Here is a 110,870-nt window from a genome sequence, read left to right as displayed (position 1 = left end):
TGTACGCGCCGAATGGTCGGACGACGACGGCCTCCTGGCACTCTCGGTTGCCGCCCCGATCCGTATGCCCTCGCTGACCGAAGTCCTCAGGGACCCGCTGCGCGTCGAAGGATACGGCGGTACGGTTTGGGACCGGGCCGTCGCTGCCAAGACGGCCATTCTTGATCGTGTTGCCCAGCTCAGCGGTTCCACCCTGAGCCGGGTGGATATCCGGATCAGCGGCGCACGCATCAGCGAAGGAGCCCGCGTCCAATGAGCCACGCCCAGACCCCGCACGCCCGGCGCAGCCACCCGGACGGCAGCCACCCGGACACTTTGCACGCCGCGGATACGGCCGACGGGGATACCCACGGCGTCCCGGCACCCGGGACTTCCGACGTCAGCGACCGGATCGACGTCGGACTCCGGCGCATCCTCAAGCGCGAGACCCGTTCTTCCCGCGCGGGAATGGCCGGACTGGCGGCGGCACTTGTGATTGCCGCCTGTGTCTACGCCCTCCTCGAATCCGCCCTGCGCGCCATCGGCCAACCACCGTGGCTCATCGATCCGCAAACGGCCGCTGAACGGCTCACGGCCTTGCCGGGCGGTACTTCGCCCCTGCTGCTCGGCGCGCTCGGCGGCGTCGTGGCCATGGTTGGCTTGATTTTCTTTTTGAACGCTGTCCTGCCCGGCCGGAAGTCCCGCCACTTGCTTGAAGATCCCAGGGCCGGAGTAGTGGTGGACGACGAGGTCATCGCTTCGGCACTGGCCCGGGCTGCCCGAACGGCGGCGAATGTCACCCAGGAGCAAGTCATAGTGGTGGTTTCGCAGCGGCTGGTTGTGGTCAACGTCCGGCCCACCTCGGGCGTCCCCTTGCACGAGGAACGCATCCTTGCCGCCGTCCAGGACGAACTTCAAAGGATGGCCCCTTCGCCGATGCCTTCAGTCCGTGTCAATGTCGCTACTTCGGGGGTGATCGGGGCATGAACGGCACCCCGCACGTCCTCAACCGCATCCTGATCGGCATCCTTGGCTTGATGCTGTTGGCTATCGGCTTTCTCTTGATGCTGCTCGCCACCGTTCCCGCGGTGGGAAGTTGGTGGCAAGGCTGGTCCGCCGGGCTCTGGGAACACGCCAAGTACCTCTCCGAGCAAACCCGTATTCCAGGACGGGAGGAAAGCTGGCTCTGGATTGCGGCAGCTGCGGTGCTTGTTGTCCTGATCGTGCTCATGGTGTCCTGGGTATCGCAGCAGGGCAAAGGCCGCGCGAACCTCATCGTGTCGGAATACGACGACGCCAGGACCCCTGGCGACGTCAACATCGGCGGCAACCTTGCCGAGCAGGCGCTCAAGGCTGCACTCGCGGAACGTCCGGACCTCGCCGGCGTCACGGTGGCAACGTACGAGGTCAATGGCCGTCCCGGGCTCAGGGTCAGGGTCCAGCCCCGTCAAGGAGTTTCCCCGCACCTGCTGGCCGCGGATGTCTCCCGGCTGGTGGAGGCACTGGACCTGGTCGTCGGGCGGAAGACACCCGTGTTGATTCATATCGGGGCCGGAGCGCGCACCAGGTTCAGCAAGGCCGAGCGCGTTCGCTGAGCTCACGCGCAGCCGTTGTTAATCGGACGGCTTTGTCCTTTGCCGGGCGTTTTGCGTTGCAGGGGTGCGCGTGGGGCCATAGTTTGAAGGGTAGGGGGAACTCTTCCCTTTGGTTGGGCTTGCCCGGCCGGCACCGGACCTCGGGTCCGAGTCAAGCCGATGGACCAAAGGCACTTTGGGCCAGGAACAAGGAGAAAACCATGAGCGAAGAAGTGAACAACATCAAGCAGAGCGCCGAAGCCGCAGCTGAGCAGGCCAAGCACGTCGCGGGAGATGCCACGGAGCACGTCAAGGAATTTGCCGGCGAGGCGGTCGGGAACGCGAAGGAATTCGCCGGCGACGCCGCGGAGCACGTCAAGGAATTCCTCTCGGGCGACGTGGCTGAGAAAGCCAAGGACCTCGCTGGGGATGTCGCCGGGAACGCCAAGGAAATCGCGGGGGACGTGGCCGAGAACGCCAAGGGCCTCGGCTCCAAGATCGCCGGATTCTTCAAGGGCGGCAAGTAAGCTACACGCCATGACGGCGCCTTCCTGACCCTCTTTGGATACAAAACGGGGCCGACACGCAGAACTCGCTGCGTGTCGGTCCCGTTTCCGTGTGAAAGAAGGTCGGGAAGGGAAGGCCCTACTTCGCCACGAGGTACGCCCCGCTATCCGGAAGAATCGACCTCCCGCCCGCGCCGCCGTCGCTGGACAGTTCCACCCGCAGCCCGGCCGGGACGGGAAGAGCCGCAGTACCCATGTTGACCACTACCAAGACGTCCCGGTTGTGGAAGGCCAGGACTCCATTGGCGGGATCGTGCGCTTCAGCCCACTGGAACGTGCCCGAGCCGAGGCCGTGCGAGCGGCGGAATGCCAGGACAGCGCGGTACAGCTCCAGGGTGGAGCCGCCGACGCCGGCCTGCAGGTCCGCCGCCAGCTCGCCGAACCCTTCGGGCTGGGGCAGCCAGGGTGCCGCGGGCGCCGTGCCGGCAGTAGCGGCGTCGCCCGTACCCGCCGAGGCCGCTCCCGAGAATCCGAAGCCGGGCTCCGCGGATTTCCAGGGCAGCGGCACGCGGCAGCCATCGCGGCCGCGTTCCACGCCCTTGGTCCGGAAGAATGATGGGTCCTGGCGCGCTTCGGCCGGAAGGGATGTGTGCTCCGGAAGGCCGAGTTCTTCACCTTGGTACAAGTAGGCCGAGCCCGGCAGGGCGAAGGACACCATGGAGGCTGCGCGTGCCCGCGCGAGTCCCAGATCGGCGTCGGGCTGTTCGTCCTCCGCCGCGATTCCCTTGGGGAACGTGGTGGGATCTGCCAGCCCGAAACGGCTGGGGTGCCGGACGGTGTCGTGGTTGCTCAGGACCCAGGTGGAGGGAGCCTCGACAGATCCGGCCGCGTCCAGCGACGTTTCGATCGCCACCGCCATGCGCTCCGCGTCCCAGCCTGCCAGGAGGAAATCGAAGTTGAAGGCCTGCTGCATTTCGTCCTTGCGCACGTACCGGGCCAATCGCTCCGCAGGCTCCACCCAGGCCTCGGCAACCAGCATGCGGTCGCCGTCGTATTCGGCGAGGACTCGGTGCCATTCACGGTAGATCTCGTGGACGCCATCCTGGTCGAAGAAGGGCGACGGCGGGTCCAGCGGCGGCTTGACCTTGTGCTCGACGGCGGTCGCGACGGTCCCGGCGGGGCTCTCGGCTGCGGGGACGATGTGCAGCTTGGCGGTATGCGGTTCGACGGCTTCGCTGTGGGCGCCGGGTGCGGACAAACCACCTTCGACCATTGCGGCAGCGCCTTCCCAGTCCGGCAAACCGGCTTCCTTGACCAGGCCGTGGGCAACATCCACCCGGAAGCCGTCAACTCCGCGGTCCAGCCAGAAGCGGAGCACCGAACGCATCTCCTCATGGACCTCGGGGTTCTCCCAGTTGAGATCGGGCTGCTTCGTGTCGAAAAGGTGCAGGTACCACTCGCCCGGAGTGCCGTCGTCGTTCGTCAGGCGCGTCCACGCGGGGCCGCCGAAGATGGATTTCCAATTGTTCGGGGCCAAGGCCCCGTCCCCGGAGCCCGGCTTGGAGTCTTTGCCCGGGTGGAACATGTACCGCCCGCGTTCGGGGGAGCCGGGGGCGGCGGCAAGGGCTTCGCGGAACCAGGCGTGCTCGTCCGAGGTGTGGTTGGGGACGAGGTCGACGATCACCTTGATGCCGAGGCTGTGTGCCTTCTCCAGCATGGTGTCGAAGTCTTCCAAGGTGCCGAAGAGCGGATCCACGGCCCGGTAGTCCGCCACATCGTATCCGGCATCAGCCTGCGGCGACTTATAGAACGGGGAGAGCCATACGGCATCCACGCCCAGCTCCTGCAGGTACGGCAGTTTTGCGGTGACCCCGGCAAGGTCGCCCATCCCGTCGCCGTTGCCGTCGGCGAAAGAGCGAGGATAGATCTGGTACACCACGGCGCTTGCCCACCACGCGGAATTGTTGGAACCGGGGGTTGGGATCGGGGAGTGCGGCACTGGATTCCTCTCGAAGACATATTTTTATGTAAACGCTTGCATTACTACCCGGAAGCTTACTAATGTGAGGCTCACCACATCAACCGCGCAGCGGAAATACCTGGTCCACTCACTGAGGAGTTCCCAGCATGAACACACGCAAGTACCTTTTGCCGGCTGCTGTTGCCGGCGTGCTAGCCATGTCCCTGTCCGCCTGTGGTGGCGGCGGTGGCGGCAGCACAGCCTCAAGCGGTGGCGATGCCGCAGCAAACATCGACGGACGGGGTCCTATCACCTACGTCCAGGGCAAGGACAACAGCAACGTTGTCCGCCCGCTCGTCGATAAGTGGAATGCGGCGCACCCGGACCAGAAGGTCACCTTCAAGGAGCAGTCCGACCAGGCGGACCAGCAACACGACGATTTGGTCCAGAACTTCCAGGCCAAAAACGCCAATTACGACGTGGTTGACGTGGACGTCATCTGGACAGCAGAGTTTGCCGCGAAGGGCTGGCTTCAGCCGCTCTCGGACAAGATGAGCATCGATACCTCCAAGATGCTGCCTGCAACGGTCAAGACGGCCACGTATAACAACACGCTCTTCGCGGCGCCCCAGACCTCTGACGGCGGCATCCTGTACTACCGCAAGGACTTGGTGCCCACCCCGCCCAAGACCTGGGACGAGATGATGAGCATGTGCTCCATCGCGAAGTCAAAGGGCATCGACTGCTACGCAGGACAGATGGCCAAGTATGAAGGCCTCACCGTGAACGCGGCTGAAGCCATCAACTCGGCAGGCGGCACGATCGTTGGCGACGACGGCAAGTCCACCGTGACCTCCGCGGCGGCCAAGGCCGGCCTCAACAACCTGGTCACCGCCTACAAGAACGGAAACATCCCCACGCAGGCTGTTACGTACCAGGAAGAACAGGGCCGGCAGTCGTTCGAAGACGGCAAGCTCCTCTTCATGCGCAACTGGCCTTACGTCTACAACCTCGCCAAGACGGACGGCTCCTCCAAGGTGAAGGACTCCTTCGGCATGGCTCCGCTCCCGGGCAAGAGCGGCCCTGGCGCCTCATCCCTCGGTGGCCACAACCTTGCCGTCAGCGTCTACTCGCAGCACAAGGCAACGGCGAAGGACTTCCTGACCTTCATGACCAGTGAAGAGACCGAGAAGTTCTACGCAACCCAGGGTTCGCTGGCCCCGGTGATCGCTTCCTTGTACGACGATCAGACCCTGGTCCAGCAGCTGCCGTACCTTCCGGTGCTGAAGACCTCGCTTTCGAATGCCGTGCCGCGCCCGGTCACGCCGTTCTACCCAGCGGTCACCAAGGCCATCCAGGACAATGCCTACGCTGCCATCAAGGGTGACAAGTCCGTCGATCAGGCAATGACGGATATGGACACGGCCATCAACTCGGCCAGCCAATAGCAACACCTCCAGTGAGCCTCGGGCGGCTGGCGCTTCACGCGAACGGCCGCCCGAGGGGCACGCTATCAATTTCCGGAAGGAGGGGAAATGTCCACCCTTGCGCAGCCTAAACGGGCGCCAGAGACACCAAGCCCCAAACCCAAAAAAGTTCAAAAAGAAGTAGGACAGGACCGGGCGGCCACATCCCAAGGCCGGTGGGCGTTCTGGTTGATCTCACCCGCGTTGGTGTTGCTGGCCGTCGTCATCGTGTACCCGGTGGTCAACGCGATTATCATGGCGTTCCAGAAAGACCAGGGTCTTGACCCGGTCACCAAGGTCTTCGTCCAGGGTGGACCCGCCGGCTTCGACAACTTTGTCCACTGGTTGGCCCAGCAATGTGGCTCCGCGGCCTGTGCCCCCGGCACTCTTGGATCCCAGTTCTGGGACGCCGTAGGAACGACGTTCTTCTTCACGGCGGTCACCGTTGTCTTGGAGACCGTCCTCGGGTTCTGGATGGCCATCATCATGGCGCGGACCTTCCGGGGTCGCAGTGCACTCCGTGCCGCCGTCCTGGTTCCGTGGGCCATTCCAACTGCCGTGACCGCGAAACTGTGGTTCTTCATCTTCGCTTTCGACGGAATCGCCAACAAACTCTTCGGGACGGCAATCCTGTGGACAGGCAGCGAGTGGCCGGCCCGTTGGGCGATCATCATTTCAGACGTCTGGAAGACCACGCCGTTCATGGCCCTGCTGATTTTGGCTGGCCTGCAGATCATCCCGGCGGAAGTGTACGAAGCCGCGAAGGTCGACGGCGCCTCGGCATGGCAGCGTTTCACCCAGATCACGTTGCCGCTCGTGAAGCCGGCGCTCATGGTGGCTGTCCTGTTCCGCGTCCTAGACGCACTGCGCATGTATGACCTTCCGGCCATCATGACCCAGGGCTCGAACAACACAACAACGTTGTCCATCCTGGTGGTTGAGCAGATCCGTCAAGGATTCAACTCGGCAGCGGCCCTATCGACGATCACCTTCCTGATCATCTTCATCGTTGCGTTCATCTTCGTTCGCTTCCTCGGAGCCAACGCTGTCGCCTCAGCCACACCCAAGACCAAGGGGCAGGAAAAATGACCGCGGTGACCTTTGACACAGCGCCCAAGACAGCTGCACGACGGCGGGAACGCTGGGCAAGCGGGCGAACGTACATCAGCGCAGCAGTCATCTTTATCTGGTGCTTGATTCCGTTCTACTGGATGATCGTGACCGCGTTCCGCGACGTTGGATACACCTTCGATTCGACGCCGTTCTTCACCCACGTCACCTGGGACAACTTCAACACGGTGTTCTCGGAGAACCTGGGCAACCACTTCGGCCGGAATCTCTTGAACTCGCTCCTCGTGGCAGGGGTAACCACCGTGGTTGCACTGCTATTCGGAGTGTTTGCGGCCTATGCCTTGTCCAGGCTTGAATTCCGCTTCAAATTCCTGGTCCTTGGCTTCATCCTCGGAGCATCCATGTTCCCCGGTGTGGCCTTGGTGACGCCGTTGTTCCAGCTGTTCACCAACATCGGCTGGGTCGGAACGTACCAGGCGCTCATCATTCCAAACATCTCGTTTGTGCTCCCTCTGACGGTCTACACCCTGACGTCCTTCTTCAGGGAAATGCCGTGGGAACTCGAGGAAGCGGCTCGAATTGACGGGTGCACGCAGGGTCAGGCATTCCGCAAGGTGATCATGCCGCTTGCTGCGCCTGCCGTGTTCACCACCGCCATCCTGGCGTTCATCGCTTCGTGGAATGAGTTCCTCATCGCGAGCCAGCTGTCCAATGACCAGACCAAGACCGTAACAGTGGCCATCGCCTCGTTCGCCGGTGCCCAGCCGCACCAAGAGCCGTACACTGCCGTCATGGCAGCCGGAACGGTTGTGACGATTCCGCTGGTGATCCTCGTGCTGGTCTTCCAGCGCAAGATCGTGGCAGGGCTGACAGCGGGCGCGGTCAAATGACGCAAACTCCTGATTCGGCCGGGCCGTCCCTCGGCGGCCCGGCCAAGGAGCAGAACACGCGAGTGAAATCGGCAGAGGATTTCGATCTCGTGATTGGTTTTCTCGGTTTTTGGGCCTTGGTCCTGCTGGTCATCACGGTGGCCGCCGAACTCACGGCCCAGCCCGCATTGGGCTGGGCCCTGGGCCTGCTGGCAGTATTGCTGGCCCTGTGGGGAATGCTTCGGCTTCGCCGGCGGCTCCCCGCGCGGACATCAAGGCGCATCGGTTGAGCAGCGGGCCGAAATAAACAGAGCGGAATCGGCGGAGGGCAACCAGGCGGAATACGCTGGTTATCTGCCGTCTGGGAAGGAACCCCCGGCTTCCGCACGGAATCTTTGAGGGGGCTTGAGTGGCAAAAACGAATGAACGTTCCCAGCGTGGCGGCCACGCAGGAGCCAGCATTGAGGACGTCGCACATGCCGCAGGCGTTTCCACCGCCACCGTTTCCCGCGCGGTGCGCGGCCTTCCCAGGGTGTCGCCTGCTACCCGGGAAAAGATCCTGCGGGTCGCCGGAGAACTCGGGTACGTGGCGTCGTCGTCCGCTTCGGGGCTGGCTACGGGCCGCACCAGGACAATCGGTGTCCTGGCCCCCTACGTGGACCGTTGGTTCTTCTTCAAGGCGATCGAGGGCGTAGACCGGGAGCTCCACGCGCGCGGCTACAACCTGTCCCTCTTCAACCTGGGCGGGCAGCGCGGAGCGCGGGAACGGCTCTTCAGCAAGACGATGGTCTACAAACAGATCGACGCACTCCTGGTCCTCTGTATGTCCCTGACTCCCGAGGAAATCGCCGATCTCCAGAGGATCGAAATCCCCTTAGTGATCGTGGGCGGTCCCGTGGAGGACTGCCCCAGCATCGGCATCGACGATTACGCTGCTTCGGTGGAAGCCACCATGCATTTGTTGAACCTGGGCCACCGAGAGATCGCGTTGCTCCACGGGCAGGACGATTCCGACCTGAACTTCACCGTGCCGCGACTGCGCGTTGACGGTTTCACGGATGCCATGACGAGCGCCGGCTTTTCCATGCCTCCGGAATGGGACATTTTCGGAAACTTCACCGTGGGCAGCGGCCAGGAAGCCTTCGACGAACTCTGGAGCAAACCCGGGCCCAAACCGACGGCGATCTTCTGCGCCTCCGATGAAATGGCCATGGGAGCCATGTTGCAGGCCCGCCGTCGCGGCGTCCGCGTACCGGAAGAATTGTCCATCATCGGCATTGACAACCATGAATTCGCCGAGGCCATGGGCCTGACAACCGTGGCCCAGGACCCCGTCGAACAAGGACAACTGGGCACGCGGATGCTCTTGGACGAATTGGCGGGGGCCGCAGGTTCCGTGCGGTCCATGAAGGCAGCACACCAATTGATAGTCCGCGAAACCACTGGTCCGCCGCGCCCCAAGGACTGACCCAGCGGGTGCGGTGGGTGGGCCCACGCCGCCAGGGTTCCCTGGCCGAGCTTGCGAGGCGAGGGGTGCGGTGGGTGGGCCCACGCCGCCAGGGTTCCCTGGCCGAGCTTGCGAGGCGAGGGGTGCGGTGGGGACTACGAAGCCCGGGCCAACTGCCTGATGGGGATCCAGCGGGAAGCCAGCCTGCGATACGCCGCGGCCGCTCCTGTCATGTCGCCCTCGGCCAGGCATTCGATGCCGAGCCTGACGTCCATAGGCGACTCGTCCGGGTAGACCTTGTCCGCCACAGCGCCGTAATCAAGCTCGACCATCGACTGCACATGGAACAATTCGAGCCATTCGGTGAGCTGTGTGAGGTCGTCCAGCATGTCGAGGTCCGGGGCGGCGAGGGCGAGGTTCGCTACGGCAAAGCGCGCCCTGTCCAAGGCATCGGTCAGCGAGGCCCAGACCCTCACCGTCAGGATGCGTCCGCCGGATTCCACCACATCCTTGCGGTCCGATTCCTGGAAGAGCGAGAACCAGCTGAAGGGGATGCCCCAGGTGGATGCCCGGGTGTGCACGCGCTTCGCGTCGTGGCTGGCGTTGATGCGGTCTATGCGTGCCTGGTGCCGGTCGCGCTGGTCCACGGGGATGAGCAGGTCCGCTAGCGGTCCGTGGATACCTTCCATGAGGGCGTTGGCCGCCAATCCTGCCCGGATGACCAGTTGGCTAGGGCAGTAAAGCAGCCGCCCGCCGTCGGGGTCGTTCGGATCTCCGCTTGGAATCCGCGTGATGCGGACAAGGTCGGTGCTGCCGGTGGGGAACGGGTCCCCGCCCTTGCGCGTGACCCGGCCGAGGGAAGCGAGCAGCTCGGCATTTTCGACGGCGGCCCGCGAACCGCTGCGGGTGCCGCTCGCCACGAGCTGTTGCCGCTGGTCTTCCGGGAATGCCTCGAGCGGTTCGTAGACGCGCAACGCTGAAGAGAAGGGCAGCCCAGCCTGACTCCCGTATAGCTTTCCGCTCATCGCGGGCCCGCCTCCTCCGTCAATTGTTGCTGCTCAGTCCGTAAGCTCCACGATCACGGGAGCGTGGTCCGAGGCACCCTTGCCCTTGCGCTCCTCGCGGTCGATCGACGCCCCGGTGACGCGGGCGGCCAGTGCGGGGGAGGCCAGGACGAAGTCGATACGCATGCCCTCCTTCTTGGGGAACCGCAATTGCGTGTAGTCCCAGTAGGTGTACACGCCGGGACCCGGAGTGTAGGCGCGCGCGACGTCGGTGAAACCGGCCCCTTCGAACGCCCGGAAGGCCTCACGCTCGGGTTCGCTGACGTGGGTGAGCGCGTTCGCCCGGAAGTAATCGATGTCCCAGACATCCTCGTCGAGCGGCGCGATGTTCCAGTCGCCCACGAGCGCCACCTGGGTTTCGGGGTTCTCCGTAATCCAAGCGGCGGCGTGGCCCTTCAGGGTGTCCAGCCACTTGAGCTTGTAGGGCATGTGTTCGTCGTCGAGCGAACGGCCGTTGGGAACGTAAAGGCTCCACACCCGTACCCCGCCACACGTTGCGGCAATGGCGCGGGCTTCCTGGACAGGGTCCTTGCCGGCTTTTCCGAAGGCAGGCTGGTCAACAAAGGTGCGTTCGACGTCGTCGAGCCCTACACGCGAGGCGATCGCCACGCCGTTCCATTGGCTCAGGCCGAAATGGGCAACCTCGTAGCCCATGCGCTCGAAGAGCTCCCACGGGAAGTTGTCGTCCTTGCACTTGGTTTCTTGTATCGCGAGGACGTCGCAGTCACTGCGCTGCAGCCAAGCCTCGACGCGGTCGGCACGTGCGCGGAGCGAATTCACATTCCAGGTAGCTATCTTCACAGCCACTAACTTACCGAACTTGGGCCTTGGCGCATCCCCCCGGGGCGGATTGCTACCGCTGGGGCTAATGGGCGAGCATCACCGAAGAAGAGGAGGCGCGCCTGCGGAGCCTGATGCCGGAGGCGATCAACAGAACGCCACTGACCGCGGCGTACGTCGCGAGGAGCGCCACCACACCCAGGAATCCGGCTGCTGGATTGACGAGCACATAAAGTCCAAACAAGGTGGTGACCACTGCCGTCAGCATCCAGATCCACCAACCCCTGACCGTTGTCCTGATGTCCCTGGCAAGGATGATCTGCGAGATTCCCAGGATGAGGGCCCAGGCTCCGATCAGGACGCCCAGCGCCGCGGCGGTGATTCCCGGCCACGAAACGGCCACGAGGCCCGTTGCGACCGAGATGAAGCCACCGATCAGGCTCCAGCGGGAGTGGCGCGCAGGATCGTAGAAATAGTGGGCCATGTTGGTGAGCCCGTCGGTAATGGCAAACACGCCAAAGACGTAGACAAGGGCAAAGACCGTGGCTACCGGCAGGGAAGCAACCAGGAAGGCAAAGAGAAGGGCCAAAGCTCCCCGGAAGATGAGCGCCGTACCTGAATGCTGAAACAACTTGCGTCCTGCGGTGTCGGACATAGGGTCAGTTTAGACCCGGCGAGGTAGCTGGGGAATGGGTCGGCTGGAACTCCCCACCTTTGGACCTGGACCCCGACGGCAGCCCGCGTCACTACGCAGGCCGCGGTCGACGTCGGGCGTCAAAAGCGGGGAGTTTCAGCGGTGTTCCTCAGACTGACTCCAAAATCGAAACGTAGTTCGCGATGCCCACGCCGCCCATGTTCTGCACGGCTCCGCGGCGGGCGTTGGGCAGTTGCATTGCGCCGGCGGTGCCCGTGAGCTGCATGGCTGCGATGACGTGCTGGGACACGCCTGTCGCGCCCACGGGGTGGCCCTTGGCCTTGAGCCCGCCGGACACGTTGATGGGCAGCTTGCCGTCCTTGTAGACCCAGCCTTCCTGCACCGCCCGGGAACCTTCGCCGCGGGGGGTCAGTCCCATGGCCTCGTACATGATCAGCTCGGCGATCGTGAAGCAATCGTGCACTTCGGCGAAGTCCAGCCGGTCGATCCCGACGCCGGCCATCCCCAGCGCGCGTTCCCAGGACACCCGCGTGGCCGCGAACTCCGTGGGGTCGCGGCGCTCTGCCGGGAAGAAGTCGTTCGCGTGCCCGAAGCCCGCCAGCCGCACGGGCTCGGTAGCAGCGCCCGACGCCGGGCCCAGGGAGAGCACGACGGCGGCGGCGCCGTCGGACACGGGGGAGCAATCGGTGCGGCGCAGCGGTTCGGCAACCATGGGATTCTTCTCGGAAACCGTGCGGCAGAACTCCTCGCCGAAGTCGCGGTGCATCTGCGCGTAGGGGTTGTCCATGCCGTTGTGGTGGTTCTTGGCGGCGATGGAACCGAGGACGTCGCTCAGGCCTGCACCGGCGAGGCCGAACCCTTGAATGCCAGCTCCGTAGCGCTTTTCGTAGTGCTTGGCCACCTCCGCGAACAACCCCGTGAAGCCGGTGGTGGAGGCCTTGCCTGCCATTTCGTAGGACGCGCCCAAGAGGGCTGCTCCGACAATGTCGGCTCCGGCGTCGGTCATCTTCTCCGCCCCGATCACCAGGACGTTGCGGGCAGTGCCGGCCAGGACGGCCTTCACTCCCTGTTGGAATGCCGCGGAACCGGAGGCGCAGGCGTTCTCGGTCCTGGTTGCGGGCACGTTGGCCAGGTCCTCGGACAGCTGCAGGGCAAGGGACGACGTGAAGCCCAGGGGCTGCATGCCGGAGTTGAACTGGCCGAGGTAGATCTCGTCGATGTCCCGTGGGTCGAGTCCGGAGTTCCGGATGGCCTCCGCGGACACCTGGACGATCAAGGATTCCAGCGTCTCGTCCGTGAGTTTGCCGAACTTGCTGTGTCCCCAGCCGGTGAGGAGGACATCTTTGCCGAACTGGTCCTTCAGGCTCATGCTGTGGCTCCTTCGAATGGGAAGGCGGTTTCCAATGCGACGTCGAACGCTGCATCCGTCTTTTCGCGGAGCTCTTCCACGGTGACCCCCGGGGCGAGGCGCGTCAGCGTGAGCTGCCGACCGCCGTCGTCGTCGTTGAGCAGATCAAACACCGCGAGGTCACTGACGATGCGGTCCACCACCCCGAGGCCTGTCAGCGGCAGGGTGCATTCGCGGACGATCTTCGCGCTCCCGTCCTTGGCGTTGTGTTCGGTGAGGACCACGACGCGCGGAGTGCCGGCCACCAGGTCCATGGCACCGCCCATGCCCTTGACCATCTTTCCCGGAATGGTCCAATTGGCGAGGTCGCCGTTGCCGGAAACCTGCATGGCGCCGAGGATGGCGACCTTGACGTGTCCGCCGCGAATCATCCCGAATGACGTCGCGGAGTCGAAGATGCTGCCGCCGGGCAGGACCGTGACGGTCTGCTTGCCGGCGTTGATGAGGTCGGCGTCTTCCTCGCCTTCATAGGGGAAAGGACCCATGCCGAGCAGGCCGTTCTCGCTTTGCAGGACAACGCGCACGCCGTCGGGCAGGTTGTTGGCAACGAGGGTGGGAATGCCGATGCCGAGGTTGACGTAGTCGCCGTCGTGGAGTTCCTCGGCCGCGATGGCGGCCATTTCGTCTCGGGTCCATGCCATGGTGGTGCTCCTTCGCTGGGGGGGGGGTGCTTAGACGGCCAGGGCTTCAGTGCGGGTCCGGGCTGTACTGGAAAGCCGCGGGCGCACCGTGCGCTGCTCGATGTCCTTGGGCCGGCCGCTCGCCTGGACCAGCCGCTGGACGTAGACGCCGGGTGTCACGATGTGGTTGGGATCCAATTCGCCGGGCTGCACGATCACTTCGGCCTCGGCAATGGTCACGATGCCCGCCGTCGCCACGACAGGGTTGAAGTTCCGGGCCGTGTACCGGTAGATCAGGTTGCCGTCCGTATCCGCGGTGTGCGCATGGACCAGTGCGACGTCGGCGACGATCCCGCGCTCGCGGACGTACGTCACGCCGTCGAACTCTTCGAGCGCCTTGCCCTCGGCAACCAAGGTTCCGACGCCGGTCCGAGTGTAGAAGGCAGGGATCCCTGCGCCACCGGCGCGGAGGCGCTCGGCGAGGGTGCCCTGCGGAGCGAACTCGACCTCAAGCTGGCCGGAGAGGTACTGCTCGGCGAAGAGCTTGTTCTCGCCCACGTAGGAGGCGATGACCTTGCGGACCTGGCCGCCTTCGATGAGGACGCCGAGCCCCTTGCCGTCAATGCCCATGTTGTTGGAGACCACTGTCAGGTCTTTGACCCCCGAATCGCGGACGGCGTCGATCAGGTCCGCGGGGATGCCGCTGAGCCCGAAACCTCCGACGGCGATCGTCTGGCCGTCGCGCAGGACGTCCTGCAGCGCAACGGCTGAACTGGGACGGATTTTGGCCATGGCTTTGTCCTCGTCTTTGAGTAAGGTCACTCAGCGCCTATCCACTTTGTGGACACTGTGCCGAGGTCGTCTGGACTGGTCGTCTGGCTTAGGAGCATATGGCGGCCCTAAGCGAAGGGTCAACGGCGTCGTGTGGCCAGCCAGGCTGAACTCGCACAGTGTGGACGGTAGTCTTGAAGGTGTCCACATTGTGGAGGAAATCTCGGAGAGGGGTAGGGATGTCGACCCGACAGCCGCACACAAAGCCTGTGCAGGGCGCCCAAGTGGTGGGCCGGGTTGCCGCGCTCCTCCGGCTCGTGGGACGCAAGCCGGAGGGCATGTCCATCGCCGGCCTGGTCCGCGAGTCCGGACTGACGCGCCCAACGGTGCACCGCTTGCTCGCATCCCTCGCGGCCGAAGGCCTGCTGGATCATGACCAACGGACCGGGAACTGGATCCTGGGGCCCGAGATCTTCCTGCTGGGGTCCGTGGCGGCGGCCCGGTTCCCGTTTGAGGACCTGGCCAGGCCCAGCCTGCGCCGCCTGGCCGAGGAGAGCGGCGAAAGCGCCTTCTATTCCATCCGTCGTGGCCACGAAACCGTGTGCGTGCTCCGCGAGGAAGGCAGCTTTCCTGTGCGCTCCTTCGTGTTGCACGAGGGCGTCCGGTTCCCGCTTGGCGTCGCGTCGGCCGGCACGGCGATCATGGCCTTCCTGCCGGACGAGGAACAGGAAGGGATCCTCTCCGGGTGGGAACAGCACGCGGGGGAGTTCGCGGCCGGCCACAGCGAGGGCGTGGTGCGCCGGAACCTTGAGCGGACCCGATTGGCCGGGTACTCGGTGAATCCCGGGTTGGTCCTGGAGGGCAGCTGGGGGATGGCGGCTGCCGTCTTCGACCAACTGGGCGGGCCGGTCGGCGCGCTGTCCCTTACCGGCATCGAGCCGCGGTTCCGTCCTGAACGCCAGGAAGTCCTCGGCAAGTTGCTGATGGAGGAAGCCCACCGCATGAGCTCCGCAAGAACCGACCACCTTTGAGCCGAAACCTCGGTACCAACGCCGCTATCCGGCGTCGGGGGCTTCCAAAAGTGGTCGGTTGTTGCGGGGCTTCCAAATTAAGTTTTGAAGATCTACCCATCCACCCAGCCCACACCTCCGAATAGCTGGCATAAGGACTTAGCCCCGCAAAGGTGAAGTGCTTTCACGCCGGAATCAACCGGCACCGAATGTCAGTCCGTTTGAAGGAGAAATGTCATGCTTGCTACAAAGCGCACGTCTTTTGCGATTGCCGGCCTCGCCGCTTCCGCCCTGTTGGGCCTCACCGCTTGTGGCGGCTCCGCTTCCACGGCTTCACCCTCATCGGCGGCTCCGAGCTCGTCGTCCACCATGGCGGCGACCCCGTCCGCTTCGGCAAGCGCCGCGATGGACCCGACCAAAGACCTGGTCGGCCCGGGCTGTGCAGCTTACGCCTCCCAGGTTCCCAGCGGTGCAGGTTCCGTGGCCGGCATGGCTCTCGACCCCGTAGCCGTTGCAGCCTCCAACAACCCGCTGCTCAAGACCCTCACGGCCGCTGTGTCCGGCAAGCTGAACCCGAAGGTCAACCTGGTGGACACGCTTAACGGCAGCCAGTTCACCGTCTTCGCTCCCGTGGACAGCGCCTTCGCCAAGATCCCCGCCGCCACCATCGACGGCCTCAAGACCGACGACGCTACCCTGAGCAAGATCCTCACCTACCACGTCATCCCCGGCCAGCTGACCCCGGACCAGATCGTGGGAACCCACAAAACGGTTGAGGGCGACTCCGTGACCGTCACGGGAACCAAGGACGCACTCAAGGTTGACGGAGGTTCTGCCGTGATCTGCGGTGGCGTCCACACCGCCAACGCCACGGTGTACCTGGTTGACACCGTCCTGATGCCGAAATAAATCTCAATAGCCTCAGTGCAGATCATGCCCCTTAGGATTCGTCTTAGGGGGCATGGCCTTTGCCGCAAATCCGAGGGGGATGAGTGAAGCCGTCAATCGTGTGGCTCCGGGACGACCTCCGGACCACGGACAACCCGGCGCTGCGGGCGGCAGCGGACGATGGAGCCGCCGTCGCGCTCTATGTCCTGGACGAGGAATCGCCGGGCATCAGGCCGTTGGGCGGCGCCGCCCGCTGGTGGCTGCATCATTCCTTGGTCACCCTTCGCGAAGACCTCGCAACCTTGGGCGTGCCGCTTGTGCTGCGCCGTGGACCGGCGGCTGGGATCGTCCGGGAAACCGCGACGGCGATGGGTGCTGAATCGCTGTACTGGAACCGCCGTTATGGCGAGCCGGAGCGAACGCTCGACGCCGGTATCAAGACCTGGGCGCGCGAGTCCGGGATGCACGCCGAGAGTTTCCAGGCATCCTTGCTCCATGAACCCTGGGCCGTGACCACGAAGCAGGGCGGACCCTTCAAGGTCTTCACTCCCTTTTGGCGGACTGTGTCCGGCTTGGATTTCCGCGAACCGCTGGAAGCTCCGGAACCGGGCCGCGGATTCTCCGGCCGGATTCCCGAGTCCGAGGAATTGGACTCGTGGGGATTGTTGCCGCGGAACCCCGGTTGGTCGGCCGGATTGTCCGAAAGCTGGCGGCCGGGCTCGGCCCAGGCGCATGAGCTTCTCGATGACTTCGTGGAGCGCGGGCTGGCGGACTATTCGGTGAACCGAGACCGTCCGGATTTGCCGGGCAGTAGCCGCTTGTCGCCGTTCCTGCGTTGGGGGCAGCTCAGCCCGTTCGAGGTATGGCATGCCCAGCAGCGCCGGCGTCGGGAACTGGGCGACGGAGTGGCCGTTTTCGCCGCGGAACTCGGGTGGCGTGAATTTTGCTGGCACCAATACTTCCATCACCCGGATCTGGCAACGGCCAATTTGCGGCCCGGATTCGACCACTATCCGTGGGCTTGGCCGGGTGGCCGGGGTGATCAGTCCCAGGAAGCTGAAGTTTTCCTGCGGGCATGGCAGGAGGGCCGCACCGGCTTCCCCATGGTGGATGCCGGGCAGCGGCAATTGTGGCACACCGGATGGATGCACAACCGGGTCCGCATGGTTGCCGCCAGCCTCTTGGTGAAGAACCTCGGCATTCACTGGCGAGTGGGCGAGCAATGGTTCTGGGACACCCTGGTGGATGCCGATCCTGCGTCCAATCCCGCGAACTGGCAGTGGGTAGCCGGTTCCGGCGCAGACGCGTCGCCCTTCTTCAGGATCTTCAATCCGGAGACCCAGGCAACGAAATTCGACCCCCACGGCAGCTACGTTGGCCAGTGGATCCCGGAGCTGGCCACAGCGGACTATCCGGAGCCGGTGGTGGACCTCAAGGCCTCGCGCCGGGAGGCTCTGGATGCCTACGGCTCGCTGCCCCGTTGAGTCGGGCCACCACTTCCTACCACCTTTGCGCCCCGCCGAGGCCCGCCTCGGCCCGGCGTGGCCCGCCCGGCGCGAGTTCCGGCGTCGGGCATTCCCCAAAAGTGGTCGGGTGTTGAGGAGCCGGGCTGAGGTCCTCTAGAAATTAGTAGGAAGTCCGAGTATATTCGGGATCAAAGACGTCCCGGAACGCAGTTGGACATGTGCTTTCGAGGCCGATGGCGGGCATTTCCCCTATGCAAAGGAGCATTCCATGGTGCGCGAACTTTCCCACTACATTGACGGCCAGAGGATCGACGGGACCTCCGGGCGCTTCAGTGATGTCTACGATCCCTGCACAGGCGAAGTCCAGGCGAAGCTTCCCCTCGCCAGCGCGGACGAGGTCCGGAACGCGATCGCGAACGCGGAAAAGGGCCAGCTCGAATGGGCCGCCATGAACCCGCAGCGCCGTGGTCGGATCCTGCTCAAGTTCGTGGACCTCGTCAACGAAAACATGGACGAACTCGCCACGCTGCTCTCCTCCGAGCACGGCAAGACCTTCCCCGATGCAAAGGGCGACATCCAGCGCGGCATCGAGGTGGTGGAGTTCGCCGCCGGCGCTCCACACCTGCTCAAGGGTGAGTTCTCGGACAACGCCGGCACCGGCATCGACGTCCACTCATTGCGCCAGCCGCTCGGCGTCGTCGCCGGCATCACGCCCTTCAACTTCCCCGCCATGATCCCGCTCTGGAAGTCCGGCCCCGCGCTGGCTGCCGGCAATGCCTTCATCCTCAAGCCGTCGGAGCGCGACCCCTCCGTGCCGCTTCGCCTGGCCGAGCTCTTCACCGAGGCAGGATTGCCGAACGGCGTCTTCAACGTCATCAACGGCGACAAGGAAGCCGTGGATGCCCTCCTTGAGGATCCGCGCGTGAAGGCCATCGGCTTTGTCGGCTCCACGCCGATTGCCCAGTACATTTACGCGACGGCGGCCGCCCACGGCAAGCGTGCCCAGTGCTTCGGCGGTGCCAAGAACCACATGGTGATCATGCCCGACGCCGATCTCGACATGGCCGCGGATGCGCTCATCGGCGCGGGCTTCGGCTCCGCCGGGGAGCGTTGCATGGCGATTTCCGTTGCCGTACCGGTTGGCCAGGAGACGGCCGATGAGCTGGTTTCCAAGCTGCAGGACCGCATCAAGGGACTGAAGGTCGGCCCCAGCCTGGCCAAGGACTCTGACTTCGGCCCGGTGGTGGCCGCCTCGGCGAAGGAACGGATCGAGGGCTACATCCAGGCCGGCGTCGACCAAGGCGCCACGCTCGTCACCGATGGACGCGGCCTCAAAGTCGACGGCTACGACGGCGGTTTCTGGGTTGGCCCGACCCTCTTCGACAACGTCACGAAGGACATGTCCATCTACAAGGAGGAGATCTTCGGCCCGGTCCTGAGCGTCCTCCGCGCAGCCGACTACGAAGAAGCGCTGCGGCTCTGCTCCGAGCACGAGTTCGGCAACGGCGTCGCGATCTTCACCCGCGACGGCGACTCTGCCCGCGACTTCGCGAGCCGCGTCGAAGTGGGCATGGTTGGCATCAACGTTCCGATTCCCGTCCCGATTGCCTACTACACCTTCGGCGGCTGGAAGGCCTCGGGCTTCGGCGACCTCAACCAGCACGGCGCCGACGCCTTCCGCTTCTACACCAAGACCAAGACGGTCACCACCCGTTGGCCCTCGGGCATCCGCCAGGGCGCCAGCTTCGTGATGCCGGCCGGCAGCTGATGGCCGAGGTCCTCTTCGAGAAGCATGGCCATCTCGGCGTCATCACCCTGAACCGGCCCCAGGCCGTCAACGCCCTCACCAGCGGCATGGTGCACGCCATGCTGGAGCAACTCACTGAGTGGGCGGAGGACGACGGCGTCAAGACGGTTTTGGTGCACGGCGCCGGGGAGCGTGGACTGTGCGCGGGTGGCGACATCGTGGCGATCTACGACGACATGCTGCGCCACGGCGACCAGACAGCTGAGTTCTGGGCTGCGGAGTACCGCTTGAACTCGCTCATTGCCCGGTATCCGAAGCCTTACGTGGCCTTCATGGACGGACTGGTCCTCGGCGGCGGCGTCGGGATCTCGGCCCACGGCTCGGTCCGCGTGGTCACCGAGCGGACCCGCACCGGCATGCCGGAAACCACCATTGGTTTTGTGCCCGACGTCGGCGGGACCCTGCTGCTGTCCCGCTCGCCGGGGGAGTCCGGTACCCACGCCGCGCTCACGGGCGCGCACTTGAGCGGGGCCGATGCCCTGTTCCTGGGGCTCGCGGACCACTTCGTCCCGTCCGAAAGCCTGCCTGCCCTTGCGGAAGCGCTGGAAAGCTCGACGGCGGAGGCCGCCGTCGAGCGCTTTGTGCAGGAGCCGCCGGCCTCGGCACTGTCCGCCCAGGGCGAGTGGATCGATGATGCCTATGCTTCGGATGACGCCGGGGAGATTGTCGCAAGGCTGCGCGCCGCCGGTGGGGACGCCGCCGCGGCCGCGGACACGATCGAGGCGAAGTCGCCTACAGCCGTGAAAGTGGCCCTGGAGTCGTTGCGGCGCGTCCGGGGGCTCTCGCTCGAAGGGGCGCTGGAACAGGAATACCGGGTGGGTGTGCGCTGCCTGGCCGGGCCGGATTTCCGCGAGGGGATCCGCGCCCAAGTGGTGGACAAGGACCGCAACCCACAATGGAAGCCGGCTTCCCTCGCGGAGGTGTCGCCGGCCGCCGTCGAAGGCTTCTTCGCCTCGCTCGGCGACCGTGAACTCAAACTTCATTCAAAGGAGTCCGACCATGTCTGACGCAGTTTCCGGCACCATCGCTTTCCTCGGCCTTGGCCACATGGGCGGTCCCATGGCCGTGAACCTTGTCAAAGCAGGGCATCACGTGGTCGCGTACGATCCCGTACCGGCGGCACTTGAGGCGGCCCGGGAACACGACATAGCCACCGTGGATTCCGCTCTGGAGGCCGTCGCCGGTGCTTCCGTTGTCCTGACCATGCTGCCCAGCGGCAAGCACGTCCTGGATGCCTACCGGGGAGTAGACGGAGCAGCCGGCCTGCTCTCGGTGGCTGCGCCGGACACACTGTTCCTCGACTGCTCCACCATCAACGTCGACGAAGCCCGCGAGGCCGCTGCCATTGCTTTGGAGGCCGGCCACCGCTCTGTGGACGCGCCCGTTTCCGGAGGCGTGGTAGGTGCCGAAGCCGGAACGTTGACCTTCATGGTGGGGGCGCTGCCCGAGGACTTCGAAACAGTGAAGCCCATCCTGGAACTCATGGGCCGGAGGATCGTCCACTGCGGCGATCACGGAGCCGGGCAGGCTGCCAAGGTCTGCAACAACATGATCCTGGGCGTTTCCATGATTGCCGTCAGCGAGGCGTTCGTCTTGGGCGAGAAGCTGGGCCTTACGCACCAGGCGTTGTTCGACGTCGCATCCAACGCCTCGGGGCAATGCTGGGCGCTCACCACCAACTGCCCGGTTCCCGGACCGGTCCCCACGAGCCCGGCCAACCGCGACTACCAGCCCGGATTCGCCGGAGCGCTCATGGCGAAGGACCTCCGCCTCGCGGTCAACGCGCTCGAGAGCACGGGGGTGGACGGGCAAATGGGGCACTTGGCATCGCAGATTTACGACGCTTTCGCGGCCGAAGGCGGAGCCGGGCGTGACTTCTCCGGCATCATCACAGACATCCGGGACAAGTCTGCTAAGTAGCCTTGGCGGGTAAGTCATTTACGACAAAAAGGGGCACGGCTTGGCGCAGCAGTACGAAAACATCCTGGTGGAACTCCGTGGACGGGTGGGCTTGGTAACCCTGAACCGGCCCAAGGCGCTCAATGCGTTGAACCAGGCCACCATGAATGAGATCGTGGCCGCAGTGTCGGACATGGATGCGGATCCCGGGGTGGGTGCCGTGGTGATCGCAGGCTCGGAGAAGGCCTTCGCGGCCGGCGCCGACATCAAGGAAATGGCCTCGAAGGGGTACATGGACATGTATGCCGCCGACTGGTTCCGCGCCTGGGAAAACCTCACGCGCCTCCGGATTCCCGTGATTGCCGCAGTGTCCGGTTTTGCCTTGGGCGGTGGCTGCGAACTTGCCATGATGTGCGATTTCATCATTGCCGGAGACAACGCCAAGTTCGGTCAGCCGGAAATCAACCTCGGCGTCATTCCCGGCATGGGTGGCTCGCAACGGCTGACCCGGGCCGTGGGCAAGGCCAAAGCGATGGACATGATCCTCACCGGGCGGTTCATGGACGCCGAGGAAGCCGAGCGTGCAGGACTTGTTTCCCGCGTCGTGCCGGCCGATTCCGTGGTGGAGGAGGCATTGAAGGCCGCCGAGGTGATCGCGTGCAAGTCCAAACCGGTTGCCATGGTGGCCAAGGAAGCCGTCAACGCAGCCTTCGAAACCGGCCTGTCCCAGGGCGTTTTGTTCGAGCGCCGGGTCTTCCACTCATTGTTCGCCACGGAGGATCAGAAGGAAGGCATGGCAGCGTTCACCGAGAAGCGCCAGCCGGAGTTCAAGCACCTTTAACTCACATCGATTGCTGAGTAACGGTCGTTTTGTGGGCTCAAAACGGCAGTTACTCAGCAATCGATGGCGGGTTATCGGGCCCGAGCTCGACCGGGAAATCGAGCGCGTGGCCGTATTGGGACCATCCGCCCGTGAAGAGCCGGCCGTGTCCGAGGCCTGCATACTCCAAGGCCAAAAGATTGTGGCAAGCCGTCACCCCGGACCCGCAATAGCTGATCACGTTCCCGGCCGACGTGATTCCCGCCGTGGCGAAGATACTGCGCAGCTCGGCCTTGCTGCGCAGCTTCCCGTTGGAATCCAGGTTCTCCCTGCACGGGACGTTCCTTGCGCCGGGCACATGCCCCGGCCGTGGATCGATGGGGTCCTGCCTGCCCTCGAAGCGGTCACGGTTGCGTGCGTCCACCACGAGGTTTGTTTCGATCGCGAGCTCGTGGATCTCCGCCAGGCGGTTGCTTGGCCAAGGTTGTGCCGTGAAATCACCGGCGGGCCTCGAGGGGTGTTCAGTTGCAAGGACCCCTTGGTAGCTGGCCAGCCCGCCATCCAGCAGAGCTGAGCTGTGGCCTGTGGCGCGCAGCATCCAGACCAAGCGTGCCGCGATGACTCCGCCGGCGTCGTCGTACGCCACCACAATGTCGTCGTCGCTGATTCCCAATTCCCGCATCCCCAGGGCAAAATCATGCGGTGCGGGCAGCGGGTTTCGTCCCTCGAGTGTCGATCCCCCAGCCGAGAGCCATCGATCCAGGTCGACAAAAACGGCACCGGGGATGTGCCCGCCGTCGTAGGCGTCCCCGGCCGGAGCGCCCGTCGAGGTACCAGCGCACATCGGCCAGCACAACGCGGCGACGGTTTTGAGCCTCACGATGCGGTCAGTCGAGGGCTCTTGGATGGGAGCCCCTGGGGGTCAGTCCGTGAAGTCGCCCGCGGCCTTGCGAAAGTCCCCCAGCACGCGGATGAGGTGCTCGACGTCGTCGTCCCCGAAGCCGGACTGGCCGAACACCTCGTTGTTGAGTGCCGTCGTCGCGCGCTTCGCGAGGGTGCGGCCTTCCGCGGTGAGCTCGATCAGCGTGGTGCGCCCGTCAGTGGGGTGCGGGGAGCGGACCACAAGGGCGGCCTTCTCGAGGCGGTCGACGGCGTTGGTCACCGACGTCGGATGCACCTGGAGCAGCGCGCTGGCTTTGTTCATGGGCAACGCGCCGCTGCGTGCGAAACTCAGCAGCGCCAGGAGCTCGTAGCGCGCGAAGGTCAGGCCGTAGGGCTTCAAAACGCCTTCGATCCGCGCCAGCAGGATCTGCTGCGTGCGCATGATCGCGGTAATGGCCGCCATGGGCGCGGCGACTTCGCCCCAGCCGTGGCGCTCCCAGTTTCGCTGGGCGTCGGCGATGGGGTCGCGGGGGAGTGGGCTGCCCACGGTGCCTCCTGACATTGCTTGGCTGCCTATTCTTTCAGACTCGGGAACTCATCCTCGGTGTACTCGACACCCAAGCCGGCAGGCAGCGGACCGTCGCCATGGCGGGCAACCTCCGTGCCTCGAAGCTCTACGCGCCGGATCTTTCCGGAAATCGTCTTGGGCAACTCACCGAATTCGAGCCGGCGGATGCGCTTGAAAGGCGCCAGGTGCTGCCGGCAGTACCTGAGGATGTCCTCAGCAACGGCCGGTCCGGGCTCGTACCCGGCGGCGAGCACCACAAAGGCTTTGGGCACCGAAAGCTTGACCGGATCCGGAGAGGGCACGACGGCGGCCTCCGCCACTGCGGGGTGTTCGATCAGGACGCTTTCGAGTTCGAAAGGGGACAAACGGTAGTCGGAGGATTTGAACACATCGTCCCCGCGGCCCACGTAGGTGATGACTCCGTTCCCGTCCCGGCTGGCCATGTCACCCGTGTGGTAGTAACCGTCGCGGAAAGCCTCGGCCGTCTTTTCCGGGTCCCCGAAGTAGGACTTCATGAGCCCCACGGGGCGAGGGTCCAAGCGCAAGCACAGCTCGCCGTCGTCGGCCTCTTCACCGGTGGCCGGGTCGACAAGGACGACGTCGTAGCCCGGCAGCGGCCGCCCCATCGAGCCCGTCTTGACCGGCTGGCCGGGGGTGTTGGCGACTTGGACGGTCGACTCCGTCTGGCCGAAACCGTCGCGGATGGTCTGTCCCCAAGCCCGCTCTACTTGCCCGATCACCTCGGCGTTGAGGGGTTCGCCCGCCGAAACCACCTTGGTGGGCGGGGTTTTGAGCTGGGTCAGATCCGCCTGGATGAGCATGCGCCATACGGTGGGTGGCGCACAGAAACTCGTGACGCCTTCGCGGCCCATCTGTTCCATGAGGGCCTTGGCATCGAAGCGATCGTAGTTGTAGACGAAGACGCAGGCCTCGGCGATCCAGGGCGTGAAAACGTTGGACCACGCGTGCTTTGCCCAGCCGGGGGACGCCACGTTGAGGTGGACATCCCCGGGTTCCATGCCGATCCAATACATCGTGGAGAGGTGTCCCACCGGGTACGAGGTGTGGGTGTGCTCCACCAGCTTCGCCCGCGACGTAGTGCCCGAAGTGAAGTAGAGGAGCATGGTTTCGTCAGCGGCAGTGGGGGCGTCCGGAACGAACGTCGTCTCGGTGGAATCCGCTTCGGCATACTGAAGGGCGCCGGGGGACTGGCCGTCGCCCACTTCAATGAGGGTGTAATCGCCCGGCACTTCGGCGAACTTGGCGATGTTGGCGCTCCCGACGGCGGCCCAGCGGGCGCCGCCGCGCTCCACTCGATCCGTGATGTCACGCGGGCCCATGAGCGTGGTGGTGGGGATCAGGACCACGCCGAGTTTGATCCCGGCAAGCATGAGTTCCCATAGTTCCACTTGGTTGCCGAGCATGATGATCATGCGGTCACCGCGCTGGACGCCCTTGGATCGCAGCCAGTTGGCAAGCTGCGAGGAGCGCGCGGAGAGCTCGGCGAAGCTGCGGCGGGTGGAGCTGCCGTCCTGCTCGACGATCACCAGTGCAGGGTTGTTGGCCGTGCCGGGGTTGGCCGCGATCTGGTCGAACCAGTCGAGTGCGAAGTTGAACTCGCTGAAACGGGGCCACTGGAAGTCGCTGCGCGCCCCTGAGTAATCGGTGCGGAGCGCAAGGAGCCGGTCGCGGGCTGCACGGAAGTCGTCGGTGACTGTCATTGTCTGCCTTTCGCCCTGCGTGTATGGGGAAATGCGGACCGGGGACGAGCTGGCCGTGTGATCCGCCTCACCTGCAATATACTAGGACATCCAAGGGTTTGGAAGAGGCAGTGTTGCGGGGCTGCGCACTGTCACGCAGGGCACACTTTTGCGGGATGACGACGGTGGCGCCCCCGCAACGGCGCGGGAGACCGCCGTCGTGCGCTGCAAAAAGTCGCTCAGGGTGACGGCGGGGCCACGGTTAAGGCGACGGCTACTTCCACCACGTGTCGAAAATGGTGACCGGAACGGTGCGCTTGTGCCGCGTGCGCAGGTACTTTTGCTCGATGGTCTCGGCCACCTCGTCCGAGACTTCCCGGCCTTCGAGGTAGTCGTCGATTTGGTCGTACTTGATGCCGAGTTCGTCCTCGTCGGTGCGGCCGGGCGTGCCGTCGAGGAGGTCGGCCGTGGGGACCTTGTCCCAAATGCGGGACGGGGCGCCCAGCTCCGCGAGGAGTGCCCGGTTCTGCCGTTTGTTGAGGCCGAACAGCGGCAGGATGTCCGCACCGCCGTCGCCGTACTTGGTGAAGAATCCGGTGACGGATTCGGCTCCGTGGTCCGTGCCGATGACGAGGTAGTTGTGCTCACCGGCGAGGGCGTACTGCGCGGTCATGCGGGCCCGGGCCTTCGTGTTGCCCTTGTGGAAATCCGAGATGCGCGCGCCCGTGGTCTTTTCGAACTCATCCTCGAAGCCGTCCACGGCGCGGGAGATGTTGAACGTCCATTCCGTCTTGGCCTGGATGAAATCCAGCGCGGCCTGGGCGTCTTCCTCATCGTGCTGGGCGCCATAGGGGAGCCGGACGGCCACGAAATTGGCCTCCACGCCCTCGGCCTCAAGCTCCTCGACCGCCAGCTGGGCAAGGCGCCCGGCGAGCGAGGAATCCAGTCCACCGGAAATGCCCAGGACAAAGCCCTTGGTGTGCGTGGCCTTGAGGTATTCCTTCAGGAACGTGACGCGTTTGCGGACCTCCCCGGCTGGGTCGATCCGGGGCTGGACGCCCATTTCCGCAATGATCGTGGCCTGGAGTGTGCGCATGTCCCCAACACTAGTAACCAGCACTTGAAACACTCAACTGTGTCACCTCGAGTGTTGCGCCCCGGACTGCCGGTGCCCACCCAACTAACTCGCAGTTGTTGTCGTTATGAGGGCCCATAACGGCAACAAATGCGAGTCAGTTGGGCGCACAGGGGCACTCACCGCACCGGGGCTGCGCCTGTCGATGCCCGCACCGTGAGGTGCGTGGGCATGACTGCCAGGCGCCGGCTGGTCCCGCCATACTGGGGATTCAACCGGGACAGGAGCATGGAGACTGCCACGCGCCCGGCTTGTTCGATGGGGGACGCCATGGTGGTGAGTGGCGGGTTGCAGAAATCGGCTCCGAAGATGTCGTCACAGCCCACGATGCTCATGTCGTCGGGCACGCGGATGCCCCGTTCGCGCAGGCGCTGGAGCATTCCGATGGCCAGCAGGTCGTTGAAGACGATGCAGGCAGTAGCCCCCGTGTGAACTGCCGCGTCCGCGGCGGCCGCACCTGATGTGGTCTTGGGCGCGAACGGCCCCACGCTGAATGTGGTCAGTTTCCGTTCCGTGGTTTCTTCCTGGAATGCTTGCCACCGCTTGGCATTGGACCAGGAGGTGGCCGGGCCTCCAACGAAGCAGATCTTCGTGTGCCCCAGGGAGACCAGGTGTTCCAGCGCCTGGATGATGGCCGACGGCGTATCGATCACCACGGTGGGTGCGATTGCCGGAGCACGGTTGATGGTGACGAGGGGCTGTTGTGCTGCCGCCTCGGCAAGCTGTGCGTCTGTCAGGCGGGACGCCGCAAGGATGAATCCGTCTGCCGAACGGCGCATCTTCTGCAGCGCATCTGCCTCCATCTCCGCTGATTCCTCGGTGTCCACCAGTAGTTGCGTGTAGCCGGCGGCCTTCAACTGGTGTTGCGCCCCTCGGATGATGTCGAAATAGAACGGATTCGTGATGTCCGGAACCAGGACGGCAACCGTCTGGGTGCGTCCGGAGCTGAGCCCGCGCGCCTGCGAGCTGGGAATGTAATTCAATTGCGCGGCTGCTTCTTCGATCCGCTCGCGGGTCACATGGTTCACTCTCCCGGGATTGCTCAGGGCCCTTGAGACTGTTGACGTCGCCACTCCTGCGAGTTCCGCGACGTCGCGGATCGTGGGCTGCCTGCCCGGTGACTGGAGCTGGAGTTCTGCCATCGTCTAGGTGTTCCTCATCTGCCGCAGCCGCTCAACAACGAGTGACTTGTCCCACAATTGCAGCACCGATGACAATTTTTGGCAATCGCTTGTCATCGCTGTTTCGCGTGCCTAGACTCGGAGCAATCACCCGATGTGACGCGCACCACGCCAATGAGGCCATCGGGCTCCAGGGAGGAAAACAATGAAGTTTGCATCGTCCGCCAAATTTGCCGCTGTTGTCGTAACAGCCGCCCTAGCCTTGACCGCCTGCGGAGGCGGAAACAGCAGCTCCGGGGGGAGCGCAGGACCCGTTGACGGAAAGGGCAAGAAGTTGAGCGTCCTGACCGGCGTCAACAATCAGTACTCTGCCCAGCAAAAGCAGTGGTTCACCGACATTGCGGCCAAGTTCAAGGCGCAGACCGGTGCCGATATCGAATTCGAAACCTTCGCGTCGGCCAACGATGAACTGACCCGCATCCAGACGTCCGTCGTCTCCGGACAGGGACCTGACGTTTACAGCCTCGGCACCACGTTCACCCCCACTGCGTATGCAACCAAGGCTTTCGTGACGCTGACCGACGACGACTGGAAGAAGATTGGCGGGAAAGACAGGTTCAACCCCGCCGCCCTCGGAATTTCCGGCCCCGATGCCCAGCACCAAGCGGGCATTCCCTTCGTCAGCCGGCCGTTCGTGATGGCATACAACAAGGACATCCTGAAAGCCGCCGGGATCGACAAGCCCGCCACGAGCTGGGACGAGCTCGCCGCCCAGGCCAAGAAGATGACCAACCCGGCCACCGGCACCTTCGGACTCGCCACCGGGTACAAGGACAACTTTGACCCCTGGAAGTTCATCTGGGCCATGTCAGTCCAGGCAGGAAACCCGCTGGTAGACGGCAAGACGCTCAAGCTTGACGACCCGGCCGTCAAGAAGGCCTACCAGACCTACTTCGGATGGCTGACCACGGACAAGATCGTCGATCCGGCGTCCATCGGGTGGAGCAACAGCAACGCCGTCGCAGCCTTCGCCTCGGGCAAGGCGGGATACCTCATGATGACGACGTCGAGTTCCCTTCCGACGCTCGACAAGTCGGCGGTCGCGGGCAAGTACGCCTACACAGCCATGCCGACCACGGCCCCGGGCCAGACGTCTCCGCAGGGCGACGCCGCGAATGCGGCCAGCATCCTGTCCGGTGACAACGTGGTTGTTGCCGACTACTCGAAGCAGAAGGACCTTGCCTTCGCTTACATCAACCTGATCACGTCCAAGGACGAGCAGCTGAACTTCCAGAAGATCTTCGGCGACCTGCCTGCCAATGCCGAAGCCCTGAAGGCGCTGAACAACCCCGCGCTCCAACCGGTTGCCGACACCGCTGCCAAGTCCAAAGCCACGCCGTTCACCGGAGCGTGGGGCGACATCCAGCTCGCTCTCCTCAACGTCGTAGTCCAGTCGATCCCCGATCTCTCCAAGGGTTCAGTCGACGACTCGACCCTCCAGGGCCGCCTCAAGGACGCACAATCCAAGGGCCAGGCCTCACTTGACCGGGCATCGAAGTAAGTAGGAACTGACATGTCCACCGATTCATTGACTGCGGGCAAGTCCACGCGCCGCAAGTCGTCCCGCGCATCAAAGCCGGACCCGCAGTCACCGGACGACACCTCCCGGCGGCGCAAGGGGCTGAGCGAACGCAACCGCCCCTTGTGGATGCTGATTCCAGGCGGCCTGCTGATGGTGATCATCATCGTGGTGCCGCTCCTGCTCGGCATCTTCATGTCGGGCCTGGACCTGGACCAGTATTCGCTGCGCCAGTGGGTCAGCGCTCCGTTCATCGGAGTCCAGAACTTCGTCGAAGCGCTGACCGCATCGCCTTTGCTGCATGCCATCTGGCTCAGCGTCAGCTACTCCTTGATCGCCATGATGGTCACCATCCCGCTCGGCATCGCCGGCGCCGTCGCCACCCAGAACGCGTTCAAGGGCCGGGCAGTGATCCGTTCCATCTTCCTGATCCCCTACGTCCTTCCCTCCTTCGTGGTGGCGACGGTGTGGCGGACCATGTTCCAGCCGGGCAGCGTCATCGACTCGATGCTGCATTCGGTGGGCATCGACCCCGGCCTGTGGCTCAACGGTCCGCAGTCCTACTGGACACTGATCCTGGTCCAGATCTGGGCATCATGGCCGTTTGTCTACCTGCTGGCATTGTCCGGGCTCCAGTCCGTGGACCATGAGGTCCACGAGGCGTCGGCCCTTGACGGCGCACTGTGGTGGAACAAGCTCCGCTATGTTGTCTTCCCTTATCTCAAGGGTCCGCTCTCCTTGGCGTTCCTGATCGGCATGCTGCACCACATCAACAACTTCACCTTGCCGTTCGTCCTGTTCGGGGTTCCCGCCCCGTCAGATGTGGAGCTGCTCCCGATCCTCACCTACGTCACCAGCTTCCAGAGCTTCCGGTTCGGGCTCAGCGCGGCGATGGCGTTCATTTCGCTGATCCTGATCGCGATTCCCTTGTTCGTCTATCTGCGGGCCGTCAAACTCGACGACGCCGAGACCCCCGGAGGCAAAAAGTGAGCACCGCAACTACCGCCGTCGGACGCAAATCGAGCGAAGGCTTCCGCCCGGGCTCCAAACGCCAGCACGAAGTAACCCGGCTCATGCCTGGGCCCATGCTCGCCATCATCCTCACGGTGTTGTGCGCCTTGGTGCTCATTCCCGTGGCGTACATCTTCCTGGCGTCCGTGAACTCGGACATCGGAGTGGCCCGTGGCGAGTTCTTCCCGTCCAGCTTCTCCTTCGAGAACTACTCCACGATCTGGTCGAGTGTTGGACTGGCCACGGGCCTGGCCAACAGCGTGCTCGTGGCCGGTTCCACCGCAATCGTCTCCGCCCTCATGTCGATCGCCACCGCCTACGTGCTGGTCCGCTACCAGTTCCGCGGCCGGCTGACGATCCTTCGCGGGCTCCTCGGACTCCAGTCGGTTCCCGGCACCCTCATGGTGCTTCCGGTCTTCGTGCTGTTCTCCTCTTCCGCCAGCTACCTGGGCATCCAGATCATCGGCACCCAATGGGGTTTGTTCATCACCTACCTGACGTTCGCGATGCCGTTCTCCACCTGGGTGATGGTCACCTATCTGCGCGGCCTGCCTCGTGAACTCGAAGAGGCGGCAAGGATCGACGGCGCGAGCAACCTGGGCGTGCTGGTGCGGATCATCCTCCCGCTGAGCTGGCCCGGCGTCGTCGTTTCCGGTATTTTCGCCTTCCTGCTCGGCTGGAACGACGTCCTGTTCGCCTCGGTCATGACGCGGCCGGATAGCCAGACTGCCGCCGTCGCGCTCCAGGTCTTCGGTGCCTCGCAAGAGGGCGGCGCGATTCCCTTCTACGGCCAGATGATGGCAGCCTCCCTGGTGTGTGCTGCCCCGGTGGTCATCCTGTATCTGATTTTCCAGCGTTACCTAGTGGGCGGCCTGACCGCCGGAGGAGTCAAGTAATTTATGAGCACGCCAGCTGTTGAATGGGAGCTCTCGGGCTTCGGCGACGAGATCGACGACGACCCCAAGATCCAGATTGCCGTGATGCAGGCACTGGGAGCGAGCCACATTGAAGTCCGCAGCGCCTGGGGCACCAACATCGTGGATCTGGATGAGGCGCAGCTTCGTGAGCTGAAGTCCTTGCTGGATGCGGCGGACATGAAGGTTTCCGCGATCGCGTCGCCGATCGGGAAGGTGGACGTTTCGCTTCCCGTGGCGCACGAGGTAGAGCGGCTCCGCCGGGCAGTCAACGCCGCCCAGGTCCTGGAGTCGCGCTACATCCGGATCTTCTCCTTCTACTACGGGGAAGACGTGGCGGTGGAGAGCATCCGGGAGGCGGTCATCGAACGCATGCGTGCCCTCGCGGACGTGGCGGAGGAGTCCGGCGTCGTACTGCTGCACGAAAACGAGAAGGACATCTACGGGGACATCCCCGAACGGGTCCTGGACATCATCGAAACCGTGGCGTCTCCCGCGCTCAAAGTGGCTTGGGACGCGGCGAACTTCGTTCAGGTAGGCGTCAAGCCTTTCGAGGATGGCTACGCAAAGCTCCGGCCGCACCTTGAATACCTGCAGGTCAAGGATGCCTTGTTCTCGAATGCCACCGTGGTCCCGGCGGGCGAGGGCGACGGCGATGTCCTCCGCACGGTTGAGGCCTTGAAGGCGGACGGGTACACCGGCTTCGCGAGCCTCGAGCCACACTTGGCCGGCGCCCACGGGCTGGGTGGCTTCTCCGGCCCGACGGCGTTCGGCATCGCGGCGAGGGCCTTCGCGAAAGTCCTCCATGAAGCAGGAGTGGAGACGAAGTGAGCGAAACCCCAAACGCTCCGGGCGCTCCCGCTAAGATCCGGGCCGCGATCGTAGGGTGCGGCGTCATCGGCCGCACCCACTCCGCCGCGGTCCGCGAATTCCCGGAGGTGGTCGTCACCGCGCTGGTGGACGTGATCCCCGAGGCTTCCGAGGCGCTTGCCGCCAAGTTCGAAGCCCAGGGCGACCCGAAGCCTGCAGTCTTCCCGACGCTGGCCGAGGCGCTCGCGGCCGCACCCGTGGACCTGGTCATCATCGCGACGCCTAGCGGCCTGCACATCCAGCAGGCGCTGGAAGCGCTCGACGCCGGCAAACACGTGGTGATCGAAAAGCCCCTCGACGTTGACTTGAGCAAGGCAGACGGGATCCTGGCTGCGGCCAAGGCTGCCGAGGCCAAGGGCTTGGTGGCAACCGTGATCAGCCAGCACCGCTTCGATCCGGCCAGCCGGGTGGTGGACGAGGCCCGCCGCGCCGGACGCTTTGGCACGCTGACCTCCGCCGTCGCCTCGGTCAGCTGGTGGCGAAGCCAGGGCTACTACGATTCCGGTGCGTGGCGCGGAACCTGGGCCATGGACGGCGGGGGCGCCATCATGAACCAGGGCGTACACACCGTGGACCTGCTTTTGTGGTTCCTCGGCCGGCCCCTTGAGATCAGCGCCAAAACCGCGCTACTCGCGCACGAGGGCGTCGAGGTGGAGGACACCGCCGTAGCCACCGTTACTTTCGAGTCCGGTGCCCTCGCCGTGCTGCATGCGACGACGGCGGCGTACCCGGGCTTGACGGTCCGCCTCCAGGTCATGGGCAGCAAGGGCTCTGCCGTGATCGACAACGACGACCTCGCATACTTCCACGCGTCCGACGCCGCCGATCCTTCGGAGAGCAGCGCCATGGGCATCCTCGGCGGCGGGAACCAGGCCGCCGTCGAGCTCGCCAAATACCCGGACGACACCGTCGAAGCACTGGATCCCACGGTCTATCCGGCTGGACATGTCCGGCAGTACCGCGACATCATCGCCGCGATCCGCGAAGGACGCCCCGCCGGCGTTACCGTCCGGGACGCCGTGACCGCCCTGGCGACCGTGCGTGCACTGTATGTCTCGGCAACCTTGGGCCAGCCCGTGCTGATCGACGATGTCATTGCCGGCAAGTACAACAACATCGAGGTCCACACAGGCGGGGCCGCTGGCCACCCGGGAGCCAATCGCGAAGAGGTATCCGCATGAAGTTCTCCGTCTTCACCGCGTCCACTCCCGAGTGGTCGCCGCAGGAAGCCGCCACGAAGCTTGCAGCCCAGGGGTGGGACGGGATCGAATGGCGCGTCACGGACCAGGCGGACGCAGCGGAACCAGGCTTCTGGGCAGGGAACCGTGCCACGTGGCCCATGACGGGATTGGAAGACTCGATCCCGGAGATTGCCCGCCTCACCGCTGAGTCAGGCCTGGAATTCTCCGGCCTCGGCGGCTACGCCCGCTGCGACAACCACGACGACGTCGATCGCGTCCTCGCGGCGACCGCGGCCTTGGGTGCCAGGCAGGTCCGCGTCAACGTGCTGCCGCTGGGCAATTCGGACATGGGCGGCCCGGAACCCACGGGCCTGTCCTACCCGGAGCTCTTTGCCGCCACCCGGGAGCACTACGAGTGGGTTGCTTCCCGTGCTGCACACCATGGCGTCAGGGCCCTCGTGGAACTGCACCATGGAACCGTGACGGCGTCGGCGTCCTCGGCCCGGCGATTGCTTGAAGGCCTGGATCCGCAGCATGTCGGCGTCATCCACGACCTTGGCAACTTGCTGATCGAGGGCTGGGAATCACCGTTGCCAGCACTCCAGCTCCTTGGCCCCTATTTGGCACATGTCCACGTGAAGAACGCCCGCTGGGTCCGCACCGACTCGAAGGACGAATCGGGCGCGGCTGTGTGGGTCAACGAATGGGCTCCCTTGGCCGAGGGCCAGGCAAGTGTCCTCGCCTACTTCCGCGCGCTCGCGGACGTTGGCTATGACTCCTGGGTCACGCTGGAGGACTTTTCCACCGAGCTTCCCTTGGAGGAACGGACGGCGTCGAACCTGGCGTACGTCCGCAAGGCAGCCGCTTTGGCGGGGTTCGCCGTCGTCGATCCCTTATCGGCGCCCTGACGGCCCGGGCCGTCAGCGCTTAAGCACAGCGCCACTTAAACACAGCAGCCGCTTGCCTGTCGGAGGCAAGCGGCTGCTGTGTTGTGGGGTCTAGATGGTGCGTGGTGCCTTCGCCAGGTTGTCCTTGAGCTCGGCTGCGTTCTGCCGGACCACGTAGGCCGGGCGGTCACGCTCCACGCGCCAGCTCTCGTCGAGCGGCCCGATGTTGACGGTGTCGAAGCCGAACTCGTCGTAGAGCTTCTCCACGAGCTGGGCGGCCTCGGGGTAGTCGCTTGCTGTAGCCAGTGCGCGGCGGTTGTCGGTGCCCGCCGGGGTGCCGTCGGTGCCGATCTGCTTCGCCATGATGTGGTTGAAGCCCTTGGCCACCTTCGACGTGGGCAAGTGCTTTTGCAGCAGGCCGGACGTGGTGGCTTCGCCCGTGTCCAGCTCCGGGATGCGGCCGTCGCGCTCCCAGTAGTAGTTGTTCGTGTCGATCACAATCTTGCCCGCGAGCGGCTCCACGGGAATGTCCTGGTAGCTCCTGAGGGGAACGGTCACGACGGCGAAATCGCCCGCCGCTGCCGCCTCGGCCGGTGTGGCGGCCCGGGCATGTGCGCCAAGCTCCGCCACCAGTTCCGCAAGGGTTTCCGGTCCCCGGGAGTTGCTGATCACTACGTCATAGCCGAGTTCGACCGCCTTGCGGGCGACTTGGCTGCCAATGTGTCCTGCACCGATGATTCCGATTGTTGTCATATGTGCGGGAACACCGTCTCCGGCGCAGATATTTCATAGCTGGCGACGCGCAATTTCCCTGGCGCCACCCAAAGAGCCTCACGACACCCGGATTCCGGTGTCGCCAGGGATTTATCGTGTCGCAGGGCACGGTTCGCGGCTTTACGTAGAATAGGCACCATGACTCCCGCTGTTGACACTGCCGCTGCCCGTGCCCGCCTACTTGAATTGATCAAGGAACTGGCGGTCGTCCGCGGCAAGGTGATCCTTTCCAGCGGTGCCGAGGCGGACTACTACATCGACCTGCGGCGCATCACCCTCCACCACGAGGCCTCGAAGCTGGTTGGCCAGGTCATGCTCTCCATGATCGACGACGCCGGAATCGCCGTTGAGTGCGCCGGTGGCCTGACCATGGGCGCGGACCCGGTCGGAACCGCCGTGATGCATGCCGCCGCCGACGCCGGGCGCGCCGTCGACGCCTTCGTGGTGCGCAAGGCGCAGAAGTCCTACGGCATGGGCCGCCAGGTGGAAGGCCCATCGGTGGAGGGCCGCGACGTCGTGGTTCTCGAAGACACCTCAACCACCGGCGGCTCGGCGTTGACCGCCGTCGAGGGCGTCCGCAAGGCAGGCGGCAACGTGGTGGCCGTGGCCGTCATCGTGGACCGCAACACCGGCGCCAAGGAAAAGATCGAGGCCGAAACAGGAGTGCCGTACCTCTTCGCCTTCGGCAAGGACGAGCTGGGACTCGACTAGTCCGAAAGAGTTTGCGCACAGCTTGCGCCCTTCAATCGCGTCATAGGGGACAAGAGCTGCACAACAGACTCCCAAGCCTGGGCGGGTTTGGGGGGACCGTGTGCCCGTCGGACGAAGCGCCTAAGCTGGCTGCGTGAACTATCGGGCAGGGAAATTCCCTCGGAAGCAGCAACGCTGGCAGGACCCGGGCTCCCTCGCCCGTGTCCTCCGGCAAGCTGCCGAGCTGAAGAGTTTTTCCCGCCGCAGTTTCCTCATTGGAGCGGGCGCTTCCACGGCGCTCGCGGCGGATATGCTGTTCACCCGCCAGGTCCAGGCAGAACGTCGCGTCACCAAGATCCTCCCGGTGGGAGACGATGTCGCCGAGTCCTACTACCCAAACTCGAGTTGGATCCTCTTCCCCGGTTACAAGACCAGCTGGGAAGAAGCCCAATGGATCCTCAACTCGCTCCGGGGTTCGCTCCGGCAGCGGGGGCAGATGGCCGCCGTCGGATACTCCAACCTGGGGTTGGAAGTCGCCGAGGTGGTGGACGCGGTGCTCGCCTACGTCAACGAGCGCAAGCTGAACACCCTGTATTTCTACGGCCACAGTTTCGGCGGAATGCTGGCCACCGAAGTGGCTGCCCTCCTGCGTGAACGGAACGGCGTCAGCGTCAAGCTGATCCTGTTGGATTCATCGCCGTTCAGCAAGTACGACATCCTTGACCAAAGCTGGTTCGACGGCGTCGTGTTCTTGTACGAGAGCGGATTCCAGGTTCCGTCGGTGCTCCGCGGCGGCTACGAGCTGGGCGAGCGCGTGGTCAACAAGCACGAACGCACCTGGGGGCAGATCTGGGACCAGACCTTGGAGCAGCTCTCGCCGATCGCGCCGTCGAGTGTCCTGATCCAGAGCGAATCCGACTATATCTACCACTTCGACGGCACACGGTTTGTCGACCGGCTGGGGGATACCAAGATGGCCTTTATCGGGAACCCGAACGATGACACGGTGAATTACGCGACGGCCCGGGCTGCGTGGGCCAAGACGTTCCCCCTCAACATCGCGTCCACGGGACGCAGGACCGACGGCGCCCGGCCCGCGCATGCGAGTCCCCAGTGGAATCCCTTTATCTACAATCCGATCATCGAGGACCTGGAGAACGATCTCTTTCCGCTGCCCCGGGCCGGCTCGAGGGTGGTGTTCTACTGAGCGGTGCCCGCCACAAACGCCGCTACCTGCGCCGCAGCCCATCCAGCTCGGAACCGCTCAGGCCGGCCTCGCGCAAGTAATCCGCCGCGGTGCCGAACTCGTGCCCGAAACGGTCCAGGAAGTATTCCATCGCGGCTTCCGGGGATTGCAGCAGCATGAGCGAGGGACTGAACGCTTCCTCCGGAACCTCGGGGACAGCCAACCGCCACGCCGCCGCCATGGTTTCGAGCATCGTGGGGAGGGCAGCGGTGCTTGCGGCGTAGTCCGCCACGACAGCCGCATGGTCCGTATCCGTCGCGAGGAGCGCCATGGCCGATACGACGCCGGTGCGGTCCTTGCCGAGCGAGCAGTGGATCAGTGTGCGCTTGCCATGGGCCGCAGGGCGCAACGATTCGGCCACCCAATCGGGGCGGGTGCGCACCCAGCCAAGGTAGAGCTCGCCGAGGTCTTCGGCCGTGCGGATCGATTGGAGCCCGTCGGAAGCCGTGCGCGGATCGAGGGGGTTCTCCACGAGTTCCACGGCGCCGTTGGCCAGTTGCCAGGGCACGATGGCGCGCTCGTACTCGCTCCGCAGATCCACCACCGTCTGGATGCCGTGACGTTCCAGGAAGGCAGCCGTCGCCGCGGTGTCCATGCCAAACGGCTGGCTGCCCCTCAGAATGCGGCCCCCCGCCAGGGAGCGGAGGTTCAGCACAGCCATGGCACCCGTCCCTTCTTTAGATCTGGTTCTTGAGATCCGCTACCGAATTCAGGACCTGGTTCGGCCGGAACGGGAACGAAGCGATTTCATCGCGCTGCGTGATGCCGCTGAGCACCAGGACCGTGTGGAGCCCGGCTTCCATGCCCGCGATGATGTCCGTATCCATGCGGTCACCGATCATTGCCGTGGTCTCCGAGTGCGCATCGATCTGGTTCATGGCGGAACGGAACATCATGGGGTTCGGCTTGCCCACAATGTAGGGCTCGCGGCCGGTCGCCTTGGAGATGAGCGCCGCGATGGCGCCGGTGGCGGGCATCGGGCCGTCCTTCGAAGGGCCGGTGGCATCCGGGTTGGTGGCGATGAAACGCGCACCGGCGAGGATCAGCCGGATGGCCATGGTGATCGCTTCGAAAGAGTAGGTACGCGTTTCGCCGAGCACCACGAAGTCCGGGTTCTGGTCGGTGAGGATGAAACCGGCCTCGTGCAGCGCCGTCGTGAGCCCTGCCTCACCGATCGTGTAGGCGCGGTTCCCTGAGTCCGAGCCCTGCACCTGGTCCTTGAGGAACTGTGCCGTGGCCAGGGCCGAAGTCCAGATGTTCTCCTCCGGGATTTCCAGGCCGGAGGAGCTCAGCCGGGCCGCCAGGTCCCGCGGCGTGAAGATCGAGTTGTTCGTGAGGACAAGGAACCGCTTGGAGGTGTCCACCCAGCGCTGGATCAGTTCAGCCGCTCCGGGAACCGCCTGGTTTTCGTGGACGAGGACACCGTCCATATCCGTGAGCCAGCATTCGATTTCGTGTCCGTTGCGGTAAAGGGTTGAGCTCTTCGGGGTTTCGCTTGCGTTCTCCATGCTTTTCCTCCGCGTAGTGGCTGGTTCTCGTCCCAAGTCTTTCATCTTTCGGCCTCCGCGACACCCGGGTGTCCTGGGTTACGGCACTGGGTTACGGCACTGGGTTTCGGCGCCGCAGGCGGCACGGCGCGGGCTAGGGTTGAGGAGTGACTGACCGGCCCCAGAACCCCGCCCCTACCGACTCCACTGCTTTTCCGACCATCGTCTCCCCTACCGAGGGTGAGTCCGAAGCGAAACCGGAGGTCGGCGTCGGGCCCTGGGAAGGCGACTGGCCGGAAGGCGAGCAGTGGGACCGGGACCTCCTGGCCGACGGCGACCGCCGCAACGTCGTGGACAAGTACCGGTACTGGAAGCACGAAGCGATCGTCGCGGACCTGGATGCCCACCGGCACGATTTCCACATTGCCATTGAGAACTGGCAGCACGACCTGAACATCGGCACCGTAGTGCGCACCGCCAATGCGTTCCTCGCCAAGGAGGTCCACATCATCGGACGACGCCGGTGGAACCGTCGCGGGGCCATGGTCACCGACCGCTACCAGCACGTCCGCCACCACCCCACCGTGGAGGACTTCGTGGAGTGGGCGCAGGGGGAGGGGCTGGCCATCATCGGCATCGACATCTTCCCCGATTCCGTGCCGCTGGAAACCTACGAACTTCCGCGCAACTGCGTGCTCGTGTTCGGGCAGGAAGGCCCCGGCCTGACTCCCGAGGTGCACGACGCCGCCGTCGTCACCTTGTCGATCGAGCAGTACGGTTCCACGCGGTCCATGAACGCGGCGTCGGCCGCGGCCATCGCGATGCACGCCTGGATCCGCCGGCATAACTTCGGCCAGCGGGTTTCCTAGGGGACCCGGCCGGGAGGACCTCCGGCAAAACGTCCGCAAGTGTTACCCGTCTCCGTGACCGGAAACACGGTGCCGGATTCGAAGTCGCTAGGATGGTGCCTAGCCGTATAGGTCTACTCCAGGGTCAACAAAACCCACAGACGAAAATCAGCATAGGAGTCAGCATGCCCATCGCAACCCCAGAGATTTACTCCGAGATGATCGACCGCGCGAAGGCCGGTGGATACGCGTTCCCGGCAGTGAACGTCACCTCGTCGCAGACCCTGAACGCCGCCATCCGCGGCTTTGCCGAGGCTGAATCGGACGGCATCATCCAGGTCTCCACCGGTGGTGCGGCTTACTGGTCCGGCGCTTCCGTCAAGGACATGGTTGCCGGCTCCCTGGGCTTCGCGGCTTTCGCCCGCGAGGTAGCCAAGAACTACAACGTTAACATCGCCCTGCACACGGACCACTGCCCGCAGGACAAGCTGGCCGATTTCGTCCTCCCGCTGCTTTCTGCTTCCGAGGAAGCCGTCAAGGCCGGCAAGGACCCGATCTTCAACTCGCACATGTGGGACGGCTCGCACGAGACCCTGTCCGATAACCTCCGGATCGGACGCGAGCTCCTGGAACGCGCGGCTGCGGCCAAGATCATCCTCGAGGTCGAGATCGGCACGGTCGGCGGCGAGGAAGACGGCGTCGAGAACGAGATCAACGAGAAGCTCTACACCACCACCGAAGACGCGCTTGCCACCATCGAGGCACTCGGCGCCGGCGAGAACGGCCGCTACCTGACCGCGCTGACCTTCGGCAATGTCCACGGCGTCTACAAGCCGGGCAACGTCAAGCTCCGCCCCGAACTGCTCAAGCAGATCCAGGCCGAGGTCGGCGCGAAGATCGGCAAGACCAACCCGTTCGACCTCGTCTTCCACGGCGGCTCGGGCTCCACCGAGCAGGAAATCGCGGATGCTGTTTCCTACGGCGTGATTAAGATGAACATCGACACGGACACCCAGTACGCGTTCACCCGTCCGGTGGCCGGACACATGTTCTCGAACTACGACGGCGTCCTGAAGGTCGACGGCGAAATGGGCAACAAGAAGACGTACGACCCGCGCGTCTGGGGTGCCTCCGCCGAAGCCGGCATGGCCGCCCGCATCGTGGAAGCCGCAAAGCAGCTCGGTTCGGTAGGCAAGACCTTCTAATGTCCGACGAATTCCGCAAGAACCTGATGGGCCCCGAGCCTACGCTCCTGCCTGCTGAGACCGAGATCTACCAGCACCTTGCCTTGGGGCAGGAAGCACTGGACCTCGTGGCCAAGTACCCCACGTCTTCGTTGCTGTGGGCGATCCTGGCCGAGGAAGCCTGGGCTGAGGGGCGGACCATCGATTCCTATGCGTATTCCCGCGTGGGTTACCACCGTGGACTGGATTCGCTGCGCCGCAACGGTTGGCGCGGCGTCGGGCCCATCCCGTGGGAGCACGAGCCCAACAGGGGATTCCTGCGCGCCCTGTACTCCCTCGGCCGGGCATCCGCCGCTATCGGCGAGGCTGAGGAACCGGAGCGGATCGAGAAGTTCCTGAACGACTCCGATCCTGCCGCGAAGGCAGCGATCGAAGGCTAGGACAACTGTCTTAAACGCCGACGGCGGCCGCTCACCTTTGAGGTGGGCGGCCGCCGTCGTGCTTCCCCCACCCAACTAGCTCGCAGTTAATGTCGTTATGAGGCGTCAAAACGACAACAAGTGCGAGTCAGTTGGGTCGGGTCCTAGGAGACCGGGGTGAGGCCGGTCCGGGCCATGGCCTCGGCGTAGGCGCCATGGATGAGGTCCAGGTACTCCTGCTGGCGCGTGGGCGAGCCGGCGAAGGAGCGTCCACCGAGCGAGCGGACCTTGAACGTCTTAAAGCCGCGGCGGTGGATGCTCTGCGGTGCGGCCTTCATGAGCTGGTCCGCCAAACGATGGGCTTCATTGCCGTGGGCTACGAGCACGGAGGTGCGAGGCACGATCGCCAGGAGACGCAGGAGTGGCTTGAGGCCTTCGGTGATGTTGGCGGGAGTCAGCTTGCCCGGCTCGCCGTCGGGCTCGATCCACGGGTAAACGTTCCACGGCATCATGAGTTCCGGACGCAAGCCCAGCTGCCACTGCATGCCCACCATGCGGGTAGCGGCGTCCGAGTCACCCGGGACGATGAAGCCCGAGCCCTCCGTGGTGCGGGTGTTGGAGAAAAGGCCGATGATGCGGCACTCGTCAACGCTGTGGACGGGGTCCACGTAGAGGACTTCGCTGCCCGGCTTCTGTTCTTTGAGGGAATCGCAAAGCCCCGTGACCTCGGCGATGTGGGGTTCGAAACGTCGGTTCCAGAGCTGCTCTTCGCGTGTTTCAGTCGCCAGGTCTTGCATATGGGCTTGGGTCTCCTACGTGTAGCGAGGCGCACTTGTCCGGCCGGGAGCGGTTTGCCGCGACCGGTCGGATTGGGTGCAGTGTTGGGGGCTGGTTAACTCTACCGGAACGGCGGTGGGCTGTGGGGTGAATCCGGACTTCTGTGGTGGGACTCTCGACAGGGCATGTGCGTTAAAGGGAACGGCACCGTCCCGATGGATTCGGGACGGTGCCGTTTGGGAGACGCCTGCTACTGCTTGTTCTCGTTCTGGTCGTCGCCTTCCTTGGTCCGGGAAACCACGGTGCCGTTCGATTCGTTGAGGATCAGCTTCACGTCCCGGCCGTTGTCGAAGTTGAACATCGCGTTGATGGAACCGGCCTTGGCGTCCGCCGAGGAATCGCCGATCTGGCCGGTGCGCCAGTTGTCCTCGATGAAGCGAAGGATGGATGACTGGTCCGTCTGGGTGTGGTCCACGAAGTTCTTCTTCGCGAAGGGAGAGATCACCACGAGCGGCTGGCGGGGGCCGGGGCCGCAACGGTCCGCATAGCCTCCGGCCATCGGGACACCCTTGTTGTAGGCGTTGAGGCACCATGCGGCGTCGTCAGTGGTGTTGGAGGAGTTCTTGACGGCGGCCGCGACGTGGTCGTACCAGCCATCCGAGTCATCGTAGGCGAGGACGACGGCGGTGCTGTCCCAGTTCTTCGAGTTCTGGATGGCGTTCACTTGCTGCGTGATGAACTTCTGCTCGTCCAGTGGATCGGAGTAGCCGGCGTGGCCGTCCTGCGAGCTTCCAGCCTTGAGGAAGGAGACGGCGGGCATGTTGTCCGAGTTGACCACCTTGGCGAAGTCCGTGGTGTCGTACTGGTGGTTGGCCTGGCCGTTGTGCCCGATCTCGTCGATGCTGGCAGGGGCGAGGTGGTGCGGGTTGGCCGTTGATTTGTAGTACTGGAACGGCTGGTGGTGGGGGCTGTAGTCCGTGACCGTTGCGCCTGAAATGTTGGTGTGGGTGCTCATGCAAGCTGCCGGCGTGGTGTCCGTTGCCGCCGTCGTCGGGGCAAAGCCGCCCTGGAACCAGCCCCAGCTGACTCCCTTGTCGTTGAGGAGATCACCGATGTTCTTGCCCTGCATGGCGGCGAGGTTGTTCTTGCTCGCGTGGCTCTTGTTGGAGCAGTCGTCGTAGACCGGATCTGGGTCTTCAGTCATGGTGCCGACGCCGTTGGCGTCGGGGAATTTGACGGTGTAGTCGCTGCTTGCGGGCTTGACCGGTTGTCCGGCGGCAGTGTATTCCGTGACCCCGTGGGTCTGGCCGGACACGAGGTTGAGCGCGCCGGGGCTGGACGGTCCGAACCCGGTGCTGAAGTGCGAGTCGCTCATGGCGAAGTTCTGGGCGTAGTTCCAGATCCCGGTCACGGTGTTGCCGTCGTAGTAGTCAGTGGTAAGCCCGGGACGGCCGAACTGGCCACCCGAACAGGTATCCATGCTGGTGTTCTCGACGAACTTGTTCATCAGGCCGCCGTTGTAGGCCTTCTGTTCCGCGGTGTATTCGTGGTCCTGGTCGCACGTGATGGCTTGGCTCGGCGTCAGGCGCTGTGGCTGGACCGAGTTGGGATTGTTGGGCGCCAACAGATTGTCGTGGGCGAGGGTGGCGATGTTCTTCGGCGTGTTCTTGGCCGCCGTGAACGCGGGGGCCGCTACGCCGGTGCCCTGCTGGGTTTCGCCGGGGATGTTGGCGGCTTGCGGATACGTCGCGAAGTAATGGTCGAAGGAAACGTTCTCCCCGAAAATTACGACGACGTGCTTGATGGGTGTCGCCGTTCCCTTTTGGTCGTTGTTGGCCGAGGCCGGCGTCATGCCGAACCCGATCAGGCCGGCGGCGATCGTGGACGCTGCGAGTGCGCTCACTCCTGCCGTTGAGAGGAGGCGCCTGTTGCGAAAGTTCATGGACTTCCCTTCAGATTCACGGGCAGTGCCCGCCCAACTGACTCGCATTTGTTGTCGTTTAGAAGGCTCATAACGACAACAAATGCGAGTCAGTTGGGGTGTGTTGGGGGTGAGGATTCACAAAGAATGTAGCCGGTCGGCTGGGGTGCGGTGGCCGATTCCGGCGCTCAATCCGGACTGTTTGGGAAGAGTTCACATTCTGCTCACGGGGAACTTCGAGTGCGCTGTCGCTGCTTTCATGTCGCCCTTCGGCCATATGACAAGAGGTCCAAGAGCGGCATCGGCTAAACTTGGCTGGTAAGAGCCCCGGAACTCTTGCTGATCTCGCCGGTGAACTTTTGCGGAAGTCCTCGGGCAGGGCCGAAAGATTCGGGGCGTTCTCATGTACGGCGCTGAGCCTTGGTGATCCCGCCAGGACCGGCCCGAAAGAATGGGGGAGGATCCCATGCCAGCTATCGTGATCGTCGGAGCCCAGTGGGGCGACGAAGGCAAAGGCAAAGCAACCGACCTGCTCGGTGGCCGCGTTGACTACGTGGTCAAGCCCAACGGCGGCAACAACGCCGGGCACACCGTTGTGGTGGGCGGTGAGAAGTATGAGCTCAAGCTCCTTCCTGCCGGCATTCTGAGCCCCAACGCGATTCCGATCATCGGCAACGGCTGCGTGGTGAACCTTGAGGCCCTGTTTCAGGAGATCGACGGCCTGGAAGCCCGCGGCGCCGACACGTCCCGTTTGCGCGTCTCAGCCAATGCCCACCTCGTAGCGCCTTACCACCAGGTGTTGGACAAGGTCACGGAGCGCTTCCTCGGCAGCCGCGCCATCGGCACCACCGGCCGGGGCATTGGCCCGGCCTACATGGACAAGGTGGCCCGCTTGGGTATCCGCGTCCAGGATGTGTTCGACGAATCGATCCTCCGCCAGAAGGTGGAAGGCTCGCTGCGCCAAAAGAACGAGCTCCTGGTCAAGGTCTACAACCGGCGCAACGTGGTGGTGGACGAGATCGTGGAGTATTTCCTGTCCTACGCCGAACGCCTGCGGCCGCTGGTCATTGACAGCACCCTGGTCCTCAACAATGCACTGGACGAGGGCAAGGTGGTCCTCATGGAAGGTGGCCAGGCCACGTTCCTCGACGTCGACCACGGCACCTACCCGTTCGTGACGTCCTCCAACCCGACCGCCGGCGGCGCGTCCGTTGGCTCGGGCATCGGACCCACCCGGATCTCGCGGTCCATCGGCATCATCAAGGCCTACACCACGCGTGTCGGCGCCGGACCGTTCCCCACGGAACTCTTCGACGAGATGGGCATGTACCTGCAGAAGACCGGTGGCGAATTCGGTGTCAACACCGGCCGCCCGCGCCGCTGCGGCTGGTACGACGCCGTCCTGGCCCGCCATGCTTCCCGCGTCAACGGCTTCACGGACTACTTCGTCACCAAACTGGACGTCCTGACCGGCATCGAGCAGATCCCGGTCTGCGTGGCCTACGACGTCGACGGCGTCCGCCACGACGAAATGCCCATGACCCAGACCGAGTTCCACCACGCAGTGCCGATCTTCGAGTACTTCGACGGCTGGACCGAGGACATCACCGGCGCCAAGACGCTCGAAGACCTCCCCGAGAACGCCCGCCGGTACGTGCTGGCCCTCGAGAAGCTCTCCGGCACGCGCTTCTCCGCGATCGGCGTCGGCCCGGACCGGGACCAGACGATCGTGGTGCACGACCTCATCGAGGACTAGGCGCCAAAGCTAAATCACGACGACGGCGGGTCGCCCTTTCGGGGGCGGCCCGCCGACGTGCGTTCCGGGCCGGATGGCCCGAAAAACAAGGTGCGAAAAAACTTTTGGAATCCGAGTAACCCTTTGGGGTGCCCCGACGATTACCTCTTTGAAAGGCCGAGCTGAAATTTGTCCCCCATCATGTTTCAGCTCGGCCCTTTTCATGTCTGAAGGGGTTTCGTGGATGTGCAAAAAGTCCGGGAGAGGCAAGCCCCCGGAACAGAAGGCTGGTCCTTGGGCATGGCGGGAACAGCGGTTAAGCTAGGTGAGGTTGCCCGGCCCTGCCGCGTTTGGGCGGCACCGAGGATCTCGCTTGGATCCGGACATTCGCTCCCCAACGAAAGCCACGCTTCAGTGACCGACGCCTTGACTGATGCAGCCTTGCTGGCCCTTCGCGGCCGGGAAGCTGAACTGTTCAGCGCCGTCTACCAGGCCTTCGCGGGCCAGGTGCTCGGCTACCTGACGGCGAAAGGTGTCTCGGATCCCGAAGCTGTCACACAAGACGTTTTTCTTGCCGTCCTGCCGCGCATCGAGACGATCACGGGCGGCGTCAGCGGTCTGCGGACCTTCGTGTTCTCGGTGGCTCACGCCCGGATGGTGGATGACCATCGCCGGCAAAGCAGGGCGCCTGAGCATCACGAGTTCGAACCTGAGCGTGACACGCGCCAGTCGAGTTCGGCGGAAGCCGAAGCGATGAACCGTGTGGCGCCGGGCGAAGTCATGGCGCTGCTGGATCTCCTTGGAGAAGATCAGCGGGACGTCCTGGCGCTTCGTATCGTCGCCGGTCTGACCGTGGACCAAGCAGCCGAAATCATGGGGAAAAGCCAGGGCGCAGTCAAGCAACTGCAGCGCCGGGCGTTGAATTCACTCCGCGAGCACTCGGTAGTAAAGGAATACGTGGCGCCATGATGCGTTGGGATTGCAAGGACATTGACCGCGATGCGATCATCCTCGAGCTCATGCTTGAGGCCGGCCTCACGGACACCCCGGAACTCACGGATTCTTTGAAGGCGCTGGAATCGTTTGCGTCCATGCCCGCGCCGGCCCCCGGTCCCGCACTCGCGGCGATGTTGGCTGGCTCGACGCCGGGCGACGGCTCCGCCACGACCGCCCGTGACTCGGCAACCCCTCTTCCCCTCGACGAGCTCGCCAGACGGCGTCAATTGCGCAAGCATCGTCCCGCCGTCATTGGTGCCGCCGTCCTGACCGCCATGGGCCTGGGCGTCGGTGGCGTTGCGGCCGCGAGCGGCGGATTCAGCAAGGGAACGCCGGAATTCATGCAGACGCTGATCTCCGGCTGGGCACCCGCTTGGACCACAGCTCCGCCGTCGCTGGTACCTCCGGCCCCCGCACAGGACTCCCCGGAGGTCACGACGAACCCGGCTCCCGTCGACTTGCCGCCGTCAGCGCCCCCTGTGGCAGGCCCATCGGCTGACCCCGTGGCGTCCGCCCCGGCCAGCACGGGGGAAGCGGCACACCAGCCGGTAGCACCGGTGGCCGTTCCAGCGCCGGCAAGCCAACCAGGCCAGGAGCAGTCCGAAGCGCCTAAGCACGGCGGGCCCAGGAACGACCCACAGGGAATCCTTCCGCAACCCAAAACTGCCATCCCGTCCGCCCCCGCGGCGAAGGACCTCCAAAACGGGGTGCAGCAAGCAGTTGGGAACGCCCAGGATGACGTGTCCCTGAAGCCTGCCGGGGCTTCGTTGCGCTGGCTGCTCGGACTCCTGTCCCGCTAGTAGGCTGGAGCTATGACACACGTCAACGATCCGGCAGTCATTGACCGGCTGATGCGAACAAAGGGCCGCTGGGCCATCGTGGGACTCAGCACGAATGAGTGGCGCTCCGCGTTCGAAGTAGCTCTCTATGTTCGCGACACCATGGGCATGGAGATCATCCCGATCAACCAGAAGGGCGAAGACGTCCACGGCGAGACCGGCTACAAGTTCCTCGCCGACGTGCCCCTCGAGAAGCAGCCCATCGACGTCGTCGACTGCTTTGTGAACTCTTCGCGCGTTGGCGCGGTAGTGGACGAAGCGATTGCCGTGGGGGCGAAAGCCGTGTGGCTCCAGCTCGGAGTAATTGACGAGGATGCAGCGGCGCGGGCCAAAGCTGCCGGCTTGGACGTAGTCATGAACGCCTGCCCGGCGCAGGTGGGCTGGCGGAGCGGCATTTAGAGTCAGTCGCATTACCGGAACGGCACGCCTCGACGGCGTCACTTTCCGTTAACCGTCCGCTGGTATGTTTCGGGAGCCATCCCCCTTTCGAGACCAGGAAATCCCCATGTGTGACGACCATCCCTCCACCGCGAGCCGACGCACCGCGCTCGGTCTCCTCGGGGCTTCCCTCGTTGCCGGTCTCGGGGCATGCGCTGCCCCCGGAAGTCCGTCCGCGGAAAGCCCGACGGCGGCCCCGGGCAAGGCGGGCCCCTCGCCGTCGTTGTCCCCAAGCCCGGCGATGAGCCCCACACCAAGTCCTGCCGGTCCCGGTCGGCTCCGGAACCCCTTCGTCCCTGACTTCACGTTGCCGCCCATCCAAGGCGGACTGGCTCCGGTGATCACCAAGATCCCCACCAAACATCCGGTGGTGTTCCTCACGATCGACGACGGGGTGGTCAAATCGCCGGAAAGCGTCCGGCTCCTCAAAGAGAGCGGCTACCCGGCCACGTTGTTCCTGACGAGCAACACCGTCAAGGACAACCCCACATTCTTCAAGGCGTTCATGGACCAGGGGAGCCTTGTTGAAAACCATACGGTCAGCCACAACGTCAATATGACGACGCAATGGGGCTACCAGCGGCAGCTTGAGGACATCGCGGGAATGCAGGATTTCGCGGTCCAGCAGTACGGCCGCAAGCCCACCCTGTTCAGGCCTCCCGGAGGCGCCTATTCGACGGTCATGCGGCAGGCCGTGGCCGCAGCCGGGTTGAAGGCGATCATTACGTGGGAAGCCAAGGCCAATGCCGGCCGTATGGATTACCAGTACGGCAACTCCCTCCGGCCCGGGGATATCGTCCTGATGCACTTCCGTCCCGAATTCGCGGCGGACTTCGAGGCTTTCCGCTCGGCGCAAGTGGCCGCTGGCCTGGAAGTGGTGCTCCTCGAGGACTTCCTGGGCGTTGCGTGAGGCGGCCGGTCCGCTCGTCGCCGCATTCCGCTAGTCTCGCTACATGGACGCTGCCACACTCCGCCAAATCTGCCTGAGCTTCCCCGGGACGTACGAAGACTTCCCGTTCGGCCCTGAAACTTCGGTCTTCAAGGTCAGGTCAGCCGTGTCCGGCGGTTCCAAGCAGGAAGGCAAGATGTTCGCCGCCTCTGCGTTGGACGAGCAGAACTTGGCAGTCAGCCTCAAATGCGATCCCGCCTTGGCCGCTCAACTTCGCTCGGCCCATCCGGAAATCACCGGCGCCTGGCACATGAACAAGACACACTGGAATGGCGTGCGACTGGACGGCGCCCTGCCCGACTCGATGGTCCGGGACATGGTGGAGGACTCCTATGACCTGGTGGTTTCCTCTCTGAGCCGGAAGCAGCAGGCGCAACTGGGCTGGGCCCGGCTCGCCAGGGACTGACACGCGGACCCCGTCTGCCGCTTCGGCTAGATTGTGAGTGGACCGCACCTTCCATCGCCTCGAAGCAATCAGGAGGAGCCAGATGCTGGAACAAAAGACCCTCGATGAACTGTGGAATTTTGAGGACCCTGCGTTGTCGGAAGCCCGCTTCCGCGAAGCCATGACCGATCGCGCCTACGATGCCTTTGAACAGGCCGAGCTCGCCACCCAATTGGGCCGGGCCATCGGGCTGCAGGGCCGCTTCGAGGAGGCGGACGCCCTCCTGGACGGGATCGACGCCGAAGAGGAACCGACCGTTGCGGTGCGGATTCTCCTTGAGCGCGGCCGCCTGCTCAACTCGGCCGGCCACCCGGCCATGGCTGTTCCGCTTTTTGAGCAAGCCGCCGAGATGGGAGACCTCCTGGGCGAAGATTTCCTCGCCGTGGACGCACTTCACATGCTGGCCATCGCGGACTCCGGCCACCAGGAATCATGGACGCGCAGCGCGCTGGAGTACGCCTCGGCCGTCGAGGATTCCCGCACCAAGCGGTGGATGGTTTCTTTGCACAACAACCTCGGTTGGGCGATGTACGACGACGGGCGGCGCACCGAGGCGATGGTCGAGTTCCAGCTGGCCGAACAGTGGGCTGAGCGGGTAGGAACCGAGCAACAGCGGCAATGGGCGCGCGAGGCCGTCGCCCAATGCGCGAAATCCTTGAATTTGCGGGGCTAGAACACCCAAATGACCCCTCTTGAGCGGCAGGATTGTCAGATCACATTTTGACAAAAGTTGATTGAAACTGCCCTCAAATATTGCTTTTCAATCACTCGTGGTGAAGTATGTCACACGAAGGGCGCGTCGCAGCGGCGGTGCCCGGACCGATCGACTGCCGGCCGAGGCGCCGTCAGGGTTCGGTACTACGAGTCTCTGGAGGGTTTTAGGATGAACGTTCAGCAGCAGTCCTTTGCACGCCGCGGTTTCCTCCGCGGCGCGCTTGCCGCGGCCGTGCTTGTGCCGTTGGCCGGCTCGATGGCCTCCTGCGCAGCCGGTGGCGGAGGAGGAACCACTGGTCCTACGGGGACCGTTTCAGATACCAACCCGTTCGGCATGGCAGACAAGTCCACCGTCGACGCCGTGATCTTCAAGGGCGGCTATGGGATCGACTACGTCGACTTCGCGGGCAAGAGCTTCGAGAACGCACATTCGGGTTCCACCGCCAAGATTTCCCCGTCCACCGACATCGCGCAGGAACTCCAGCCGCGATTCGTTGGCGGCAACCCTCCGGACCTGATCGACAACTCCGGCGCCAAGGCGATCGGCTTCAGCACCATCCTGGCCCAGCTCGAGGATCTCACGAGCGTGGTCGAGTCCAAGAACCTCGAAGGCAAGGTCATCAAGGACACCCTGTACGCCGGAGTGCTCGCCCCGGGCACTTTCAATGGCAAGCTGGCGGCCCTGAACTACGTCCTGACGGTTTACGCCATGTGGTATTCGGATTCATTCCTCAAGGACAATGGCTGGACCGTGCCGAAGACGTGGGATGAAATGTACGCGCTCGGCGAGCAGGCCAAAGCCAAAGGCAAGTACCTGTTCGTCTGGGGCAAGGAAGCAGCTACCTATTACCAGGAAATGGCAATTGCTTCCGCCATCAAGGAAGGCGGCGATGACGTTCGCCTCGGCCTTGAAAACCTGAAAGCGGACGCGTGGTCCCACCCGGCCATCCAAAGCGTCTTCGCGGGCTTGGGCAAGATCGTCAAGGCCGGCCACTTCAAACCAGGTGGCTCGGGTACGCAGTTCACCGCAGCGCAGGCGCAGTGGAGCAACGCCCAGGAAGCCGTGTTCTACCCATCCGGCTCGTGGATAGAAAACGAGATGAAGGACCAGACGAAGTCCGGCTTCAACATGACCGGCGTTCCTGTTCCCACCGTGACCTCGGGATCCAAGCTTCCTTACGCGGCAATGCACAGCGCTTCCGGCGAGCCGTTCGTGGTTCCGTCCCAAGGTAAAAATGTTGCTGGCGGCAAGGAGTTGCTGCGTGTCATGCTGTCCAAGGATGCTGCCACCAACTTTGCCAAGACCAAGTTGGCCCCCACCATCGTCAAGGACACCGTTCCCGCCGATGGCTTCGGTTCCACTGCCCTGGTTTCCCAGACCAAGCTGCTCAGCGATGCTGGATCGAACATCTTCACGTGGAACTTCGTTGACCTCTACGGGATGAACAAAGACCAGCTGGTTGTGTGGAACACGTTCCTCGATGGAAAGTCCGACGTCGCCACCCTGACGTCGGACCTCCAGAAAATTACCGACAAGGTCCGCAACGACAGCTCGGTCACGAAGATTGAAGTGAAGTGACTTCAGTGAAAGCTAAGACACTCCGGGTCGGCGACGGCGCATCCGCCGTCGCCGTTCCGGAAACCGCACCACCCGTCTACAAGAGGCGGCGCAAGCCCTTGACCTTCGACAAGATCAGCTTCTTCGTGGTCTTCCTCGGAGTACCACTGGCCATCTACATCATCTTTGTGATCTGGCCATTCATCCAGGCCTTCGGCTACTCCCTGACCGACTGGTCGGGGTTCTCGCCCAAGCAAAACTTCATCGGGCTTCAGAACTACCAGAAGCTCTTTACGGATGACATCTTCATGAAGGCCATGGGGAACAACATCCTGCTGGTGATCTTCCTGCCCATCATCACCATCATCCTCAGCCTCGTGCTGGCAACCTTGGTAACCGTGGGGGGCAGCAGCAAGGGCCAGATCAAGGGCTTGCGCAACTCCAGCTTCTACCGGGTCGTGTCCTTCTTCCCCTACACGATCCCGGCCATCGCCATTGGCATCATGTGGGGTCAAATCTATGATCCTTCGGGAGGCCTCCTGAACGGCATCCTGACATCCCTGGGCATGGACCAGTTCAAGTCCTACGCCTGGCTCGGCGACAAGAGCACCGCCATGATCGCCACGATGTTCGTGATCGTGTGGGGCTTCATCGGCTTCTACATGGTGCTGTTCGTCGCGGGCATCAAGGGTATCCCTGCCGAGCTGTTCGAAGCGGCCAGGATTGACGGGGCCGGGCGTTTCCGCACTGCCGTGTCCATCACCATCCCGCTGATCCGGGACAACATCCAGACCGCATACATCTATATGGGAATCCTGGCGCTGGACGCCTTCGTCTACATGGCGGCCCTGAACTCCGGCGGTGGACCGGACAACTCCACCTTGGTGATGTCCCAGCAGCTCTTCTTCACCGCATTCACCAAGGGCCAGTTCGGCCTGGCCAGCGCCATGGGCGTCGTGCTCGCCGTAGCCACCCTGATCTTCTCCGGCCTCGTGTTCCTGGTTAACAGACTCACTGGTGGCGACAAGGATGTGTCCCTCTGATGACGACAAAAATTGCCAGCCAGGATATGAAGTCCCTGCACTTCAATCCCCGCAAGCCGGCCCTGACCACGGGCGACAGGGTGGTGGGCGCTGTTTCGCACACGGCCCTCAGCATCTGGTCGCTCATTGTGATCCTGCCACTGCTGTGGACTTTCATGTCCTCCTTCAAGACATCGAGCGAAATCTTCGCCTCGCCGTTTGCCTTGCCCTCGCAGTGGCGCTTCGACAACTACGTCCGTGCTTGGACCGAGGCCGGCATCGGGAGCTACTTCCTCAACTCCGTCATTGTCGTAGGGTCCGCTTTGGTGATCGTCATGGTGCTCGGCGCCATGTGTGCCTATGTCCTGGGGCGCTATGTCTTTTTCGGCAGCAAAGCGATCTACTACCTCATGCTGGCAGGGCTCACCTTCCCGATCTTCCTCGCCATGGTGCCGTTGTTCTTCGTCATGCGGAACATCGGTTTGTTGAACACTTTGCCGGGCCTCATCCTGGTGTACGTCGGCTTCGCGCTGCCGTTCACGGTGTTCTTCCTTTTCTCCTTCTTCAAGTCGCTTCCCCACGAAATCACGGAGGCGGCCGCCTTGGACGGGGCAGGCGAGTGGCGGACGTTCTTCCAAGTCATGCTGCCGATGGCCAAGCCAGGGCTCGCCTCCGTGGCCATCTTCAACTTCCTGGGCCTATGGAACCAGTTCCTGATTCCGGTGGCGATCAACGCGGCCGGGCCGCGCGTGCTGTCCCAAGGACTGGCTGCGTTCGCCGGCCAGATGGGTTATGCCGTGGACTTCGGCGCCTTATTCGCGGCCGTCACCGTCACGGTGGTTCCGGTGCTGATCGTCTACATCATCTTCCAGCGCCAGCTGCAGGGTTCGGTCTCTCAAGGCACCTCCAAGTAGCACAACCCGGCTAAATAAGCGCCCGACGGCGGTTCCCCCCCTTTGGTGGGTGCCGCCGTCGGGCGCTTCTGCCCGCCACCCGAAGGTGGGGTCCGCCGTCAGAGCCGCTGGTAACGGGAGCGGAATAGGGAATAGATTCCGTAAGCCATGAGTCCGAGGCTCACGAAGACCAGCACCCATGCGCCAAAGGGTTGCTTCAGGAAGGCCTTGAGGGCCGAATCGAGGCCGCCTTGTTGGGAGGGGTCGTGCGCGGCCGTGGCGATCAGGATGAGCAAGCCGACGGCGCCGAGCGCCACCCCTTTCGCGCAATAGCCCACCACGCCCAGCACCGTGAACGCGTCTCCCAGGAGCCCGGACGGCTTTCCCCTCAGGTTCTTTTCGTACTTGCGGGTGATCCCCATGAAGACGTAGGTGCCCGCGGCTGCCAGCAGTGCCACCCCGATGATCACCAAGAGGACAGTACCGGCAGTGCTGGACATGAGGTCCGCGCTGGTCGTCCGGGATTTCTCGCTGCTGCTGCTTGGATGGCTGAGCGCAAAACTGCCGAAGGTCACCGCGGCCACGGCAAAGACGATCGCCTGCCCGGCAGCCTTCAGCCGGTTCATCCAACGCTTCGAGCCTCCATGCACGCTCCACCCCATCACGGCGTCGCTCGCCATATAGAGCGCGAGGACACCGCAGGCTACTAGTCCCGCCCACAAAAGGACGATGCCGCCAGGCGTTCCGGCCATCTGGCCGACGGCTCCGCTTTGATCGGCTTGGCCGGATGAGCCGAGCGCGATACCCAAGGCGATAATTCCGATCAGGAGGTGTATCAGCCCCAAGGCGACGAATCCGGACCGCGCCACTACCCGGACGGTCCGTGAATCCTTGGCGTCGTCTACGGCGTCGCCCACCGAATCGGCGCCCCGGGAAACTGCATTGCCGGCCTTGTTCGTATGATCGTCTGCGCCCATGGAGCTCCTTTGGTCTGTCCTCATCTTGCCACCGTGGGCTCAGAAGCGGGAGGTCACGCGAGCACTGGATACGATGGGCGCATGTGGATCGCGTGGATCGAGTTCGACATCCTCCTCGGCGAGGTGCACAGCCTGAAGGAGAAACGCTCCCTCGTGCGTCCGGTGATCGCCGAGTTGAAACGGCGATTCGAAGTCTCCGCCGCGGAGACCGGGCACTTGGACCAGCATCGCCGTGCCCTCATCGGCGCAGGCGCCGTGGCAGCAGACCGGGCGCACCTCGTGGAGGTGCTGGACGCCGTCGAGCGCTTCGTTGCCGCGCGCCCCGAACTGGAGCTCCTGAGCGCCCGACGCCGGGACCTCCACAGCGAAGACTGACCCTCTTTTCTCATCGATTGCTGAGCAAACGTCGTTTTGACGGTCCAAAACGACCGTTCTGGAGCAATGGATGGGGGGTGTGGATAACTTCTGCGGGCAGCGACGATTTCTGTTGTGATGGGGCCATGAAAACCGCACGTCAACTTCCGGCGAATCTCGCGAATCGGCCCTTCACGGTCGCCGAGGCGGCCGGCGTGGGCGTTAGCGCCAGACGGCTTCGGCACAGCTCTTTGAATGGGCTTGGTAAAGGAATCCGTTCGGAGGGCCCGACGGCGGGACTCCCCTTGGCGATCCGTGTGCGGCCATTCGTCGAGGTCAATGAGCGATGCGCGGCATCCCACCTCACAGCGGCAGAGATTCTTGACCTGCCGCGACGTCGTCAGAAGGAGCCAGCGCAAATGTTCCATGTGATCCGGCCCGAGGATGCTGCCCATCTCAACCGGCCACACGTCGTCGTCCATCGAATGAAACTCTACGAAGATGAGATAGCGACGGTCGACGGCGTCCCTGTCACCACCGTGGAGCGCACCTGGTTGGACATGGCCGAGATACTGACCGTGGACGAATTGGTGGTCATGGGGGACAGCTGTGTGCGGATGCCGCGGGTTGAATTCGAAGGGCGGGACGCGCCGTTGTGCACTCTTGCGGATCTTCAGCGGATGATCGATCGCCATAAGGGCAAGAGAGGGCTGCGCAAAGCCAAAGCAGCCATCCAACTGATCCGGATAGGTTCGGATTCGCCGCAGGAGTCATTGCTCCGCCTGGCGATCGTGAGGGCAGGCCTGCCGGAACCCGCACTCAATGTGCCGGTTGATGCCAAGGACGGCGGGAGGTTCCTGCAGCCTGACTTGTCGTACAAGACGTACAGGATCGGCATCGAGTATGAGGGCGAGGGCCACGGCAGCGAAGCACAAGTGGTGCGGGACATCAGCCGTTCGGAACGGTATGAGGCGCTGGGCTGGACGGAGGTCCGGATCTCAAAGCGCCACATGTTCGACGATGCGAAAGCTGCCGTGGCCAAGGTCCGAAGTGCGCTGGTCCAGGCCGGCTGGCGGCCTGCCCGTTCTTAAAAACGATTGCTCCGTAACTGCCGTTATGACGGGTCAAAACGACAGTTACGGAGCAATCGATGAGCCTCGGGTGGGCTTAGCCGAAGTACTTCGGCAGCGTGGCCTCGTGCGCTTCGTTGAGAGCGTCCAAGGAGAGCTCGTCCACGCCGTTGATCTCCAGCTTGCCGCCGGCAGCGTCGACGACGCCGATCCGGAGGTGGGCGAAGCCGCGGGCGGTGCACATGTCCTTGAAACGGATTTCCTCGGAGCGGGGAACGGACACGATGGCCCGGCCCTGGGACTCGGAGAACAACGCGGTGAACAGGTCCACGCCGTCGCGCTCCATGAGTTCGTCCAGAGCAATCCGGGCGCCGACGCCGTAGCGCAGTGCGGACTCCACCAGCGCAGCGGCAAGGCCGCCCTCGGAGAGGTCATGCGCGGCGTCGATCATGCCGTCGCGCGAAGCGTTGATGAGGATCTCGCCGAGCTGGCGCTCGATGGAGAGGTCAACCTTCGGAGGCAAGCCGCCGAGATGCGAGCGCAGGTTGGACCATTCCGAACCGTCCAGTTCCGCGGCCGTAGTGCCCAGCAGGTAGATGGCCTGGCCGTCTTCCTTCCAGCCCGACGGGGTGCGGCGCGCGACGTCGTCGAGCTTGCCCAGCACCGCAACCACGGGGGAGGGGTGGATCGGCACGGTACCGGTCTGGTTGTACAGCGAGACGTTGCCTCCGGTGACCGGGACGCCCAGTTCCATGCAAGCGTCCGACAGGCCGCGAATGGACTCGGCCAGCTGCCACATGACGTCCGGATCCTCGGGGGAACCGAAGTTCAGGCAGTCGCTGACGGCCATCGGGACAGCGCCGGAGGTGGCGACGTTGCGGTACGCCTCGGCCAGTGCCAGCTGTGCACCGTGGTACGGGTCGAGGTAGGTGTAGCGGCCGTTGGCGTCGGTGGCCAGGGCCACGCCCAGGCCGGTTTCCTCGTCCACGCGGACCACGCCGGCGTCGTCCGGGAACGCCATGGCGGTGTTGCCGCCGACGTAGCGGTCGTACTGCTTGGTGATCCAGGCCTTGCTGCACATGTTCGGCGAAGCAATGAGCTCGGTGACGGCCGCGGCCAGTTCCCCGGACGTGGAGGGGCGGCCGGCGTCCTGCACGGAGCCCGTGAAGGTATCGGCCTGGACGGAATCCTGCCATGAGGGGCGGGCGAACGGACGGTCGTAGACCGGACCGTCGTGGGCAACGGTGCGCGGGTCGACGTCGACAATGACTTCGCCTTCCCACGTGATGATGAGGCGTCCGGTGTCGGTCACTTCGCCCAACCAGGAGTACTCCACGGCCCACTTGTCCATGACCGCTTCGAACGCGGCGATGTTCTCCGGCGTGACAACGGCCATCATGCGTTCCTGCGACTCGGACATCAGGATTTCGCCCGGGGTCAGCGTCGGGTCGCGCAGCAGCACGGAGGTCAGCTCAACCTGCATGCCGCCGTCGCCGTTGGAAGCGAGCTCGGACGTGGCGCAGGAGATACCTGCCGCGCCGAGGTCCTGGATGCCCTCAACGAGCGAACCCTTGAACAGCTCCAGGCAGCACTCGATGAGCACCTTTTCGGCGAACGGGTCGCCTACCTGGACGGCGGGGCGCTTGGAAGGCTTGGTGTCGTCGAAGGACTCCGAGGCCAGCACCGAGGCGCCGCCAATGCCGTCGCCGCCGGTGCGTGCACCGAACAGGACCACCTTGTTGCCCTTGCCCGAGGCGTTGGCCAGGCGGATGTCTTCGTGACGCATGACGCCGACTGCCAACGCGTTGACCAGCGGATTGCCCTGGTACACGGAGTCGAACACCATTTCGCCGCCGATGTTCGGCAGGCCAAGCGAGTTGCCATAGCCACCGATACCCGCAACGGCACCATGCATGACGCGGGCCGTGTCCGGGTGGTCGATGGCGCCGAAACGCAGCGGGTCCATCACGGCCACCGGGCGGGCGCCCATCGAGATGATGTCGCGGACAATGCCGCCGATACCGGTCGCGGCACCCTGGTAGGGCTCCACGAACGACGGCGAGTTGTGGGACTCGATCTTGAACGTCACGGCCCAGCCGTCGCCCAAGTTGGTGACGCCGGCGTTTTCGCCGATGCCCACGAGCATGTCCTTCTTCATTTCCTCGGTCACCTTTTCGCCGAACTGGCGCAGGTGGTTCTTCGAGGACTTGTAGGAGCAGTGCTCGCTCCACATGACGGAGTACATGGCGAGCTCGGCGCCGGTCGGGCGGCGGCCCAGGACCTTGACGACCTCGTCGAACTCGTTCTGCTTGAGGCCGAGTTCGGCCCAGGGGAGCTCCGTGTCCGGGGTCTTGGCCGCGTTCTCGACCGTGTCGATGTTGAACTTCTTGCCAACGGTTTCAGCTGAGGTAGTCACTGTGCGCCTCCCACGATCTTGTTCAGGACGGAGGTGAAGAAGCCCAAGCCGTCCGTGCCGGCGTTGGACTCCGGGCCGAATCCGGGCTCCACCGCGTGCTCCGGGTGCGGCATGAGGCCCACCACGTTGCCTGCGGCGTTGCTGATGCCGGCGATGTCGCGGCGTGAACCGTTCGGGTTCCAGCCGACATAGCGGAACACGACGCGACCCTCGGCCTCAAGGGCGTCCAGGGTCTTGTCGTTAGCGATGTACTGGCCATCCTGGTTCTTCAGCGGAACCGTGATTTCCTCGCCGGCCTGGTAGTCCGAGGTCCACGGGGTGTTGTTGTTCTCCACGCGCAGCACCTGGTCGCGGCACAAGAACTTCAAGTGGTCGTTCTTGATCATGGAGCCCGGGAGCAAGTGCGACTCGGTCAGGATCTGGAAACCGTTGCAAATACCCAAGACAGGCAGCTTGGCGTCGCTGTTGGCAGCGTCGATGATGCGGGACATCAGCGGAGCGAAGCGCGAAATCGCGCCGGCGCGCAGGTAGTCGCCGTACGAGAAACCGCCCGGGATGACGACGGCGTCGACGTCGGCCAGGTGCGTGTCGGCATGCCAGAGCGCGACGGCGGTGCCGCCTGCGAGGCGGACCGCACGGGCGGCGTCGCGGTCGTCAAGGGTGCCGGGGAAGGTGACGACGCCGATCTTGGCCCCGACCAGATGGGGTTCGACGGCCACGGGGGCTCCGCCGATCAAAGGAAGTTCAGTCATGTCAGGCCTCGACGACCTCGACGTTGACGACGTCCTCGATCACCGGGTTGGACAGCAGGGTCTCGGCTGCCTCGCGGGCCTGGGCGAGGATGGCATCGGTCACCTCGCCGTCGACGGTCAGTTCGAAGCGCTTGCCCTGGCGGACTGCGCTAAAGCTGGTGAAGCCGAGGCGGGGCAGTGCGCCCACGATGGCCTTCCCCTGAGGGTCCAGAATCTCGGGCTTGGGCATGACGTCGACGACGATCCGGGGCATCCGGTAACTCCTGTGCGTGAGCGTTGGTTAAACCTTGGTTAAAGGCTGCCGCGGAGTGGTGCCGTCTCACGCCGGGACTGCACCCAAACAATGTTCAGCAACAATGTCAGGGGCAGTGTCTTACGGAATAAGGGGGGCGCTCCGCGAGCTTGCATGCCCATTCTACCGGCCACATCGCTACATACCCTATTTGCGCGAGATCGGTGAAGAGGCCCCGCGGGCCGCGCCAATCCGCGGCGGCAGCCCGCCGTCGCCGGGGGTTTTCACTGCCCGACGGCGGCTCTGGGCACTGCTCGACCGCGGCGCTGGCTCAGGGTGGTTTGCGTCACTAGGATTGCCGCATGGCCGAGAACGCTAAGTCGATGGTTTTGCCCGTGGTCCTTGCCGCTGTTTTTGCCGGCCTGGGGAGGATGGTTTTCCAAAGGATCATGGCAGACCGGGCCGCCCGGGAAAACCGCATTTCCGTCCCGCCGGATGCCTCGGCAAGGGCCAAAATCAGCGATGCGTTGCGGGGGATCCATTCTTAGCGCGGCTTGCCCGCTGAGGCCACGTGGAGCGCAATGGGGGACTCGCAAATGCGCTAGTCAACCGGGTTAAAGGCGCGTATTCGGGAGCGGCCTGAAATTGCTGTCAAGGAAATTCCCCGTCCGCTCTCGTCCTCATATCTGCCTATTCGCACAGCGGGCACGTCCCCTCCCGACGGGGCGTGCCCGCTGCTGCGCACGGATGTATTCTGATGCCGAATGACATGACAAAAAACGTGAAATGTGTCCTATGTAATATTCAGCTATCGCTCTGTACTCTATGAATCGGCTGGGCTTTACCTGATTACAAGAACTGTCAATCAGGGTCCATCCGTAGTTGATTGATCTTGACATGACCGCCACGATCGCCCGGAAAGGTGCAATCACTCGTGAATTCACAAGGAAAGAGCTTCATTGGAAGCGGGGGGCTTCGAAAAGCTGCGGCACTAGCCGTCGGATTACCGGTTCTGCTCTCCTCGGTGGCTTTGACACCCGCTCAAGCTGCGCCCGCTTCCGGTTCAACGGTCTTCGGATCAACGGGTGCGGGGGTTGCCCGGAATGTGGACCCCAAGTCTTACCATGATGGCCGCTATGTAGTGGTGCTGGCAGAGAAGCCAGCGGCCACTTACGACGGCGGAACGCCCGGCTATGTGCCCACCAAGCCGCAAGCGGGGAAGAAACTGGATGTGGGCAAGGCCGAAGTGAAGCAGTACCAGGCCCACCTGCAGCAGAAGCAGCAGGAAGTGGCCAAGCAGCAAAGCGTGAGCATCAACCGCGACTACACCACAGCCATCAACGGGTTCAGCGCCACGCTGTCCGCGAACCAGGCCGTCAACCTTGCGAAGAACCCCGATGTTCTCCTCGTGGCCCCGGACACCCAGTCGGCTCCTGACTACTCCACCACCGATTTCCTCAACCTCAGCGGACCGAACGGGGTCTGGAACACCCAGTTCGGCGGCCAGGACCAGGCCGGAAAGGGCACTGTGGTGGGCGTCATCGACACCGGCTACACGCCCACAAGCAAGTTCTTCGCCGGCGATCCCGTCCAGCCGTTGGTAGGGAAACCCCAGGTAGGCGTTCCTTACCGCACCAGTGACGGCAAGATCGCCATGCTGAAAGCCAACGGAGACACGTTCGTTGGCGAGTGCCAGAAAGGCACCGACACCGGAGCGGCCTTCGATGGCACCGCGTGCAATTCCAAGGTCCTCAGCGCCCACTACTTCGCAGATGCCTTCCTGCAGTCTGTTCCGCCAGCCCAACGGGCACCCCAGGAACAGATCTCGCCCATCGACGTCGTGAGCCACGGCACGCACACGGCCAGCACCGCCGCAGGAAACTCCGGGGTGGAAACGTTCGTGGATGGCCGCAGCTTCGGCAAGACGAGCGGCGTGGCACCAGCTGCCAAGCTCTCGATCTACAAGGTCTGCTGGGAAGACACCGACCCCAATTCGGGTGGCTGCTACAGTTCCGCGGCCATCGCGGCCATTGACCAGGCCATCGCCGACGGCGTTGACGTCCTGAATTACTCCATTTCCGGTGCCACTGACACCACCACCGACCCGGTCTCGCTGGCGTTCCTCTCGGCTGCGTCGGCTGGCATCTTTGTGGCCGCGTCTGCCGGAAACTCGGGACCCCAGGCCAGCACCGTCAACCACGGCGCACCCTGGATGACCACCGTTGCGGCGACTTCCTTCTCCCAGGCGCTCCAGGGAACCGTCGAATTCTCCGACGGAAGCAAGTACCGCGGAGCCAGCATCATGAACCACCAGGTGAGCGGGGCCGGCGTCGTGCTGTCCGCAAACGCCGCCTCAGGTACCGGCAACGCAGCGCTCTGTGCGCCAGGGTCCCTGGACCCGGCGAAAATCGCCGGCAAGGTAGTGGTATGTGACCGCGGCGTGGTTGACCGGGTCGCCAAGAGCGCCGAAGTCCTCCGCGGTGGCGGTGTGGGCATGATCCTCGTCAACCTCACCACCTCGTCGCTGGATACAGACAAGCACGCAGTGCCCACCGTCCACGTGAACCCGCCGGACTCGCAGGCCATCAAGGACAAGGTCGCAGCCAACCCCGCGATTACGGTTTCCCTGGTTGACCACGACACCACCGGACTTCCGCTCGAGGCTCAGCCGCAGATCGCCGGATTCTCCTCCCGCGGACCGCTTCTCGCCACCGATTCGGATCTGCTCAAGCCGGACGTTTCGGCTCCCGGCGTTGCCGTGCTGGCCGGGGTTTCGCCCATCGGCAGCAACGGCGACGAGTACGGATTCATGTCCGGCACCTCCATGGCCTCCCCGCACATCGCAGGTTTCGGAGCCTTGATCCTGGCGAAGAACCCCGATTGGTCACCGGCCGCGGTCAAATCGGCCATGATGACGACGGCGAGTGACGTCAAGCTGGCCGATGGAACCAAGAACAAGGACGTCTTCGCCACCGGCGCGGGAGAGATGAACCCTGCCAGCGTGCTGGAACCGGGGCTGGTCTACGATGCCGGAACCGAGGACTACCTGAAGTTCATCCAAGGTACAGGCGTGGACCTCGGCATGCCGGGACTCGGCTCTACCTTGCCGCGCGACATGAACCTTCCATCGTTCGCCTTGGGCAACCTCGCTGGCAAGATCGAGGTCACCCGCACCGTCACGGCCCTGACTCCGGGACTGTACCGGGCCACGGTCAATGTGCCCGGTGTTGACGTCAAGGTCACTCCGTCCGTGCTGAACTTCAATGAGGTCGGCCAGAAGAAGACCTTCAAGGTGACGTTCGAGAACAAGAGCGCGGCACTGGGTAGCTTCGCGATGGGATCGTTGAAGTGGGAGGGCGCCAACAAGTCGGTGGTCTCTCCGATCGCGGTTCGTCCACAGTCGGTGCTGGCCTCCAAGAGCGTTGCCTTCACGTCGCAGCAGGCAAGCGGATCCGCGGACATCAACATCGTCTCCGGTTCCGACTCTCCCACGGCCGTGACGGTTGATGGCCTCTCCAAGGCCGACTCTTCGCCCGCTGAATTGGTTCCGGGTCCAGTGAATGTGGCAAACGATGCCTCGAACTTCGTGAAGACCGCCACGGTTCCCGCCGGAACGGCGTTCGCGAAGTTCTCGGTGATCTCTTCCGATCCGACGGCGGATTTCGATCTGTATGTTCTGTCGCCGTCGGGTCAGTTGTTCACGGCAGCGACACCGAGTGCCAGTGAGTCCCTCTCGCTCGACAACCCGGAGCCCGGGACGTACACGATCATCGCGAACCTGTATGCCAGCCCCAACAACCGGCCCACCAAGGCCAGTGTTGATGCAGCGATCCTGGGCGCAAACCAAGGCAACGCCACGGTCACGCCCAACCCGATCAAGATGAAGAACGGCAAGTCCGGGAAGCTCACCTTCGCGTGGAGCAAGCTGACACCGGGCTCCTACATCGGTCGACTCACATTTGCCGGCACCAGCTCGCCGACATTCGTCTCGGTCCTCGTCTCGGCAAACGGCAGCGTGTCCGTGGTGCCGAATGATGACCAAGAAGGCCAGCACGGCAAGGGCAAACTCCAGAATGAAGGGGACGACCAGTCAAACAACGCGCTGTAGTGCGGCGTTGACGGTCTGACAGAGGTACAAGGCACCGGCCGGCGGGATATCCCGCCGGCCGCTGCCTTGTCATCCCCCCGGACGCTCGCTCACCTATACGGCCAATCCCCGGACGCGCGCTCACCTATATGACCCTTTTGACCGACGCTCGCTCACTTGGAGCCCAAACGGTGGAACCCCTCCTGCAGATATGTGGCTCATCGCATTTGAGGGTGTAATCGCGGTCTGAATCCGCCGGTCTCGAGGAGTGATCGGGCGATGTAGTTCGCAAGGTTCCGGAAGCCGAGCGCGGAGCCGCGGAGGTGTTCGAGCCGGCCATTTAGTGCTTCCGTGGGGCCGTTGCTGGTGCCGGGCCGGTCGAAGTACGCGAGCACGTCGCCGGCGCGGCGTTTCAGCGTCCGGCCCAGCGTAATGACCTCGGTCAGCGCCGCGGGAACGCCGGCGCTGATCGCGCCGATCAGTGCTTGCATGAGCTGTTTGCCCCGGGGGCCGTCAGGTTCGCGGTAGGCGGCGATGACGCGCTGGTAGATGCCCCAGGTCGCTTCGACTTCGGCGTGGTTGTCCGCAACGAACAGGGCCTCCAGCCTGTCCTTCTGCTTCTCGGTGAGCAGGTCGTGCCCGGTGTGCAGGGTCCGGCGCGCTGCGTAGAGCGGATCCCCGGACCGTCCGCGGTGCCCAATGGTCTGCTGCTGGACACGCTGACGGCACCGGTCCAGGGCATCGCCGGCAAGCCGGACGACGTGGAAGGGATCCATGACCTCGACCGCGTCCGGGAGTTCCTCGGCGGCTGCGGTCTTGAACCCGGTGAACCCGTCCATCGCAACGACCTCGATGCCATCCCGCCACGCTTTCGGCCGCTCGGCAAGCCAGGCCTTGAAGACCTGTTTCGAGCGGCCCTCGATCATGTCCAGCAACCGCGCCGGGCCCGTCCTGTCCCGGACCGGGGTGAGGTCGATAATCACGGTGACGTACTTGTCCCCGCGCCGGGTGTGCCGCCAGACATGCTCATCAACGCCAATCACGGCCACCCCGTTGAACCGAGCCGGATCCTCGATCAACACCCGCTTGCCCTCGGCAAGGATCGCGCTGTTCGCCGTATGCCAGGACACGCCCAGGCCCTCGGCGACGCGGGCGACGGTCAGGTGCTGGCACACAATGCCCTCCAGCGCCCAGCGCAGCCCGCGACGGGAGATCTTCGCCCTCGGCTGCGCGGCTTTGGAGATGTCCTGCCGCCACACCCGACCGCACCCGGTGCACTTGTAGCGGCGGACCCGCACCAGCAGCGTCGTCGGCCGCCATCCCAGCGGTTCGTGCGCGAGCGGCCGTGTGACCGTGCCGCGGGCGATGCCCTGGCCCCCACACGATCGGCACCAGTCATCCGGATCAACGGCGCGGCATTCCAACACCGCACGGCCAGGGGCCAGACGCTGCCCGGCAACTTCGAGCCCAAGCTCATCGAGCCGGCAGAACGTAGTCAGGTCAGGAGGCAGGAAGGTAGCGTTGGACACGTCGAGGTCTTCCGGATGGGCAGTGTAGGAACTTCCATCATCGGAAGACCTCGACCCCTATCCGGCCAACGACGCGCCCACCCCCGCTACACCCTCAAATGCGATGAGCCAGATATGTGAGCGGGGGTTGGGTGGGGAGGGGGTATATGTGAGCGGGGGTTGTTAGATGTTTCCCGTGGAGCCCGCCACGCCGCCGAGGAGTGCGGCCATGGTTCGCCAGCGGGCGATCTCGCAGCCGTCCGTCCGGCTGAAGCGGGTGCTGACCTCGCGCCCATGGAACCGGCCCGTGACCGTCGCCACTTGCGGGCCGCCGTATTGTTGCGTGCAAATCCGGTCCGGTCGGGGAACCGGAAAGAAGATCTCTTCGCCGAATTGCTCGACGGCGGCAAGCGCCGCGCGGGCGTCCGGAAGGGTGGAGCCTGCGGAGACTTCGCCGCCCGAGCCGAGCAGGACGAACTCGTAGTCCACGGCGCCTGCTGCCTCCGTCAGCGTGACGGTGAGTTCGACGTCGTACTTTCCTGTGCTTGAAGTCATTGCTGTCCTTCGTGAGACGGTGCTGGTACCAGGAGCTCCAGAAGCGGCTGCAGTTCCTCAAGGACCCGGGCACGGAGCTCCTGGGCCTCGGCCGCGAATGCCCTCTGGTACTCAACGTACTCGGCCTTGCCTTGCGGTGTCTCGATCCTGATGGCCGGATACCCCCACTCTTCAAGGTCGTAGGGCGAAGCCTGCATATCCATGGCCCGGATCCGCCAGGACAGCTCGAAACAGTCCATCACCAGTTCGCTCGGCAAGGCCGGCGTCAGTTTGTACGCCCATTTGTAGAGGTCCATGTTGGCGTGCAGGCAGCCGGGTTGCTCCATGGTGCGCTGGTTGTCCCGCGTCGGGGTGAGTTCGTTGAGCGGGGTGGCATCCGGAGTGTAGAAACGGAAGGCGTCGAAGTGCGAGCAGCGGATCCGGTTGTCCTCCACCACGGTGTCCGTGCCTTCGGAGCCGAGCCGCAGCTTGAGGTATTCGTGGCGGAGATCGAACTTGTCCTGTCGGTAGACCATGGCCCACTCGTGCAGCCCGAAGCAACCAAACTGGGCGGGCCGGGCAACGGTTCCGGCCAGGATGATGCCGGCGAAGCGGATGGCCTCGGTGCGGTCGGCCACAAACCGGCTGTGATCGAAGGTGACCGCAACGGTACCGGCGGGCAGTCCCGCGGACGCCAACGCGCCGTCGTCGAGCACTTGGTAATACTTCCACCCGGCCCGCTCGGCCGCTTTGGGGCCGGAGAGGACGACGCCCTCACCCGGGTGCCAGCGCAGCAGCTGGCCGGGCTTCTGGGTGTAGTAGGTAAAGAGGAAGTCTTCGACCGGATGCTTCTGGCCCGCGGAGCGACGGGCCAAGTATGGCTTGGCGTAGCGGCCAACGCGTTCGTGGTGGGCAGCCTCCAGCGCGAGCCATTTCTCTTGCGCGAGGTGCTGGTACTTAAGCTCCGGCACCGCTTGAACCCAGAATGTCGGCGACGGCGGCCCAGGCGGAGATTTCGCAGCCGTCCGTCAGTTTGTAGGAGGATTCGACGCCCACACCGTCAACGGCGCCGGTGACTGTTGCCGTCTGGGGTCCGCCGTAGCGCTGGTCGCAGACTTGGTCGCTGGGGCGCGGCGTGCGTGTGAGGAGGGCTGGGTTTTTCTTCAGGGCCGCGCACGCTGCGGCTGCGGTGGGGTGGTGGCTTTCCGCGGCGGGGACGCCGCCGGTGCAGACGAGCGTGTAGCTTTCAGGGGCTGCCGTGGGGGAGAGCTTGACGATGATGGAAAGTTCGGCTTCCCCGCGGGTGGGGGAGCCGGGCGCCGTGGGGGAGAACGAGGGGTTCGGTTTGCCGCTCGGAGACGCCGTTTCGTCCGGCAAAAGTCCCGTAGGGCTGCTCGACGGCGGGGACGACGTGCTGCTGCCGGGCGCCGCGGTGCTGGGCGGGTTGCCTCCGGGACTCGGCGTGCAGGCGGCAAGGCCAGCGACGGCGAGGACGGCCAACACGGACCGGACTATTCGCAGGCGCATGGGGGATCTCCTTGATTTATGCCAGTTTATCGCCCGTACCGGCAGCAGGGTGCTGCGTTGCCGCGATGAGCCCGGTCATTGCCCGGTGCAGTTCGGCTACTTCGGCCCGTGTGAGTTGAAGCCGCTCCATGATCGTTCCCGGCACGGCCGTCGCCTGTTGCCTGAGGGCGGTGCCGGCGTCGGTCAAGGCAATCGCGAGGGCCCGTTCGTTTCCGTGGATCCGGTTGCGGGTCACGAATCCTGCTTCCTCGAGTCGCCGCAGGATGGGCGAAAGGGTGGCTGGCTCGTGCAGGAGAGCTTCGCTGATGTCCTTGAGCGTGCGCGGGCTGCGTTCCCAGAGGGCAAGCATCACAAGGTATTGCGGATGGGTCAGCCCCATCTTTTCGAGCACCGGCTTGTAGACGCCCACCACGCTCCGCGACGCTACCGTCAGGGCGAAGCACAACTGACGCTCAAGCAAGAGGTCATCTTCAGGCGGGGCGGTGGTTTCGGGGGCAATGGGCGCAGCCATGGCGTACTCCGTTCCGTGTGGGCGACCGGGCTATTCCGGTCGATAGTTAGTGCACTAATTGTTAGTGTACTCTTAAAAGACAACATCCTTTTGAGAGAGGGTAGACCACGTGGCCAAAGAGACCATGACCCAGAGATTCATGCGCGCAACTGGCAAGCTGCGGGTCATTTTCGGGCCGGCGCACAGCAGTTCCCTGGATCATGAAATGACCGAGGAGAACAAACGCCTCCTCGTGCGGCGCCAGGCCGAAGCGCAGCAATGGGAAACCATCCGCAGGCCGGACGGAAGCACCTACGTGGTCCCCAAGAACCCGGACGACAAGTCCCTTCGCTGAGGACCCAAAGCCTCTCCTCGATGGACGTCCGCCCGGGCCTTTTATGGCTTGCGGGCGTAAAATTGGCCTCACTTGAACCACTCAGCTCCAACCGCACGGCTGGACCTCGCAGCGGGGAAGGAGGTGGGAATTGTGGGACATGCACTCGATAGCTTCATGAAGATCACAGATCGACTGCGCTTCTGGTTCGGCCCGGCGACCCGGGGCGACATTGATGCGCCCGTAGTCCACATGCATGACGACTTCGAGACGGCGTCGGAAGAAGACCTGGGGCATTTCGTCGTCGAAACAGACGACCAAGGCCACCACTACGGGATCCGCAAGGAAACCGCCTGAAGCCCTTTTGCGGCTCCAAGCCGCGGGAAAGCAAAAGAACCGGAGCGCAGGCTCCGGTTCTTTCACGTTAAGTACTTCAATTCCCGACGGCGGGTGCCCGGCTGTGTGTTCCCGTCCAGGGCCCGCTGTGCGTTCCGTCCGGGGCCGGCTAGCGGCCGGTGCCGCCGTAGACGGTTGCCTCGGCGTCGCCGTCGAGGTCGAACGCCTTGTGGATGGCGCGCACGGCGTCATCCAGCAGATCGGCGTGCGTGACCACGGAGATGCGGATCTCCGAGGTGGAAATCATGTTGATGTTGATGCCCGCGTCGGAGAGCGCCTTGAAGAAGGTGGCGGAGACTCCGGGGTGCGAACGCATGCCGGCACCGATCAGCGAAAGCTTGCCGACGTTCTCGTTGTATTCGATGTTCTCGAAGCCGATTTCAGGCTGCGCGGCACGGAGGGCGGTCAGGGCATCGGCGCCTTCGACGATGGGCAGGGTGAAGGAAATGTCCGTGCGGCCGGTCCCGTGCGTGGACACGTTCTGAACGATCATGTCGATGTTCGAGTGTGCCTTGGCGATGACCTGGAATATTGCGGCCGCCTTGCCGGGGATGTCCGGGACGCCGACCACGGTGACCTTGGCTTCTGAACGATCGTGTGCAACACCGGAGATGATTGGCTGCTCCAAGGCAACTCCCTCTTGAATCGTGATCTTGTCGTCGGCGCTGGGGAGGACCCAGGTGCCTTCGTTCTGGCTGAATGAGGACCGGACGTGCAGGGGCACGCCAAACCGGCGCGCGTATTCCACGCAGCGCAAGTGCAGGATCTTGGCGCCGGAAGCTGCCAATTCCAGCATTTCCTCGCTGGAGATACGGTCGATCTTGGTGGCCGTGGAGACCACGCGCGGATCCGCAGTGTAGATGCCGTCGACGTCCGTGTAGATTTCGCAGACATCCGCTTCGAGGGCGGCGGCAAGCGCCACGGCAGTGGTATCGGATCCGCCGCGGCCAAGGGTAGTGATCTCCCTGGTGCTCCGGGTCATGCCTTGGAAGCCGGCCACGATGGCGACGTGGCCCTTGTCCAATGCAGTACGGATGCGGTGGGGGTCGACGTCGATAATCCGGGCCTTGCCGTGGATGCCGTCCGTGATCATGCCGGCCTGCGATCCGGTGAACGACTGGGCGGACGCGCCGAACTTGTTGATGGCCATGGCGAGCAGGGCCATGGAGATGCGCTCGCCCGCGGAAAGGAGCATGTCCATCTCGCGCGCGGGAGCAGAATCGGTGACTTGGGCGGCGAGATCCAGGAGTTCGTCCGTGGTGTCTCCCATGGCGGAAACCACCACGACAACCTCATTGCCGGCCTTTTGGGCGTCAACCACACGGCGGGCAACACGCTTGATGCCTTCTGCATCGGACACCGAGGAGCCACCGAACTTCTGCACGATCAGCTGCTTGGTCTTGGCAGTCTGCGCGGTCAAGTCTTCGGTTTTCACTTCGGTAGTGGGCAAACTCATGCGCGCACCCTCACTGCTCAATTGGGGATCGTACGTTGCGTGGCCAGGTAGCGGCACGGCTACGTGGCTTATGTGGCCAGTTTATCGCCGGGCGCGGCGGGCGGGGGAATTGTGACCAAATCTCGGCCCTCGGGCGCATGCGGGGCGGTTTCGGCGTGGCGTACGATCAAGAAATACGCAGCCTGGGGGCATGTGGGCTCACAGGAATTGAAGCGTACTTGTTCTGTTTGGGGGAAACAGGTGAGTAGAGCATGTCCATAGCTGAAAGTTCAATCGTCCCGGGCAGCGGCGCCCTCGGCGTATCCGCGGAAGGCCTCGCACGCCGCTTCGGCACGGTCCACGCAGTAGAACACATCGATTTCTCCGCGCCGGCCGGGAAGGTCACGGCGCTCATCGGCCCCAACGGTGCAGGCAAAACGACGCTCCTTCTCATGCTTGCATCGCTCCTGCGGCCGGACTCCGGAACCGTCAGGATCAACGGCCTGGACCCTCTCAAGGACAGCGCCGCCGCCCGGCTTCAGATCGGCTGGATGCCGGACACCCTGGGGGTATGGGGGTCCTTGACCGCGCGCGAAATCCTGGTCCAGATGGCGCGGTTCTACCGACTGCCCAAGGCCGGTACCGTGCACCGCGTTGCCGGCTTGCTCGAACTTGTCCGGCTGGATGCGCTAGCCGACCAGCCCGCCCGCGTCCTCTCCAGAGGCCAGCAGCAAAGGCTCAGCCTGGCCAGGGCCCTCATCCACGACCCCTCCGTGCTTCTGCTCGACGAGCCTGCGTCTGGCCTCGATCCGGGATCCCGGATGGAGCTCCGAACCCTGCTGCGCCGCCTGGCCGGGGAAGGAAAAGCCGTGGTGGTTTCCTCCCACGTGCTCAGTGAGCTCGATGAAATCGCGGACGGAGCGGTGTTCGTCAGCCAAGGCCGCACCGTGAAACGGCAGACCCTCGAGGAGGCCGCCCGGCAGGGCCGGCGCTACGCGATCACAGCCCTCGACAACGCGGCACTCACCGCAAAGCTCAGCGACCTGGGGCTGGAATACCGCGTGGAAGCCGGCCGTCGCCCCTCGGTCACCTTGCTGTTGACGCACGACGACGGCGCTGCCGCCCTCTTGGGCGAACTCGTCCGGTCCGGCATCGGCGTGGTTTCCTTCGCCCCCGCAGCCGGTGCCTTGGAAGAGACGTACATGAACCTGGATACGGAGAGGCCATGAGCGACGTGACTGAAACCATGCCGGGCCCGGCGCGACCGCAGGAAGCTACGGGAGGCTGGAACGCCGTCGTCGGCTACCTTGGCGGGATACGCGACGTGGTGGTCCTTGAGATGAAACAACGCTTGCGCTCCCGCGGCTGGTACATCATGTTGGGCATCTGGTTCTTTGTCATCGCGATAGTGACGTGGCTGACCTGGCTCGCCTGGAACGCAAGCATGGACGTGCGTCGTTCCACGATCCCGCCATCGGCACTGGCACCGCAGGACGGGGCGGGGTCCATGATCTTCGAGGTCGTGCTGGCTTTTGTGCTCCTGTTTGCCCTGCTTGTAGCACCCGCGCTGTCCGCCAATGCCATCAACGGCGACCGGGCCGGGGGCACGCTCGCCATCCTGCAGATCACCTTGTTGACCCCGGGCCAGATTCTGTGGGGCAAGTTCTGCGCGGGATGGCTCGCGGCGCTCGCCTTCCTGGCGACAAGCGCCCCGTTCCTTGTGTTCGGCATGTTCCAAGGCGGGCTGACCCCGGGGCACGTGGTGGTTTCCTTGCTGATGCTCGCCGTGGAACTGGCCGTTGTGTGCGGGATCGGTGTGGGGATTTCTGCGCTCGCGGGGCGCCCCTTGTTCTCGATCGTGGTGACCTACTTGGTTGTTGCCGCGCTGGTGGTCGGATCGTTGATTTCGTTCGCGCTGGGGGCTCAATTGGCGCAGGGCACGGTGGTGGCCAACACTCCCGTTGGCCGTCCGTTGTCATATGTTCCAGTGCAGCCGGATCAACAAGGGCAGCCGATTGAAGCGGTGCAGCCGGGCTACACCTGCGAGGGTCCCTTGGTGGCGCATTCGGCCGTCCGGACCGATCGCGTGGCATGGATGCTCGCGGTGAATCCCTATGTGGTGGTGGCCGACGCCATTCCGTATCCGGACCGGAGCGGATCGGCGTTCTACTCGGTGGGCATGATCGAGAGCATCAGCCAGGGTGCCAGGTCCGCGCTTGCCGGCCCGGACCACACCTTCACCTGTGCCAACGGCGTGCAGCAGCCGCAGTACCTCAAGCAGTCGACGCCCTTGTGGCCCCTGGGACTCGGCCTGCAAGTGGTCCTGACAGGTCTGCTCATGTGGCTCGGCTGGCGTTCGCTGCGGACGCCAGCCAGCCGGCTGGCCAACGGGACGCGGATCGCGTAGTTCGGGCGGCTCGCCGGTGCGCTATCGGCGTGCTGCCTACATGAGGGCGTTGCGGCGACCCTCAAAGGCCCTTCCGAGGGTAACTTCGTCCGCGTACTCCAGGTCTCCGCCCACCGGGAGGCCGGAAGCAAGCCTGGTGACGGTGATGCCGATCGACTTCAGCATGCGGGCCAGGTAGGTGGCCGTCGCTTCGCCTTCGAGGTTGGGGTCGGTCGCGATGATGATTTCCTGGATGGCGCCGTCGTTGAGCCGGGTGAGGAGCTCGCGGATGCGGAGTTGCTCGGGCCCGATGCCGGCGATCGGATTGATGGCGCCGCCGAGGACGTGGTACCGGCCGCGGAAGGACCGCGTGCGTTCCACCGCCAGGACGTCCTTGGATTCCTCGACCACGCAGATCACCGAGGGGTCGCGGCGCGGATCGCGGCAGATGTTGCACAGCTCCTGCTCGGTGACGTTGCCGCAGACAGTGCAGAACTTCACCCGCTCCTTGACTGTGGTGATGGCCGTTACCAGCCGCTTCATGTCCTCGGGGTCGGCCTCAAGGATGTGGAAGGCCAGACGCTGCGCCGACTTCGGCCCGACGCCGGGGAGCCGGCCGAGCTCGTCGATCAGCTCTTGAACTGCGCCTTCGTACACAATGTCCTCGTTCATTCGGTGTGGACGCCGTGCTGTTCGGCTGGCGTCTCGGTTTGGTGGCACCATTTTGTGGCGCCCGTGGGCTCTCGCGGGGTTCCTGGAGGTTCCCCGCCGAACTCCGTGCGGGCCCGCGCAGGGTGTGGTTACGGCGTCCGGTTGTTAGCGGCTTGTTAGCGGCGCATGCTGTCGAGCGACCGTTCTTCCAGTAGCTTTCCGCCCAGAATACGCTCGACGGCGGCCCGTCCAAAGACTCCTGACTCCTCGATCGTCTCGTCGTCCGCACTCGGGATGTCTTCCACCACGCTGCCGGAAGCGACGGCAGCGCGCGCCGGTGCTTTCTCGCGTCCAGCCATGGCTTCGGGGCTGTTCGAAAGCCGTTGGTAGAGGCTCTGCTTCCCGGTCCCCGAAGGCGTTGGCGCTGGTGCTGTTGCTGGCGCTGGCGCTGGTGCAGGGTTAGGCGCTGGGGCGGCCGGGGGTGGTGCTGGGGCGGCAGGGGTTAGGGCGGGCGCCGGGGTTAGTGCGGGCGCTGAGGCCTGTGGCTGGTGTGGAATCTGCGCGGCGGCAGGTTCATAGACCGGACTGGCCACAGCCGGCGCGGATGAGGTGCTCTGACCGTCGGAGTCGGCCGAGGTGCCCGAAACCGCGGAACCAACGTTGGATTCGGCGCCGACCACCCACGAGCCCGGCGCGTGCTCGACGGCCCTGGACCACGGATCTTCCGGGGCAATGGACTTCGGCTCCGGAGATGCTTTGGCGGAGCGCTCGCTCGCGGGGGCAGAACTAGCGGGGGCTGGCCTGTTCGACGCCGAGGCACTCCCTAGTGGCGAGGCTGTCGGGGCCGGCGCTGCCGGGGCGGCAGAACCGGTCGTGGGCACGGCAGTGAAGCCCGAAGGAACCGACGGCTCCCAATCCATGGGCGGTTCTTCGTCCAGCGGCGGAGCGTCCTCGTCCCGCGGGGGACCCCAGTCATCGTCCGAGTACGAATAGTCCGCAGCCGGTTCTGTCGGTCCTGCTGCGGACGACGCGGCAGCTGCGGCCGGCGATGCCATGGCAGCCGCCGGGGCCGGAGCCTGCGCAACTTCCGAGGCAGGCCGAACGTGCTCCGCCGGAGCCGGAGCCGTTGGTGTTGGTGCGGTGGGGGTTAGTGCCGGTGGTCCGGTGGCAGCATTGGGCTTGCCTGCCTCCGGGGCGGCAGGGCTTTGCGCCGCAGGGGCAAGTCCCCAAGCGGTATCCACGGCGGAGGACGCCGTGGGAGAGGCATCACCCCCGGCAGGGGGCGCCGGGTCAGCCGGTGCTTTTGGGTTTGGTTCAGAGCTACCTGAGCTGTTGCCGCCGACGATTGACGTGATCTGGCAGTCGATCCCGATCGTCTTGTGGATGGCTTGGCGAAGGTTTTCGGCATGGTCTGCGCGGCTGAAGGCGCTCGCAAGTCCGTCGGTGCCAAATGCCAGGGTCAGAAGATGGCCGTCGAATTGTGCCACCTGCGCGTTCGCTCCGACCAAGGCCCAGCTGCTGCGCTTGATCTTGGTCAGCGTTTGGAGGATTTCGGGCCAAGCCCGCCGGATGACCTCTACGTCGCCACCACCCGTAGCGGGCCGCGGGGCCTGTGCGGACGTTGGCTGTTGCGCGGGCGCTGACTGTTCCGCGGACGCCGGCGCTGGCGCCTGGGCAGGTGCAGGCGCTTGTTGGGGCACGGGCGTTGCAGCTGCTGCCGCCACCGGTTGGGGCCGTTCCTGGTTTGCCACTGGTTGAGCCGATGGCGCCGGGACAACAGGCCGCGCCGCAGGAACTTGCGCAGCTTGTTCGGGTGCAGGGCTGGACGGCTGCCTCGTTTCATCCACGGGCCAGTCGGCAGTGGACACCCTCGGCGGTGTCAGTTGTTCCCGGGACGATTCCCCGGGTGCAGGTGCCGGTGCCGGTGCAGCTGCATGGCCGGGAGCGGGACTCTCAGCGACGTCGGCTGCCCTGGACGAGGCTGCTCCGGGCACGGGTGAACCGAGCTCCGGTGAGGCGGGCCCTGGTGAGGCGGGCACGGGACTGGCGGCCGCCGTCGGGCGTTCCAGTGGGTGATCCGCCGGGCGGGCAGTTGGCGTGGCGGAAGTGGAAGGCACAGCAGCAGCTTCAGGCGGCGTCTGGGCTGCGGGAGGAAGCGCCTCGCCGTAGTTGAGGCGACGTTCGACGCGGTCGATCCGGGCCGCGATGCCACGTTCGGTCTGCTCGGAACTGGGCAGCAGGATCCGGGCGCAGAGCAGTTCGAGATGCAGCCGGGGCGAGGTGGCGCCGGTCATTTCAGTGAGTGCGGTGTTAGTGACGTCCGCGGCACGGGAGAGCTCGGCTGCGCCGAGGTTGTTGGCCTGGCTGCGCATGCGGGCGATCTGGTCTGCCGGCATGCCACGGAGGATGGCTTGGGCGCTTTCCGGCATGGCTTGGACGATGATGAGGTCGCGGAACCGTTCCAGCAGGTCCTCGACGAAGCGGCGGGGATCGTGCCCGGTTTGGATGACGCGGTCCACGGCACGGAAGACAGTGGCGGAATCGGATGCGGCGATTGCCTCCACCACGTCGTCGAGCAGGGAAGCGTGGGTGTAGCCGAGCAGTGCGACGGCGAGTTCGTAGTCCAGGCCGTTGGGACCGGCGCCGGCCATGAGCTGGTCCAATACGGAGAGGGAGTCGCGCACGGAACCACCGCCGGCACGGATGACGAGGGAGAGCACGCCGGGAGCAACGGGCACGTTCTCCTGTTGGCAGAGAAGCTCGAGGTACTGCATCAGGGGCTCGGGCGGCACCAGCCGGAAGGGATAGTGGTGCGTGCGGGAGCGGATGGTGCCGATGACCTTGTCCGGCTCCGTGGTGGCGAAGATGAATTTGATGTGTTCCGGCGGCTCTTCGACGATCTTCAGCAGCGCGTTGAAGCCGGCAGAGGTGACCATGTGGGCTTCGTCAATGATGAAGATCTTGTAGCGGTCCCGGACCGGGGCGAAGGTGGCGCGTTCGCGGAGATCCCGGGCGTCGTCCACGCCGCCGTGGCTGGCGGCGTCAATCTCGATGACGTCGAGGGAGCCGGAGCCGCCGCGGGCCAGCTCGACGCAGCTGTTGCATTTGCCGCAAGGAGTGTCCGTTGGGCCTTCGGCGCAATTGAGGCAGCGCGCGAGGATGCGGGCGGACGTGGTTTTACCGCAACCGCGGGGGCCGGAGAAGAGGTAGGCGTGGTTGACCCGGTTTTTGCGCAGGGCCGTCATGAGCGGCTCGGTGACGTGTTCCTGCCCGATGACGTCCGCGAAAGAATCGGGGCGATATCTGCGGTAAAGAGCAGTAGTAACAGTCACAGGGGAAACCTACCTATAGGGACTGACATTTAAATAAGAGACCCCTCATGCACCCGCCAGAGCCCATCTACCCTTGCTACCTTCCGGTCCTGGGGGAGTTCAACAGGATGACGCCACATGAGGGGCCGTCGACAAGCTTACCCGAAGTTATCGAGCCCTCCGAATCTGCGGACATGCGCCTTGTGGGAGCCGGGAAATGGACATGTCCCTTCGGTGCCCGGTGCTTCCAATGGACATGTCCCTTCGGCGCTCTTCGTTCCGCCGGACATGTCCCCTGTGAGAGCCAAGGAATGGACATATTGGGATTATGTCCAGTGCTCGTGAGCAGGGGAGGGCATGTCCAATGGTTACGGGAGAGCATGTCCGGGCTTAGCGCCAGCCGTTCACGGGCCACGTCATGAATGCGGGCTCCTCATAAGGGTGGGCTGCGCGCAGGGCCTGGACTACGGCGTCGAGCATGTCCGCCTCGACGACGCATTCGACCCGGATTTCGGGCACCGATTCCCCTTGCCCCACGGTTCCGATGAACGGTTGCGCTCCCGGCAATGGAGTGAAACGTCCCGTGCCCGGAGTGGTGAAGGAGCAATGCGAATAGTCGCCGATTCTGCCGGCCCCGGCATCGCCGATCGCGGCCAGCAAGGTCTCGCTATGGGATGCCGGGACGTAGACAACGAGGGCGTGCAGTCGGCTCATTCCACCATCCTCCCAGTGGCCGCTCAAAAACAGGTCAAAGGATGGTTTCCAATCTCCATTGCCAAACCGCTGAGCCCAGCGGACTATAGGTATGTACACCGATTGGGGCAATCTCAAGATTGTGAGGTGCAGGGCCTGGTTTCAGGGGCTGGACCCAGCAGCTCAACGGAGTGCCGGAGGAATGGACGCATTGGGGGCGTCCATTTTTACGTTTAAGCGCACGGGGGTCCTGCCCGACACCATGAAAGTCCCGATTGGGCGATGCCGAAATTCTCGGGTACAGTGGAGTCTGCTTTTGATTCAGAAGCAATGGAGAATTCGCCTAGCGGCCTATGGCGCACGCCTGGAACGCGTGTTGGGTTAACGCCCTCGGGGGTTCAAATCCCCCATTCTCCGCGTTTTGGCCCCGGTCTTTTGGACCGGGGCCTTTTTGCGTTCCGGCCCTATACGAACTGGCGTCGGATTCTGCTCAATCATTCGAATGGGCGAACTCTAAGCCCACGGAATTACGCAGTCGCGGGCCCTGCGAGCGGAATGATCGTGCAGAATCCGACGGCACCTGCGCCCGGCCCGCGCCCGGAGAGCCCCTAAACCCGCTCCGCAGCAACCCGCTCCAGCACTTCCCGGCAGGCCAGGATCGCCGGGTGGATCCGGCCTGCCGTGCGCGTCGATGTGAAGACTGTCCGCGTGGGGAGTCCGGGGAGGTCGAGCAGTTGGACCGGCGTCGTCCGGCCTGTCCACACGAGGTCCGGCATGAGGGCCACGGCATTGCCGGACTCGATAAGCCGGATTTGCGCCTGGAGGTCGGCGGTTTCGTAGCGGACATCGGGCTCGAAACCGGCGGAGCGGCATGCTTGCTCCGCCCAGTGTCGCGACGCCGCACCGTGCGGTTCCATGACCCAAGGCAGCGAAGCCGTATCCGCGAGCGAGGAGATCGATTCCCCACCAAGGCCAATCGGGGGAGTGGCCAGCCTGATGGCGTCGCTGGTCAGGGTGGCCCGGTCCAGGCCGGGGTGGTGCGGTGCGGCGTGCCCGGGATATTGCTCGGCCACCACGATGTCGAAGTCCCGGGCCCACGTTTCGTAAAGCGCGGTCTCGGGTTCGCGCTGGATCATCTCGACGCGCACTTCGGGATACTCGCCCTTCATGATGGTGAGGAAGTCCGGCATGAGAGCCAAGGCGGCGGTTTGGAATACGGCCAGCCGCACTGTGCCCGTCACCGTCGAGAGGGACGCGGCGAGGTCCGTCTCTGCCCGCTCGAGGGTGGCCAGCAGGGACGCGGCATGCTCCACAAGGATCTCGGCCTGCGGCGTCAGCTGGACCCGGCGACCGGATTTTCTCAGCAGTTTCACGCCGGCTTCCTTCTCCAGCAAGGTCAGTTGCTGGGACACGGAGGACGGGCTGTACTTCATCGCGTCCGCCACTTCTGCGAGCGTTCCGCGGATCTTTAGTTCGTGCAGCAAGCGCAGCCTGCGGACGTCCAGCATTCGGCTCTCCAGAAGGTTCGAGAAATCTAATGAATATTCTTCAGAAAAGATCGCTTTTCCTAATCTGATTGTAGATCCATACTGATGGAAACAAAGCACTCTCCGCACCAAAAGGAACGAAGCGCATGAGCACACCAACCCGGGATTCGAGCATCGACGCCAGGACACAATCCACCCCGGAATCCGGACACCTCCAGGAGTTGGCCCACGAAGCCATCCAACTGGTTCGACACTGGCTCACCGAAGCCTCGAAGGTGCCCGTTGACGTTTCCGCACAGCGCCTCGCCGGCGTCCTCAAGGACCCGAACGGCCTGGACTTCACCGTGGGATTCGTCGACGGCGTCATCCGCCCCGAAGATCTGACCGTCGCCGGCCGCAACCTGGCCAAGCTTGCCCCGAAGGTCCCGGCTTTCCTGCCCTGGTACATGCGTGCCGCTGTGCGCACGGGCGGTGTGATGGCTCCGGTGCTGCCGCAAGTGGTCATCCCGATCGCCCGCAAAGTCCTCCGAGACATGGTGGGCCACCTGATCGTGGACGCCACGGACGCCAAGCTCGGCCCGGCCATCGCCAAGATCAAGCAGAACGGCGTCCACCTGAACGTGAACCTGCTGGGCGAGGCCGTCCTGGGCGAACGTGAAGCCAGCCGCAGGCTCGAGGGAACCCTCAAGCTCCTGGCCCGCGACGACGTCGACTACGTCTCCATCAAGGAGTCCTCCACGGTGGCCCCGCACTCGCTGTGGGCCTTCGACGAAGCAGTGGATCACGTGGTGGAGAAGCTCACCCCGCTCTACGAGCTGGCCGCATCGTTCCCCAAGCCCAAGTTCATCAACTTGGACATGGAGGAATACAAGGACCTCAGCCTGACCATGGCCGTGTTCACCCGGATCCTGGACAAGCCCGAATTCAAGAACCTCGAGGCCGGCATCGTGCTGCAGGCCTACCTCCCGGACGCGCTCTCGGCCATGCAGGAACTGCAGGAATGGGCGTCGGCCCGCCGCGCAAACGGCGGCGCTCCCATCAAGGTGCGCGTCGTCAAGGGCGCCAACCTGCCCATGGAGCAGGTCCAGTCCTCCATCCAGGGCTGGCCGCTCGCCACCTGGGGCACCAAGCAGGATTCGGACACCAACTACAAGCGAGTCCTCAACTACGCCCTCACCCCGGAACACATCGACGCGGTGCGCATCGGCGTCGCGGGCCACAACCTCTTCGACGTGGCCTTCGCCTGGCTGCTCGCCAAGGAGCGCGGCGTCACGAACGGCATCGAGTTCGAGATGCTCCTCGGCATGGCCACAGGCCAGGCCACGGCCGTCCGCAAGGACGTCGGCAGCCTCCTGTTGTACACGCCGGTAGTGCACCCGGGCGAGTTCGACGTCGCCATCGCCTACCTGATCCGCCGCCTCGAAGAAGGCGCAAGCCAGGACAACTTCATGTCCGCCGTGTTCGAGCTCAGCGAGAACGAGACCCTGTTCGAGCGCGAGAAGCAGCGCTTCCTCGCCTCCCTCGCGGAGCTGGACGACGCCGTTCCCGCACCCAACCGGACCCAGGACCGCAACCAGCCCGCGGCCTCCACGCCAAACCACGGTTTCGCCAACACTCCGGACACCGATCCTGCCCTGCCCGCCAACCGGGCCTGGGGCCGCGCCATCCTGGACCGCATCCCGGGCTCCACCGCCGGCAACGCGATTGTTGACGCCAGCAAGGTCAGCGACTCCCAGGAACTGGACCGCATCATCGCCACCGCCGTGGAACACGGCAAAGCGTGGGGTGCAATGCCGGCCGCAGAGCGCGCAGCCATCCTGCACCGCGCAGGCGACATCCTGGAGTCCCGCCGCGCCGAACTCCTCGAGGTCATGGCCTCCGAGACCGGCAAGACCATCGAACAAGGCGACCCCGAAGTCAGCGAAGCAATCGACTTCGCGCACTACTACGCGGAGCGCGCCAAGGACCTGGAAACGGTCGACGGCGCCACGTTCGTCCCGGCGAACCTCACCGTCGTGACCCCGCCGTGGAACTTCCCGGTGGCCATTCCCGCGGGCTCCACGCTGGCGGCACTCGCGTCCGGTTCCGCCGTCGTGATCAAGCCCGCAAAGCAGGCCCGACGCTCCGGTTCCGTCATGGTGGACGCGCTGTGGGAAGCCGGTGTGCCGCGCGAAGTGCTGGCGCTCGTGCAGCTCGAAGAACGCGAGCTGGGCACCCAGCTGGTCTCGCACCCCAGCGTTGACCGCGTGATCCTCACCGGCGGCTACGAGACGGCCGAGCTCTTCCGCTCCTTCCGCCAGGACCTCCCGCTGCTCGCGGAGACCTCAGGCAAGAACGCCATCATCGTCACTCCGCATGCGGACCTCGATCTTGCCGCCAAGGACGTCGTCTACTCGGCTTTCGGGCACGCCGGACAGAAGTGCTCCGCCGCTTCGCTCGTGATCCTGGTGGGTTCCGTTGCCACCTCCGAACGCTTCCACAACCAGCTCGTGGATGCCGCCCGCTCGCTCAAGGTGGGCTACCCGGAAGAGGCCACCACCCAGATGGGCCCGATCATCGAGGCGGCCAACGGCAAGCTCCTCAACGCGCTGACCACCCTCGGCGAGGGCGAGACCTGGGCCGTGAAGCCCGAGAAGCTCGACGAGACCGGCCGTTTGTGGTCGCCGGGCATCCGCTTTGGCGTCAAGCGCGGCTCCTACTTCCACCTGACCGAGTTCTTCGGCCCGGTCCTCGGCGTCATGACGGCGTCCACCTTGGAAGAAGCCATCGCCATCCAGAACGAGATCGAATACGGCCTCACCGCCGGACTGCACTCGCTCGATTCCGATGAGATGGGCGTGTGGCTGGACACCATCCAGGCCGGCAACCTCTACGTCAACCGCGGCATCACGGGCGCCATCGTCCAGCGGCAGCCGTTCGGCGGCTGGAAGAAGTCCGCCGTGGGCGCTGGCACCAAGGCCGGCGGACCCAACTACCTGGTGGGGCTGGGCAGCTGGCTCCCCGCGGAGCCCGGCGCCAAGCGCGGTGCGACGCTCCAGGGTGCGGCAGCTTCGATCCTGGCCGCGGCCAAGGCGGCAGGCCCGCTTGTTGAGGCCAGCGACGCGGAAACCCTGCAAAAGGCGCTCCTCAGCGACGCCGAGGCATGGGCCACGGAATTCGGTACCCGCAAGGACGTCTCCGGCCTGAGCGCCGAACGCAACGTCTTCCGCTACCGGGCCATCCCCGTGACCATCCGCTTGTCCGAAGGCGGGAAGCTCGTGGACCTGCTTCGCGTCGTAGCAGCCGGTGCTGTGGCGGGTTCGGCACTCACAGTGTCCTCCGCCGTCGAGCTCCCCGAAGCTGTCATCGCAGCATTCGCGGGACTCAACGTGAGCACCCGTATCCAGAACGACGCCGAATGGCTGGCTTCCGCGGCAGGCATCAACGGTGGCCGCATCCGCCTGATCGGCGGGGACAGCAGCGCCCTGAGCGCCGCGACGGGCGGTCGTCCCGACGTCGCGATCTACCACGGCGCGGTGACCCCGGCCGGACGCATCGAGATGCTGCCGTTCCTGCACGAGCAGGCCATCAGCATCACGGCGCACCGCTTCGGGACTCCGAACCACCTGTCGGACGCGCTGATCTAGCGATTCGCCAAGAAGCCCGGCGGGCCGGCCACAAGCCGTTCCGCCGGGCTTCCTTGCGTCTATGCCTCGTACCCCAGGCGCCGCAGCCGTTTCCGGGCGGCCTGTTCGCTGGGACCGCTGCGGCCCAAGGTCAGGCGCACGACGGCGAGGACCACCCGCGCGGCGAGAATCGACGGGAACGGGATGGGGCCAAACCGGGCCTTTTCCAGCCCGAGAAGTTCCCGGTACCGGGGCTCCAGGCTGGCCACGGCGGCGGCGAACAAAATCCGGTAACCGGGTTGCAGCGACGCTTTCAACGGGGGATACCTGATGAAGTCGATGGTTTCCCTGAGCCGCTCGTCTGCGCGGAGATGGCCGGAGGCGTACCACTGGTCCATTTCCGAGGCCACCTCGGCGAGGCTCAGGGGCGGATCCTCGACTCCCATGAGGCGGCCTGCCTGCGCCCACTCGCGGATGTAGGCATCGGCGCCGCCCGGGACCGCCCCGCCCCAGATCCGGTGCGCCGCCACGAAGGAATCCGCATACGCAACGTGGACCCAGCGGAGAAGCTCCGGATCATTGGCCGAATAATCGCGGGTCTGTCCGTGCGCGTCGACGTAGCTGCCTTTGACGGAGTCATGGACCCGCCGCACGAATTGGGTCGCCATGTGGGCCGCGTCCATGGAGCCGTAGCTCACGGTGAAGATCCAACGGATGGTGTTAGCCAACCGTCCGAGGGGATCCCTTTTGAAGCTTGAATGGTCATAGACCCCCGCCAAGGCGCCGGGGTGCAGTGACTGCATGAGCAGTACCCGGATTCCGGCGACGATGGTGGACATGGAGCCGTGGACAGCCCAGACGGCCGAGCCGGGAAGGTGGTAACCGGGGTCGTTTCCCTCGGCAAGCCGCAGCACCCAGTCGGGAGTGGACTGCGGGTGACCCGTAAAAGTCATCCTCAGTTCCGCTTGCCACTTCTTCAGGAAGGTGACCATGGTCCATTGTCGCGCAGCAATCCGTTGGCGCAAGCGCCGGGCGGCTGTGAAAACAGCGGTACCCGCTTAACGCAGAGGTGCCGACCCGCTGTGAAAACAGCGGGCCGGCACCTCTAACGCGTCCGCTTAGGCTGCGGGCTGCTCGGCAAGTGCCCGACGGCGGCGCGCCGGGGACGCTGCCACCAGCAGTGCCGCGATGGCCACGGCAGCGCTCAGGACCAGTCCCGGGCGGTACTGGTCGAGCATTGCTGCCGCGCTGGCCGTGCTGCCTGCGCCGGCGTCGTGCCCGCTCACGATCGCAGTGGTCACGGCAAGGACCAGGGCCGCACCAACCTGCGTGCTGGTCTGGATGAGTCCGGCGGCCAGCCCCTGCTCCGAATCGCGGATGCCGGCGGTGGCCTGGACGTTGATGGACGGGAAGGCCAAGGCGAAGCCGATGCCCAGCAGGATGACGGAGGGGAGGATGTCGAGGACATAGTTGGGTGAGGTTCCAACGCGGAGGAACAAGACGTAACCCAGTCCCAGCGAGGTCAGGCCGGTGAGGATGAGCTTCGGGGCTCCGAACTTCTCGATGAACCTGTCTGCGAAGGGAGCGCTCGTTGCCACCAGGAGCCCTGTGGGAAGCAAGGCAAGCGCCATGCCCAGGGGAGACCAGCCGAGCACGGACTGGAGGTACATCGTGAGGATGAACTGGAAGCTCAGGTAGGAGCCGAACAATCCGATGGCGCTCAGGTTGGCTCGGGCCACCCAGCCTTCACGAAGGATGCCGAAGCGGATGAGCGGGTGCTTGACGCGGTTTTCGATGACGGCGAAAGTTGCCAGCACGGCAGCAGAGATGGCGAATCCGGCGATTGTTGCCACAGATCCCCACCCCTTCTGCGGAGCTGAAACCAAGGTGTACACCAAGCCAAGCATGCCGAGTGCGAGGGTCACCGCGCCCCAGACGTCGTGCCCGCTCTCTTCCGTGGACGGCTTGTCCCGGGGGATGAACAGCATGCCGAGAAGCACGACGGCGACGGCGATCGGCACCGAGACCAGGAAGGTCCAGCGCCAGCTCAGGCTGGTCATGAGCCCGCCCACCACCAGCCCGAGCGAAAAGCCGCTCGCACCGAAAGTGGTGAAGATGGACAGCGCCTTGTTGCGCTCGCGGCCTTCAGCGAAATTGGTGGTGATGATGGAGAACCCGGTAGGGGCAGTGAATGCCGCGGCCAGGCCTTTGACGAAGCGCGTGGCGATCAAGAGGGTGGGATCATTCACGAGGCCGCCGAGGAGTGATGCGGCGGCGAACACGGTCAAGGCGATGAGGAAGATCCGACGCCGGCCCAGAAGGTCGGCGAGCCGCCCGCCCAGGAGCAAAAGGCTCCCGTAACCCAGGACGTAGGCGGAAACGATCCACTGCAGGGAATCGGTTCCGAGATGGAGTTCATGCCCGATGGAGGGAAGGGCCACGCCCACCATGGAAACGTCCAGGCCGTCGAGGGCCAGAACGGTGCACACCACCATAAGCAGCAGCCACTGGGCCCGGGTCCAGCGGACGGCTGTGTGGAGCTGCTCGGCAGATCTCGTGAGGGTGCTTGGTGAAGTCATGAAAATCAATCTATATGACACGTCATTCAATGACAAGGAATATGACTTGGAATCTTATGACGTGGACTTTATTTAGGGTTTCGACTAGAATCGGGCCATGGCAACAACGCAGGATCGCCAGCTGGTTGAGCAATGGCGCAGCATCCAGAACTCGTACTTCCGCACCGCGGCCGCCATCGACCGTGCCCTCGAAGCCAAGTTCGACATCGGCCTGAACGAATTCGAAATCCTCGATCTCGTTGCCGAAAGCGTTGACTCTGCCTGCCGCATGAAGGCGCTCGGGGAGCGGACCCCCATGACCCAGAGCGCCGTCTCCAAGGTTGTCGACCGCCTGGAGAAAGCCGGACTCGTCTCCCGCGTAACGTGCACGGATGACCGCCGCTCGCTGTACCTCGAGCTGACCGAGGCCGGCCGCGCGCTCCATTCGGATGCCGCCGTCGAGCACCGCGCGTTGCTGAAAGAGAACCTCGGCGAGTAGCCCGCTACGGCCCGGCGAGTGTTTCGCGGACCGGCCGAGTATGAAGTCGAGTGTTCCCAATCGATTTCATAGCGGCCACAATGGGACAAGCGCGCCCGTACTTGGGGATGAGCGCCTGTCTCAGGAGCCGCTGTGGGAAAGCATCATGAGTCTGGCCAGGTCATCGACCTGGTGCTCACAAGAAAATTTGGCCGGGTCCTCTCGGCTTGCCTCCTCGCTGTCATGGTGATCCTCGCTTTCGGTTTCCAAGGCCCGGGTTTGGGCGGACCGGCGAGCAATGCGTCGTTGGCCATGGGCCAGGTGGAACCCGGCATGCTACCCACGGATGGCGCCACCGCCAGCACGCAGGAGACCGCGCCGCAAAGCCCGACGTCGGCCCCCGTCGTCGCGGGCGACAAAGCCACGGTGTCCTTTGAGCGTTCCCCGGTCCAAACCCTCGACAAGAACGGCATAGGCACCCTCAACGTCGCGTCGAGCTCCCTCGACCGGCCCCCTGCCGGGAAACTCTACGCGCCGCTCGAAGTGCTGGTTCCGAGCTCTCCCTTCGGATTGCGGATCGATCCCATCACCGGATTGCCGGGAGAGTTCCACTGGGGCCAGGACTTCGCCTCCGCTTGCGGAACGCTCGTCTACGCCGCCGACTCCGGCGTGGTCCGAGCCGTGGGATGGCATCCGTGGGGCGGCGGCAATCGCGTGGAAATCGATCACGGCAACGGCCTGGTCACCACATACAACCACCTGCAGGGAATCGCAGTGACCAAGGGGCAAACTGTCCGGGTGGGCGAGGTCATCGCCAGGGTGGGAACCACGGGTTCCTCGACTGGTTGCCACCTGCATTTCGAGACCATTCTCAACGGCGTCTACACCAACCCGATGAACTGGACGTTCCTGCCCACCAAGCAGGTGGATCCCCTCGGCGATATCCCGATGGTCAGCTACCAGCCAGGTTCCGCCACCGCGACCTCGGCTGGCTCGGTCTGGTCCATCCCGGGTGCCGTGCCGACCGACCCGGGCGCCGTTCCCGCCGGACCGGCGGTGACGGGCGGGGTGCAGGAGGCGAAGGTTGCGCCGAGCCCGTCTGCCACGGCCACGCAAAGCCCGACGGCGTCACCCACCGGGACGCCGACTAAGTCGCCGACGCCGACGCCGACCGGGACGGCAACGCCCACGCCGAGCCCGACCGGGACACCGACTAAGTCGCCGACGCCGACGGCGTCACCCACCGGCACTCCGAGCCCGTCGCCGGCCCCTACCAGGACGCAAACTCCTGCCGGGACGCAGACTCCTGCCGGGACGCAGCCGCCGACAGTTCCGCCCACGGTGACCGCACCGCCCACGGCGGCGCCGGCGTCGAGCCTCCCTGCTTCGGTGCCAACCGTGACGTACACCCAGCCAGCCCCGACCGCTCCGGCGACGCCGGCACCCACCTCACCCACGCCGTCGGCGCCCAGCAGCGCCACACCGTCGGCCACGTCAACGACCAAATCGGTGGTTCCCAAGCCCTAAGTCGTCGCATTCCTTTGGTCCCGCCCAACAGCTCCGCCGAGCGTAGACTCGAATGCGGCAGCTCGCCGAGGTTCCACGTCGTAAGGAAGCGATTCAATGTCCCTGCTCTACAGCATCCCCCTGACGTTCAACGACGGCTCCGAGGCCGACTTTGGGCGTTTCGAGGGCAAAGCCGTACTGGTAGTCAATGTGGCTTCGAAGTGCGGTTTCACGCACCAGTACTCGGGACTTGAGGTGCTCTACGAAAAATACCGTGACCGTGGATTCGAGATCCTGGGCGTGCCGTGCAACCAGTTCGGGGCGCAGGAGCGGGGTTCCGACGCCGAGATCGCGGACTTCTGCCAGCGCAATTTCGGAGTCTCGTTCCCGCTCGCGAGCAAGTCCAAGGTCCGCGGCAAGCACCAGCACCCCCTCTATGCCGAGCTGACCCGGACGGCGGACGGCTCCAAACCGCAGAAGGTGAAGTGGAACTTCGAAAAGTTCCTCGTGAGCCGCGAAGGCGAGGTGCTCGCCCGCTTCCCGTCCGCCGTCGAGCCCGATTCCGAGAAGCTCATCGACGCGCTCGAAGATGCCCTGGCCTAAGCCCTCCGGAGGGAGTCCGGAGTGGCTCCCGCGGTAAGCGCCTCGCGGTTGTCGACAACCATTTCTCCGTCGACGACCGTCAGGATCACCGGCGTCTGCGCGAATTCGTCCGGCGCGGTGGTCAGGGGATTGTGCCGGACCACCGTCAGATCGGCGCGGGCCCCCATTTCCACGATGCCGCCTTCCTCGCCGACAGACTTCCAGTATTGGCTCGTGTAACCTTCGAGCGCGGCCCGCGCGGACAGCGCCTGCTGGGGCTGGACGGGCTCGACGTCGGGCCGGCCGGCCGGGCGGCGCGTCTGGGCTGAGGCGATGATCGCCCGCGGGTCGAACGGAGCGATGGGCCAGTCCGAACCGAGCGCAACGATGGCTCCGGCGTCGCGGAGATCGCGGGTCCGCCAGGCATGGTTGGCCCGTTCGCTGCCAAGCCTGCGGGACCAGTTGTCGGTGTGGTCGGCGCGGCTGTAGAGGGCGCAATGCGTCGGCTGCAGGCTCGTTGCGGCACCCGCGCTGATGATTTCCGCCAGGACTGAATCCGGGATGGACTCGATGTGCTCGATCCGGTGGACGGTGCCGTTATTGGGAAGGGCTCCGATGGTCCGCGCCACAAACGAAACGGCCTGGTCGCCGATAGCGTGCGTCGTGGTGGGGATCCGGTGTTTGTGGAAGAACGTCATCGCTGCAGCGAGGGCTTCAGGATCGTGCCAGAGCGGGTGGAGCGATTCTCCGTGGGTATCGGGTTCAAAGAGCCACGCCGTGCCGTTGTCGATGGTTCCATCCATCATGAGCTTGATGCCGTGAACGTGCCAACGCCTGCCGTGCCGGCCCTGCATCGCCAGCATGGCCTTCAGGTCCTCTTCGGTGGCGCCGGGCATGACCCATGGGGAGATCCGCAGACGGATGGCGAGCTCGCCCTTCCGCTCCAAGGCCTCCAGCACTTCCAAGGTGTCCGGGGCACCGAAGTCCAGCATCTGGCCTGCTACGAGACCGGATTCGGCCATGGACCGCAGGAGTTTCCCGAGATCATCGACGCGCTGCTCGAAGGAGGGCTGGGGAAGGAAGCCGCGCACGAGGTCCTGGGCGGCGATTTCGTAGAGCATGCCGTTGGGCTTGCCGTGCTGGTCGAGGCCGACGTAGCCGGTGCTGGGCAGTTCTTCCGTGCCCGTGACGCCGGCGAGCTTGAGGGCGGCGTCGGAGACGAGTGAGGCGTGGCCGTCGAACAGGGTGATGGACACGAGTTCGTCGTCGAGGATGCCGTCGAAGAGGGAATTGTTGAAGCCCGCGTCCCCGAAGATGGCAGGGTCGAGGCCCCAAGCGAACAACCACTCGGAGCCGACGGCGTGCGGCGTGGAAGCGGCGTAGCGCGCAAGGGCGGCGCGGACGTCGTCGAGCTCGGTGATCCCGCCCAAGTCGAGGCCTCGGGCTATTTCCGCCCCGTGGATGGGGTGGATGTGGGCGTCAACCAGGCCGGGGCAGATTGTCGCGTCGCCGACGTCGATCACTCGTTTGGCCCGTGCGGTCCATTCGGCGGCGGGGCTGGGTGTCTGCTCGCCGTCGGTGCTGCCGACGTGCGCTATGCGGCCTTGTGCGATGGCGACGAAACCGGCGGTCTCGGTGAGCTCCTCACCGTGGAGGATGCTGGACGAGAAGATGACGAGGTCGATGGGCTCGGGCGTGGTCAAGATGTAACTCCTTGTTGTTTTCGGGTTTCCGACGCCGGCCCGGTGAGGATCAGTCGTCGTCGATGGCCGCCCTCAATCCTGCCGAGAGGACATCGGCCAGGAATGCGAAGCGGTCTACAGGGTGCTCTGCCACGGCTTTCTTTGCCGCGAACAGATGTGGATACGTGGCTTCCTCCTCTTCGTTGATGCTCCATGCGGATTCCATCGTCATCGCGTCGAGGCTCGCGCCGATCGCTGCGCTGTCGAGGGCTTCCAGGGCGGGAATGATGAGGTGCCGTGGCGCCCCCGCGATCTCAAACGCTTCGACAAACCGGTCGTAGCGCTCCAAAGCTGCCGGGTGTGACACCGGCTGCGTGAGAAGCAGGGGAAGGAGCGCCGGCACCAGTCCGTATGCCTTGCGAAGGGAGTCGAAGATCTCGCGGATGACATCGTCAAGGCTCCCGGACGGCAACTCGGGCATCGGAGCTCTCTCCACGAGCGCGCCACGGGCCAGTTCGATGATCTCCTGGCGGCCGGTGACGTGCTTGTAGAAGGATGACTGCCTGACGCCCAGGCGCTCGGCGAGCCGCGGGATGGAGAGGCTCTCCTCCTCCTCGAACATCTCGAGCGCCGCGCGGCCGATCGCCTTCCGCGAGAGCCTCGGTGTCCGCGGGCGTCCTAGCTGGCTGGTTTTGCTGGGAGTCTGCATCCCTCAAGACTAGGCTCCGTGATCACTCGGAGTGGCCGATCCGCTCGTAGGCGGACGGGTTCGCCTTGCGCAGCACGAGGGCCAGCACGGTTCCGACCGCAAACAAGAGCGGCGCGACGACGAGGAGCGTGGTGTTGACGGGGTCACCGGCCGGGAGGCCGGTGAGGAGTTGGGTGTTGTTGGCCATCAGGCAGGTCACGGCGCACATGATGATGGTCGCGGCCACGGCCGAAGGGACCACATACCAGCGAAGGCCGTGGTCCTTGAGGCGGGTGAAAAAGACCACGACGCCGACTCCCGTGAGTGCCTGCAGGAGGAGGATGCCGATCACGCCCGGGGTGTTCGTCCAGATCAGGAACTGGGTGAACGGGTCCAAGCGGAACAACGCCGCGCCGATCACGAGGGCGAGCGCGAGCAGGGTCTGGTCGAATCCGGCCACGGAGGGCGTCCGGTATCGCGGGCTGATGCGGCCGGAGCGCTTCGGGAAGATGCCCTCGCGGCTGAGCGACAGGGTGTAGCGGTTGATGGTGTTGTGGAAGGAGAGCTGGGCGGCGAAGATGCTGGTGACGATCAGCACGCTCATGAGGCTCACGCACCAGCCGCCCGCGAAGTTGCCCGCTGCGATGTAGGCGGTGTCCCCGGCGTCGAGATGGCCCGCGGCGAACGCCTGGACGGCATCCGCCCCGAAGGCCTGGACGATGATCCAGACCGCAAAGGCGTAGAACGCGCCGATGAACGCGATGGAGATGTAGGTGGCCCGAGGGACGCTGCGATCCGGGTCGCGGGCTTCTTCCCGGTACAGTGCTCCGGATTCAAATCCCATGAAAGCGGAGAAGCCCAGGCCAAGGACGGCGGCGAACTGCGGGGAGAAGACGGCCTGCGGGCTGAATGATTCAAAGCTGATGCCGTGCGCGCCGCCCTGGGCCAGGACAAACGCGGCGACGATGGCCACGATCGCGGTTTCGAGGGTGAGCAGGACGGCGAGGACCCTGGCGCCGACGTCGATACCGCGCCAGCCCAGGTACCAGACCGCCCCGATCGACACGATCGCGTAGAGCCACCAGGGAAGTTCCACGCCGGTGAAGGACTTCACGGCGAGGTTGGCTTGGATGCCCAGCAGACCGTAGAGGCCGATTTGCAGGCCGTTGTAGCTCATCCAGGCAGTGAGGCCGGAGCCGAGGCCCACCACGCGGCCGAGCGTTTTCGAGATGTAGCCGTAGAAGCCGCTGTAGGACCGGACGTGGCGGGTAAGTGCCATGAAACCTATGGCGAACAAGCCCAGGCCGATGGCCGCAGCGAGGTAAATGGAGGGAGCCCCGACGCCGCCCACGGCGAGGGCGAGCGGGGCGATCCCGACGACGATGGTCAGCGGAGCGGCCGCCGACACCAACATGAACACAATGTCGCGAGTGCCTATTGCGTTCTTCTTCAATCCGCCGTCAACGCTGACGGTCGCGGACGGCATGAGTGCCGCCTCTTCTTTAGTGAAAGCCATTCGCTTATTGTGAGGGGCGGCACAGGTTTGCGTCAAGAGGGTCTGTTTCAGTGGCCCCGACGCCCGCTCATGTATGTCGCCTTTTGGGCGGACGCCCGCTCACGTATGTCGCCTTTTCGGCGGACGCCCGCTCACCGTGGTGAGCGAGCGTTGGGGAAAGTGGGCTTATAGGTGAGCGGGCGTTGGGGGAAGTGGGCTTATAGGTGAGCGAGCGTTGGGGAAAGTGGGCTTATAGGTGAGCGGGGGTTGGGGGAAGTGGCCGCCGTCGGGCTCTTCCAAAACGCTCGCTCACTTATGCCCGGTTTTCGGCCGACGCTCGCTCACTTATGCCCGGTTTTCGGCGGACACTCCTGCAGTTATTCGCAGACATGCTCGACGGCGGCCGGAGCCTAGCTTCGCGACTTTCCCGTGTACCCGGCGTCGGCCTTGATGCGGCTTTCGTGGGTGGGAAGCTGCGGAATCCGAATGCCGGCTTCGGCCAGTTTGCGCCTCGTGGCTTCGGGGCTGACATACTCGCCAACGGTCGGCGACTTGCCGAGGGGCACCACTGAATGCACGATCGTCTGCTCGTACACATGCACCAGGTTGAATGCTTGCGCGCCGTCCCGGCCGCGGGTTCCTCCGTGCGGAACGTTGAGGTCCTGTGTGTAGCAGCTTGCAGACGCCACCGAGACCGGCACGCCGGCGAACGTGGCTGTGGTGGAGTAGTGCAAATGGCCGCCCAAGATCGAGCGGATGTCGGAGTTTCGAACGACCTCGGCTAGCGCGGCTTGGCCGCGTAGCTCTACGAGGATGGCGAGGTCGAGGACGCTCGGGACGGGTGGGTGGTGTAGTGCGAGGATGGTGCCGTCCGGGGCTGGTGTTGCGAGTTCCGACGCAAGCCACTCGAGCTGGTCCGCGCTCAATTCACCATGGTGGAAGCCGGGAACGGATGTATCCAACGTGATGATTCGCAGCCCGTTGACGAAGTAGCTGCGATCCACAGAGGCGTCATTGTCAGCCTGGTCGAACAGGCCGGCGCGGAAATTGGCCCGGTCATCGTGGTTTCCCATCGCCCAGATCACGCGTGCGCCCATCTCGCGGCAAGCGGGTTCGACGATCGCGCGCAGTTTGGCGTAAGCGTCCGGCTCTCCCTGGTCCGCCAAGTCGCCCGTGAAAATCATGGCGTCCGGGCGAACCTTGGATGCGTGCACTTCACTAAAGAGTTGCCTCAGGTTGGCTTCGCTGTCTACCGCGCCGTACAGGGGTTCCGGCCCTCCCAACAAGTGAGAATCGCTAATGTGCAGAAGGACGTGTCCTGGCCGAGGATGTTCCGCCTCAATGAGCTCCATTACTGCCTTCGGGTCGGTAGGAGACGGCGCCTCCAGTGTCTGCCCCAATAGACCCCATCCAACCAGACATAAGGCTAACGCGGGGTAACTTGTCGGCGGAGAATTGGAAAATTACCGGTCATAGGTGAGCGAGGGATGGGCCGGGAACGCTCATAGGTGAGCGAGGGATGGGCCGGGAACGGTCATAGGTGAGCGAGCGTTTCGGGGGATCTTACTTCTCCCAGGGAGCTTTGACGGGGAAGTACTTCTCCATGAAGTCCGTGACGAGCCCGGCCCGTTCATCGGCAGCCACTTCGGGGAAGCTGCCATCGTTGAGGCAGAAGAAGTCCACGTTCCGTTTCGCGAGCAATGTGGGCAGATAGTGCAGCCCGGACCAGAGGGTGGTGTCCACGTACCTGACCTTGGCTGCCGTCTGCGTCACCGCCCGGCCCGTGAGCAGCGAGTAGTAGTGGTAGAACGAGTTGGTCACGGAGATGTTGTCCGCCGCACGGAACCTGCTGCCGGCCGTCTTGGTGAATTCGGCCGGAAACTCGCGCTCCATCTCTGCGATCACGCTGCGCCGAAGGGGTGCGGCGGTGTGCTCAAGGTGGCGTGTGGTGATGCGCCCGAACCGCTCCCAGAGGAGCTTCCTGTTGACGCGGGCAGCGTTCTCGAAGCCGCTGCGTTCGGCGTCGTTCTCTCCCAGCCCGATCCGGGTGGAAGCTTCGATGAACTTGGTGATTCCGCCGGGAGTGAAGAACATGTCCGGTGCTACGGGCCGGCCGAAGAACATGTCGTCATTGGAATACAGGAAGTGCTCTGAGAGGCCCTCAATGTGGTGCAGCTGGGATTCCACGGCCTGGGAGTTGTGGGTGGGCAGCACTGTGGGGTCCTTGAAGAACTCCTCGCTGCGCATGATCCTGACGCTCGGGTGCTCGGCCAGCCACTCCGGCGCGGGGGAGTCCGTCGCGATATAGATCCGGCGAATCCAGGGCGCGTACATGTGCACCGAGCGCAGGGCATATTTGAGCTCGTTGATCTGCCGGAAACGGGCCTCGTGGGCGTCTCCCTCGCCCACGACTGCGTCTTTCATCTGCTCGCGGCGGGCCGCGATATAGGCGGGGTCGTTGCCGTCCACCCATGAAAAGACGATGTCGACGTCGAAGTCGATGTCGCTCGCGTGGTCGGCGAACATGTTCTCGATGGTCGGCCAGCTCAGCCCGTGGCGTTCCACCGTGCCCCGGACGGCGTCCTGGCGCAGCATGGTTCGCCGGGTCAGGGAGTTTTCCACCGGCAACACGAGTTGTTCGCCGGCGAACTCCCACAATTCCAGTTGCACGCCCAACGACGGACCGTACGTCAGCCCGCCTCCGGGTTCCACGCGTGGACGGAAGAGCCGGAAGATCCGGGCCTTCCGGTTGCTGGACAGCTCGCCATCGGCCACCAGCAGCGTGGATTTCTTCCGCGCGTCAACCGTCATGGAGTAGAACGGCTCGTTCCGGAAAGCCGAGACCAGAGCCTGGCGCAATTTCTTCCGGAGCTTCCAGTCGACGGCGATCACGGGCCGGTGGTCGTTGCCGCGGACCAGGATGAAGTCCAGGCCGGCGGCGTCGAGTGCGGCACGGATCACGAGAAGGTCCTCGACCATCACCTCCTGCGGGGTGCGGTTCTGGTTCAGCAAGCTGTAACGGCCGCGATGGCGGACGACGTCGGCGCGGTGCTTGAGGCGCGCCTCGACAGCCGGCGATGTCGGTTCGGGAACGACCGCATCGTCGTCGGAGGCGGGGCTACCGAAGTAGATTGCTTGCTGGTCCATGTCTGTGATGGCTTTTCTCCGAAAGGTTGTGGTCCGCGTGGGCTTGGTGAACCTAGCCCACCAAGGCTTCACGCCAACTGCGCAGGAATGCGCCTCCGGCGTCGTCGTGAATGACGTCGTGGCCCAGGCCGAGGTCTGTGACTGTAAGAACATCGTAGGGCTTGTTGGGCACACCGTCCGCGGGCCGCACGTCGACGTGCTTCACGCTGTGGTCATTGTGGTGGAGCCAATCCGCCATGGCGTAGTCCGTGCGCGAATCGCCCACTGTCCGCCAGGCCCGCGGGGTGATCCCTTGGGCGGCGAGGAGCTCCACCGCTCGGCTGGCGCCGAGATCCTTGCCAAGCCGGACGGACTCTATGTCCGTGGAGATGATGGTGGGGTCCAGGCGGTAGTCCACGGCGTCGTCGGATTCAGGTGCGTGGTGATCCAGGAGCGCGGCGGAGAGCCCGTGCCTGCCCATGAGTTCCAGGGCGTCGGCGTCGAAGAGCTTCTGCTCGGCCAGGTAGTCGTCACTGGAGACGTCCAGATGCTGCTCCACCGACACCATGGCGCGCTTTGTCTCATCGAAGAACATGTGCGTCGCATAGTCCTCTGCCACCATGCGGCGGACGTCGTCGCCGTAGGCCTTCGGAACGGCAAGCTCATGGTCCACATGGATGGGCCCGGCGCCTCCCGAGGTGTAGCTGAACCACACGGCGCCCTTCTCGCAGATCGCGTGGACCACGGTTCCGGCGGGCATTCCGGCGGCGATCATGGGAGCCATGACCTGCTCGCGGATGAAAGCGTCCGAGCGGCCGGTGTTGAAAATGACGGGGATGCCTGCGGATGCCAAGCCCACAAGGTCGGCGATGATCGCCGGCTTCACATCGCGCGTCACGGGACTTGCGACAGGGCCGTCGACGTCGAGGAGCAGTGCGAGGGCGGGAGCAGCCGGGTGCGTGCCTGGCATTGAAGCAGTCATGATCCCATTCTGTCAGCCCCGCGTCTCTGTTAGTCCGTGGCGGCAGTGGTGTGACGGCCGACGGCGGCAGGCGCCACCGTTCGGCGCGCACCGTCCGCCAACGGTTACCTTTTGGCCACAACCTTCGTGGCCGACTTCTCACAAGTTCCCTTGGGCGCCTTACTTCTTTAGGCTTGCACAGTGATATTCAAAGCTGTGGGCGAGGGACGCCCGTACCCCGACCATGGTTTTTCCACGCCAAAGGACTGGGCCTCGCTGCCCCCGCGTCCGGTCCGGCTCGACGAACTTGTCACCACCAAGCGCACCCTTGACCTTGAAGCCCTATTGGCCGAGGATTCGACGTTCTTCGGCGATCTCTTCCCCCACGTGGTGCAGTACCAAGGCCTGCTGTATCTCGAAGACGGGCTCCACCGTGCAGTACGGACCGCGCTCCACCAGCGCACGGCCATCCACGCCCGGGTGCTCGTGATAGATGGTTAACGAAACAATCCCGGAAGAGCAGGTGGCCGTGCCCGAGAACGCGGATCCGGGCAAGCGCCCGAAACGTCCCGGTCGCCAGAAAGATCCGACGACCCTGCACGGGCATCGCGTTGTCACCGGTCCGGACCTCCGGGCAACTTTTGCTGAGGCTCCCGGGCCTGAGAGCCATCCGGGGTGGTTCAGCCGCCGCCTCCTGCACGGGATCGTTCTCGCGCTGCTTGTCGGAGTGGTTGTTGCCGGACTCGTGGGGGCGTGGGCAGTCATGAACGGCGTGATCCGCTTCCCCTCCGCGGTTGCAAGCCAAGCGGCGGCCGCCGTGTGTCCCGCCACGGTTTTCGACTACACGCCCAACAACAAGATCAGCGTCAATGTCTATAACGCTGCTGCCAGGCCCGGCCTGGCCAAGAACGTGGCGGACCAGTTGAAGGCCCGGGGATACAACGTTGGCACGGTGGACAACTCCACCACGAGCTACACCGGCCCCGCAGTGGTGGTTTCGGGATCCAGCGGCCAGGCGGCAGCCTTCAACATCCAGAAGAATATCGCCGGCACCGATTACGTCCAGGACCAACGCACGGATGGTTCCGTGGACCTCATCCTCGCACCGGGATTCTCGGCACTCGTGGCACCGGAGCTCGTGGACAACACTCCGGGGAAGCTCAGTTGTCCCCGACTTGAGCAGCGGATCGCGGACAACGCGAAGCTGCCGGTGATTCCGACGCCTTAGTCCGGCGGACGCAGCCAGCCCCGCGAGCGAGTTACGCCAGCCGCGCGGGCCGGCCGTCGTCGTCGAACCTTGCTCCTGCGCCCAACTGGATGAACCGCACCGTCTGGACCAGCCGCTCCTCAAGCTCGTCCAGCTCCGCGCCGTTCGCCGCATTGCCGCGTGCGGCGCTGGAGGAAAGGGTTCCGTGGATCAGCCGGGCGAGCTGGCCGACGTCGGTGGGCGGGAGGTAGCCGGCGGCGATACCGTCGCGCAGGATGTCCTGGAGCAGCAGGTTGAGTTCGCCCACGTGGTCTGCCAGTTTCGCGAAGGACGCGGGGGAGAGGACTGCCGCCATCGCAGGACCCGGTGGGAGGTGCCGTCGGCTGAGGTCTTCCACCTGGGCGCGCACGTAGAGGGCAAGGCGGTCCACCGGGTTCTGAAGTGCCGCGAGGGATTCGCGCAGGTCCCCCAGAAACCTCTCTGTCTCGTCCAGGGCGTAGGCGATGAGGAGCTGTTCCATGTCGGCGTAGTAGTTGTACACCGCGGTCCGGCCGACGCCGGCGTGGCGCGCGACATCAGTCATGGTCAAGCCGGGCAGGCCGTGGGTGAAGAGCAGTTCTCCGAAAGCCGTCAGGACCCGGCGTCGGGTTTCAGCGCGTTGCGCGGCATTGGTGGCGGCCGTAATCCTAGGCATACAGACACTTTACAGGGATCTGTCAGCAAAGTAGCTCGAGTGAAGACCCTAGCCGGGGACAGTCCAGGAACTAGTATCCGTAGACGCCGTAGAAGGACTGAGTGATCAACGAGGTGTGGACCAAGCTGATCACGATACTCAGTACAAACACGCCGATGAAGGTCCACACCGGATCCAAACCCCTGCCGGGCGCGACTTTGCGCACGATCACGGACCGGCCAATCACGTAGACAGCGGTGTTGAGGAACGCCCAGGCCCAATGAAACGGGAAGGCGACACCGGACCGGGCAAGCTTCCTCCGGTCGAAATAGGCCGCGACGATAGTCCCCGCGTATCCGAGGAAGCCCACAGCGACCACCACAAAGTACCCGGGCGTGATGATGGAGAAAGGGTCAACCGTCCTGACACCCCGGACGTAGACGAAGCGTGGAACGGGATTCCACAAGGCTGCCTGCAACACGACAATGACCAGAGGGGTCGCCACGATCAGCCAAATGAGGGTGTTGTAGACGGGGGTCTGTGGGCTGATCAAAGGACGCCACCTACCGGGAGCAACCGCGGGCTGCGACGGCGCGAGGTAGCCGGACCAGTTCGTGCCGTTCCACCAGAGCGACCTGCCCGATCCTGCAGGGTCCGGATACCAGCCCGGTCCTGGCGGAACTTGGCCTGTCGGACGCTCTGTCATGGGGCTCCTCATGTGGGTGGAAGTGATTCCTGGCGATTGAAGATCGAGCCCCGTCGGGGCTCCCTTCTATATACGCCACCCGTGCCCTGTTCGTGACGCACGCCACGAAATTTACGGGAAAGTCGCCGTCGGGGCCGGAAAGCTCGCCGGCTTGGGGGGCGACCCTAGATCGCGCAGCCGTCCGGGCCGCAGGCTTCGGCGTCGGGGCTGCCGACGGCGACCAGCGGGTTCGCTTCCTGCCACGCCTGTGTGAGGGCCTGGGTGAAGACCTCCGAGGGCTGGGCCCCGGAGAGTCCGTACTTGCGGTCGATGACGAAGAACGGCACGCCGGTGACGCCGATCATCCTGGCTTCGGCGATGTCGCCGCGGACGTCCTCCGCGTACTTGTCAGTGCTGAACAACTCGGCGATTTCGGCTTCCGGCAGGCCAAGGTCGCTGCCGAGGCTGCTCAGGTACTCCTGGCTGCCGATGTCCTTGCCGTGTTCGAAATGGCCACTCAAGAGCAGTTCCTTGGCTTCGTCCTGCTTGCCGTGGGCGGCGGCGAGGTGGATGAGGCGGTGTGCCGTGAAGCTGTTGGCCACCACGACGTCGTCGAAGCGGTAGTTGAGGCCCTCGCCTTTTGCCTGCAACGCCACGTGCTCGAACATCTGGCTGACCTGCGTGGGGTCCATGCCCTTGCGCTTGCTCAGGTAATCGAGCTCGGTGCCGTCGTAGTGTTCCGGGATGCTCGGATCCAACTGGTAGCTGCGCCACTGGATCTCGACCGAGTCGCGATGCGGGAATTCAGCCAGGGCCGTTTCGAACCGGCGCTTTCCGATGTAGCACCACGGGCAAGCGACGTCTGACCAGATCTCAATCTTCATGACTGCGACAACCGGAAGTAGACGCCGGTCATTCCCGGCCAGGCCTGTTGGACTGGTCACAACCCGGCGTTCACGACACGCAAAATGTTGTGTGACACAGAAACGGGCCGGCGCTACCCGTATCCAGGCCGCGTGAATCTGTTTGCGCGTCGCCAGCCCATTTCCGCGTCCTAGACGGCCCGCTCCATCACGAAATCGTGCTCCACGGTGTCGCCCAGGCGGAACGACTTGGTCCCGACCTTCCTGAATCCGCTCTTCTCGTAGAAGCGGATGGCCTTGGCATTCTGGCTGTTGACGCCAAGCCACACACCGGCAGCGCCCGAGCCGGCAGCGCGGTCCAAGGTGGCTTTCATGAGCTCCGCGGCAGCGCCCAGGCCGTGGTGTTCAGGATGCACATAGCACTTGCTCAGTTCCGTGGACGGGTTGAGTGTCAGGGCCGAGGCGACGTCGGTATCGCTCGTGGGGCGGCCCACGAGCATGCTGTAGCCGCGGAGTTCACCGGCGGCGTCGATGGCCAGGATGGTGATGTCCGGATCGGCAAGGTATTCCGTGAACTTCTCCGCGCTGAGCGTCCTGCGGAGGTGCGCCGCGATGTCTTCGGGCGAGGACTCCGGCGGGCAGGCAAGCGGAAAGGTGACGGCGGCAAGCTCCGCCAGCGGTCCGGCGTCGTCCGCTGTTGCTTCACGGATTGTCTGGCTCATGCGGTCCTTTCAGGCAAGCGGGCGCAGAAATGCCCCTCAAGACTGATCTTAAGGGGCATTTCCGGAAGAATGACGACGGCGGTGGCCCGCCCGAGCGTTGGGGGAGGTGTTCCCGCCTAGGCTGCGAGGTGTTGGCGGATCCCTTCGACAATGAGGTCATGATCCTCCTGCGAAGAAAGGCCTGACGCAGTGACGGCCGCGACCACCCCAACGCCGCGGACCCGCACGGGAAACGAGCCCCCTGTCACCGCATAGTCGGCGCCCAGCCACCCACTGGCCACCGGATCGATACCGGCCGAGGACAAGCGGGCTTCTACAAGTGCGCTGCTGGACTCCATCCGCAACACGAGTGCGGATTTCCGTGCGATCCACGATTCCTGGTCCGGTGTGATGCCGGGGAGCGCAGCGCGGAAAAGGATGAGTCCGGGGCGACGGATGTCGATACCGATGGCATGGCCGGCCGTCTGTGCCATGCCCGTGAGCCGCGAGCCGAGCTTCCAGGCGTCCCCGTGATCGAACGAGGTGAAAATCAGTTCCTCTTCTTGGCGTTTGAGCGTTTCCAATGTTTCAAGAGCGCTGACGTCGGCCATGGAGTCTCCTACCGTTCTTCCAGGCCGTAGGGTTCGAAATCGAACTCCTGAAAGTCGGACACTTCCTTCGTCCAGCGGGACTCCACGAATCCGACGTGGGCAAGATGGTTGTTGTAGGAGGTGAAGGCCTCAACGCCGTCGAACGTCATTTCAAACTGAAAGGCAAGCGGGCTCTTCGGTGAAATCTGGCGGGACACCCGGAAGTCCTGCACCACTGGGATTGCGGTCAACGTTTCGACCGCTGCGTCCAGGAATTCGCGTTCCCCGGAGGAACCGGGCTCGTGGATGAGGGAGAAAGCGACCGTGTGGCGGATCATGGTGTTCCAATCGAAGTGCTGACGGGGTAGGCAACATAAGCGAACCGCTCGGAGTCGGGCGACCAGCTGTTGACGTTGAGAGTTCCCTGCCCGCCGAAGAGGGGCCAGGTGTGGATTGGCGTCGGCCAGTCGCTCGTGGAAACAACGACGACGTCGACCGGCAAGTCCGCGGGGTGGCCTGCAGTGCCGCCGGGGAAGCGGATGTAGCTGGCCAGGCGCCCGTCGGGTGAGAGGTGCGGGAACCAGTCGACGGTGCCGCTCTCAAGCAGGCGCTCCGGCATGCCGCCGCTGGTCCGGGCCCGGGCGAGTTGGGCGTGGCCCGGACGGTCCGTGAAGGCTTCGGTATTGAAGTGCAGCCATTCGCCGTCGGGCGAGTACTCGGGACCGTCGCAATGGCCAGGGCCGGTGTCTAAGAGCGAGGAAGGACCGCCGGCCGCAGGCATCGTGATGAGCCGGCCCGGTTGGGTGAAGTCCCCGGCTTCTATCCCCACGTAGGCGAGCGTCTGTCCGTCGGGGCTGACGCCGTGGAGGAAATGGAACCACCCGTCGTCGGCTGTTAGGCGCGCCGCCTCTCCGCCGCCGAGGTCCGCGCGGTAGATATGGCCGTCATTCGCCGAGAGGAAGATGGTGGAGCCGTCGGGCGCGAGGACGTGGTCGTTATTGAGGTCCGGGATGCCGGTGATGGCTACTTTCTCGAGTCCTCCGGAAAGATCCAGCCGCCAAAGGGCGCCGTCACCGTTGAGGATGAGGGCCTGGCCATCGAGCGTCCAGTTCGGTGCTTCCAGCAGCAGTTCTTCCGTGACAAAAACGCGCTCGGAAGCGCCGGTGGCAGAGGCGATCCACACTTCGCAACGCTGGCTATGTTGGAGGGTCCGTATCACTGCGAGCCCCCGCCTGGACCGGCCGGGAGTTCCTTGATCCGGATGTTCCGCCACCGGCATTGCGCCCCGACACCCCATCGGGCTTCGCCGAACATTTCGTCGTTGTCGTGGACTTCGAGCGCAATGTGTCCGCGGTCGCCCAGCACCCCGTAAACCGCGTCGGCGTCGTAGTCGGGGGATTGCAAAGTGGCGGTATCGAGTTCTGCGATCTTGAGGCCATTGATCCACGTGGTGATGACCGGCATGGCGCCCACGCAGCGAATGCGCAGTTCGTTCCAGTCATCCCAGCGCCACACGTCGAGGAAGTCATCGACGTCGGCGGCGTAGCTGAGGCGGGACCGCTTCTCTTGCGTGATTGGTTCCATGGAGGTGGCCGGGTCGTCTGCTTTGAGGCCGATTGGGCGGCCGGCGTCGTCGAGGGCGACGTCGATCGCGAACGGAACCGCCGAAAAACTTGCCAGCCCGTTGCCGAAGAAGCCGCCGATCCCGCCGGACGGGCGGTGGTCCACGAGGACTTGGAAGCCTTCCCAGCTGTCCCGTTGGCGCCGGATCATCACCCCGGTATCGGCCGGCCAATCGGGACGCATCTCAAGGACGAGCTCGAAGTCCCCGAACGCCTGATCGCTGACAAGGTAGCCGCCGTAGCCGCTCCCGGGAGCGTCCTGCTCGCCGATCAGGACGCCGTCTTCAACCTTCCAGCGGGCGGGATGCTTCTCCGGCTCCACGGGGCGCTCAAGTCCCAGGCGATTGAAATGCTCAAGGACGCTCGGCCCACCGGGATACACCGAACCGTAGACGCGGGGCGCGGCACGCCAACCGGCCAGGCTGACGCCGTCGAACAGCGGGACGAACCCGTCGTTGCTCACGTCGGACATCCCTTAATCCTGGCTGAACGCGGCGTCGAAGCTGGTTTGGGACGGCGGGAAGTCGAACTTCTTGAGGGCGGCGAGGGCTTCGGGGGCGCCGTGGAGGCGGTCCATGCCGGCGTCCTCCCATTCGATGCTGATGGGTCCGGTGTAGCCGATGGCGGTGAGCGCCCGGAAGGAGGATTCCCAGGGCACGTCGCCGCGTCCGGCGGAGACGAAGTCCCAGCCGCGGCGGGGGTCGCCCCAGGGCAGGTGGGAACCCATGACGGTGTTGCGGCCGGTGGGGCGCAGCTTGGTGTCCTTGCAGTCCACGTGGTAGATCCGGTCCTTGAAGTCCCAGATGAAGGAGACGGGGTCGATGCCTTGCCACATGAAGTGGGAGGGGTCCCAGTTCAGCCCGAACGCTTCGCGGTGCCCGATGGCTTCCAGGGTCCGGACGGTGGTCCAGTAGTCGTAGGCGATTTCGGAAGGGTGGACTTCGTGGGCGAAGCGGACGCCGCATTCGTCGAAGACGTCCAGGATGGGGTTCCAGCGGTCGGCGAAGTCCTGGTAGCCGGCCTCGATGACTTTCTCGGGGACGGGCGGGAACATGGCGACGTATTGCCAGATGGAGGAGCCGGTGAACCCGACGACGGTGTCCACACCGAGCGCGCGGGCCAGCCGTGCGGTGTGTTTCATTTCCTCGGCGGCACGTTGGCGGACGCCTTCGGGATCGCCGTCGCCCCAGACCTTGGCCCCGACGATTGCCTGGTGGCGGAAGTCGATCGGGTCATCGCACACGGCCTGGCCCTTGAGGTGGTTGGAGATGGCCCAGACCTTGAGGTTGTACTTTTCCAGGATGGCGAGCTTGGACTCGACGTAGCCGGGTTCGTCCCAACGCCAGGCATCCAGATGGTCGCCGGACACGGCGATTTCCAGGCCGTCATAGCCCCAGCCGGAGGCGAGCTTGGCGACTTCCTCGAAGGGCAGGTCGGCCCACTGGCCGGTGAACAGGGTATACGGGCGGGGCATTGGTTCTCCTTGGGAAAAGTTTCGGGGCGTGCTTCAGGGCAAGGGCTGTTAGTGGCCGGAGACCTGGATGATGGCGGACTTGGCGTCGGCGGATTCTTCGATGGCGGCCAGGACCTGCTGCACGGCGAGCCCGTCTTCGAACGAGGGCGACGGAGGGGTCCCGGAGTCGATGGCCGCGAGGAAATCGCGGATCTCGTGGGTGAAGGTGTGCTCCCAGCCGATCACGTGGCCCTGCGGCCACCAGGCGGCCATGTAGGGGTGTTCGGATTCGTTGACCAGGATCCGGCGGAAGCCTTGCTCCCGGACAGGCACCGTCGCGTCGAGGAAGCCGAGTTCATTGATGGATTCCAGGTCGAACAGGAGCGAGCCCTTGTCGCCGTAGATTTCCATCGTGAGCGAGTTCTTCTTGCCCGTGGCCATGCGGGAGACTTCCACCGAGGCGACTGCCCCGGAGGCGAGGGTCAGCGTAGCCCAGGCGGCGTCGTCGACCGTTACTTGTTCCGGACCGTTCGCCCCGGGGCGGCTGTCCACGAAGGTGTGGAGCCGGCCGGAGACTTCCGTGACGGTGTCCCCGAGGAGGAAAAGGACCTGGTCGATGGCGTGGGAGGCGATGTCGCCGAGTGCCCCGGATCCCGCGGTTTCCTTGTTGAGGCGCCAGGTCATGGGGGAGTCGGCGTCCACGAGCCAGTCCTGCAGGTAGGCGGCGCGGACGTGCCGGACTGTGCCCAGCCGGCCTTCAGCAATGAGTTCGCGGGCCAGGGCGAGGGCCGGCACGCGCCGGTAGTTGAAGCCGATCATGGACTGGATGCCGCGCGCACGGGCGGCACGCGCGGCTTCCGTCATGGCTTCGGCCTCGGCGAGGGTGTTCGCGAGGGGCTTCTCCACGAGCACGTGCTTGCCCGCTTCCAGCGCCGCGGTGGCGATTTCGGCGTGCATCCAACCCGGAGCGCAGATGTCCACGATGTGGATGTCGTCGCGTTCCAGGACCGAGCGCCAGTCCGTGGCGGACTCGCTCCACCCGTACTTCGCCGCGGCCTCGGCAACCTGTTCCGGGTCCCGGCCCACGAGCACTTTCTGCTCGAAGGCCGGAACGTCGAAGAAACTGGCCACGTTCCGCCACGCGTTGGAATGGGCTTTGCCCATGAACGCGTAGCCGATCGCGGCAACACCCAGGGGTGTCTTGCCCGGTTCGCCGTTGTGAGGATTGGTGGGGGTAGGGGCGGAGCTAGTCATGAGTGATTCCTAGAGGGTGGCGGCCATCGGGTCCCAGTCCTCGGGGAGGGCCTGGGAGGTCACGGCGGAGCTGTCGACGCCTACGAAGGTGCCGGTTTCGGCGGACTCGGAAATGGAAACCAGGGTATCGACCACGTGGTACGCGAGGGCTCCCTGGGCGCGGTGGGGAACACCGGCGCGCAGGGAACGGGCCATGTCCAGCACGCCCATCCCGCGGCCGTTGGCCGGTCCCGTGGCGGGAATGACTTCAGCTTCCGCGGCCCCGGCGCGCCAGAGCTTGAGGTCGCCGTCGAAGTTGTTCGGATCCGGCAGTTCCAGGGTGCCCTCGGTGCCGGTGATCTCCACGAAGCCCATCCGCAGGCGGGGGGACTCGAAGCTGAACACACTGTGCGAGGAAGTACCGCCCTCGAACTGGAGCATCGCGCTGACGTGCGTTGGGACCTCGACGGCGAATTCCTCGCCCGCCTTGGGCCCGGAACCGACCACGCGGACTTCTTTGGCCTTGGACCCGACGGCGGCGACCTTGCGGACCGAACCAAAGGTCTGGACCAGCGCGGTGACGTAGTACGGGCCCATGTCGAAGAGCGGGCCTGCGCCATGGGCGAAGAGAAATGACGGGTTCGGGTGCCAGGACTCCGGACCAGGGGTCTGGAACATGGTCAGGGCAGTCAGCGGGGTGCCGATGTCGCCGCGTTCGATGATCCGGCGGGCCGTCTGCAGCCCGGCGCCCAGGAAGGTGTCCGGTGCGCAGCCGAGGCGGATGCCTGCGGCGTCGGCGGTCTTCAACAGGGCCAAACCGGATTCGCGGTCCAGGGAGAACGGCTTCTCGGTCCAGACGTGCTTGCCGTTATTCACGGCTGCCGTGGCCACCTCGACGTGCGCCGCGGGGATGGTCAGGTTGACGACGATCTCGACGTCGGGATGGTTCAGTGCCGCGTCCACGCCGCCCCACTCGGGGATGCCGTACTCCTTGGCGCGCGCTTCCGCGGCTTCCTCGAAGAGGTCCGCGATGACGTGGACCTTCAGGTCCGGGAAGACGGTCAGGTTGTCCAGGTAGGCCTTGCTGATGTTGCCGGCGCCGATGACGGCGACGCCTACGGGTCCCCGGCGGGTGGACGGTGTGGTCTGGTGCGTTGCGGTGCTCATGCGTTCACATCCTGTGCTGCGTGGAGGAAGGCGAGGCTCTGGGCAATGCCTTCGAAGATGTCTCCGGAGTAGTCGTCGAACTCGACGACGCCGACTTCGAGGGACTTGGCGGCAGCAACGACGTCGAGCACCGGGATGGTGCCCTGGCCCGCCGGCAACTGGGCTTTCGTGTCGGTGGTGCCGGGGCCGTCCTTGATGTGGATGAACTTCACGCGGTCACCGAGGCGGGCGAGCAGTTCCACCGGGTTCTGGCCACCGACGGCAGCCCAGTAGGTGTCGACTTCCAGGACGAGTTCCGGGTCAAGGAGGCCTTCGAAGTACTCCAGGGCCGTCTGGCCCTCGATGATGGACTCAAGTTCCCAAGCGTGGTTGTGGTACCCGACGCGGACGCCGTATTCGGCCCCCTTCTTTGCTGCGGCGTTGAGCTTTGCCGCGGTGGCCTGGATGTCCTCGGCGTTCTGCCAGTGCTCGGCAGGCAAGTACGGGTCAATGACCGTGGCAATGCCCAGTTCCTTCGCAGCGGCGAAGATCTCATCCTGGTCCTGGCTCAGCAGCGGCGCGTGTCCGGACGGGGCGCTCAGCCCGTTCTCCTTCAAGGCAGCGCCCAGCTCCTTTGCGGTTGCCACGAAATTGTAGGGTTCAACCTGCGTGTAACCGATCTCGGCAACCTTCTTGATGGTGCCCGGCAGGTCTTCCTGGATGGCATTGCGCAAGGTGTACAGCTGGATGGAGTAAGACATGGTTTTCCTTTGCGTTGTCAGTTGCGTGAAAGGTTCGAATTAGCGGCCGGCGAGGGATCCGCCGATGCCGCCGACGCTGAAGTACTTGTTCAGGGTGGCGAAAACGATGATGGGCGGGAGCATCATGACGACGGCGAGGGCCATGACGCCGGACCAGTCGGTGAGGTTTTGCTGGAAGAAGGACTGCACGCCGACCGGGAGGGTGAAGATCTCGTTGGAGCGCAGGAACACGATCGCGACGAGGTAGTCGTTCCAGGCCAGGAGGAAGGCGAAGATGGCTGTGGACAGGATACCGGGCAGGGAATTGCGCAGCACCACCTTCGTGAACGATCCGAACACCGAGCAGCCGTCGATCCAGGAGGCTTCCTCGAGGCTGACCGGGATGGAATCGAAGTAGGCGGCCATCATCCAGGTGGCCACCGTCATGGTGGAGCCGACGTAGATGATGATCAGGCCGAGCAGGTTGTCCACGAGTCCCATGCCTGCGAACAGGATGAACAGCGGCACCACGGAGGTGATGATCGGCAGGGACTGCATGACGAACAGCAGCAGGGAGTAACCCGAGACGGCCTTGGAGCGGCCGCGGGAGAGGACATAGCCGGCGGGGGCCGCGACGGCGACCGAGACGACCACGGTGGAAAGCGTGGTGATGAGGCTGTTTGTCAGCCAGGTGCCTGCGAGGGTCTTGGAGAAGACGCCGGTGATGTTTTCCAGGGTCAGGCCGGTGGCGGTGCTGTTCGGGCCCGGCGTGAGTGCGAGGATCACAGTGACCATGATCGGGACGAGGACGATCGCGGTGATGGCCAGGATCAGGACGAACCGCCACCAGCGTCCGCGCAAGCCGGCTTCGGAGAGAGTGCGGCGGGTTTTCTGGGGTCCCGCGACGCCGAGCGCGGGTCCGGATTCGGGGTGGGCGTGCAGTACTGCGCTCATTATTCGACGCTCGACTTTCGGATCTGGCGGTACAGGAAGACCGACACGACGACGAGGGTGAGGGTCATGAGGAAGGCGATGGCGACGCCGGGACCGGTCTGGAAGTCCTGGAAGACGCTGCGGTAGGCCAGGACCACGAGGGAGGTGGTGGCGTCGACGGGGCCGCCGCCGGTGAGGAGGTAGATGGTGGGGAAGTCGTTCACGCAGAAGATCGTCATCAGGATCCAGCTGATGTACGTGGAGCGGGCGATCATCGGCAGGGTGATCTGGGTGAACTGCTGCCACTTGCTGGCGCCGTCCATGCTCGCGGCTTCGTAGACGGTGGTGTCCACGGAGGCCAGCGCGGCGGAGATCATCATCATCATGAAGGGGAAGCTGACCCAGACCTTGAAGACCATGACCATGACCGCGGCGAGGTGCGGGTCGGCCAGGAACAGCGGCGTGCCGAGTCCGAGGTTGCGGAAGATGGACGGGATGAGGCTGTCCGGGGTGGCAACGAGCCAGTTCCAGGCGGTCGACGACACCACGATCGGCACCACCCACGGCAGGAGGAGCAGGACCTTGAAGGTGCCGCCCGCCGGGATCTTGGTGCGAAGGAGCAGGGCCAGGCCGAGGCCCACCAGCCAGGAGCCGAACACGCCGACGATGGTGAACCACAGGGTGAACTGCGCGGCCTTCCAGAAGGCAGGCGAGGACAGGACGGTGGCGAAGTTGTCGACGCCGACGAAGTTGCCGGTGTCGATCAGGGAGCCGTCGTGCGTTGCCTGAACGCCCGCGTAGATCAGCGGGTAGCCGTTGATCAAGACGAGCAGGACGATGGAGGGCAGCAAGAGCCAGAAGAAGGTCCGTTTGGTCTGGCCCGACAGTTTGCTCTTGCGGTTCAGGCCGCCGTTGTGGGTACGGGACCCGCCCCCGGGCCCGCCGGGTGCGAGGCCCCGGCGGGCCCGGGCCAGGCCCGATTGTGCTGTGGTCGATGACATGGCGTTTTACTTCTTGAGGACTGACTGGAGACCGCTCTGGAAGGCTGTCAGCGCCGTCTTGGCGTCCGTCTTGCCCGTGAGGATGGTCTGGGTGAACTGGTTGAGTGCCTGGCCGCCGTCGAGGACAGCGAGGTTGGCGTTGAGGGAGGTTCCCTGGGCGGCGAAGGTCTTCGCGATGGGCTGGTATTCCTTGACGATCTTGACGTTGTTGGGATCGCTGGCAAACTCGGGGAGTTCGGTGATGGACTTGAAGACCGGGAGTGCATTCATGAGCTTCTGCTGCCAGAGGGTCTTGAGCTGGCCCATGTAGTAAGTCAGGAAGGCTTCCGAGGCTTCCTGGGAAGGCGTGTTCTTGTACATCATGATGTTGTTCGGGAACACCAGAGCGGCCTTGTCACCGTGTGGACCGGCCATCGGGCTCGCCACCACGAGGTCTCCGGAGGTGTCGCCCACGCGCTGCGGGACGCCCAGCACATACATGCCGAAGGCCGCCTTCTTGTTCTTCCACTGCGCGTCGAGGTTGTCCGTGGTGTAGCTGACAGCTGCAGGGTCGATGACCCCGTTGGAGACCAGTTCGAGCAAGAACTCGATGGCTTCGACGTTGCGGTCGTTCATGACGTCCAGCTGGCCGTCCTTGGTGAAGACGCCACCGCCGTTGTTGATCATCATCATGATCATCAAGTGGTTGCCGATGTTGTTGCCGGCGCCGGAGCCTGTAGCGAACCCAACGGCCCCGATGCCCTTGAGCTTCTTTCCTGCCTCGAGCAGGCTGGGCCAGTCGGTCGGAACGGCTACGCCGGCCTGGTCGAAGAGGGACTTGCGGTACCACAGGGGGCGCATGTCCAGTTGCCACGGAACAGCGACGTAGCCCTTGTCGGACTTGAACGGTTCCAGCACGCCGGGCAGGAAGTCGTCGAACTGGCCGTTCTTCTTGAGCGCGTCGACAACTTTGTCCGCGTAGGCGATCTGGCCCTGCTGGTCGAACTGGAACGCCTGGAAGCCACCACCGGTGGACACCGCGGGTCCGGTCTTGGACGCGATGGCCGAGGAGAACGTCTGGTAGAAGTTGTTCCACTGGATGATCTGGTAGCTGGCCTTGCTGCTGTTGGCTCCCGAGAATCCGTCGGTGATCTTCTTCGCGGCATCGTTATAGGCCGTGGTGGCCCACGGCATGTCCCAGAACTTGATCGCACCACCTGCGGAGCTCGAGCTGGAACCGCCGCCGCAAGCCGCGAGCAGGGGGACAGCGGCTGCTGCCGCAGTGAGGCCGAGGAATCCCCTGCGGGAGAAATTGCGTTTGGCTTCGGACTGAACATTCATGATGGTTCCTTTCGGGACCGCTGCGTGGTCTGCGCGTTTGGTGCGGTCCGGCTCGTCGTCGAGAAGGCTAATGATTGCTTTGGTGCTCTGTTGTGCTCGATTGCGCTGGTTGCGTGTAGGAGAAGTGCAGGTTCAGGTCAGGTGCGCGATGGATTCCGTCAACCGCGCAAAGCCGGCCAGATCGGAAGGGAGAGTGCCGGCGTCGAGGTGTTCCTTGAGCCGGCGCCAGGTGGTGCGGTGGGCGGATTCGTACAGCGTGGGCAGGAGGATTTCCCCTTGGGGCCCGGTAGCGCGGACTTCGGCCGGCCAGGCGGCAAGCGGTTCCGGGACCGCAATGCTGACACCGCCGTCGTCGGTATAGAGGCGGAAGTCGACGCCGGCGGGCCGGGAGTTGCTCAGCACCCCCTGGAGCGAAACCGGAGCACCGTTGGCGAGCCGCCCGGAAACCGTGTAGCCGTGCGGGCCGCGGCGCAGGACGCGAAGCGCTTCCAGTTGTCCGGTGACGCGTACGACGGTGGCGAGATGCTCGGTGAGCAGCCGTTCCGGATCCGTGCCTGCCGCCGCCGTCGCGACCGTGTCCAGCATCGCGGCGCGGCCGGCGACCGTGCGGACGGCGTCTTCGGCTGCGGCGAGCCCGGGGTTGGAGGCCCAGCGTTGGTCCAGTACAACCGCGACGCCGGCGGCTTCAGCGGCGTCGAGCAGGGCCGCTGTGTTTTCCGGGACCGGGTTGACGACGACGATGCCCGACGCTCCGCCGTCGATCGCCTTGATGGCCTCCGTAGTCCAGCCGGGGGCGCCGTCGAGGGCGGAGATCCGTGCGGCCTCCCCGGCGGCCACGGGGCCGAAGCTCGCAGGAAGCGAGGCGACCGCGAGTCCTACCGCGCCGCTCTCTTCGGCCCGCGGGGTGGCGGCGACCGTGTACTGGGTGCTCATGAGTGGGCTCCTGCATGGCTGTTCGCGTGTTCCGCGGCCGCGACGTTCACTGTGGCGTCGGCAATCGCTATCGCGAAGGTGAGGTCATTGATGAGGGTCTCAGCGGACGGCGGTTGCTTTGTTCCGAGTGCCAGTTGGGCGAGTTCGCGCCATTCGCCCTCGTAGCCGTTGTGCTCGAACGGTCCGTAGGTGGTGCTTGTGGTGCCGCGGGTGATGGTTGCGACGGCGGAACCCGCCTGCACGTAAGAAGGAGTGAAGTCCACGCGAAGCGCTGCGTCGTCCGAGATCGCTTCGAAGGCCCATTCCGGCTTCCAGGTCGCGTTCATGGCTGCCCTGAGTTCGATGATCCGGTCACCTGCGCCCTGTTTTCCGCAACGCAAGGAGATCACGTAGCCGAAGGGGCGGACGTGGCGTGCCTGCAGGATTTCGAGGTCTTCGAAATCCGGGGTGAAGCGGCGGACGAGGGGAAGATCGTGGATGGCGAGGCCCATGATGCCGCCGCGGAGGGCGTTCTTGATGACCTCGACGTCGCTGTAGTCCGGTGTGCCGCCTGCGGGCCGCGTGATGATTTCGGTGGCGAAGTCTTCGAAGCGGGCATTGGGCGGAAGGACGATGGAAGAGCGGATGGTGTGGACGTTCTCGGGAAGATCGCCCCAGTTGGCTTCGGCTGCGAGCCAGCCTGGATCGAAGGTGTGCATGGCGCCCACGATGATCGGCACGCCCGTTTCCGCGCTGACCGCCGAAATCCGGGCCGCTTCCTCGCCGCTCATGGCGAAGGGCTTTTCGCAGAGGACGGCCTTCTTTCCGGCACGGCACGCTGCGATGACTTGGTCCGCGTGGAATTGGTGGGGGCTGCAGATGGCCACGATGTCGACGTCGGGATCGCCCAGGAGCGCGTCCATGCTGGTGCTGTGGTTGGCGCCGACGCGGGCTGCGACCGATTCGGCGACCGCGGCGTCGACGTCCATGATGTGGCGGACTTCCAGAATGTTCCGGAGCCGGGCCAGGGAGGGAAGGTGGATTGCTTGGGTGACCGGGCCGGCGCCAAGGATGCCGACGCCGAGGGGCTTCGGCGATCCTAACGGTGTTGCCTGTGAGTGGCTGGACAAGATCAGTTACCTCTTCGTAAACGGAGTCTCTGGAGTTTCAGCGTGGCTTCGTGGGCTACGTGACCCTTCTCACAAACAAACTACGATGACTTTTGTCGATGAGCAAGCAAAAGTTGAAAAACATTCGACAATCTTTTTGCTGCGTGACACCCATAAGCAATCGTGCTATCACTGATGCATGACCTCAGCACCCGGAAAAGACCCCGGCAAGGACGGCCCCGTACAGGACGCAGGGAGCCTTTCGCGTGCAGGAGATCTGTTTCAGCTTCTTCGCGACGGCCAGGCACGAACCCGGGCCGAACTCGCCATCACTACAGGGCTCGCCCGTTCCACCGTCGCCTCGCGCATCGACGCCCTGATGAACTCCGGACTCGTGGGCCCCGCCGGTGAGGCGAGTTCCAGTGGCGGCAGGCCGCCGTCGCGCTTTGCCTTCAACCCTGCGGCCCGTGTTGTCCTGGCGGTCGACGTCGGAGCGACGCACGTGATCGTCGCCGTCA

Annotated in this window: 108 protein-coding genes, 1 tRNA gene and 1 other RNA gene (2 of these 110 running past the window's edge); 53 read left to right on the top strand and 57 right to left on the bottom strand. The window is 64.5% G+C overall.

The features are described 5' to 3' along the window. The 4 genes from ACSBOX_RS19965 to ACSBOX_RS19950 form a co-directional block, all read left to right on the top strand. On the top strand, positions 1–256 hold the 3' portion of the coding sequence (locus ACSBOX_RS19965; RefSeq protein ID WP_442544020.1) for a hypothetical protein. The gene continues 128 nt to the left of window position 1, outside the view; only the last 256 of its 384 coding nucleotides appear in the window; its start codon lies beyond the left edge, outside the window; it ends in the stop codon at positions 254–256. Then, positions 253–966 (top strand): hypothetical protein, encoded by a 714-nt coding sequence (locus ACSBOX_RS19960; RefSeq protein ID WP_442544019.1) that lies wholly within the window; start codon positions 253–255, stop codon positions 964–966. The genes ACSBOX_RS19965 and ACSBOX_RS19960 overlap by 4 nt, the downstream gene beginning before the upstream one ends. Continuing rightward, positions 963–1,574 carry a hypothetical protein gene (locus ACSBOX_RS19955; RefSeq protein ID WP_442544018.1) on the top strand — a complete coding sequence of 204 codons (612 nt, stop codon included), beginning with the start codon at positions 963–965 and terminating at the stop codon, positions 1,572–1,574. Before ACSBOX_RS19960 ends, ACSBOX_RS19955 begins: the two co-directional genes overlap by 4 nt. 200 nt (positions 1,575–1,774) lie before the next feature. Then, a complete protein-coding gene (locus tag ACSBOX_RS19950) occupies positions 1,775–2,080 on the top strand; it encodes a hypothetical protein (protein ID WP_442544017.1) in 306 nt (101 codons plus the stop codon). Positions 2,081–2,198: 118 nt separating this feature from the next. Here the strand turns inward: ACSBOX_RS19950 and ACSBOX_RS19945 are convergent, their stop codons facing one another. Beyond that, a complete protein-coding gene (locus tag ACSBOX_RS19945) occupies positions 2,199–4,058 on the bottom strand; it encodes a glycoside hydrolase family 13 protein (protein ID WP_442544016.1) in 1,860 nt (619 codons plus the stop codon). A gap of 128 nt (positions 4,059–4,186) precedes the next feature. Between ACSBOX_RS19945 and ACSBOX_RS19940 the strand changes: the two genes are divergently transcribed. The 5 genes from ACSBOX_RS19940 (at position 4,187) to ACSBOX_RS19920 (ending at position 8,893) form a co-directional block, all read left to right on the top strand. After that, on the top strand, positions 4,187–5,467 hold the full coding sequence (locus ACSBOX_RS19940; protein ID WP_442544015.1) for an ABC transporter substrate-binding protein: 1,281 nt from the start codon (positions 4,187–4,189) through the stop codon (positions 5,465–5,467). A gap of 87 nt (positions 5,468–5,554) precedes the next feature. Beyond that, a complete protein-coding gene (locus tag ACSBOX_RS19935; RefSeq protein ID WP_442544014.1) occupies positions 5,555–6,574 on the top strand; it encodes a carbohydrate ABC transporter permease in 1,020 nt (339 codons plus the stop codon). After that, complete coding sequence (locus ACSBOX_RS19930) at positions 6,571–7,446, top strand: carbohydrate ABC transporter permease (RefSeq protein ID WP_442544013.1); 876 nt, start codon at positions 6,571–6,573, stop codon at positions 7,444–7,446. The genes ACSBOX_RS19935 and ACSBOX_RS19930 overlap by 4 nt, the downstream gene beginning before the upstream one ends. After that, complete coding sequence (locus ACSBOX_RS19925; protein ID WP_241707324.1) at positions 7,443–7,715, top strand: hypothetical protein; 273 nt, start codon at positions 7,443–7,445, stop codon at positions 7,713–7,715. The genes ACSBOX_RS19930 and ACSBOX_RS19925 overlap by 4 nt, the downstream gene beginning before the upstream one ends. A gap of 119 nt (positions 7,716–7,834) precedes the next feature. After that, on the top strand, positions 7,835–8,893 hold the full coding sequence (locus tag ACSBOX_RS19920; RefSeq protein WP_442544012.1) for a LacI family DNA-binding transcriptional regulator: 1,059 nt from the start codon (positions 7,835–7,837) through the stop codon (positions 8,891–8,893). A gap of 134 nt (positions 8,894–9,027) precedes the next feature. Here the strand turns inward: ACSBOX_RS19920 and ACSBOX_RS19915 are convergent, their stop codons facing one another. From ACSBOX_RS19915 to ACSBOX_RS19890, 6 genes are all read right to left on the bottom strand, one after another. Further along, a complete protein-coding gene (locus ACSBOX_RS19915) occupies positions 9,028–9,897 on the bottom strand; it encodes a hypothetical protein (protein WP_442544011.1) in 870 nt (289 codons plus the stop codon). Positions 9,898–9,930: 33 nt separating this feature from the next. Next, positions 9,931–10,737, bottom strand: coding sequence for an exodeoxyribonuclease III (locus tag ACSBOX_RS19910; RefSeq protein WP_442544010.1), 807 nt, complete (start codon positions 10,735–10,737; stop codon positions 9,931–9,933). Positions 10,738–10,801: 64 nt separating this feature from the next. Next, positions 10,802–11,371: an HdeD family acid-resistance protein gene (locus tag ACSBOX_RS19905; protein ID WP_442544009.1), complete on the bottom strand. Its 570-nt coding sequence runs from the start codon at positions 11,369–11,371 to the stop codon at positions 10,802–10,804. A gap of 148 nt (positions 11,372–11,519) precedes the next feature. After that, the gene (locus ACSBOX_RS19900; protein ID WP_442544008.1) at positions 11,520–12,740 is read right to left on the bottom strand and encodes an acetyl-CoA acetyltransferase; all 1,221 of its coding nucleotides are present in this window, start codon (positions 12,738–12,740) and stop codon (positions 11,520–11,522) included. Further along, positions 12,737–13,420, bottom strand: coding sequence for a CoA transferase subunit B (locus tag ACSBOX_RS19895; RefSeq protein ID WP_442544007.1), 684 nt, complete (start codon positions 13,418–13,420; stop codon positions 12,737–12,739). Before ACSBOX_RS19895 ends, ACSBOX_RS19900 begins: the two co-directional genes overlap by 4 nt. A gap of 30 nt (positions 13,421–13,450) precedes the next feature. Further along, on the bottom strand, positions 13,451–14,191 hold the full coding sequence (locus ACSBOX_RS19890; protein WP_442546075.1) for a CoA transferase subunit A: 741 nt from the start codon (positions 14,189–14,191) through the stop codon (positions 13,451–13,453). 218 nt (positions 14,192–14,409) lie between these two features. Here ACSBOX_RS19890 and ACSBOX_RS19885 point away from each other — a divergent pair, with 218 nt between their 5' ends. From ACSBOX_RS19885 to ACSBOX_RS19855, 7 genes are all read left to right on the top strand, one after another. Then, positions 14,410–15,201 (top strand): IclR family transcriptional regulator, encoded by a 792-nt coding sequence (locus ACSBOX_RS19885; protein ID WP_442544006.1) that lies wholly within the window; start codon positions 14,410–14,412, stop codon positions 15,199–15,201. 216 nt (positions 15,202–15,417) lie between these two features. Continuing rightward, positions 15,418–16,089 carry a fasciclin domain-containing protein gene (locus ACSBOX_RS19880; RefSeq protein WP_442544005.1) on the top strand — a complete coding sequence of 224 codons (672 nt, stop codon included), beginning with the start codon at positions 15,418–15,420 and terminating at the stop codon, positions 16,087–16,089. A gap of 83 nt (positions 16,090–16,172) precedes the next feature. After that, positions 16,173–17,552: a cryptochrome/photolyase family protein gene (locus ACSBOX_RS19875; RefSeq protein ID WP_442544004.1), complete on the top strand. Its 1,380-nt coding sequence runs from the start codon at positions 16,173–16,175 to the stop codon at positions 17,550–17,552. A gap of 250 nt (positions 17,553–17,802) precedes the next feature. Continuing rightward, a complete protein-coding gene (locus ACSBOX_RS19870) occupies positions 17,803–19,302 on the top strand; it encodes a CoA-acylating methylmalonate-semialdehyde dehydrogenase (RefSeq protein WP_442544003.1) in 1,500 nt (499 codons plus the stop codon). After that, positions 19,302–20,348 carry an enoyl-CoA hydratase/isomerase family protein gene (locus tag ACSBOX_RS19865; protein ID WP_442544002.1) on the top strand — a complete coding sequence of 349 codons (1,047 nt, stop codon included), beginning with the start codon at positions 19,302–19,304 and terminating at the stop codon, positions 20,346–20,348. Before ACSBOX_RS19870 ends, ACSBOX_RS19865 begins: the two co-directional genes overlap by 1 nt. Beyond that, positions 20,341–21,261: a 3-hydroxyisobutyrate dehydrogenase gene (mmsB, locus tag ACSBOX_RS19860; protein WP_442544001.1), complete on the top strand. Its 921-nt coding sequence runs from the start codon at positions 20,341–20,343 to the stop codon at positions 21,259–21,261. The genes ACSBOX_RS19865 and mmsB overlap by 8 nt, the downstream gene beginning before the upstream one ends. Before the next feature lie 40 nt (positions 21,262–21,301). After that, positions 21,302–22,081 (top strand): enoyl-CoA hydratase, encoded by a 780-nt coding sequence (locus tag ACSBOX_RS19855; protein ID WP_442544000.1) that lies wholly within the window; start codon positions 21,302–21,304, stop codon positions 22,079–22,081. A 49-nt stretch (positions 22,082–22,130) separates the two neighbouring features. Here ACSBOX_RS19855 and ACSBOX_RS19850 read toward each other — a convergent pair whose 3' ends face one another. The 5 genes from ACSBOX_RS19850 to ACSBOX_RS19830 form a co-directional block, all read right to left on the bottom strand. Further along, positions 22,131–22,940, bottom strand: a complete 810-nt coding sequence (locus ACSBOX_RS19850; protein ID WP_442543999.1) for a sulfurtransferase — start codon at positions 22,938–22,940, stop codon at positions 22,131–22,133. Positions 22,941–22,982: 42 nt separating this feature from the next. Continuing rightward, the gene (locus ACSBOX_RS19845) at positions 22,983–23,489 is read right to left on the bottom strand and encodes a MarR family winged helix-turn-helix transcriptional regulator (protein WP_078106894.1); all 507 of its coding nucleotides are present in this window, start codon (positions 23,487–23,489) and stop codon (positions 22,983–22,985) included. A 26-nt stretch (positions 23,490–23,515) separates the two neighbouring features. After that, a complete protein-coding gene (locus ACSBOX_RS19840; RefSeq protein WP_442543998.1) occupies positions 23,516–25,231 on the bottom strand; it encodes an AMP-binding protein in 1,716 nt (571 codons plus the stop codon). Positions 25,232–25,484: 253 nt separating this feature from the next. After that, positions 25,485–26,306, bottom strand: coding sequence for an ammonia-dependent NAD(+) synthetase (nadE, locus tag ACSBOX_RS19835; protein ID WP_442543997.1), 822 nt, complete (start codon positions 26,304–26,306; stop codon positions 25,485–25,487). A gap of 158 nt (positions 26,307–26,464) precedes the next feature. Beyond that, positions 26,465–27,487: a LacI family DNA-binding transcriptional regulator gene (locus ACSBOX_RS19830; protein ID WP_442543996.1), complete on the bottom strand. Its 1,023-nt coding sequence runs from the start codon at positions 27,485–27,487 to the stop codon at positions 26,465–26,467. A gap of 184 nt (positions 27,488–27,671) precedes the next feature. On the opposite strand from ACSBOX_RS19830, the gene ACSBOX_RS19825 reads away from it, so the two are divergent. From ACSBOX_RS19825 to ACSBOX_RS19800, 6 genes are read left to right on the top strand one after another with little or no spacing between them, the layout of a single operon-like run. Continuing rightward, positions 27,672–29,027, top strand: coding sequence for an ABC transporter substrate-binding protein (locus ACSBOX_RS19825; protein ID WP_442543995.1), 1,356 nt, complete (start codon positions 27,672–27,674; stop codon positions 29,025–29,027). Positions 29,028–29,039: 12 nt separating this feature from the next. Next, complete coding sequence (locus ACSBOX_RS19820; protein ID WP_442543994.1) at positions 29,040–30,035, top strand: carbohydrate ABC transporter permease; 996 nt, start codon at positions 29,040–29,042, stop codon at positions 30,033–30,035. Then, positions 30,032–30,952 carry a carbohydrate ABC transporter permease gene (locus ACSBOX_RS19815; RefSeq protein ID WP_442543993.1) on the top strand — a complete coding sequence of 307 codons (921 nt, stop codon included), beginning with the start codon at positions 30,032–30,034 and terminating at the stop codon, positions 30,950–30,952. Before ACSBOX_RS19820 ends, ACSBOX_RS19815 begins: the two co-directional genes overlap by 4 nt. A 3-nt stretch (positions 30,953–30,955) precedes the next feature. After that, positions 30,956–31,801 (top strand): sugar phosphate isomerase/epimerase family protein, encoded by an 846-nt coding sequence (locus tag ACSBOX_RS19810; RefSeq protein ID WP_442543992.1) that lies wholly within the window; start codon positions 30,956–30,958, stop codon positions 31,799–31,801. Continuing rightward, on the top strand, positions 31,798–33,021 hold the full coding sequence (locus ACSBOX_RS19805; RefSeq protein ID WP_442543991.1) for a Gfo/Idh/MocA family protein: 1,224 nt from the start codon (positions 31,798–31,800) through the stop codon (positions 33,019–33,021). Before ACSBOX_RS19810 ends, ACSBOX_RS19805 begins: the two co-directional genes overlap by 4 nt. Further along, entirely contained in the window at positions 33,018–33,929 is a 912-nt protein-coding gene (locus tag ACSBOX_RS19800) for a sugar phosphate isomerase/epimerase family protein (RefSeq protein ID WP_442543990.1), read from the top strand. The genes ACSBOX_RS19805 and ACSBOX_RS19800 overlap by 4 nt, the downstream gene beginning before the upstream one ends. A 90-nt stretch (positions 33,930–34,019) precedes the next feature. On the opposite strand, the gene ACSBOX_RS19795 is transcribed toward ACSBOX_RS19800, so the two are convergent. Further along, on the bottom strand, positions 34,020–34,661 hold the full coding sequence (locus ACSBOX_RS19795) for an NADPH-dependent F420 reductase (RefSeq protein WP_442543989.1): 642 nt from the start codon (positions 34,659–34,661) through the stop codon (positions 34,020–34,022). Between the two features lie 159 nt (positions 34,662–34,820). Here ACSBOX_RS19795 and pyrE point away from each other — a divergent pair, with 159 nt between their 5' ends. Beyond that, positions 34,821–35,393: an orotate phosphoribosyltransferase gene (pyrE, locus tag ACSBOX_RS19790; RefSeq protein ID WP_442543988.1), complete on the top strand. Its 573-nt coding sequence runs from the start codon at positions 34,821–34,823 to the stop codon at positions 35,391–35,393. Between the two features lie 133 nt (positions 35,394–35,526). Further along, complete coding sequence (locus ACSBOX_RS19785) at positions 35,527–36,579, top strand: thioesterase domain-containing protein (RefSeq protein WP_442543987.1); 1,053 nt, start codon at positions 35,527–35,529, stop codon at positions 36,577–36,579. A 22-nt stretch (positions 36,580–36,601) separates the two neighbouring features. On the opposite strand, the gene ACSBOX_RS19780 is transcribed toward ACSBOX_RS19785, so the two are convergent. Beyond that, positions 36,602–37,279 carry a tyrosine-protein phosphatase gene (locus ACSBOX_RS19780; RefSeq protein ID WP_442543986.1) on the bottom strand — a complete coding sequence of 226 codons (678 nt, stop codon included), beginning with the start codon at positions 37,277–37,279 and terminating at the stop codon, positions 36,602–36,604. A gap of 16 nt (positions 37,280–37,295) precedes the next feature. Next, complete coding sequence (locus tag ACSBOX_RS19775; RefSeq protein WP_442543985.1) at positions 37,296–38,126, bottom strand: HAD-IIA family hydrolase; 831 nt, start codon at positions 38,124–38,126, stop codon at positions 37,296–37,298. Between the two features lie 200 nt (positions 38,127–38,326). Here ACSBOX_RS19775 and ACSBOX_RS19770 point away from each other — a divergent pair, with 200 nt between their 5' ends. The 3 genes from ACSBOX_RS19770 to ACSBOX_RS19760 all read left to right on the top strand — a co-directional run bounded on the left by ACSBOX_RS19770 (position 38,327) and on the right by ACSBOX_RS19760 (position 40,577). After that, positions 38,327–38,974: a TrmH family RNA methyltransferase gene (locus ACSBOX_RS19770; RefSeq protein WP_442546074.1), complete on the top strand. Its 648-nt coding sequence runs from the start codon at positions 38,327–38,329 to the stop codon at positions 38,972–38,974. Between the two features lie 164 nt (positions 38,975–39,138). Beyond that, a complete protein-coding gene (gene fbaA / locus ACSBOX_RS19765) occupies positions 39,139–40,158 on the top strand; it encodes a class II fructose-bisphosphate aldolase (RefSeq protein ID WP_416031237.1) in 1,020 nt (339 codons plus the stop codon). After that, entirely contained in the window at positions 40,158–40,577 is a 420-nt protein-coding gene (locus ACSBOX_RS19760) for a DUF3151 domain-containing protein (protein WP_078106777.1), read from the top strand. The genes fbaA and ACSBOX_RS19760 overlap by 1 nt, the downstream gene beginning before the upstream one ends. A gap of 143 nt (positions 40,578–40,720) precedes the next feature. Here the strand turns inward: ACSBOX_RS19760 and ACSBOX_RS19755 are convergent, their stop codons facing one another. Together ACSBOX_RS19755 and ACSBOX_RS19750 are read right to left on the bottom strand one after the other, a co-directional pair. Further along, entirely contained in the window at positions 40,721–41,353 is a 633-nt protein-coding gene (locus ACSBOX_RS19755) for a uracil-DNA glycosylase (RefSeq protein WP_442543984.1), read from the bottom strand. Between the two features lie 230 nt (positions 41,354–41,583). Beyond that, a complete protein-coding gene (locus ACSBOX_RS19750; RefSeq protein ID WP_442543983.1) occupies positions 41,584–43,275 on the bottom strand; it encodes a phospholipase C in 1,692 nt (563 codons plus the stop codon). Positions 43,276–43,720: 445 nt separating this feature from the next. On the opposite strand from ACSBOX_RS19750, the gene ACSBOX_RS19745 reads away from it, so the two are divergent. From ACSBOX_RS19745 to ACSBOX_RS19700, 10 genes are all read left to right on the top strand, one after another. After that, complete coding sequence (locus ACSBOX_RS19745) at positions 43,721–45,010, top strand: adenylosuccinate synthase (RefSeq protein WP_059388506.1); 1,290 nt, start codon at positions 43,721–43,723, stop codon at positions 45,008–45,010. 393 nt (positions 45,011–45,403) lie between these two features. Next, positions 45,404–45,958 (top strand): RNA polymerase sigma factor, encoded by a 555-nt coding sequence (locus ACSBOX_RS19740; protein WP_442543982.1) that lies wholly within the window; start codon positions 45,404–45,406, stop codon positions 45,956–45,958. Next, positions 45,955–46,785, top strand: coding sequence for a hypothetical protein (locus tag ACSBOX_RS19735; protein ID WP_442543981.1), 831 nt, complete (start codon positions 45,955–45,957; stop codon positions 46,783–46,785). Before ACSBOX_RS19740 ends, ACSBOX_RS19735 begins: the two co-directional genes overlap by 4 nt. Before the next feature lie 12 nt (positions 46,786–46,797). Beyond that, the gene (locus ACSBOX_RS19730; RefSeq protein WP_442543980.1) at positions 46,798–47,223 is read left to right on the top strand and encodes a CoA-binding protein; all 426 of its coding nucleotides are present in this window, start codon (positions 46,798–46,800) and stop codon (positions 47,221–47,223) included. A gap of 106 nt (positions 47,224–47,329) precedes the next feature. Beyond that, positions 47,330–48,172, top strand: coding sequence for a polysaccharide deacetylase family protein (locus tag ACSBOX_RS19725; protein WP_442543979.1), 843 nt, complete (start codon positions 47,330–47,332; stop codon positions 48,170–48,172). 43 nt (positions 48,173–48,215) lie between these two features. After that, entirely contained in the window at positions 48,216–48,617 is a 402-nt protein-coding gene (locus ACSBOX_RS19720) for an MmcQ/YjbR family DNA-binding protein (protein WP_078106768.1), read from the top strand. 82 nt (positions 48,618–48,699) lie between these two features. Further along, a complete protein-coding gene (locus ACSBOX_RS19715) occupies positions 48,700–49,329 on the top strand; it encodes a hypothetical protein (protein ID WP_442543978.1) in 630 nt (209 codons plus the stop codon). 210 nt (positions 49,330–49,539) lie between these two features. After that, on the top strand, positions 49,540–50,949 hold the full coding sequence (gene ngcE / locus ACSBOX_RS19710; RefSeq protein WP_442543977.1) for an N-acetylglucosamine/diacetylchitobiose ABC transporter substrate-binding protein: 1,410 nt from the start codon (positions 49,540–49,542) through the stop codon (positions 50,947–50,949). Beyond that, positions 50,946–51,971: a carbohydrate ABC transporter permease gene (locus ACSBOX_RS19705; protein ID WP_442543976.1), complete on the top strand. Its 1,026-nt coding sequence runs from the start codon at positions 50,946–50,948 to the stop codon at positions 51,969–51,971. The genes ngcE and ACSBOX_RS19705 overlap by 4 nt, the downstream gene beginning before the upstream one ends. Further along, positions 51,971–52,864, top strand: a complete 894-nt coding sequence (locus ACSBOX_RS19700) for a carbohydrate ABC transporter permease (RefSeq protein ID WP_078106765.1) — start codon at positions 51,971–51,973, stop codon at positions 52,862–52,864. The genes ACSBOX_RS19705 and ACSBOX_RS19700 overlap by 1 nt, the downstream gene beginning before the upstream one ends. A gap of 98 nt (positions 52,865–52,962) precedes the next feature. Here the strand turns inward: ACSBOX_RS19700 and ACSBOX_RS19695 are convergent, their stop codons facing one another. Beyond that, positions 52,963–53,820, bottom strand: a complete 858-nt coding sequence (locus ACSBOX_RS19695) for a DUF1206 domain-containing protein (RefSeq protein WP_442543975.1) — start codon at positions 53,818–53,820, stop codon at positions 52,963–52,965. Between the two features lie 81 nt (positions 53,821–53,901). On the opposite strand from ACSBOX_RS19695, the gene ACSBOX_RS19690 reads away from it, so the two are divergent. Then, positions 53,902–54,195, top strand: coding sequence for a DUF503 domain-containing protein (locus tag ACSBOX_RS19690; protein ID WP_241707357.1), 294 nt, complete (start codon positions 53,902–53,904; stop codon positions 54,193–54,195). Positions 54,196–54,593: 398 nt separating this feature from the next. Beyond that, on the top strand, positions 54,594–55,265 hold the full coding sequence (locus ACSBOX_RS19685) for a hypothetical protein (RefSeq protein WP_442543974.1): 672 nt from the start codon (positions 54,594–54,596) through the stop codon (positions 55,263–55,265). Between the two features lie 76 nt (positions 55,266–55,341). Here ACSBOX_RS19685 and purL read toward each other — a convergent pair whose 3' ends face one another. Genes purL through purS form a run of 3 tightly spaced genes read right to left on the bottom strand, consistent with a single transcriptional unit; the run spans position 55,342 to position 58,665 of the window. Then, positions 55,342–57,660 carry a phosphoribosylformylglycinamidine synthase subunit PurL gene (gene purL, locus ACSBOX_RS19680; protein ID WP_442543973.1) on the bottom strand — a complete coding sequence of 773 codons (2,319 nt, stop codon included), beginning with the start codon at positions 57,658–57,660 and terminating at the stop codon, positions 55,342–55,344. Further along, positions 57,657–58,412, bottom strand: a complete 756-nt coding sequence (purQ, locus tag ACSBOX_RS19675) for a phosphoribosylformylglycinamidine synthase subunit PurQ (RefSeq protein ID WP_442543972.1) — start codon at positions 58,410–58,412, stop codon at positions 57,657–57,659. Before purQ ends, purL begins: the two co-directional genes overlap by 4 nt. Before the next feature lies 1 nt (position 58,413). After that, the gene (gene purS / locus ACSBOX_RS19670) at positions 58,414–58,665 is read right to left on the bottom strand and encodes a phosphoribosylformylglycinamidine synthase subunit PurS (RefSeq protein WP_028265707.1); all 252 of its coding nucleotides are present in this window, start codon (positions 58,663–58,665) and stop codon (positions 58,414–58,416) included. Positions 58,666–59,006: 341 nt separating this feature from the next. Between purS and ACSBOX_RS19665 the strand changes: the two genes are divergently transcribed. Both ACSBOX_RS19665 and ACSBOX_RS19660 read left to right on the top strand, forming a co-directional pair. After that, positions 59,007–59,192 carry a hypothetical protein gene (locus ACSBOX_RS19665; protein ID WP_442543971.1) on the top strand — a complete coding sequence of 62 codons (186 nt, stop codon included), beginning with the start codon at positions 59,007–59,009 and terminating at the stop codon, positions 59,190–59,192. 386 nt (positions 59,193–59,578) lie between these two features. Then, entirely contained in the window at positions 59,579–62,752 is a 3,174-nt protein-coding gene (locus ACSBOX_RS19660) for a S8 family serine peptidase (protein ID WP_442543970.1), read from the top strand. Between the two features lie 197 nt (positions 62,753–62,949). Here ACSBOX_RS19660 and ACSBOX_RS19655 read toward each other — a convergent pair whose 3' ends face one another. From ACSBOX_RS19655 to ACSBOX_RS19635, 5 genes are all read right to left on the bottom strand, one after another. Then, positions 62,950–64,260 (bottom strand): ISL3 family transposase, encoded by a 1,311-nt coding sequence (locus ACSBOX_RS19655; RefSeq protein WP_442543969.1) that lies wholly within the window; start codon positions 64,258–64,260, stop codon positions 62,950–62,952. Positions 64,261–64,422: 162 nt separating this feature from the next. Then, positions 64,423–64,794 carry a serine protease inhibitor gene (locus ACSBOX_RS19650; RefSeq protein ID WP_442543968.1) on the bottom strand — a complete coding sequence of 124 codons (372 nt, stop codon included), beginning with the start codon at positions 64,792–64,794 and terminating at the stop codon, positions 64,423–64,425. Further along, complete coding sequence (locus ACSBOX_RS19645) at positions 64,791–65,744, bottom strand: 3-methyladenine DNA glycosylase (protein WP_442543967.1); 954 nt, start codon at positions 65,742–65,744, stop codon at positions 64,791–64,793. The genes ACSBOX_RS19650 and ACSBOX_RS19645 overlap by 4 nt, the downstream gene beginning before the upstream one ends. Next, positions 65,731–66,300, bottom strand: coding sequence for an SSI family serine proteinase inhibitor (locus ACSBOX_RS19640; RefSeq protein WP_442543966.1), 570 nt, complete (start codon positions 66,298–66,300; stop codon positions 65,731–65,733). The genes ACSBOX_RS19645 and ACSBOX_RS19640 overlap by 14 nt, the downstream gene beginning before the upstream one ends. A 16-nt stretch (positions 66,301–66,316) precedes the next feature. Next, on the bottom strand, positions 66,317–66,811 hold the full coding sequence (locus ACSBOX_RS19635) for a MarR family winged helix-turn-helix transcriptional regulator (RefSeq protein ID WP_442543965.1): 495 nt from the start codon (positions 66,809–66,811) through the stop codon (positions 66,317–66,319). Between the two features lie 124 nt (positions 66,812–66,935). Between ACSBOX_RS19635 and ACSBOX_RS19630 the strand changes: the two genes are divergently transcribed. Together ACSBOX_RS19630 and ACSBOX_RS19625 are read left to right on the top strand one after the other, a co-directional pair. Then, entirely contained in the window at positions 66,936–67,145 is a 210-nt protein-coding gene (locus tag ACSBOX_RS19630; RefSeq protein WP_241710118.1) for a hypothetical protein, read from the top strand. A 156-nt stretch (positions 67,146–67,301) separates the two neighbouring features. Beyond that, positions 67,302–67,481 (top strand): hypothetical protein, encoded by a 180-nt coding sequence (locus tag ACSBOX_RS19625; protein ID WP_442543964.1) that lies wholly within the window; start codon positions 67,302–67,304, stop codon positions 67,479–67,481. Positions 67,482–67,629: 148 nt separating this feature from the next. Here the strand turns inward: ACSBOX_RS19625 and ACSBOX_RS19620 are convergent, their stop codons facing one another. Continuing rightward, positions 67,630–68,976, bottom strand: coding sequence for an aspartate kinase (locus ACSBOX_RS19620; RefSeq protein WP_442543963.1), 1,347 nt, complete (start codon positions 68,974–68,976; stop codon positions 67,630–67,632). Positions 68,977–69,227: 251 nt separating this feature from the next. Here ACSBOX_RS19620 and ACSBOX_RS19615 point away from each other — a divergent pair, with 251 nt between their 5' ends. Both ACSBOX_RS19615 and ACSBOX_RS19610 read left to right on the top strand, forming a co-directional pair. After that, entirely contained in the window at positions 69,228–70,184 is a 957-nt protein-coding gene (locus tag ACSBOX_RS19615) for an ABC transporter ATP-binding protein (protein ID WP_442543962.1), read from the top strand. Beyond that, on the top strand, positions 70,181–71,362 hold the full coding sequence (locus ACSBOX_RS19610; RefSeq protein ID WP_442543961.1) for an ABC transporter permease: 1,182 nt from the start codon (positions 70,181–70,183) through the stop codon (positions 71,360–71,362). Before ACSBOX_RS19615 ends, ACSBOX_RS19610 begins: the two co-directional genes overlap by 4 nt. Positions 71,363–71,398: 36 nt before the next feature. Here the strand turns inward: ACSBOX_RS19610 and recR are convergent, their stop codons facing one another. The 4 genes from recR to ACSBOX_RS19590 form a co-directional block, all read right to left on the bottom strand. Further along, a complete protein-coding gene (recR, locus tag ACSBOX_RS19605; protein WP_442546073.1) occupies positions 71,399–71,998 on the bottom strand; it encodes a recombination mediator RecR in 600 nt (199 codons plus the stop codon). A 170-nt stretch (positions 71,999–72,168) separates the two neighbouring features. Next, complete coding sequence (locus ACSBOX_RS19600; RefSeq protein ID WP_442543960.1) at positions 72,169–75,324, bottom strand: DNA polymerase III subunit gamma and tau; 3,156 nt, start codon at positions 75,322–75,324, stop codon at positions 72,169–72,171. Positions 75,325–75,357: 33 nt separating this feature from the next. After that, positions 75,358–75,454: signal recognition particle sRNA small type (gene ffs, locus ACSBOX_RS19595), an RNA gene on the bottom strand. A 239-nt stretch (positions 75,455–75,693) separates the two neighbouring features. Continuing rightward, a complete protein-coding gene (locus ACSBOX_RS19590; protein ID WP_442543959.1) occupies positions 75,694–76,017 on the bottom strand; it encodes a hypothetical protein in 324 nt (107 codons plus the stop codon). A 311-nt stretch (positions 76,018–76,328) separates the two neighbouring features. Between ACSBOX_RS19590 and ACSBOX_RS19585 the strand changes: the two genes are divergently transcribed. Next, a tRNA-Ser gene (locus tag ACSBOX_RS19585) sits at positions 76,329–76,413 on the top strand. Positions 76,414–76,604: 191 nt separating this feature from the next. Here the strand turns inward: ACSBOX_RS19585 and ACSBOX_RS19580 are convergent. Further along, a complete protein-coding gene (locus ACSBOX_RS19580; RefSeq protein ID WP_442543958.1) occupies positions 76,605–77,504 on the bottom strand; it encodes a LysR substrate-binding domain-containing protein in 900 nt (299 codons plus the stop codon). A 125-nt stretch (positions 77,505–77,629) separates the two neighbouring features. Between ACSBOX_RS19580 and ACSBOX_RS19575 the strand changes: the two genes are divergently transcribed. Continuing rightward, a complete protein-coding gene (locus ACSBOX_RS19575; protein ID WP_442543957.1) occupies positions 77,630–81,109 on the top strand; it encodes a bifunctional proline dehydrogenase/L-glutamate gamma-semialdehyde dehydrogenase in 3,480 nt (1,159 codons plus the stop codon). Between the two features lie 59 nt (positions 81,110–81,168). Here the strand turns inward: ACSBOX_RS19575 and ACSBOX_RS19570 are convergent, their stop codons facing one another. After that, complete coding sequence (locus ACSBOX_RS19570) at positions 81,169–82,080, bottom strand: oxygenase MpaB family protein (RefSeq protein WP_442543956.1); 912 nt, start codon at positions 82,078–82,080, stop codon at positions 81,169–81,171. A gap of 126 nt (positions 82,081–82,206) precedes the next feature. After that, the gene (locus tag ACSBOX_RS19565) at positions 82,207–83,667 is read right to left on the bottom strand and encodes an MFS transporter (protein WP_442543955.1); all 1,461 of its coding nucleotides are present in this window, start codon (positions 83,665–83,667) and stop codon (positions 82,207–82,209) included. A 97-nt stretch (positions 83,668–83,764) separates the two neighbouring features. Between ACSBOX_RS19565 and ACSBOX_RS19560 the strand changes: the two genes are divergently transcribed. The 3 genes from ACSBOX_RS19560 to ACSBOX_RS19550 all read left to right on the top strand — a co-directional run bounded on the left by ACSBOX_RS19560 (position 83,765) and on the right by ACSBOX_RS19550 (position 86,233). Continuing rightward, complete coding sequence (locus ACSBOX_RS19560; protein ID WP_268025513.1) at positions 83,765–84,145, top strand: MarR family winged helix-turn-helix transcriptional regulator; 381 nt, start codon at positions 83,765–83,767, stop codon at positions 84,143–84,145. Positions 84,146–84,277: 132 nt separating this feature from the next. Further along, positions 84,278–85,651, top strand: a complete 1,374-nt coding sequence (locus ACSBOX_RS19555; RefSeq protein ID WP_442543954.1) for a peptidoglycan DD-metalloendopeptidase family protein — start codon at positions 84,278–84,280, stop codon at positions 85,649–85,651. A gap of 96 nt (positions 85,652–85,747) precedes the next feature. Next, positions 85,748–86,233 (top strand): glutathione peroxidase, encoded by a 486-nt coding sequence (locus ACSBOX_RS19550; RefSeq protein ID WP_415986162.1) that lies wholly within the window; start codon positions 85,748–85,750, stop codon positions 86,231–86,233. Here the strand turns inward: ACSBOX_RS19550 and ACSBOX_RS19545 are convergent. The 6 genes from ACSBOX_RS19545 to ACSBOX_RS19520 form a co-directional block, all read right to left on the bottom strand. After that, on the bottom strand, positions 86,230–87,915 hold the full coding sequence (locus ACSBOX_RS19545; protein WP_442543953.1) for an amidohydrolase: 1,686 nt from the start codon (positions 87,913–87,915) through the stop codon (positions 86,230–86,232). The genes ACSBOX_RS19550 and ACSBOX_RS19545 overlap by 4 nt on opposite strands. Before the next feature lie 49 nt (positions 87,916–87,964). Further along, positions 87,965–88,603, bottom strand: a complete 639-nt coding sequence (locus ACSBOX_RS19540; protein ID WP_442543952.1) for a TetR/AcrR family transcriptional regulator — start codon at positions 88,601–88,603, stop codon at positions 87,965–87,967. Positions 88,604–88,625: 22 nt separating this feature from the next. After that, positions 88,626–90,098, bottom strand: a complete 1,473-nt coding sequence (locus tag ACSBOX_RS19535; protein WP_442543951.1) for an APC family permease — start codon at positions 90,096–90,098, stop codon at positions 88,626–88,628. Positions 90,099–90,487: 389 nt separating this feature from the next. Then, positions 90,488–91,429, bottom strand: a complete 942-nt coding sequence (locus ACSBOX_RS19530; RefSeq protein ID WP_442543950.1) for a phosphodiesterase — start codon at positions 91,427–91,429, stop codon at positions 90,488–90,490. A gap of 211 nt (positions 91,430–91,640) precedes the next feature. Continuing rightward, positions 91,641–93,224 (bottom strand): stealth family protein, encoded by a 1,584-nt coding sequence (locus ACSBOX_RS19525; protein WP_442543949.1) that lies wholly within the window; start codon positions 93,222–93,224, stop codon positions 91,641–91,643. A 52-nt stretch (positions 93,225–93,276) separates the two neighbouring features. Further along, positions 93,277–94,185, bottom strand: coding sequence for a hypothetical protein (locus ACSBOX_RS19520; RefSeq protein WP_442543948.1), 909 nt, complete (start codon positions 94,183–94,185; stop codon positions 93,277–93,279). A 180-nt stretch (positions 94,186–94,365) separates the two neighbouring features. On the opposite strand from ACSBOX_RS19520, the gene ACSBOX_RS19515 reads away from it, so the two are divergent. Beyond that, positions 94,366–94,665 (top strand): type II toxin-antitoxin system VapB family antitoxin, encoded by a 300-nt coding sequence (locus tag ACSBOX_RS19515; protein WP_059388531.1) that lies wholly within the window; start codon positions 94,366–94,368, stop codon positions 94,663–94,665. Continuing rightward, positions 94,658–95,392, top strand: a complete 735-nt coding sequence (locus tag ACSBOX_RS19510) for a LytR C-terminal domain-containing protein (protein ID WP_442543947.1) — start codon at positions 94,658–94,660, stop codon at positions 95,390–95,392. Before ACSBOX_RS19515 ends, ACSBOX_RS19510 begins: the two co-directional genes overlap by 8 nt. 31 nt (positions 95,393–95,423) lie before the next feature. Here the strand turns inward: ACSBOX_RS19510 and ACSBOX_RS19505 are convergent, their stop codons facing one another. The 17 genes from ACSBOX_RS19505 to ACSBOX_RS19425 all read right to left on the bottom strand — a co-directional run bounded on the left by ACSBOX_RS19505 (position 95,424) and on the right by ACSBOX_RS19425 (position 110,373). Then, a complete protein-coding gene (locus ACSBOX_RS19505; RefSeq protein WP_269996042.1) occupies positions 95,424–96,065 on the bottom strand; it encodes a TetR/AcrR family transcriptional regulator in 642 nt (213 codons plus the stop codon). Positions 96,066–96,135: 70 nt separating this feature from the next. After that, positions 96,136–96,750 (bottom strand): DUF2510 domain-containing protein, encoded by a 615-nt coding sequence (locus tag ACSBOX_RS19500; protein ID WP_442543946.1) that lies wholly within the window; start codon positions 96,748–96,750, stop codon positions 96,136–96,138. A 164-nt stretch (positions 96,751–96,914) separates the two neighbouring features. Next, positions 96,915–97,613: a DsbA family oxidoreductase gene (locus ACSBOX_RS19495; protein ID WP_442546072.1), complete on the bottom strand. Its 699-nt coding sequence runs from the start codon at positions 97,611–97,613 to the stop codon at positions 96,915–96,917. Positions 97,614–97,783: 170 nt separating this feature from the next. After that, positions 97,784–98,314, bottom strand: a complete 531-nt coding sequence (locus ACSBOX_RS19490; protein ID WP_442543945.1) for a GNAT family N-acetyltransferase — start codon at positions 98,312–98,314, stop codon at positions 97,784–97,786. Positions 98,315–98,430: 116 nt separating this feature from the next. Then, the gene (locus ACSBOX_RS19485; protein ID WP_442543944.1) at positions 98,431–98,904 is read right to left on the bottom strand and encodes a heme-degrading domain-containing protein; all 474 of its coding nucleotides are present in this window, start codon (positions 98,902–98,904) and stop codon (positions 98,431–98,433) included. An 8-nt stretch (positions 98,905–98,912) separates the two neighbouring features. Beyond that, a complete protein-coding gene (locus ACSBOX_RS19480) occupies positions 98,913–99,221 on the bottom strand; it encodes a Dabb family protein (RefSeq protein ID WP_442543943.1) in 309 nt (102 codons plus the stop codon). Next, positions 99,218–100,102: a TolB family protein gene (locus tag ACSBOX_RS19475; protein WP_442543942.1), complete on the bottom strand. Its 885-nt coding sequence runs from the start codon at positions 100,100–100,102 to the stop codon at positions 99,218–99,220. The genes ACSBOX_RS19480 and ACSBOX_RS19475 overlap by 4 nt, the downstream gene beginning before the upstream one ends. Further along, complete coding sequence (locus tag ACSBOX_RS19470) at positions 100,099–100,977, bottom strand: 3-keto-disaccharide hydrolase (RefSeq protein WP_442543941.1); 879 nt, start codon at positions 100,975–100,977, stop codon at positions 100,099–100,101. The genes ACSBOX_RS19475 and ACSBOX_RS19470 overlap by 4 nt, the downstream gene beginning before the upstream one ends. Before the next feature lie 3 nt (positions 100,978–100,980). Then, positions 100,981–101,979 carry a sugar phosphate isomerase/epimerase family protein gene (locus ACSBOX_RS19465; protein ID WP_442543940.1) on the bottom strand — a complete coding sequence of 333 codons (999 nt, stop codon included), beginning with the start codon at positions 101,977–101,979 and terminating at the stop codon, positions 100,981–100,983. 48 nt (positions 101,980–102,027) lie between these two features. Next, on the bottom strand, positions 102,028–103,212 hold the full coding sequence (locus ACSBOX_RS19460) for a Gfo/Idh/MocA family protein (RefSeq protein WP_442543939.1): 1,185 nt from the start codon (positions 103,210–103,212) through the stop codon (positions 102,028–102,030). A 9-nt stretch (positions 103,213–103,221) separates the two neighbouring features. Beyond that, positions 103,222–104,358: a Gfo/Idh/MocA family protein gene (locus ACSBOX_RS19455; RefSeq protein WP_442543938.1), complete on the bottom strand. Its 1,137-nt coding sequence runs from the start codon at positions 104,356–104,358 to the stop codon at positions 103,222–103,224. After that, on the bottom strand, positions 104,355–105,098 hold the full coding sequence (locus tag ACSBOX_RS19450; protein ID WP_442543937.1) for a sugar phosphate isomerase/epimerase family protein: 744 nt from the start codon (positions 105,096–105,098) through the stop codon (positions 104,355–104,357). The genes ACSBOX_RS19455 and ACSBOX_RS19450 overlap by 4 nt, the downstream gene beginning before the upstream one ends. A 39-nt stretch (positions 105,099–105,137) precedes the next feature. After that, positions 105,138–106,031: a carbohydrate ABC transporter permease gene (locus ACSBOX_RS19445; RefSeq protein WP_241710089.1), complete on the bottom strand. Its 894-nt coding sequence runs from the start codon at positions 106,029–106,031 to the stop codon at positions 105,138–105,140. After that, positions 106,031–107,011, bottom strand: a complete 981-nt coding sequence (locus ACSBOX_RS19440) for a carbohydrate ABC transporter permease (RefSeq protein ID WP_241710088.1) — start codon at positions 107,009–107,011, stop codon at positions 106,031–106,033. Before ACSBOX_RS19440 ends, ACSBOX_RS19445 begins: the two co-directional genes overlap by 1 nt. A gap of 6 nt (positions 107,012–107,017) precedes the next feature. Further along, positions 107,018–108,331: an ABC transporter substrate-binding protein gene (locus ACSBOX_RS19435; protein WP_442543936.1), complete on the bottom strand. Its 1,314-nt coding sequence runs from the start codon at positions 108,329–108,331 to the stop codon at positions 107,018–107,020. Positions 108,332–108,463: 132 nt separating this feature from the next. Further along, positions 108,464–109,264, bottom strand: a complete 801-nt coding sequence (locus ACSBOX_RS19430) for a hypothetical protein (protein ID WP_442543935.1) — start codon at positions 109,262–109,264, stop codon at positions 108,464–108,466. Continuing rightward, positions 109,261–110,373, bottom strand: coding sequence for a Gfo/Idh/MocA family protein (locus ACSBOX_RS19425; protein WP_442543934.1), 1,113 nt, complete (start codon positions 110,371–110,373; stop codon positions 109,261–109,263). Before ACSBOX_RS19425 ends, ACSBOX_RS19430 begins: the two co-directional genes overlap by 4 nt. Before the next feature lie 178 nt (positions 110,374–110,551). On the opposite strand from ACSBOX_RS19425, the gene ACSBOX_RS19420 reads away from it, so the two are divergent. Further along, on the top strand, positions 110,552–110,870 hold the beginning of the coding sequence (locus ACSBOX_RS19420; RefSeq protein ID WP_442543933.1) for an ROK family transcriptional regulator. Its footprint extends 902 nt past the window's final position; 319 of the gene's 1,221 nt are visible here — the first part of the coding sequence; the start codon lies at positions 110,552–110,554; the stop codon falls past the right edge of the window.

The organism is Arthrobacter sp. KN11-1C (assembly GCF_052180225.1).
GTDB lineage: Bacteria > Actinomycetota > Actinomycetes > Actinomycetales > Micrococcaceae > Arthrobacter.
Note: the sequence above shows the minus strand (reverse complement) of the source record. Positions and strands in the feature narration are given on the sequence as shown.

What these genes read in the sequence shown, in the direction of transcription:
- ACSBOX_RS19505 (WP_269996042.1), bottom strand. Translation starts at nt 96,065, where the DNA reads ATGCCTAGGATTACGGCCGCCACCAATGCCGCGCAACGCGCTGAAACC.
- ACSBOX_RS19760 (WP_078106777.1), top strand. Translation starts at nt 40,158, where the DNA reads ATGTCCGACGAATTCCGCAAGAACCTGATGGGCCCCGAGCCTACGCTC.
- ACSBOX_RS19495 (WP_442546072.1), bottom strand. Translation starts at nt 97,613, where the DNA reads ATGAAGATTGAGATCTGGTCAGACGTCGCTTGCCCGTGGTGCTACATC.
- ACSBOX_RS19535 (WP_442543951.1), bottom strand. Translation starts at nt 90,098, where the DNA reads ATGGCTTTCACTAAAGAAGAGGCGGCACTCATGCCGTCCGCGACCGTC.
- ACSBOX_RS19620 (WP_442543963.1), bottom strand. Translation starts at nt 68,976, where the DNA reads ATGAGTTTGCCCACTACCGAAGTGAAAACCGAAGACTTGACCGCGCAG.
- ACSBOX_RS19725 (WP_442543979.1), top strand. Translation starts at nt 47,330, where the DNA reads ATGTGTGACGACCATCCCTCCACCGCGAGCCGACGCACCGCGCTCGGT.
- ACSBOX_RS19880 (WP_442544005.1), top strand. Translation starts at nt 15,418, where the DNA reads ATGCTTGCTACAAAGCGCACGTCTTTTGCGATTGCCGGCCTCGCCGCT.
- ACSBOX_RS19755 (WP_442543984.1), bottom strand. Translation starts at nt 41,353, where the DNA reads ATGCAAGACCTGGCGACTGAAACACGCGAAGAGCAGCTCTGGAACCGA.
- ACSBOX_RS19500 (WP_442543946.1), bottom strand. Translation starts at nt 96,750, where the DNA reads ATGACAGAGCGTCCGACAGGCCAAGTTCCGCCAGGACCGGGCTGGTAT.
- ACSBOX_RS19780 (WP_442543986.1), bottom strand. Translation starts at nt 37,279, where the DNA reads ATGGCTGTGCTGAACCTCCGCTCCCTGGCGGGGGGCCGCATTCTGAGG.
- ACSBOX_RS19820 (WP_442543994.1), top strand. Translation starts at nt 29,040, where the DNA reads ATGTCCACCGATTCATTGACTGCGGGCAAGTCCACGCGCCGCAAGTCG.
- ACSBOX_RS19960 (WP_442544019.1), top strand. Translation starts at nt 253, where the DNA reads ATGAGCCACGCCCAGACCCCGCACGCCCGGCGCAGCCACCCGGACGGC.
- ngcE (WP_442543977.1), top strand. Translation starts at nt 49,540, where the DNA reads ATGAACGTTCAGCAGCAGTCCTTTGCACGCCGCGGTTTCCTCCGCGGC.
- ACSBOX_RS19560 (WP_268025513.1), top strand. Translation starts at nt 83,765, where the DNA reads ATGGCAACAACGCAGGATCGCCAGCTGGTTGAGCAATGGCGCAGCATC.
- ACSBOX_RS19580 (WP_442543958.1), bottom strand. Translation starts at nt 77,504, where the DNA reads ATGCTGGACGTCCGCAGGCTGCGCTTGCTGCACGAACTAAAGATCCGC.
- ACSBOX_RS19540 (WP_442543952.1), bottom strand. Translation starts at nt 88,603, where the DNA reads ATGCAGACTCCCAGCAAAACCAGCCAGCTAGGACGCCCGCGGACACCG.
- ACSBOX_RS19900 (WP_442544008.1), bottom strand. Translation starts at nt 12,740, where the DNA reads ATGAGCCTGAAGGACCAGTTCGGCAAAGATGTCCTCCTCACCGGCTGG.
- ACSBOX_RS19730 (WP_442543980.1), top strand. Translation starts at nt 46,798, where the DNA reads ATGACACACGTCAACGATCCGGCAGTCATTGACCGGCTGATGCGAACA.
- ACSBOX_RS19810 (WP_442543992.1), top strand. Translation starts at nt 30,956, where the DNA reads ATGAGCACGCCAGCTGTTGAATGGGAGCTCTCGGGCTTCGGCGACGAG.
- ACSBOX_RS19925 (WP_241707324.1), top strand. Translation starts at nt 7,443, where the DNA reads ATGACGCAAACTCCTGATTCGGCCGGGCCGTCCCTCGGCGGCCCGGCC.
- ACSBOX_RS19775 (WP_442543985.1), bottom strand. Translation starts at nt 38,126, where the DNA reads ATGGAGAACGCAAGCGAAACCCCGAAGAGCTCAACCCTTTACCGCAAC.
- ACSBOX_RS19930 (WP_442544013.1), top strand. Translation starts at nt 6,571, where the DNA reads ATGACCGCGGTGACCTTTGACACAGCGCCCAAGACAGCTGCACGACGG.
- ACSBOX_RS19470 (WP_442543941.1), bottom strand. Translation starts at nt 100,977, where the DNA reads ATGTCCGACGTGAGCAACGACGGGTTCGTCCCGCTGTTCGACGGCGTC.
- ACSBOX_RS19905 (WP_442544009.1), bottom strand. Translation starts at nt 11,371, where the DNA reads ATGTCCGACACCGCAGGACGCAAGTTGTTTCAGCATTCAGGTACGGCG.
- ACSBOX_RS19825 (WP_442543995.1), top strand. Translation starts at nt 27,672, where the DNA reads ATGAAGTTTGCATCGTCCGCCAAATTTGCCGCTGTTGTCGTAACAGCC.
- ACSBOX_RS19890 (WP_442546075.1), bottom strand. Translation starts at nt 14,191, where the DNA reads ATGGCCAAAATCCGTCCCAGTTCAGCCGTTGCGCTGCAGGACGTCCTG.
- ACSBOX_RS19460 (WP_442543939.1), bottom strand. Translation starts at nt 103,212, where the DNA reads ATGACTAGCTCCGCCCCTACCCCCACCAATCCTCACAACGGCGAACCG.
- ACSBOX_RS19830 (WP_442543996.1), bottom strand. Translation starts at nt 27,487, where the DNA reads ATGGCAGAACTCCAGCTCCAGTCACCGGGCAGGCAGCCCACGATCCGC.
- ACSBOX_RS19435 (WP_442543936.1), bottom strand. Translation starts at nt 108,331, where the DNA reads ATGAATGTTCAGTCCGAAGCCAAACGCAATTTCTCCCGCAGGGGATTC.
- ACSBOX_RS19430 (WP_442543935.1), bottom strand. Translation starts at nt 109,264, where the DNA reads ATGAGCACCCAGTACACGGTCGCCGCCACCCCGCGGGCCGAAGAGAGC.
- ACSBOX_RS19510 (WP_442543947.1), top strand. Translation starts at nt 94,658, where the DNA reads ATGGTTAACGAAACAATCCCGGAAGAGCAGGTGGCCGTGCCCGAGAAC.
- ACSBOX_RS19530 (WP_442543950.1), bottom strand. Translation starts at nt 91,429, where the DNA reads ATGGAGCTCATTGAGGCGGAACATCCTCGGCCAGGACACGTCCTTCTG.
- ACSBOX_RS19885 (WP_442544006.1), top strand. Translation starts at nt 14,410, where the DNA reads ATGTCGACCCGACAGCCGCACACAAAGCCTGTGCAGGGCGCCCAAGTG.
- ACSBOX_RS19485 (WP_442543944.1), bottom strand. Translation starts at nt 98,904, where the DNA reads ATGGCCGACGTCAGCGCTCTTGAAACATTGGAAACGCTCAAACGCCAA.
- ACSBOX_RS19795 (WP_442543989.1), bottom strand. Translation starts at nt 34,661, where the DNA reads ATGACAACAATCGGAATCATCGGTGCAGGACACATTGGCAGCCAAGTC.
- mmsB (WP_442544001.1), top strand. Translation starts at nt 20,341, where the DNA reads ATGTCTGACGCAGTTTCCGGCACCATCGCTTTCCTCGGCCTTGGCCAC.
- ACSBOX_RS19685 (WP_442543974.1), top strand. Translation starts at nt 54,594, where the DNA reads ATGTTCCATGTGATCCGGCCCGAGGATGCTGCCCATCTCAACCGGCCA.
- ACSBOX_RS19625 (WP_442543964.1), top strand. Translation starts at nt 67,302, where the DNA reads ATGAAGATCACAGATCGACTGCGCTTCTGGTTCGGCCCGGCGACCCGG.
- ACSBOX_RS19690 (WP_241707357.1), top strand. Translation starts at nt 53,902, where the DNA reads ATGTGGATCGCGTGGATCGAGTTCGACATCCTCCTCGGCGAGGTGCAC.
- ACSBOX_RS19800 (WP_442543990.1), top strand. Translation starts at nt 33,018, where the DNA reads ATGAAGTTCTCCGTCTTCACCGCGTCCACTCCCGAGTGGTCGCCGCAG.
- ACSBOX_RS19610 (WP_442543961.1), top strand. Translation starts at nt 70,181, where the DNA reads ATGAGCGACGTGACTGAAACCATGCCGGGCCCGGCGCGACCGCAGGAA.
- ACSBOX_RS19575 (WP_442543957.1), top strand. Translation starts at nt 77,630, where the DNA reads ATGAGCACACCAACCCGGGATTCGAGCATCGACGCCAGGACACAATCC.
- ACSBOX_RS19940 (WP_442544015.1), top strand. Translation starts at nt 4,187, where the DNA reads ATGAACACACGCAAGTACCTTTTGCCGGCTGCTGTTGCCGGCGTGCTA.
- ACSBOX_RS19735 (WP_442543981.1), top strand. Translation starts at nt 45,955, where the DNA reads ATGATGCGTTGGGATTGCAAGGACATTGACCGCGATGCGATCATCCTC.
- ACSBOX_RS19955 (WP_442544018.1), top strand. Translation starts at nt 963, where the DNA reads ATGAACGGCACCCCGCACGTCCTCAACCGCATCCTGATCGGCATCCTT.
- ACSBOX_RS19525 (WP_442543949.1), bottom strand. Translation starts at nt 93,224, where the DNA reads ATGGACCAGCAAGCAATCTACTTCGGTAGCCCCGCCTCCGACGACGAT.
- ACSBOX_RS19590 (WP_442543959.1), bottom strand. Translation starts at nt 76,017, where the DNA reads ATGAGCCGACTGCACGCCCTCGTTGTCTACGTCCCGGCATCCCATAGC.
- ACSBOX_RS19630 (WP_241710118.1), top strand. Translation starts at nt 66,936, where the DNA reads ATGACCCAGAGATTCATGCGCGCAACTGGCAAGCTGCGGGTCATTTTC.
- nadE (WP_442543997.1), bottom strand. Translation starts at nt 26,306, where the DNA reads ATGCGCACACTCCAGGCCACGATCATTGCGGAAATGGGCGTCCAGCCC.
- purQ (WP_442543972.1), bottom strand. Translation starts at nt 58,412, where the DNA reads ATGACTGAACTTCCTTTGATCGGCGGAGCCCCCGTGGCCGTCGAACCC.
- ACSBOX_RS19950 (WP_442544017.1), top strand. Translation starts at nt 1,775, where the DNA reads ATGAGCGAAGAAGTGAACAACATCAAGCAGAGCGCCGAAGCCGCAGCT.
- ACSBOX_RS19865 (WP_442544002.1), top strand. Translation starts at nt 19,302, where the DNA reads ATGGCCGAGGTCCTCTTCGAGAAGCATGGCCATCTCGGCGTCATCACC.
- ACSBOX_RS19715 (WP_442543978.1), top strand. Translation starts at nt 48,700, where the DNA reads ATGCTGGAACAAAAGACCCTCGATGAACTGTGGAATTTTGAGGACCCT.
- ACSBOX_RS19615 (WP_442543962.1), top strand. Translation starts at nt 69,228, where the DNA reads ATGTCCATAGCTGAAAGTTCAATCGTCCCGGGCAGCGGCGCCCTCGGC.
- ACSBOX_RS19565 (WP_442543955.1), bottom strand. Translation starts at nt 83,667, where the DNA reads ATGACTTCACCAAGCACCCTCACGAGATCTGCCGAGCAGCTCCACACA.
- ACSBOX_RS19640 (WP_442543966.1), bottom strand. Translation starts at nt 66,300, where the DNA reads ATGCGCCTGCGAATAGTCCGGTCCGTGTTGGCCGTCCTCGCCGTCGCT.
- ACSBOX_RS19445 (WP_241710089.1), bottom strand. Translation starts at nt 106,031, where the DNA reads ATGAGCGCAGTACTGCACGCCCACCCCGAATCCGGACCCGCGCTCGGC.
- ACSBOX_RS19550 (WP_415986162.1), top strand. Translation starts at nt 85,748, where the DNA reads ATGTCCCTGCTCTACAGCATCCCCCTGACGTTCAACGACGGCTCCGAG.
- ACSBOX_RS19840 (WP_442543998.1), bottom strand. Translation starts at nt 25,231, where the DNA reads ATGACAGTCACCGACGACTTCCGTGCAGCCCGCGACCGGCTCCTTGCG.
- ACSBOX_RS19750 (WP_442543983.1), bottom strand. Translation starts at nt 43,275, where the DNA reads ATGAACTTTCGCAACAGGCGCCTCCTCTCAACGGCAGGAGTGAGCGCA.
- ACSBOX_RS19520 (WP_442543948.1), bottom strand. Translation starts at nt 94,185, where the DNA reads ATGACTGCTTCAATGCCAGGCACGCACCCGGCTGCTCCCGCCCTCGCA.
- pyrE (WP_442543988.1), top strand. Translation starts at nt 34,821, where the DNA reads ATGACTCCCGCTGTTGACACTGCCGCTGCCCGTGCCCGCCTACTTGAA.
- ACSBOX_RS19915 (WP_442544011.1), bottom strand. Translation starts at nt 9,897, where the DNA reads ATGAGCGGAAAGCTATACGGGAGTCAGGCTGGGCTGCCCTTCTCTTCA.
- purS (WP_028265707.1), bottom strand. Translation starts at nt 58,665, where the DNA reads ATGCCCCGGATCGTCGTCGACGTCATGCCCAAGCCCGAGATTCTGGAC.
- ACSBOX_RS19465 (WP_442543940.1), bottom strand. Translation starts at nt 101,979, where the DNA reads ATGCCCCGCCCGTATACCCTGTTCACCGGCCAGTGGGCCGACCTGCCC.
- ACSBOX_RS19700 (WP_078106765.1), top strand. Translation starts at nt 51,971, where the DNA reads ATGACGACAAAAATTGCCAGCCAGGATATGAAGTCCCTGCACTTCAAT.
- ACSBOX_RS19720 (WP_078106768.1), top strand. Translation starts at nt 48,216, where the DNA reads ATGGACGCTGCCACACTCCGCCAAATCTGCCTGAGCTTCCCCGGGACG.
- ACSBOX_RS19870 (WP_442544003.1), top strand. Translation starts at nt 17,803, where the DNA reads ATGGTGCGCGAACTTTCCCACTACATTGACGGCCAGAGGATCGACGGG.
- ACSBOX_RS19570 (WP_442543956.1), bottom strand. Translation starts at nt 82,080, where the DNA reads ATGGTCACCTTCCTGAAGAAGTGGCAAGCGGAACTGAGGATGACTTTT.
- fbaA (WP_416031237.1), top strand. Translation starts at nt 39,139, where the DNA reads ATGCCCATCGCAACCCCAGAGATTTACTCCGAGATGATCGACCGCGCG.
- ACSBOX_RS19480 (WP_442543943.1), bottom strand. Translation starts at nt 99,221, where the DNA reads ATGATCCGCCACACGGTCGCTTTCTCCCTCATCCACGAGCCCGGTTCC.
- ACSBOX_RS19450 (WP_442543937.1), bottom strand. Translation starts at nt 105,098, where the DNA reads ATGTCTTACTCCATCCAGCTGTACACCTTGCGCAATGCCATCCAGGAA.
- ACSBOX_RS19440 (WP_241710088.1), bottom strand. Translation starts at nt 107,011, where the DNA reads ATGTCATCGACCACAGCACAATCGGGCCTGGCCCGGGCCCGCCGGGGC.
- ACSBOX_RS19745 (WP_059388506.1), top strand. Translation starts at nt 43,721, where the DNA reads ATGCCAGCTATCGTGATCGTCGGAGCCCAGTGGGGCGACGAAGGCAAA.
- ACSBOX_RS19455 (WP_442543938.1), bottom strand. Translation starts at nt 104,358, where the DNA reads ATGAGCACCGCAACGCACCAGACCACACCGTCCACCCGCCGGGGACCC.
- ACSBOX_RS19635 (WP_442543965.1), bottom strand. Translation starts at nt 66,811, where the DNA reads ATGGCTGCGCCCATTGCCCCCGAAACCACCGCCCCGCCTGAAGATGAC.
- ACSBOX_RS19935 (WP_442544014.1), top strand. Translation starts at nt 5,555, where the DNA reads ATGTCCACCCTTGCGCAGCCTAAACGGGCGCCAGAGACACCAAGCCCC.
- ACSBOX_RS19650 (WP_442543968.1), bottom strand. Translation starts at nt 64,794, where the DNA reads ATGACTTCAAGCACAGGAAAGTACGACGTCGAACTCACCGTCACGCTG.
- ACSBOX_RS19695 (WP_442543975.1), bottom strand. Translation starts at nt 53,820, where the DNA reads ATGGGCGCAGACGATCATACGAACAAGGCCGGCAATGCAGTTTCCCGG.
- ACSBOX_RS19490 (WP_442543945.1), bottom strand. Translation starts at nt 98,314, where the DNA reads ATGAGCCAGACAATCCGTGAAGCAACAGCGGACGACGCCGGACCGCTG.
- ACSBOX_RS19665 (WP_442543971.1), top strand. Translation starts at nt 59,007, where the DNA reads ATGGCCGAGAACGCTAAGTCGATGGTTTTGCCCGTGGTCCTTGCCGCT.
- ACSBOX_RS19895 (WP_442544007.1), bottom strand. Translation starts at nt 13,420, where the DNA reads ATGGCATGGACCCGAGACGAAATGGCCGCCATCGCGGCCGAGGAACTC.